This window comes from Acidobacterium capsulatum ATCC 51196 (assembly GCF_000022565.1).
Classification (GTDB): domain Bacteria; phylum Acidobacteriota; class Terriglobia; order Terriglobales; family Acidobacteriaceae; genus Acidobacterium; species Acidobacterium capsulatum.
Map to the genome: position 1 here is coordinate 1786009 of NC_012483.1, position 115343 is coordinate 1901351.

Genomic DNA, 115343 nt, shown 5'->3' on the forward strand with positions numbered 1-115343 from the left:
CTATGCGTCACATCGTCAGACACGAACACCAACCGCACAGGCTGTCCCACCCGCAGAGTGATTTGAGCAGGAACAAAAGCGAAACGTCTTGCATGGACAACAATCACCGGCATCTTCGCCACAGCATATCCCGGACACAGCAGGATCACCCCTGCGAATACCACCGCGACGTAAGCAACAAGCTTGGCCGCTCTTGTGAAGGTCAGGCTCCGCATTGCTCTCTCTTCCCCAGACACGGCGGCCAGTCTGCGGCAGCCGTATCGTTCAATAAAGATTTCCTACAACTTGCCCGGCGGCGGATGCAGCCAGCGCCTGCAGCTTCTTCTCTGCATTCACGCCCGCGACGCGGCGAACTAACTCGATCTCAAAAGCCCGGTCGCGCACCTGTCCCGCCACGCGTTCCGCATGGGGAGCGCGAGATCTGACACCGCAGGCAAAAGCCTCATTGCCAATGCCGCTGAGCCACACCGGCGCGCTGGTACAGTCTTTCTCATACAGGCGCACGAGCTGAGAGCTTTGCTGCGATGCACTCACATGAATCAGCAGCCGCTCCATGCGCCGGCTTCCATCCGCCTCAAAGGAACAAGAGTTCGCGGTCACCGTGCTTGCGATCGCATGCAGGTCACCATGCACCCCCAGCAGCCCTCCGGCGGTGGCCTTGTTGATCCAGGGGCACTGCGCGGCCGCACTGGTCACACCGCCGGCACTCAGTAGCAGAAGAAGTAAAGTGGCTGTGCTCTTCACTGAGCCTCTTTCGTCATCGGCGTATGCTCCCGCCCGCTCGCAGTCTCGCCCTCATTTCCTGGAAGCAGATTATGCAGATGCCAGGGAATACTCTCGAGCGACTCCTCCGGGTGACTCTGCAGATACATAAACGACAGAGACCGCGCCGTGGAGTTGACCTTTTCCGTTACAAACAGCGCCTGCTCTGCCCGAGCCTGCGTCGCCATGCCGGCGCGGTGGTAGAGAATTGCGAGGTTATAGTGAGCTGCGAGGTCATCCGGGTCAATCTTTTCGAGCGCCTCAAACTGCTCGATGGCAAGCTTGTCCTCGCCCAGCCGGTAATAGGCCACGCCCAACTCGCGCCGCACGTCTCTCGATTGCGGATACTGCTTCTCAGCCTCCAACAGATCAGCTACTTCTTGCTGCGGATGCCCCGCTCTCCGCTCCAGCAGCGCCGCATAATAGTGAGCCCGGGCATCGTGCGGACTCAGCATGAGAGCCCTCCGAATGCTGTCCATCGCCGAGCCGTATTTCTCCCAGGGAATCTCCACCACGGCAATATTCGTGTAAGCATCCGCGTAATCCGGCCTCAGTTGCACAACGTGATCAAATGCCTTCACCGCCGCGGCATATTGCAGTTCGCTCAAGTAGGCAATGCCGAGATTGTTCCAGCGCATCCAGTCCGGATTCTCGCCTGGCCTGGACGTCACCGGATGATTCTCGCCCAACACCAGCGTGCGCGTGCAAGAGGCCAGCGTAACCACCGGGTATGCCGGATGCTGCTGGCCCAGCACATGGTTGATATAGACCTCGCGGAAGTGGCGGTAATTCACCCTGGCCGTCACCGTGATCGGCCCCTTTACATTTACGGGTATCTGAAACCGGTACCGGATCAGCGCGGAGCGCCCCGCCTGAATCGTGTTATCAAAGGCGACCGAATGGATTCGCCACACCTCATGATTGTTGACCCGCTTGCCGTCGTCATCCACAGGACGATTGGTAAAGCTGTGTGCCCACGGATCGAGCGTCCCATCAGGCCTCAGGTATCCACTGCGGCAAAGAGTGTGCCCTTTCGCATCGCGAACAGTGAACTCTACCCAGGCCTGATAAAGATCGCGAATCTCAGGAATAAATGAGTGCCCGATATTCTTGCTCTGAATCACTACGTAGGCATCCAGCACATCGCCCGCTTCAAGATGAAACGGCACCGACCCCAGCGGGCCGATCAGGCCGGGCTGATGCAGCTTCTTGATGCCGAAGATATCCACATTCAGATACTGCCCTGACTTGAGAAACTCGATCGTCTTGTCCAGTTGCTCACGATACCCGTAATAAAAGGGCACGGCCGTGTTGCCCGCCAGCCAGCGATGGGACGCAAGCATTCCGTTCTTGGCCCCGTAATCGGGCCGCTTGATCGGCACCCGGGGCATGTGGCAGTCCTGGCAAGTGGTAACACGTTGAGTATGATAAAAATTCAGCGGGCTCTGGCGGGAAAACTTCGACTGCTGCCAGTCGTCATACGTTGAAAATGCGTTGATAAATTTGAAGCGATTCAGCGGCGCAGGCAGATTTGCCTTATGGCAGGCAGAACAGAACTGCGGAGTCAAATAAAGACCCTGCATCACCGCACGCACATGGCGGTCGGTATGGTCGAGGATCTCCTGATACGGAACCTCTCCTGGAATCCGATTACCCTTGGCATCCGTCATCACCGCAGGAATGCCCATCACATAGCTACCGTTACCCTTCGTAGAGTTCACACTCTGAATGGAGTGACAAACCATGCATGTAACGCCATCCCCATCAAAGCTCCGGTCCACTTGCGAATCCTCCGTCAACGCCCCTGAAAGTACCGCAATCGGATTATGGCAACTGTCACAATGCCGCGCGTATTCAATGCCTTTAGTACGAATCAGGATGTTGACGCTCGTCCGGTAAAAGGGGTCTCGAAACGAATTGGAGTGCAAGGACTGCCGCCACTGGTGATAAGCAGCCTGATGGCAATGCGCGCAGTACTGAGCAGTAGGAAATGCTCCTGGCTGAATGAACCCTCCCCCCGCGAGCACCGGATTCCCCGGGGCAAACGGATGATTCACTCCAAATCGATAGTTATAAGTCGCCTGGATCTTCTTCGTATACGCCGTGCGCGCCCCGCTCTTCAGCGTTGTCTCCTGGCTATAAGCCACCGTGCCGAACAGAATGCACAGGGCGGCCAGCAAAGCTGCCCTCAAAAAACTGCGGCTGACCACCATCTCACGATTCACTGACTTCCGCCTTGTAAGTGTAGTAGTTTCCACACACAAACTTCGTGCTTACGGAGCGACCTTATGAAGAGGAGAGCGGGAATTTCTGCGGGCGGCCATTTCTTCCGCGATCTTGTCATAGACGCTCGGAATAATTCCTTTGCCCTCTTCCACCATGAAGATGCGATCCACACTGGGCGGCTTGATGTGCTCAACAGTCCCGTCCGGCCAGTCAATCTCAACATCTGCAATCTCTGTGGCCTGTCCCAGGCCAAAGTGAAGCCGGAGTGAGTTATTCGACTCAAAACTCCCTCCGCTCATCACATCGTCCCGCTGCCGCATCCCGTTGGCGGTTACATAGACCTTCGCGCCAATTGCGTCGCGGGGACTCCTGGGTCCTCCAATAAGCTGAAACTCAATCCAGTGATTATGGTCAGGATCCACATTGCGCAGCAGCACCGGCGTGTGGTCAATGCAGTTAATGACGACATCAATCTTGCCATCGTTGAAGAGATCCCCAAACGCCGCGCCGCGTGCCGGAATCACATCCGCAAGGCCCGTGCCGATCACCGCCGGCATCACAACAAACTTCTTGCCATGATCCGTATTGCGAAACAGCAGCGGCCTCTGCGCCCACGTTGTCCCCCAGTCATTCTTGTCCGCTTGAGGATACACATGGCCTCCGACCGTCATCAGGTCCTTCCACCCGTCGTTGTCAAAGTCGATGAACTCCGTGCCCCAGTCCAGAAAAGGATAGGTCACCTGCAGAATTCCTGCCTGCCCCGTAATCTCGTCGTAGTTATCCTGCCCCTCGTTACGAAATAACGTGTTGTAGTCATCTGAGAACGTGGTCGTATAAATATCCAGGCGTCCGTTGTTCCGGTAGTCGCCCACGGCAAGCCCCATCGAAGCCGTCTCGCGAGCGTCCTGATTCAGGGCAAAGCCCGAGAGAAAGCTGTCATCCTCAAACGTCCCATTGCCTTTGTTGATGTACAGATAATTCGGAGTGGAATCATCGGAGACCAGTAGATCGACCTTGCCATCATTGTTGACATCAGCAAACGTCGATGAGAATCCATAGTTATGCGTAGGATCGCTAACACCAGCCTTCACGCTCACATCGGTAAACGTTCCATCTCCGTTGTTATGAAACAAGTGGTCCGGTTCACCGGGCAGTCCGCGCGGCCCGCACATCACCCGAACCCCGCGGAAGCGGCAGAACGTATTGTCCGAAAGCCCTGTCTTTGAAAGAAAGTTGCGATTGTCCCAATGAATGTAACCCGGCACAAAGAGATCGAGCCGCCCATCGCCGTCGTAGTCGCCAAAGCTCGCCCCCGTGGACCAGTTGCCGAGCGCCACCCCGGCCTTTTCTGCTACGTCAGTAAACGTCCCGTTCCTGTTATTCCGATACAGGCGGTTCTTTCCATAATTGGAGACATAGAGGTCCGGCCAGCCATCGTTGTTGTAATCGCCCACCGCGCATCCAAATCCCCAGCGGTCATTGGTCACCCCCGCGATGTTCGCCACATTCGTGAAGGTCCCGTCGTGGTTATTCCTGAAGAGCGCCGCATGTGGAGGAGTGGTTTTCCCTGTAAGCGCGTCATAAGTGGACCCATTCACCAGATAAATATCAATCCAGCCATCGTGGTTGTAATCGAGCAGGCATACTCCCGAGCCAATCGTCTCAATAATGAACTTCTTCTGCGGCGTTCCCATCACGTGATGCCACACCGTCAACCCGGCCTGTTTAGACACGTCCTTGAAGATGACAGGGCCGCTCTTCACAAATCCTCCCGCCGTGATGGGCCGCTTCTCCGCATCAAGAACAGGCGCAAACACTCCGCCGGTAGCCGAGCCACCCTGCGCCGCCGCGGGCGTCTGCTTCTGGTACGACTGCATCGCCTGTGCGCCGCTGGACCCGCTGACCAACACGGCCAGTGCCACGGCGAGGCCGGCAGCAGACTTCTTCAGATATCGCGGCAGATTCCGCAAAGCATTGCTTCCCATCATCTCCATGGCCTCGGATATTTCCTCTGCTGCTGGCGGCTCTGACAACGCATTTATCCGGAACACACGTAACCAGAAACGTATTTTCTCAGGCGTGATTTAGAGATACGCCAACCAGCGCGTGGCCAATTCTATTGGGAATCACCATGAACTGCCCTCAACCCTTCGGTGGACATACTTACGGTGGAGACAGGCTTCCACCCGGCCATGTCATCGCCGCTGGCTCCCGGTGTGATGAACGTCACGGATGTGCCTCTTCCGTCCACGCCATACTGCGGCTGTCTCTGGCCACCGGAGGCTCCAATGCAGCCCGGGGTTCACACTCAAAGCCATAAGCCGCCGCACCAGGCCAGTCCGGATGAAGTCCGCTGCGATTACGCCACAGATATGCAGCGCGGCCTCCGCGCTGACGAGGCAGATCGCCGTCTCCTGCAATATGGTCCCAATGCGTTGCCGCACCCCGAGCCGCCTGCTATCTGGTTCCGTCTCCTCCGCCAATTGGCAGACGTACAGGTCTACCTCCTTCTGGCAGCCGCGGCCATTTCCTTGCTGGTCTGGAGCATCGGCCGGGAGTCAGCGCTCCCGCTCGAAGCAATCGCAATCCTCGCCATCGTTGTCCTCAATGTGCTCTTTGGCTTCCTGCAGGAAGAGCGCGCCGGCCGTGCCAGCATGGCTCTGCAACAAATGACTCCTCATGAGGCCTCCGTTCTCCGCGACGGCAAGCTCATGCGCATCGATGTGCGGCGGATTGTACCCGGAGATCTCCTGCTCATTCAGGAGGGCGACAAGATTGCCGCCGACGGAAGACTCATCGATGTGACAGCCCTCCAGACGCAGGAGGCCGCGCTCACCGGCGAGAGCCAGCCCATCCGGAAGAGTATCGTCACCCTGCCGCGAGCAACCGGCATAGCAGATCGCAGCAACATGATCTTTGCAGGAACCGTCGCCGCCTCTGGTCATGCTCGCGCCATCGTCACCGCAACCGGAGCGGCCACCGAGTTGGGACGCATCGGCGCCATGCTAAGCGCCACTCCTGACCAACTCACCCCTCTGCAGCAAGAGTTGAACGCGCTCGGCAAAAAACTTGGCGCAGCCGTCCTGATCATTGCCGCCGTGGTCGTCATAACCCTGCTGTCGCTGCAACACACTCTCAGCAGCACCATCATCCTGCGTGCCTTGCTCTTCGGCATCGCGCTCGCCGTGGCAGCTATTCCTGAGGGACTGGCAGCCGTCATTACGGTTGTCCTCGCGCTGGGAGTACGCCGCATGGCCAGGCGCGGAGCCATCGTACGCCATCTGAAAGCCGTCGAGACCCTGGGAGAGGCCACCGTGATCGCTTGCGACAAGACAGGCACCATGACCTCGAACACTATGCGCGTCACCTGCGCAGCCACGGCCTCCGGTCTCTCCGCACTTGTCTCCTCCCATGCGGGACCCTCCGTGTCATCAACGCATTCGTTCAAAGGTCCCTCCACGCCCTCGGCACAGTGCGAACTGACGCTGGCGCTGGCCGCGGCTGCGCTCACCAACAATGCCAGACTGCGCGAAACCAGCACAGGCCCTATCGCCGAGGGCGATCCCACAGAAGCCGCGCTTCTGCTCGCCGCATGCGAAGCCGGGCAGTACGTGAAAGATCTGATCGCAGCCTGTCCGCGCATTATGGAGTTCCCCTTCACCTCAGAACGCAAGCGCATGAGCACCCTCCATCATTGCCTCAATCATGCGCGGGAAGTCTTCGGCGCGCCTTCCGTGCTTCTGATCAAGGGTGCCGCCGATCTGCTGCTTGACCGGGCTACGCAAGAGGCCGTCGATGGGCATTGGCGTCCCCTGACCCCGGAGAGAAAGCAGACGTGGAGAACCATGCAGAACAACATGGCAGCGGATGCGCTGCGCACGCTCGGAGTCGCCATAAGGCCACTCCCCGCATTGCCCTCTGAAGGCTCAGACAATGCTGAGCAGTGGGAACGCGACCTGATCTTCGCTGGCATCCTCGGCATCAGCGACCCGCCCCGGCCCGGGGTGCGCGAGGCCGTCGCCATCGCCCGCGCCGCGGGCGTCAGAACCATCATGCTCACAGGCGACCACGCCGCCACCGCTCTCGCAGTTGCCCGCGCATTGGATATATCCAAGGATGAGCGAGTCATTACAGGCAGTCAGTTAAGCAGCATGAGCGATGAGGAATTGGGGCAGGTAGCCGTCCACACATCGGTCTTTGCTCGCGTCGATCCTGAGCACAAGCTGCGGCTCGTAAAGGCTCTGCGGCAAAACGGAGATATCGTCGCCATGACCGGCGACGGAGTAAACGACGCTCCCGCGCTCAAGGCTGCGGACATCGGCATTGCAATGGGAATCACCGGAACCGGAGTAGCCAAAGAGGCCGCGGATATGATTCTTGCCGACGACAACTTTGCAACTATTGTCGCCGCCATCACTGAAGGCAAAAGTATCTTCAAAAACATTCGCCGGTTTCTGCGCTACATTCTGGCGTGTAACGCCGGCGAGGTCCTCACCCTCTTTGCCGCGGTCTCGTTCTCATCCTTTGCAAATCGCGGCCAGGACGAGCTTGTTCTCCCATTGCTGGCCCTGCAGATCTTGTGGATTAACCTGATCACTGATGGAGCCCCGGCTCTCGCACTCGGCTTGGAAATTCCCCACTTACAGGGAATCAATATCTGCCCACCTCCTGTCCGAGCCAGAATTCCCTCTAAAACCAGAATCATCGATCGCGCCATGCTGGCCGACATTGGCATCGTCGCCCTCATCATTGCCGCAGGTACTCTTGGTCTCTTCTACGCAGTTGCAGGAAACCTGGAATTGCGCAGAACCATGGCGTTCACAACACTGATTCTCTTCCAGTTGTTCAACGCATTTGAAGCGCGCTCCAGCACGCAGAGCATACTTGCCGGGCTCTTTCGCAACCGCTGGCTCTGGGCCGCAACTGGCGCCATGCTGATACTGCAGGTCCTTCTGCTCCAGTGGCCCGCGGCAGGCCGCATCTTCGGAGTGGTCCCTCTTTCGCTCAGTCACTGGATAGAGTGCGCAGTGACGGCCAGCACGGTGGTCTGGGGCATGGAAGCAGTGAAATGGCTGCGGCGGATTCGATTCGCAAGGAAGGATCCAGTGCAACTCGGCGAAACAGCATCGCACTAGCGGGCGCCTTGCACTGGAATGTGTCCGATCATGGTGACGCCATGGAAGAACATCGCCCTGTTTCTTCTCACGCTAACCGTCCTTGTCCTCTGTGTTCTCGTATTGCGCGTGTTTCTCGCAGCTATCGTGGGGGCCCTTGTCTTAGCGGTTGCCACTCAACCGCTCCTCCGATGGCTGCGCAAAAGGCTGGCCAACGCCACCGCGGCCGCAAGCATAGCGCTATTCATCGTGGCAATCGGAATCATCCTGCCCGGAGCTTTACTGGCACGCATTCTTGGCCAGTATGCCGTGGCAATTGGAGCCGCTTTGAGCAATGGCGCCGTCGAAGCCGCGATTCGACAGGCCCTCAACCATCATCCGCAACTAGCCGCCCTGCTGCAGCATGGTTCCCGCTTTCTGACCTGGAACAATGCCGCAGAGCGGGCCGGAACTTTTCTATCTGCTCACGCCATCAATCTCCTGAGCAATTCCATCGCGGCCCTCACTCAGATCGTCGTCATGCTGTTCCTGTTGTTCTTTCTTTATCGCGACAGCAGGGCTGCGGTTCGCGCTCTCTACTCCGTACTCCCCATGCAGCAAAAGGAAGCGCTCATGCTTGTCACAAGCATGGAAGGCACGATACGCGCGACATTTCTAGGCCATCTCGCCGTCGCAGCCATCCAGGGGATAGTAGCTGGAATCGTCTTCGCGATCCTACGCGTGACAGGCGCGGCTCCGCTTGGAATGCTCACGGCCGTCGCTGCCATGGTTCCTTCTTTTGGCGCTTATGTGGTGTGGCTTCCCGTTGCCGTCTACCTTGGGCTGGCCGGCCGGCTGATCCCGGCAATTCTGCTGATTGTCATTGGCGCCTTGATAATCAGCACCCTCGACAATCTTCTTTACCCACTGCTGGTGGGCGCGCAACTGCGTCAGCATCCGGCCATCATTCTTCTTGCTCTGCTCGGAGGGATATGGATGTTCGGCATCGCTGGACTCGTGCTCGGGCCCGTATTATTCTCCGTCGCCATGGCATTGCTGCGCATCTGGCACGAGCGCAGTCAGGCGGGCGTAGAAGCTATTCCCGTGCAACCACAGCAGTGACCATCGCCACTTTCGAGGCGCTCTGACCAGGCAAAGGCTGCGTGTTCCCAGTGAGTCGCCATCAGCCCTCAGCTAACGGTGAGAATCGATCTTCTTCAACTCAGCCTGAAATGCATCGCGATGATGCGCTTCGTCGGCCGCGATCTCACGAAACAACTTAGCCGCCTTTGCATCTCCAGCCTTCGCTGCCTCCTCTGCAAATGACGGATACATCGTCTTCGCCTCATAGCTCTCTCCCGCGATCGCATCCCGCAGATTCTCTGCATTTGATCCCGCCAAGCCGGCCAGAGCCGCTTCTTCGGCAAAATGCTCGGTCCTCTCGGTTTTGGCGGCACGCGTAAATACATCCGCAAGCTCGGCATGGCCGCTCTTGCGTGCGGCCTCGGCATACAGCAGATACTTGGCGTGCGCATAGGCCTCGCCGTGCATCGCAGTGGAAAGATTCTTCAGCGTGGCGGCATGCAGATGTTCGTGGCTGCTGGCCGCCATCTGCCCCAACGCAAAAGAGGCAGCGGTAAGAGCGATAACAGCACTAAGCTTTTTCAGATTCATGGCTCCTCCAGCGGTGCATTCATGGCACCGTGCAGTTACCAGAAAGCATGAGCGCAATACATGCAGGCCAAATGTGACCGCAATCACCGTTGCGCCGGTGTCACATGCTCAATGACGAACTTGTCAGAAGATTTTTGGCGTCCCCGACGGGATTCGAACCCGTGTTACCGCCGTGAAAGGGCGGTGTCCTAGGCCACTGGACGACGGGGACGCATGAGGATTTCCAGAGTGGAATCCGCGCGAAAGGCAGCACTCTCAATCTATCAACCGCCTGCGGCCATGTCAAAGCGCGGGCGCTGGCTTTCCATATTCTTGCAACCGTTCCGCGCGCCGGTCGATCGCATCCACAAAGCCACCCAAAATCTCAAAGTGCTGTATGCTGCAATTCCATGCGCCGCTTTCGCTACCTTGACGAGCTCACCATCGGCTTTGTCGTCGTGCTGCTCATCTCTAATCTGGTCGGCCCAAAAATCTGCCGCGTCGGCCCGTTAAATGTCAGCGGCGCAGAGCTGCTCTTCCCCGTCACCTATATATTTGGTGACATCTTCACCGAGGTCTACGGCTACGCGGCGGCGCGCCGCGCCATCTGGAGCGGCTTTCTCGGCATGGCGTTGCTGTCGCTCATGGGTTGGGTCGCGGTGGCGCTGCCTCCGGCGCCGGGCTGGCACCAGCAGCATGCGTTTGCCATCGTCTTCGGCTTTGTCCCCCGCTTCGCCGCAGCCAGCCTCATCGCTTACTGGGCGGGCGAGTTCACCAACTCTTACACGCTGGCCAAACTCAAGCTGCTCACCCGCGGCCGCTGGCTCTGGACGCGCACCATAGGCTCCACCATCACCGGCCAGGCCGTCGATACGGCCATGGTGGTGCTGGTGGCCTTTGGATTCACCACCCCCTGGCCCACCGTGGCCCGCCTGATCGTGTCTTCTTATGTCGTGAAGGTGGTCTACGAGGTGCTGGCCACGCCGCTCACCTATCTGGTGGTGAGCTGGCTCAAGCGCGTGGAGCAGGTTGATGCCCTCGACACCGGTACAGACTTCAGCCCCTTTGCCCTGCGCCGCCGTGAAGCCGGAGCGCCCCTTATGGAAGAAGAGAGCGCCTGAGACGCCCGCGCACGCAACACCCAAGAGAGCGCGGCGCCACAGACGTTAAACAGTGAGCTTGCGGCCACGCAGCCGCTATGCGAGACTACGCTAAGCCACGCTTGCCCATGAGAGCAGGCGCTCCCACCCAGCCGGGATGGCGGAACTGGCAGACGCAGCGGACTCAAAATCCGCCGGCCCTTGCGGCCGTGGGGGTTCGACCCCCCCTCCCGGCACCACACTAAACCCATTTGAATCTATTATTTAGAGCAAGGGCAGCGCTTTTGCGCGAAAAGTGTACCCAAACTGTACCCAAAGTGTACCCAAGCTTCCACTCTCGGCATCAAACCGCCTGCAAATCAGCACAAATCAACGGGATAGGTCACAAGGGAAAATCAGCCGGGCAAAATAACTCGTCGAAGCAGACTGTACCCCCGCAGGGTCAATTTACTAGTGGCTCGTATGCTGCGATTCCTTGCCTCTTCAGGGCTGGGAAAATAACCGCTCTAAAAGAGCCAAATCTGCTTTTCACCATTTCTCGACGCAGTCACCAGTTGGCTCACAAGTGGTTCATCCTGATCCTGGCGCAGCAGATGGAGTGGCGGTCTGGGGTCCGGAGCCAGATACTTGCCGTAATCTCTGGGAGCAACAATCAGCGGTTCTCGGTCATGCACCGGCTGCATTGCGGGGCCTGCTTCGCCGGTAAGAATGGCAAACGTGGATTCCCATCGCCCGGTCTTTGGATTTTTCCACGGCGCCCAGAGACCGGCCATGCCGAAGGGGTGCCGGTTCTCGATTGCAAACTCATACTTTGGCTTCTTGCTGCGGGCGACCTTCTTCCATTCAAAGAAGCTGTCGGCCGGAACCAGACAGCGGCGTTCGAGGAACGACTCCTTCCAGAACTTTGAGTGGTCGATGCCTTCCGAGCGCGCGTTGAAGAGCAGGCGGTCCTGGAGTTTGAATCCCCAGCGCATCATTTCAAGAGTTCGCATACCGTCCTGCCCCTGCAGAACCACAGGCTGCACGGAGCCAGGCGCGATGTCATCTTCCGGCTCGAAAAAGACCTCTTCCAGCCCCATGCCGAGATCAAATGCCTCGGCAATGCGCTGCTTGTCCGAGCGGCGGCGATAGCGTCCACACATGGTGTGAAGTGTATCGGATCAAAGGAAAATATCAGGCCTGTTTTGAGGGGCTTGGCAGGCAGATGCACAAAAGGCAGTGCAGGGCTCCGTTGACAAGGGGGTAAGGCAAAGGGCGAATATTAGGCGAAGACATAGCCATGCCCACCGCCGCCCTTCTACGCCGCCAGATTGAGTCTGCCCTTGCAGAGAAAATTCCTGCTGCACTATCGCCGCAGCCCCGCATGGTGCATCCCAGCGCGGCGACAGGGATCGAAGCGCTCGATAAGTTGCTACACGGTGGATTGCCGGTCGGCGCGATCAGCGAAATCAGCGGGCCGGAGTGCTCCGGCAGAACAGCCATTGCCTTGTCCTTCCTGGCACGAATGACACAGAGCCACTTCTGCGCCTGGGTCGATGCGGGCGATGCGATGGACCCTGTTTCCGCAGCCTCCGTCGGGGTGGATCTGAACCGTCTGCTCTGGGTGCGTTGCGGAGTGCAAACGATTGCGCCCAGGGGCAGCACTGATTATCGCTTCGAGTTGCCGGCAAAGTATCTCCAGCCGGAACCCGTAGTGGCCCCCAAGGGCTTGCCAACAGGCAGCTTTGGGATGCATCCCCGCAGCGAGGTCAAAGGGATGCATGAGGCGGTCGGCAACCTGTTCTCACCGCGATGCGCGGAGCCACAGAAGCGTATGCCGCGAGAGAAGGAAGAGATCAGAGGAACCTCCATCCCGTCGCGCAGAAGTAACGCTGCTGCGACAAGCAAGTCGCGGCCATGGCCGCGCATCGAGCAGGCGCTGCGCGCAATGGACTTGATTTTGCAAACCGGCGGATTTCGCGCGGTAGTGCTGGACCTTGGCGGCTACGCGCCCGAATTCGTCACACGTATTCCTCTGGCCACGTGGTTTCGTTATCGCGCCGCTGCCGAGCGCACGCAGGCCAGCCTCGTACTGCTGACGCAAACATCCTGCGCAAAAAGCAGCGCGGAGCTATTGCTGCGCATGCATCCCCCACGGTTTGAGCAGCAGGAAGCCACAGTCTTCATCGGGATGCGCCCTTGCGCGGAGCTCCTTCGCCGGCGCTTCACAAAAGATGACTCGGCCGTCGTGCCACTGCTCAAACAACCGCAACGCGCCACCACCGCCACCTGGACGAATGGCGCGGCATGGGTTGGTCCGCGATGAGGATTGGGCCGCGATGAGCAATACGCACGAAATTTATGCCTGCCTCTACGTGCCCGAGTTTCCCGCACAGGCAGTGCTGCGCTTACGGCCGGACTTGCAAGACAGAGCCTGTGTGGTGATGGAAGGCACGGCGCCTGCCGAACAGGTCATCGCGTGCAATCGGCGCGCACGCCAGTTGGGCGTGGCATGCGGCATGACGCGGGTAGATGTGGAGCTATTCCCTCACATCACGCCCTTGGCGCGCTCGCACGCCATGGAAGACGCGACCGCGGCGGCAGTGCTCGAATGCGCCAGCAGCTTTTCTCCGCGCGTGGAAGTTTTGAGCACAGGCACAGCCCTGATCTGCGCACTCGATATCGCGGGCACGCAAACTCTCTTCGGACCTCCAGAAATATTGGCACGGAATCTTCATGAACGTCTTCGCACAATCGGCATGGAAGCACGCATCACGGCCAGCGCCAATCTGCATGCGGCGGTGTGCATGGCCAGAGGCATGCGCCCTGCAGATCGCGTGGCGATTCTTCCTCGCGGCAAAGAAGCCAGTCTCCTCGCACCTCTTCCTGTCGATGTGCTGGCTCTCTCCAGCGATCAGGCCGAAACGTTTGCACTGTGGGGCATTCGCACACTGGGCATGCTGGCCACACTGCCAAAGGAAGCTCTGGTGGCCCGCATGGGCCAGGCAGCAAAGCGGTTGCACGCACTGGCACGCGGCGAGTGGCCGCATCTGCTCCAGCCCATCCAGGCGCCATTCCAGTTGATCGAAAAAGTAGAGTTCGATGCACCCATCGATGCGCTGGAGTCCTTGCTGTTTGTGCTGAACACGATGCTCGATCAACTGATCGAACGCGCCCGCGCACGCATGCTGGTGCTCGCCACCGTAACAGTGACGCTTTCGCTGGAAGGCGGTGCCATGGCAACGAATACCGTGCGCCCGGCCCTGCCTACGAGTGACAAGCCGCTCTGGCTCAAGCTGCTGCAACTGGAACTCGAAGCTCATCCCCCCGAGGCATCCATGATTGGCATCACCATGCAGGCCGAGCCCGGCGTCAGCAGCAAAGTACAGATGGGCCTCTTCTCGCCACAGACTCCCGATGCCTCGCGGCTTGATGTCACACTCGCGCGGCTGCGCGCTCTGGTTGGAGAAGACCATGTAGGCCGCGCCATGATCGAAGATTCCCCTGCCCCTGATCGCTTCCACATGGAGCCATTTTCCGTTGCGCCCTCACCGGCCAAAACGCACGAGCCAGAACGAATCCTGCTGCCCCGGCTCACCCTGCGCCGCCTCCGTCCACCCGAACCGGCGCGCGTAACAGTACGGCAGTCGCAACCAGCAGAGATATTCTTTCGCGAACAAAAATACATCGTGGATCGCGTTTATGGCCCGTGGAAGATCGATGGCGAGTGGTGGACATCGACGCTCTGGGGCGAGGAGCAATGGGACGTAGTGCTGCGCTCCATGAGCGGAGGTCTGCTCTGCGCCTGCCTGGTGCGGGACTGCATGCAAAATCATTGGCACATGGCGGCGCTCTATGACTGAGCGTTATGTCGAGCTGCATGCCGCCAGCGCCTTCAGCTTTCTTGAAGGCGGATCAAACCCCGAGAGCCTGACGGAGCGTGCCGCCGCGCTCCAGATGCCCGCGATGGCATTGCTCGACCGGAATGGCCTCTATGGCGCCGCGCGTTTCCACACTAGCGCCCAGCGTCACGGCGTGCAGGCAAACATCGGCGCTGAAGTGGCTGTGCCCGAGTTCGGCGCACGGCTCACTCCGCCTGCATGGCTGCCGCATCTGTGGCCAACAGAGCCGGTGCGCCTGCCACTGCTGTGCGCCACTCGCAAGGGCTATCAGAATCTTTGCCAGCTCATTTCCCGTTACAAGTTGCGCGAGCCAAGCAAGCAGGAAGGTGCGGCTCGCGTGAACGAGTTGGAACAATTCGCTGAAGGATTGATCTGCCTGACAGGCGGCAGCGAAGGCCCGCTCGCCGCGGCGCTGATGCAGGGCGGAGAAGCCGCAGGCCAAAAGCTGCTGCATCGCCTCACAGCCATCTTCGGCCACCAGCATGTTTATGTGGAACTGCAGCGGCATCATGATCGCGAGCAGGAGTGGCGCAATCAGGCTGCCCTCCGAATCGCGCATAAGCTGCGTCTTCCCATGGTCGCGACAAATGGTGTTCGTTACGCGAGCGAGCGTGACCGCGAGGTTCTGGACCTGTTCACCGCGATCCGTCATCACACCCCGTTGGACCGGGCCGGGCATCTGCTCTCTGCGAATTCCCTCCGCCATCTGCGGTCCGCAAGAGAGATGGCAGCGCTCTTCCGTGACATTCCAGCGGCGATTGAGAACACGATCGAGTTATCCTCTCGGCTTGCATTTCAATTGAGCGATCTCGGTTACGAATTCCCTCGTTATCCTGTCCCTGCCGGCGACTGCATGGACAGTTTTCTGCGCAAGCGCGTCCAGGAGGGAGTAGCGCTCCGTTACAACTCACGGCATAATCACGATCTGCTGGCCCGCGTGCACAAGCAGGTGGAGCGTGAGCTTTCTCTCATTGCCAGGCTCGGCTTTGCCGGCTACTTTCTCATCGTCTGGGATATCATCCGGTTCTGTAAGCAGCATGACATTCTGGTGCAGGGCCGGGGCAGCGCCGCCAACTCCGTGGTCTGCTATGCACTGGAGATAACGGCCGTCGATCCCGTCGGCATGGACCTGCTCTTCGAGCGCTTCCTCAATGAAAATCGCGGCGAGTGGCCCGACATCGATCTCGATCTGCCGTCCGAAGAGAAACGCGAGCAGGCCATCCAGTACGTGTATCAGCGCTACGGCGAACTCGGAGCCGCCATGACGGCCAACGTCATCACCTATCGCGGCAAGTCAGCCGCCCGCGAGGTCGGCAAGGCTTTGGGCTTCGACGCGGACGCACTGCAGCGCCTCTCCGGTCTGGTCGCGAACTTTGAATGGAAAGGGCCTACCGATTCGCTCGCTCATTCCTTCCGTCACGCAGGCTTTGACCCTGCGCAGCCACGCATCGCGCGCTATCTCGAGCTCTGCACGCGCATTCAGGATATGCCGCGCCACCTCGGCCAGCACTCCGGCGGCATGGTCATCTGCCAGGGGCAGCTCAATCAGGTGGTGCCTGTGGAGCGCGCCTCCATGCCCGGGCGCACCGTCGTGCAATGGGACAAGGAAGACTGCGCCGACATGGGCATTATCAAGGTCGACCTGCTCGGCCTGGGCATGATGGCCGTGCTCAAGGACTGCGTCGAACTCATCCCGCGCCATTACGGCGAGCGCATCGACCTGGCGCAGCTCCCGCAGGACGAAGCTGTTTACCGCACGCTGCAACGGGCTGACACCGTGGGCATGTTCCAGGTCGAGAGTCGCGCGCAGATGGCATCTCTTCCGCGCAACATGCCAGCGAAATTCTATGATCTGGTGGTTCAGGTCGCCATCATTCGCCCTGGGCCAATCGTAGGCAAGATGATGCATCCTTATATGCGCCGCCGTCAGGGCAAGGAGCCGGTGACCTATCCGCACCCATCGCTTGAGCCGGTGCTCCAGCGCACGCTCGGCGTGCCGCTCTTTCAGGAGCAGTTGCTGCGCATCGCGATGACCGTCGCCAACTTCTCAGGAACAGAAGCCGAGGAACTGCGGCGTGCAGTCGGCATGCGGCGCTCCTGGGAGCGCATGAAGAATCTGGAATCGAAGCTGCGCGCCGGCATGGCCGCCAACGGCATCGCTCCCGCGACACAGGAGCAGATCATCCAGCAGATATCTTCTTTCGCGCTTTACGGCTTTCCGGAGTCGCACGCAGCCAGCTTCGCGCTCATTGCGTATGCCTCGGCCTATCTCAAGGTGAAGTACCTGGCCGCCTTCACGTGCGCACTGCTCAATAATCAGCCGATGGGCTTTTACATGCCCGCCGTGATCGTCAAAGACGCACAGCGGCATGGACTGCGCGTGAAGCCCATCGACATCCAGATCTCCGCGTGGCCTTGCACGCTCGAACAGGAACCCGATGACAGCCTCTCCCTGCGTCTCGGACTCGGCTATGCGCGTGGCCTGCGCCAGCGAACAGCAGAGGCCACCTTACATGCCCGTCAGGAAAACGGACCCTTCTCGTCTGCAGAAAATCTTGTCGCGCGCGTTCCCGCCCTCAGCCGCAAAGAGCTTGCTCTACTCGCCCGCATTGGCGCACTCAATTCCCTTGATCAGGTTGCCCATCGCCGCGATGCGCTCTGGCAGATCGAGCGCGCCGGCAAACCCGAAGGCCCTTTGTTTGCTCAAAGCAACGAGGCACTACGCGAGCAAGATGTTGCGCTGCCCCTTATGCCGATGACCACCGAGGAGCGGCTGGTCGCCGACTACTTCGGCACCGGACTCACTGTCGGTAAACACCCGATGAGCTACCGCCGTCAGGAACTCGATCACGCAGGCATTCTCACCGCCTCTGCCCTGCAACAATTTCAAGACGGCAAGCTCGTGCGCGTCGCAGGCTGCGTCATTGCACGCCAGCGGCCGGGCACCGCCAAGGGATTCGTCTTCCTCTCCATGGAAGATGAAACGGGCATCGCCAACATCATCGTCACGCCCGATCTCTTTGAGCGTGAGCGGCTAATCGTGACTCGCAGCAAGTTCCTGCTCGTCGAAGGCCCACTGCAAAATCAGGACGGAGTGATTCACGTGAAAGCACAACGCCTGCGCAGCCTCTCTGGCCAACTGCTCAACCTGCGCTCGCATGACTTTCATTGAAGCAGCATGAGGATAGAATCTGACGGCACACTTCTCCCTGTGAGAAAATCCCAGCAACAAGCGAGGCATCCGATGGTTAGCTCCACAGTCCAGCAGGTTCCCGGTTACCCGATGGAGACGCTTCCCAACCTCAGCGATCCCAGTGAGCGCGCACGCCTGAGCCGGTCTGCAATCGACGGCTTCTTTAGCATCGTCCAGCTATGGGGCTTGCCCGTCGAAATAGCAGCGCAATTGCTGGGCGGAGTTCCACGCTCGACTCTGTACCGGCTCAAGTCCTCCGCCGGCACACGGACCATCGATCAACTCACCCGCATCTCCTACATCATCGGCATCTATAAGGCTCTGCATATCCTTCTGCCGAAGCCTTTGGCGGACACATGGATGACCCGCCCCAACGATCACTCCCTCTTCGGCGGACGCACTCCACTCGAATACGTCCTCCAGCATGGCATGCCCGGGCTGCACCAGGTGAGAAGCCTGCTGGATTCCTCAATCGTATAGAGCTAAGCAAATCTGCCTTGAATGGCCTGGATTTCGAGATCAGGTTGGTGATGAGAAGCCGACTTCCCAATACCACCTTAACTCGATGAGTGGTTTGGCGATTTTCACTAACCCGCTGGCGCGGGAGGGATGCATTTGTGGCTCTTGGTTACGGGACCTTTCCTGTCGGGGATTGGGTTCGCGCTAAAGCGTACCTGGGATAGCTCAACGAGACAGTAGTGTGAATTCTTGAATGTCGATTCTGGAGCCGCCGAGATCGCGCTCTTCCGCAGGCAGAAACACGACCTCAATCTCGTTGAACTGATGGAGTGAAGAATCCGACGGGATCGTATATCGCAGTACCTCAGTTACTGCGGGCCGGTTCAGGCTGAATTCTGGAGGCTCACTCGAAAGAACAGCGCGGCTTCCTAAATCGAGCGACCGTGGATTCGGTGAAGAGGTATCGATGAGCTCAACGGCGATTCGGACTGCGCCGGGAACGTTATCGTGATTGTCGATCAACAAATCCATCTCGCCACAACAAGTCAGTTTGATAGGCCGGCCGAGGGTCTGATGCGCCTCCATGATGAGATGTAGCCGGTTATTCGCATGGATGTCGGCGTGAGAGGGGCTTCCATGAGCGGTATGGGCTTTCGGGCCCGGCCTTGTAGCAGGTGCGTTGAAATACCAATAAGCTCCGTCAAAGGGAATCACCAACGGCCTGTGGATTCTGGCCACCTCCGGCTTCTCTGCGAGCGGAGGAGGAGGGACGATCTTCACTTTTCGCGGTATTCGAGGCCACAAGATGATACCGGCATAACCTGTATCGGCGTTCTGGCCTGTGCCCCCGCGATTGTGAGCCGGATGTGCTCCGGCATATCCCGAAGCCACATGAGGATGACGATGAAGCACACCGAAAAGCAGAACTCCGCAGCTTAGCAAGACGGTGAGGAATGCCAAGGAAGAGAAACTTAGCAGTCGTCCTCGTCTGGCTTCATTTCTGTCGCGCTCTACCTCTATCCAATAGTTCCAGATCAATGCGGCAATAGAGCAGATCAGCATGATCGCTCCGGGTAGCCTGTACTCATCCGCCCAGAGCCATAGAGAAAGTGAGATTCCCGCAGCGATTGTGCCGGGCATTCCGATCTGAGGAGGATTTTCGGTTAGCGACTGACTGAGGAGCAGCATCCGCTCCTGCTTCTTCGCCTGATCCGGAGGCTCTTCAGCCAGCATCAGCCATGATGTCCGGGGTGGATGACGATTCCTCCTCTGCAAGAGCATTCCTTCTCCTGAAGCAGATCGTAAGGTGTTATTCGCAGCGCAATGCTTCCACCGGATGAATGGATGTTGCCCTCCGGGCAGAGATTAAACACGCGGCCGTCGTGCAGACTGCAAGCAGAAACATTACTGCGAACACGACCGTAGTGCTTCCATGCCCGCTGCCCATCCACTGACTGAGAGCCTTACGCAACAACAGATCAAGAACAAAACCGCAAACCATGCCGCAGCCTGCACTCAGAACAGCAGAACGCGCAGCCACCCACAGGATGTGGGCCTTAGAGGCGCCCAACGCCATGCGAACCCCGAACTCCGTTGTCCTTTGCGCGACGCCGTAAGACACGACACTGAAGAGTCCAACGAGAGCGAGCAGTAGCGCCATTCCTGCAAAGACTCCGAAAAGGATCGAGAAGAGGCGTTGCCGGCTCCACTCGGGATCTTGCTTCAAAGCAGTTTCCAGGGTGCTCGCGCCCGGTGAAAGTTGTTGGTTAGAAGCCACTGATGCCACCGCGGCTCGAAGCGCATGCATGTATGAAAGTGGGTCGCCCTGCGTACGAATATCGAATTGTGCATAGGGCGGAAGAAAAGTGGTGTACGGTACATAGACTGACGGCAAGACAGCTTGTCCCAGCCCATCATTCGGAATATCACCCACAACACCAATGACGGTTCGCCAGCCGGTGCTGGACGGCGAAGTTCCCACAAGCGGACCGGAGAAAGCTAAGTTTGGAATACGGATACGCAGTCCAACTAGGTTGGCGCCCGCAGCGTAGCGGCGAGCGAAAGCCTGGTTGATGATAGCGACTCCATCGCCGCGAAGATTTTCACTCTGATCCCAGATCTGTCCCCTAAGTAACGGAATGCGGAGGGTCGAGAAGAAGTCAGGACCTACGGTCTGGATCCTTGCCCGTTGTTCTTCTTCAGAGCCGCGGCCAAGCAGTTCCACCTTCATCTGTCTTCCGCCAAAGGGCGGATGATCGTCTGTACTGATGGCAACCGAAATCACCCCGGGCACAGCAGCCATTCTCCGCCGAATCCGTTCAAAGTATTCTGCCCGGGAGACGCGGGATTGAACACTCTTCCACTCGATTGGATCTCTCCAATGCGTCATGACGCCGACATTCAAAACATGGACTGGATTGAAGCCGAGTGGAGTTCGCGCGATCCGAAGAAACGCTCCTATGGTCGTTGCTCCCGTGGCCATGAGTAGCAAAGTCAGGGCTGTCTGGGTGGTAATCAGAGTCTTCATTATGCGATTGCGTGAATGACCGGCGAGACGGCGATTAGACGTCTGAAGCGAGGGTCTGACTTGCGGACCGGAAAGACGCAAAGCTGGAACAAGCCCAAAAAGGAGGCCGCATGCAATAGCAGAGCCGACTGAGAATGCGAGCACCGGAAGGTTAATCCTGATCACAGATTCTGCTGGAAAGGAATTGGGAGAAAGTTGCAGAGGTAGCCTGGCAAGCCACCAGGATGCAACGGTGCCAAGAGCCGCGCCGGCAAATGAAATCACCAGAGCTTCCACCATGAGTTGACGCACGATCCGCCACCGGCTCGCGCCAAGTGCTTTGCGCACAGCAAGTTCATGCTGGCGAGATGAGCCCCGAGCCAGGAGCAGAAGAGAACAGTTAGCGCACCCTATCAGCAACACGAAGAGCACACCGGCGAGCAGAAGATAGAGTGATCGGCCAATATTTTGCCGGTATGGAACCGCGATCGGTTGCAATTGCACACGAAACTCTTTAGGAAAATGAGCCGGTGTCACCTTCGCAAACTGATGCACAATGGCGTTCAACTCCGCATTCGCCGCTGCATGGCTTACATCAGGCTTGATCTTGATCCAGGGTGTGTACGGCGAGCCGCGCAACAAGCTATGCGAAAGATAAACGTCACCGATTCCGAGCGTGTCATTAAATTCGAAGGTCCTGGGCATGACACCAACAATGGTGTACTTGGCATGGTTTAACTCAAGCGTATGGCCAATGATTGAGCTGTCGCCCTGATAGTAAAGTTTCCAAAAGCGGTAATTCAGAGCAACGACTGGACGCCCTCCCCGCTTTGCATCAGACGGCTCAAGGAATCGGCCTAACAGTGGCTGAACGCCAAAGAACGAGGATGCATTGCTGCTCAAATAGATCGCGCTCACTCCCTGCGGCAGCGGGTTGCCGGTAATCTCGGCGTTCGCGTTACGAAAACCAAGGAGACTCGCGATGCAATTTGCATGGCCCATCGTCCGAAATTGTGATTTCGTTAAAGCAAACCACGTTGGAATGTCAGGATGCAGCTCATTGACGACGACCGGGTTCATGATGCGAGAGGAATCAGCGTACGGAAACGGATGCAGGAGAACGGCATAGATCACACTGAACATAGCGGTGGTCGCGCCAATGCCGAGCGCCAAAGAGAGAATTGCTATGGATGAAAAGCCAGGATTTCTGAAGAGGGAACGTAAACCGTATCGGATGTCCGCGCCAATTTCATCGAAGAGACCAAGCCCGATGGCGTAGCGGTATTTCTCTTTCTGATTCCCGGGATGGCCAAGTTCAATGAAAGCTTTGCGCTCCGCCTCTGCGGGTGTCATCCCTTGTCGAACAAGATCTTCAACGTAAGCGTCTATATGAAACCTGAACTCCTCCTCCACTGCGTCGTGAACGCCGGAACGCCTGAAGATGGCGTTGCACCAGCAACGGAAGGCTGCGAGGACACTCATATTTCCCCCGGCTTAGCCAGCAGAATGCTGGCGACCACGCTGGCCATGTCGGCCCACTTTTCCGTTTCCGCCTTTAACTGGCGCTTTCCCGCAGCGGTAAGCCGATAATATTTTGCTCTGCGATTATTCTCCGACTCGCCCCATTTCCCCTCAATCCAGCCCCGCCGCTCCAGGCGATAAATGGCCGTATAGAAGGAACCCTGCAGGATCTCCAGACGTTGACCAGATATCTGTTGAATGCGCAAGAGGACCCCGTATCCATGCAGCGGGCCCAACGAAACAGCTTTCAGGATGAGCATCTCGAGGGCGCCCTGCGGCAGATTAACCGGCTTCACCATAGTTCTCCTATTTGGAATAGGAGAATATATCGATCTCTCCTATGCGGTCAAGGAGAGAGTGTCGGGCCTGAACGCGCTTTTAGTTCGAACAGAATTCTTGGGCTGCACGCTGAACAATGCGGCGCATTGAGCTTGAACCTTAATTAACCACACTCCTCGAGCGCGATAAAATCGCGCCATGAAGAGAATTCTCGAACTTCCGGAGGACAAGAACATCTCCGTTGTCATCCGGCCAGCTCTCTCCAATCCGGAGTTCGAGGAGTTGTGCGCAGCGAATCCCGGCCTGGACCTTGAACGCACCAGGGACGGAGCAATCCTCGTGAACACACTTGCGAGTTGTGCTGCCAGCGATGCAAACTCGGAGATCAATGCGCAGCTGCGAGTCTGGTGGTGGACTCATTCGAGAGGAAAAGTCTTCGGCTCCTCAACAGGTGTGTGGCTTCCGGATGGTTCCTCCATGAGCCCGGATGCAGCCTATGCCACCGAGGAACAGCTCTCCGCCCTCACGGCAGTAGATCTGTTCCAGTTTCTGAAGTTCGCACCTGCTTTTGTCGTTGAGCTTAGCCCTTCAGCGAAGCGGCTGGCCGAGACAAGGGAGAAGATGGAGCGCTGGATTGGAAATGGCGCGCTACTTGGATGGTTGATTGACCCGCAAAGCGAATCTGTAACGATCTACGAGCACGACCAGCCGGCGCACACGGAGACAGGCCCATCTCTTCGCGGGACCGGTCCTGTCGACGGATTTGTGCTTAGCTTGGACCGGGTTTGGGCCGCCAATAGAATGAAGCACTAATTTCTTCCACCCGTTGCTCGGAATTGCTGTTCGGTGATCGATTGGGTCCAGTCCGCACCGGCAAAGAATTTATTCGTATCAATCTGGGATCAGCAAACTGTGCCCGAGCAAGTTGACGTAAAACGGGCAACGCGCTCGCTTGGGCCTGAAATGGCCCGCGGGGCGGCACAAGGACGCGTCGGCGACTACGCGGCAAGGTGGATAGAGGAACACTGCCCCGTTTTTCGGGACCTATTTTTATTCGGCGTGCGTAAATATCGGTGGATGAGTGATTTGGGCTGAAGTCGACAGTTGAGATTTGAACTGGTCCGCTCCCAAACTGATCACTGACTTTGGCGGCGCATATGCAGGACGGAAGCGACGGCATTTCAGAAACTCTGAAGACCTCGGATTGACAAATTTAGCATCCACGTCGCAGACTTCTCCCGTAGATATCTATGGGAGAGGGTGAGTGCGGAAGCAAACTGACCAATTGCAGGGAACGCTCGATCTGCTCGTGTTGAAGACCTTGGAGCGCGGTCCGATGCATGGCTGGGGAATTACCGTGCACATTGAGCGGGTTTCTGATGCCATGCTGCGCGTGGAAGAAGGCTCGCTCTACCCGGCATTGCACCGCATGGAGAAGGAGGGTTGGATCGCGGCCTCATGGGGGCAGAGCGAGAATAACCGTCGGGCACGCTTTTACCGGCTTACACCGCGTGGGCGCCGTCAACTTGAGGTTGAGCGCGAGAATTGGGAGCGAGTCACTGGTGCAGTGGCGCTGATTGTCAATTTCAGCGGCAATGCGATTTAACAGGGGGATTATGAGGTTGCTCAATCGCATTCGAAGAACTCTCCGTCCAAAGGAGTTCCAGCGCGATCTAGACGATGAGTTCAGGTTCCACATGGATATGCGAGAACAGAAGAACCGCGAGGAGGGAATGTCCGGGCGAGAGGCGCGGCGTTCGGCGCGGCTCCAATTCGGGAATCCCACGGCATGGAGCGAACGCACCAGCGAGGTTGACCGGTTGCTATTACCGTTGAGCGTTCTCGAAGATTTGCGCTATGGAGTGCGCCAACTGTGGAGGAGCCCCGCTTTCACAATAACCGCGGTGCTGACACTGGCCCTCGGCATCGGAGCCAACACGACGATCTTCAGCGTCGCGGATGCGGTCCTGTTGCGACCGCTTCCATATCCTGACGCGAGCCGCATGGTCGTAATTCACGAGCGGATGCCGAAGGGCGGGACCCTCAATGACTCCTGGTCGGATTTTCAGGACTGGAAGGCGCAGAATCACGCCTTCGATCGGATGGCAGTTATTCAGAACGCTCCGCTCGCCCTTGACGTCGCTGGAGCACAGCATTCGTTGCCGGGCGCGTTCGTGAGCAATTCCTTTTTCGGTATGTTCGGGATCAACCCAGTCGTTGGAAGAGCCTTCACGAGAGCCGAAGCCAACCCGAATTCGGCACCCGCAGCAGTCGTCAGCTATTCCTTTTGGCAGCGCTATCTGTCAGCTGACAACAAAGCTTTCGGCAAGCCGATTCGTCTTGATGGGCAGGCAGTTACCGTGGTTGGCGTGCTGCCGCGCAGCTTTTGGGTGCCGTGGGGCGAATATCAGGTTTACCTGCCAATCGGGCAGAAAGCGGACACTGCTCAGTTTAGGAATCGCGCCGATCATCCCGGCCTGCAGGTGATCGCAACGCTGCGGCGAGGCGTTACGATTCAGGCGGCTCGTTCAGAAATGGGAGGCATTATGCGGCGGCTTGGCCGCGCTTATCCTCAGTCCAATCGTGGTGAAATGGCTGTACTAAAGCCGCTGCTGGAGCAATTTGTCGGTCAGGCGCGGGAAATTCTGATGCTTCTGCTGGGAGCAACGGGACTCATCCTGCTGCTCGCCTGCGTGAATATTGCCAACATGGTTTTGGCTCGCTCAGCCACGCGACAGCGGGAGTTCGCTGTACGTGTCGCCTTGGGTGCGGGGCGGGCACGTCTTTTTCGGCAGGCGCTCACGGAAAACCTGCCGGTCGCCGTATTAGGTGGGGCCGCGGGAGTAGGATTGGCGGCGCTGGCAATTCGGCCGCTCGTGGGTCTCTATCCTCACCAGCTGTTCCGGTTACAGTCAGCTCATATTAGCAGTGCAGCGCTTGGGTTCACGGTCTGCATCTGCATCGCCTCATGGTTGCTCTTCGGCATGATTCCGGCAGTGGCGGCCAGTCGGCGCACCAGAACCACCGGCCTGCTGCACTCGGCCACGCCAGCTAGCCGCGTATCAACTCGCGGGCGGCTGCGTGCAGTTCTGCTGGTGGCGGAGATCGCAATTGCGCTGGTGGTCACAGTTTGCGCAGGTCTGTTGACCCGAAGTTTATCCGCAGTCGTACATGTGGATCCCGGTTTTCGCTCGGCACACGTTCTGGCTATCGAAAATGTCGACGCCCGGCATCAGGGGATGTCGGCACGAAACCTGGAGTTCTATCGCGAACTCCTTACGCGCCTTCGGCATTTGCCAGGCGTCAAGGACGCGGCTGCTGCAATGCAGCTTCCGCTGACCGGCGCTTACTGGACATCCCCATATAGTCCGGATGGTCACAAACATCTGGTCAATACCCAGGAACCGTGGACGGAGATCAATGTAGTCCTGCCCGGATATTTCCACACAATGGGTATTCGCTTATTGAGTGGTCGACTTTTCAGCAATGTCGATAGCGCCGGATCGGCACCAGTGGCGGTGGTCAACGAGTCTATGGAGCGTTCGCTCCGGAGTTCAGAAGGCTCGGACGGGCAACTTTATGTGCAGTACGCGCCACATGCGGCGATGCGAGTGGTCGGGGTAGTTGCGGATGTGAAGCAGTTCAGTCTCGATCGCGCGGACATGCCCGAGGTGTATGTGCCCGCCGCACAGGCACCGATACCGGCAATGAACATCGTCCTGAGGACAGATGGAAACCCAGGTACCCTGGCCCATGCTGCCATCGCTGTCGTCCATGACTTTGACGGGAACCAGCCGTCATTGCAAGCCGTGAGGATGGACGCTTTGCTCGACAACGGACTCGGCAATCGCCGGTTTGAGACCCTCCTGCTTGGCCTCTTCGACGCGTTGGCGTTGGTGCTCGCGGTTGTCGGCGTCGCTGGTGTCGTGTCCTATCTGGTCGAGCAACGGACGCACGAAATCGGCGTCCGCATGGCGCTTGGAGCAAGCAGGTCGGACGTGCTGCGCATGATAGTGTTAGATCACACGGTCCGGCTTGCTGCTTTGGGTATCGCGATCGGCATTGTGGCCGCATTCGGCTTGGCCCGTCTCCTCGACAACCAACTGTATGGTGTGGGTCCCACCGATCCGATAACCTTCATTTCTGCCTCGTTCCTGCTCCTGGCCGCCGTAGTCCTGGCGAGTTTGTTTCCGACACGGCGCGCGATCTCGATCGATCCTATAGTCGCCCTCCGTTGCGAATGACACTACGACAAGGAATATGCGTAGGTGAACAACGTGGAACAAACACGAATTACGCACTAATTTCGTATTCCTCCTGACACTGGCTGCCGGCCAGCGACCTCATGTGCGATGTCATTAAGCGCATTATCGCCAACTCGCTCTTCTAGACGAGATAGGTACCGGTATGTCGGCCAGGCTCCATGGACTGCGTCCCGTCAAGTTGCCGTAAAACGGGCGACGCGCTCTCTTGGTCCAGATCGCCGACGGCTTGGGCACAAGGGCGCGTTGGCGACGATGCGGCAGGGTGGATTGCGGGAGCGTCTGGATGAGTGGTTTGGCCGGTTAACAGCCCAACGCACTCACCCACGGCGATTTATGCACGCCCAATAGGATAGGTCCTAGGAAAACGGGGGAGGCGCCAACGACGGCAGGATGAGCCCGCAGTTCAGCAAGACTGACCATCTGTCGCGTGGGTTTTGCACTGCGACGTGTCCGCCTTTGAACACTGTTGGTTGATTCCGGACACCCGATTGCGGTTGCCAGGATGCGCAGTACGTGTAGAATCAGCTACTTGTCTGACTGAAGCGGTGGCAGGGAAATTGCACGGGAGGAAGTCATGAACTGGCCCGTTGTTGCAAATGACGTCCATACTGCAGCAAAACGTATCCGGCGGCATCCGAAAAACCCGCTTGTGCTGGTGATTACCCTGGCCGTTGCCGTAGGTAGCGTAGTCGGGATCTTCGACCTTGCACGACAGGTCTTACATGCACCTCTACCGTATCGCCAGCCCGACAGGATCGTCGTTGCGGGCGAAACGGTCAGCCCTTTTCTGGTCAGCGTATATGACTGGCAGCACAATCCCCGGGATCACAGTATTTTTCGATCGATCGCCGAATACCGCTCCCAGACGACCCTGTTCGATTCGGGCTCGGGCGGCCGCAAGCTGACGATTGCCGATGTCACGCCGCATTTCTTTTCCGTGCTCGGAGTCAGAATGGCGCTGGGTAGCGGGTTGCCAGACACGCCACCAACGCCGCCGAGTCATCGGATCTCGTGGATGCCAATGGTAGTGAGCCATCACATGTGGCAGAAGTACCTCGGCTCCAATCCTGACATTGTTGGCCATACGATTCGGCTCAAGTTCTTGCCCCCTTACCGCTTTCTGGTCGTCGGGGTGGCGCCTGCGGGAGTGCGGTTTCCTTCGTCCGTAGACGCTTGGATTCCCGAGCATCTCTTCGGGACGAGCATGGCGCAGACGGACGGTCCGGGAGGATATTACCCTCGGAGCATTGCGCGGCTGCGGCCGGGAGTCTCTGTTCCCGAGGCCGAGGCGGCCATCCGCTCGTGGTCTCATACCTCGTCTGAATGGCTTTGGAATCATTCCGTCCGGCTGACGCCCTTCAGGAAGTATGTGGGCGGAGAGTTTTACCGGGCGGCTCCCATGCTGTGGCTTCTTACGATTCTGTTTTTGACGCTGGTGGTGGCGGCGGCGGTGAACATTTGCCACAGGGAGTTCGAAGCCCGGGATCAGGAGATGAGGATCCGGCAGATGATCGGTGGCCGCCCACGGCGACTGCTTTGGATGCTGGGGATAGAGGTGATGGCTCTGTTGCTGCTAGCGATGGCGGGAGCATTTTTTGTGCGCTATGCGGTCCTGCAAGTTACGCTGAACTACGTTCTCCTGCCGGTAGGGATTCACACGAGCCTGACATGGATGGACGTGGCTATTGCCGGCGGGGCCATGCTGTTGTCCGCTGCGCTGGTGCTCATTCCCGAGGCTATGGCGCTGGGTGTGCTGCCGCAGTTTGGATTGAGGCGATGGGCGCGGCTGGGCGGCTCGCGACCGATTTCGCAGTTCCGAATTCCAATACATGTGGCGGCCGCTACGATGATTCTGGTGACGGCGGCGGTTCTCTTGCGTACGGCATCAGAGATATCGCACATCAGTCCCGGGGTTCGTGCCAAGGGTGTTTTCGTGGGTGAAGTCGCACTTCCATTTGATCGGAGTACCTATTTGTCCCGGCATTTGCCAACGGTCAGTCCAAAGGCTACCGCTCAAGCGAAGCAACAAGAAATTGCGAAGCAGGAGCAGGTACGGATTCAGAGAACGCAACAATTTGCGGCCCTCATGAACCTCTACTTTTCCTCGATCGTGCGGCGGGTCAAAGCGGATGCCCGGGTGACAGACGCGGGCGTCATCAGCATTGCGCCTTATAGTGGGTATCCTCCCAATACGTTTGGTGTCGTTGTTTCGCGGGTAGTTCCCACAAAGCCGCCTTATCACGTAACCACCGGTGCCCAACTGGTGACCATGAGCGCGGGCGCGGCCAAGGCCATGGGGCTGACAGCCTTGCAGGGGCACGGATTCGGAGTGGGGTCCGCAGGCGAATTGGGGAAGAACGCTGTGCTGGTGAACGAGGCGATGGCCAGAAAGATAGGCTCCGGAGGAACCAGCCTGGGAAGGTATGTTTGGCCTCCACTGGACGCAGGCAGTTGGCCGCGCATTGTGGGCATCGTCAACAACGTTCGCGCGGAAAACATCTTTGCCCAGCCCGTGCCGACCATTTATTACCCCTCCAGCGTAATTGGAATGTCGGATATGGACGTGGTGTTTCATGTGTCGGAAAACATGCCGGTGCGGGAGGCATCGTCGATTCTGCAAAAGGCAGTCGAGCGAGTGTCGCCGGACGCGGTGATTTCGCACTTTGCGCCGATGGAGAACATGATTGCGTCGGCGGACACACTGACGCGCTACATGGCGGATTTTCTTCTGGCGCTGGCCGTGGTTGGAGTGTTTATCGTTGCTGTTTGCGCGTGGGCGGAATCTTCCGGCGAAGTGCGCAGGCGGGAACATGAAATGGGCATTCGGCTGGCGATAGGAGCGGAGCCGGGACAGCTCGTCCAATTGATGCTGTGGCGACTGGCGCTGCCGAGCCTGGTGGCGGCGACTCTGGGGGCGATCGCGGGGTGGTGGATTTCGCAGGTGATGGCTTACATGTTTCACGGTCTTGAGCCCAGAGTAGGCATGTTTGTGTGCGGAGCTGCCATTGTGGAGACGTATGTCGTTCTGGTCTCGATTCTGGCCTTGCGGCGCGGTCTGCAACGGAATCCGAGGGATATGATTGGCGAAGGAGCAGCTTAAAATTTGCGGGCTGGGGCATTTCCAAAACTGCCGCATGACCCAACGCGTCGATCAAGAATCGCACACGAAGGCGAGTCGGTCCTGACGACGAAGCTTGCTCCGGGTTTCTGTTGTCAGACACAGAATTCCGCCGGCGGCATTGCGGCCGGGAGCGTAAATACTCGCCGACTTTCGCGGACTTATTCCTTGAACGCCAAGACTTAGCTCGGCGAGATGCATAGCTTGCTTGCTGTTGACCCAGAGAGAATGTCCCATTTCGCAATTTCCCTAACAGGCCACACGTGAAACCGGTTACGTCCTGATATGTCGGCGAGTCTTTACAAATCCAGTCCACTTGGCCGTAAAACGGGCAACGCGCTCGCTAGGGTCCGGAATGGCACGCGGGTGCGGCAGAAGGCCGCGTCGGCGACTACGCGGCAAGTTGGGTTGCGGAATCCACACCTGTGCGCGAGGAGGTATCGAGATGTTGCCGGGCGAACCATTCCGGACGGCAGAATTGAGCCCGGGTCCGTCAAAGGACTTCCTCCTGCAGGCTCGGGCCGCCTGGAGCACAACAGCTATTCGTAATGCAAAATTGCCGCCACGTCCATGCGCAGAGCGCGAGCTGCCGGGAGAATCATCGAGGCAATCGCGATCAGCAAAAGCAGGCCCAGGGCTGCCGCATAGCTGATTGGATCGAGATTATTCACCCCATACAGCGCCACCCGCAGCAGGCTCGATCCAAATGCCGCCAGGCCGGTCCCACTCGCTGCGCCAAGAATCAAAGGCCACCGAAACTGCCGGAGAACCGCGCTCAACACGATCAGGGGATGCCCCCCCACGGCGATGCGGATCGCAATTTCCTTCGTCCGCTGCGTCACCACAAAGGCCACCAGCCCCACCAGGCCTATAACCGCCAGCGAAAGCGCTATCAGTCCGACGAGACTCACAATCCCTGCCACATCCTCGATCATCCTCTGGTTCTCCCGAACCAGCGCTTTCACCTGCCGAATCTCCGGAAAGACGGAAGCGTCGAGGCTGGTCGCAATCGCTCTGGCCGCAGGTCCGATCTGTCCCGATTGACCCGCGGCTCGCACCACGACCACCATGTCCGGCAGGTTGTCCGGCTGCGCCGCCCAGTACTGCTCCAGCGCATCGTCGTCCGAAAGCGCGTTGATGTGCGCGTCGCCCACCACGCCGATCACTGTATCTCGATTCGGCGCCGCCCCCACCGTCTCTCCCAGGGGATTCTTCCCCGGCCATTGCTCTCGCGCGAACGATTCACTCACAATGACCACATGCTTTTCCCCGGGATGAAACGTCCTGCCGAGCCGCAGCGGAATCTCCATCGTCCGGAAGAAATTCGGCGCCACCCAATTGGGGTAAATCGTCACTTTCCTTGTGCCAATCTCCGTTGTCCAGCTGGAGACCACATGTCCCAGCGGCGGAAGCTGCACCAGCGACACCGCGCGCACGTCAGGCAGAGCTCGTAAGCGGCTTTCCATCTGGTTCAGGTAGTTTCGGGCCGCCGCCGGGCTGTAGCCATGCTGGCTCAACTGGGGATCGATGGAGACAATCTGCTGGTAGCCGAATCCAGGATCGGTATAAAGGGCATGCTGGGCGGCATGAACCAGCAGTGCGGCCACGATCAGCAGTACCGAACTGGCGGCAATCTGCAGACCCACCAGAATCTGCCGCGCGAACGTCTTCTGCTGCCGCTGGCGCGCGATCTGCAGAGCGGGCAGCAGCCCGAAAAACAGCATCGCCACCACCGTGATGCCCGCCGCGAACAACAGAACCCGCCAGTCTGGCCGCGCGCTCAGCCATTTCGGCGCGTCGAATTTCGTCAGCACGATCCGGAGCACAGCCCATGACAGCGCCATTCCCGCCAGCGAACCCATCGCGCCCAGCAGCAGGCTTTCCGTACACAGCTGACGGAAGATGCGCCACCGCCCCGCGCCAATCGCCATGCGTATCCCGATTTCGTGCTGCCGCGTCACCGCCCGCGCCGCCGTCAATCCCCCCACGTTCGCGCACGCCACCACCAGAATCAGCAGGGCCAGCACCCCGATCATCTCAGCCAAAGTCACCATCCGGGGCTGCATCACCTGCAGATGCCCTCCAGGTGAAATCTGAATTCTCTCGTTGTCCCATACGGCTTCCGGATGCTCGTGGCGCAGCTCGTTCGTCAGAACCAGCAACTCCTGTGCGGCGGCGGTGGCGCTCACCCCAGGTGCCAGCTTCCCCCACATCTGCACGCTGCCGTTCGTCCAGTCCTGCAGGATGGTGCTGTGGGCCACGAAGTAGGGCTGCTGAGCAATGGGAAGCCACAGATCCGGATCCTGTCCGCCCAGCGTGGCCAGAGCAAAGGGTGTGACGCCGGCAATGGTCACGGGCTTGCCATTCAGATGAATCACACGGCCCACGACATCGGGATCGCCGCCAAAGCGCCGCTGCCAGAGCCCGTAGCTCAGAACCACCGCAGGCGCGTCCTCGGCGCTGCCGTCCCGGCCAGGATTCAGGAGGCGCCCCACCGCCGGCCGCGTCCCCAGCTCGACGAAGTAATTCGGCGTAACAAAGGACGCGCTGGTCAGCTGCTCATCGTGGTCGATGTCCATCGGCGGCACACCCAGCACCGCCATCGCGGCGGAAAGCATGTGCGCGTGTTTCTGATAGAAGAGAAACGACGGGTACGACATCTGGTTGGTGTATTGATCCGCCGACCGCCGCTCGAGGCGCACCAGGCGATTCGCATCAGGCACAGGAAGCGGCTTCAGCGCGACCATGTTGAACAGGCTGAAGGCCGACACGTTCACGCCCACCCCGATGGCCAGCACCAGCGTCGCGACCAGAGTAAATCCAGGTGAACGGACCAGAATCCTCACCCCGAAGCGCAAATCCTGCTTCAGCCGATCCAGCCACGTCCAGCCCCACGCCTCGTAGGCCCGTTCCCGCAGCCGCAGCGTGTTGCCGAAATTCGCATTCCCCGCGTGTGCCGCCATCTCGCGATGAAACTCCATATCGTTCTCGAGCTCGGCATCCAGCCGCCGCCGGCTCAGGAGGTAATGAATCCGTCGAAACAGTTCGCGCATGGGAAACCTCGTTAGGAAAAGTAGGTAGCTATGCGGTACGAAGTACTTCCTGGATGGCCTTCGTGATCCGGCCGTAGCTGGCCAGCTCCTGGTCCAAATGCGCTCTGCCGGGACGTGTCAGGCGATAGAAGCGAACCTTTCGATTGGTCTCCGAAATACCCCACTCGGCCTCGACCCATCCCTTGCGCAGCATCTTTTGCAGAGTCGGGTAGAGAAGACCCTCCTCGACCGCGAGCACCTCGCGGGAGAGCAAATGAATGCGCTGCGCGATGGCATACCCGTGCAGAGACTCAGACTGCAACACACGAAGAATCAGCAGGGGCAGAGCGCCTGCGGGACTCAGCGATTCTCCCCTATCGTTCATACCCATATCAATACTATGCCTAATAGAACTGAGTCAATAGCAAAACTTGCTCGTTCCGGCTGCTGGCAAACCGCCCTGCACTCGCCGACTCCGGATAGGACCGAAAAGCCCGCCAATCTTCTGCGATCCGTGTTATCAAGTTGCCGGGAAACGGGCGACGCGCTCTCTTGGTCCAGATCGCCGGCGGCTTGGGCACAAGGGCGCGTGGCCGACCATACACGGCCAATGCCTGAACAGACGGTCACGGCATATCAATAATTCCGCGTGCGGTCACGGTTTCGGTACGTTCTCGTATCCTATGATGGCTTCAATGGCAGGTAAGCCGAAAGGCTTGTCGCTGCCCGCGCAGGAGTAAACTTCCAGGGAACTGATTCGGTCGTTGGTCTGGAATAGCATTACCCCGACGAGATCGCCGTCGACCGTTGCCAGCCAGTCGCTGATGAGTTGTTCACCCTTCCGTGCAACGGGTTCACAGTTCAAGGCGAAGTAGATCGTCGGGCATCCGCAATTGCACCTCCCGGCGACCGTCAATCTGTCGATTTGCGGGAGCAGGCGGCGAGAGTCGAGGTGGCTATGTTCAATCAGCCATCGCACAAGATCGCGCTCCTGTAATGTCAGTGGTCGCTTCAGCCGCTCCACACCCTTGCTTGCGCGCTCGGACATATGCAAAGTGTAGTCGGCTCTCGTTCAACTTGGACAGCGAGGATCTGTTGTTTATGTATTACCAGCATTGCGCCAAGTTAGAGGTTTGACACCCAGCCGAGCCGTGAAACCTGTTACCTACTGGAACGTCGGTCAGGCTTCAGGTTTCCACGAGGCGGCAAGTTGACGTAGAACGGCCTAGCCTGACAAGTGCGCCAAGTCGTTCGTTCTTGCCTTCAACCCTTACCGCTTATCGACTGGGACGGCACCCAATTCTGTTCAAGACTCAAGTCACTTCGCTCGAAGTATTGAGGATCTCACGGATCACAGAGCTTGCCTGGAGCGCTTTGCTGAATCCACGAAAGCTCCTCTGTGAGGACCACCTGCCTGCCCTGCATTCCGGCCGCACGCAATCGTGCCGAATAACGGAATCGTTTACCGAGCGAGGCATACCCGCCGGAGAGGCTGTTCCCCCGCCCGCGCGGCCCCTCCCGGCGTAACATGGGTCATGATGATCCGCGAGAACAAACCCGCAGCGAGCTTTCATCCAGCTATGCACAATGACACGACCAAAGCAGTGGCCAGGGCGCTCGGATTATGCAGCATGGAGAACATATCTCTCATGCAGGCTGCCAACTCCGGTCTCAGCTGGGCTGCAATCACACGGTTTTTGGATTGCACCGGACTGTCTCAGCAAGACCTCGCCCATTACCTGGGCATTCATGCGCGAACATTTGCCCTGCGTCGCAAAGCGGGCATCTTTGGGAAGAAAGAGTCCGAGCAACTACTCCGCCTGGCTGAGCTTTATCAGGCAACGCTCGAACTTTTCGGTGGAGATACCAATTCCGCCCGCGCCTAGTTCACATCTCCGGTCCGCGGTCTTGGCAACGCGCGCCCCATCGATAGGGACAGGAATGAGTTCGGCGCACGCGAAGTACGAGACTTGATCGGCAGGCTCAACAACGGCATCTTTGCTTGATTCAGTGCGTGCAATGTAAGAGCGCACAGATCCAGAAGATCGTCTTCGGAATGTCCTTTCATTCTTCAGCCTGAGATCAATGGCGTGTTCCTGGAACGGAAGACCTAACCACAGAGGAAGTTGATAGCTAGGTTCAGCGAGTGTCTTGGCGATAAAGCGCCAGCCGAGATACTGGAGTCATAGCCCTTGCTTTGCTGGATCTTTAAACTTGGGCGAAAATGCAGATGTGAGCGGAGTCGGGTATGACCTGCACAGCCTCGGTTGGCACAGTTTCCAGCAACTGTGCCTCACTCTGTCACGAGAGACTCTCGGTCAGACCGTGGAATCATTTCTCGATTCCAATGATGGCGGCAGGGATGGGGGTTTTTCGGGAACATGGAGCCCGCGCGGTGCCGAGACGCTAACTGGGCATTTTGTCATACAGTGCAAGTTCACGAGCAAAAAGCATGCCAACCTGTACGCGGTGGATCTCCGCGACGAGGTGGAGAAAGCCCGGCGGCTCGTCGATAAGGGCCTTTGCGACGTTTACGTACTCATTACGAATGCCGGGCTCTCTGGAGTCGAAGCCGAACGTATCGAAGCCGCCTACAAAGCTGTCGGCGTCAGGTCTGTGCTGAGTCTTGGTTCCACATGGATTTGCCAACAGATTCAGGAGAACAAGCGTCTCCGCATGCTTGTCCCGCGGCTGTATGGGCTCGGCGATCTAAGCCAGATCCTCGATGAGCGTGCCTATGCTCAGGCGCGAGCACTTTTGGCGTCGCTACGTGAGGATCTCTCGAAGATCGTCGTGACCAATGCCTATAAGCGCGCGGCGGCAGCCCTGGACCAGCACGGATTTGTTCTGCTGATCGGTGAGCCAGCAGCTGGGAAGACTACTATCGCGTCGCTGCTCGCAATGGCCGCCCTGGATCAATGGAATGCTTCGACGCTCAAGCTCGACACACCGGATGAAGTGAAAAAACACTGGAACCCCGATGAGCCATCCCAGTTTTTTTGGATCGACGACGCCTTCGGTGTGAGCCAATACGAATCCCACCTCGTCTATGGATGGAATCATAGGCTGCCCAATATACGGGCGATGCTGAAGACGGGCGCGAAGATCGTAATGACATCGCGCGACTATATCTACAATCGCGCGCGCCGCGACCTTAAGGAAGGCGCCTTTCCTCTTCTGAAGGAAAGTCAGGTCGTCATTGATGTTCGCGACCTCACGCTCGAAGAGCGGCGCCAGATCCTGTATAACCACCTCAAGCTAGGACACCAGCCTCAACGATTCCGAACGCAGATAAAAGAGTTGCTAGAAGGCGTGGCAGCGCACCCGCGCTTCATCCCCGAGACAGCGCGGCGTCTGGGCGACCCCATCTTTACAAAGGGCCTTTATCTCCATAAACTTTCGATCGATCACTTCGTCGAAAAGCAGGAGCAGTTGTTGGACGAAGTCCTGCAGGGGCTCGATAACGACAGCAAGTCATCGCTCGGTCTGATTTACATGCGCAGAGGCGCACTGGAAAGTCCGATTCAGCTTGAGCCGCTCGAGAGCTCCGCTCTGGAGAGGCTCGGAAGCAGTCTCGGGGGATGCACGACTGCGCTCGACGCGCTCAACGGAAGTCTCGTGCAGCTTGCCTATCTTGAGGGCTCAGCAATATGGCGATTCAAGCATCCAACCATCGGCGACACATTCGCTGCACAGCTGGTCCGCAACCCCGAGTTACTTGAAGTCTACCTCCAGGGTAGCTCAACCGATGATCTGATGGAGCAGGTGACATGCGGCGACGTGGGGCTAGAAAGGGCCGTCATTATTCCGAAAGGGCTCTTTCCCCTGATGCTCAAACGCCTGAATGAATATTCGTCGAGTCCGAGATATAAGTCGCAGGTTTACGCGACGCAGGGTGCGAAGAACCGCATTATGGACTTCTTGGCGCGGCGCTGTGCCAGGGAATTCCTCTCGTGCTATATCGAGGCGCATCCCGAACTACCAGCGCGGGCGGCGGAACCGGGTCTCATGCTGAGCGCGGTCCCGGAAGTGGACCTCGCCGCGCGTCTTTATGAACTCGGCCTTTTACCGGAGGCCCTGCGGCTGAAATTCATTGAGACAGTAACCGGATACGCGTTACGTGGTGAGGATCTCTACGCCCTCAACAACAATGACATCAGGCCGATGTTTACCGACGAGGAATTTCAGGACTTTCGCTGCCAGATCCGAAATCAACTTGTACCCAGGCTGGCCGAGGTTCGGCGGGAATGGGAGTCAAATTTCCACGCCTCGAACGAGTCAGCAGACGAGTTCATGGAGTCGCTGAGGGACTGTTTCAGTATCTTGAAATCTGAGTTCGTCGGAGACGCGGACGTGGAGAGCATGGTCGAAAAGCAGAGTGAAAGACTGAATGAGTGGGTCGCGGATCATTCAAAGGACGACACCGACGACAGACCTGAGCGCACGCTCGGCGATCTCGATGCGGCGGAACTGACTGAGGCCACGCGCAGCGTTTTCGACGACGTTGATACTTAATGGGGGTTGCCAGTGGCGGCTTTTCTAAGCGAGGCCGCCAGCGTAGCTGAATTTAAGAGGGCCAGAGTCGAGCCGTACACCTCTTTTGATTTGTCAATTGTTGACTTCAGGCCAAGTCGCTCATTGAAGAGGATCGAGGCGTAATCGCACTAAATTAACGGCTACCATCGCAACTGGCGATGGTCTGTCTTAGCACCGCCTCAATGCGGGCTCCGCGCCGGCTGAATGGAAGCGCCCTAAACATCTCGTCGGCGATCTCGTCGTGGGTTCGAAGCACACCGTCCGAGAGCACCCATTCGTAGAGACGCGTCAACTCTTGTGATGTGTATTCACCGATGTTGGATCGCCTGGGAATGGGCGGCACCGGCTCACTTCGGCCTCGGCCATTAATAACGCCGTCGTCGTAAAGTACTTCTTCATTACCGTCCGACTCCGGAACGCGTAATCCATTCCCGCACTCGTCGGCGCTTCGAACGGCGGTTTGGTAGGCATTCCAGGCTCGCTCTATTTCCTCTTCGCGGCGCAAGAACCAGTCTGTGGACCAGATTCGATGGAAGGTCCAGCCGAGATTCTCAAGCATCTGTTGACGCAGTCGATCGCGATCTCGAGCCGTCGCACTTGAGTGGTAGGTGGCACCGTCACACTCGATAGCCAGTATGAAGCGTCCCGGCTGCTCCGGATGGCATACGCCAAAATCGATGCGAAATTGCGAGCATCCTACCTGCGGGACTAGTTTCATCCCTCGGGCTTCGAGAGCCGTATAAATATCGGCTTCGAACTCGTTCATCGTCTCGCTTGTGACTTCATTCTGCGCGATCAGCTTGCCACCACTGCTCGCATACTGGAGGAAGTTCTTGAGGAACTCCAGACCAGTCCCTTCTCTAACTTTGGTCGCATCGATATCCAGATGCGAGAAAGAGGACACGACCGTCATGGTTTCGCGAGCGCGAGTGACGGCGACATTCAGGCGTCTGCGTCCGCCGGCAGACAATATAGGACCGAACCGCAGAGGAAGGTCCCCAGCGCGATTCTTACCGTAGCCAACGCTGATGATGATGCTATCTCTTTCATCTCCCTGTACCCGCTCGAGATTCTTAATGAAGAACCTCTCCGGGCGATCTGGATCAAAGAATTCGGCAAGCTCCGGATGATCCTTCAATGTCAGGTCCAAGGCCCCTTGAAGTCTCATCGCATGCTTAATGCCCATAGAGATCACCCCGAGAGTCCGCTCTGGGTTCTCGCGGGCATGCTGAAGCACAAGCTGGACAACCTGCCTTACTTCCTCGGCGCTACTCTCTTCTTGGCCATCTGCGTCTGGAACATGATTGACGAGCACGTGGGCAACTGTCGCGTGCCCTCCGGGCCCTGGGAAAGTCACCAATCGATCTTTGTAGATATGGTGATTTGAAAATGCGATCAAGGCTTCATCGCGACTACGGTAATGCCAATTCAGATGAAATGGCTTCGCAAAGGGCAGCATCATGTCGAGCAGACTCTCGAATCCAGCGGCGGCGCTCTCGATTTCGTCGTCTTCAGATAACCCGGAGGCGAAAAATCCCGTAGGGGGTAGCTGTTGATTGTCTCCTGCGACGACAATCTGCTTTGCCCTCATGATCGCGGGAACAGCATCCTCTGGCAGTACCTGCGATGCTTCATCAAAGATCACGTAATCAAAACGGGCCCCGCGATCAATCAATTGGCTTACAGACAGCGGGCTGGCCATCCAGCAAGGACAAACGGCAGTCAAGACTTCCCATGCTTCACTAAAGAGAGTCCGCAGCGGTTTATGTCTGCGCACCTTGGCCGCTTCCGCCTTGATCATGGCCTCCTGCGCTGGATGCTCGTTCATCGCCTGGACCGCGCGTAGAGCATGAGCCCTTCGGACTCTCTCCACTGCAATCTTGAGTCTCTCGCTATCCAACCGCCTAAAATCCTCGACAAATTCGTTATGAGTGTTCCCGACAAATCCCTTTACGTCAGAGTCATGAACCGCCAGCTCATCTACAGCAGAATTCATCCATGCACAGTCGAAACAACTAGACCAATATTCGGGGGCAGGCTTTCGATTGCGAATGTCACTCAGCAGCCGCTGCAGTCCCGCGATGTTCAGCTTCTTCTCGATCTCCGCCAGCTTGAGCAGGCGATACGGAGTAGCCTGATCCTGAGCAAAGGGTTCAACAACGGCTTTCAACTGGTCAAAGTTCAGAGTGAGCCATTGTGCCCCGCGCAAAGCCTGGAGAGACTCCACTTGCCGCCGGGCCTCACGATAGTGAGTCTCCAGATCCTCGAGTGAGGAGAATTTGGCCGGCGTGCTCATGCCCTTGGCAAACTCTTTCCAGTGAATAGATTCCTGCGCGAGATCCTGAAGCTCCCTGAGAAGCTGGCGAGGAGATACTCGTACACCCTTGCGATAAGCTGTTACCCGCAGGCATGCATCCTTGTATTCGCGAGAAGTGATGGACAACCAAAGCGCCTTCCACCTGGACGAACCACGCAGCAATTGCTGTACTAGCGGATCCAGATCCGCTTGATACACCTCCGCAGAGTACCGTTCTAGATGATCCGACACAGACCTTAGGAGCCGCACAAGATTTGCAGCAGAATCAAATGTATCCGGCTCATCAAAGCCGAAGGCGAGTCGCACCTGAGAAAGGCTGGCACGAAGCGCAGGCAGTTCTTCCCGTGCGAATCTGGCGGCAATATCAATTGCTTCTTGGGCGGATGCTCCATCTGGAAAAGTCATACCAGTCCATGGAGAACGATCTGTGCCAGTCACGAGACTCGCCAACGACGCGAACTCTTTCAGCAGAACAGAAATCTCGCCCCTCGTATCTGGGCTCAACTTTTCCAGTTCTGCGCCTCGCCAGCGAACATTCGTGGCCGAGTCTGGCGGTAAATCCAGCAGCTTGCCGTACATCTCGAAGAGAGTCATTCCTGACCGCGGCGACACAGTATGCATGCGGCTGACATGCCGATTCAATCTTGAACGCCGTTCCACAAACTGTTGATGCAAAGCATCGCAATCCGGTACTCCGAAATGGCGCACGGCAGCAAGCGTCTCTGCCACACGCTCCATGACTCTTCTTGAGCTGAGTTCCGCGCCATGCAGATCGATGGCAAGATGTCCCAATCGTGACCGCTGCAATCTCTGCTGGACCACTTCAAGGGCCGCTCGTTTCTCCGCTACGAAAAGAACTGATTTCCCAAGCCCGACCAACGTGGCAATAAGATTCGTAATTGTTTGACTCTTGCCTGTTCCTGGAGGGCCGTGCACCACCGCGCTCTGCCCTGCAGCGATGCCATCAATTGCGCATTGTTGGCTTGAATCCGCCTCGACCACACAGAACTGATCGTCTGGGCGATGTTTATCAAGCGAGCGCGGATCAATGTCTACCTGCTGGGACGCCATTTGCGCACGAGAGGTGTCGTCGCCGGCAATAGCCGCGATGAGTTGATTCTCTGCCAGCAACAAACCCGACTCTTTAAGGTCATTGACCATTGCCATCTTTGCGAAGGCAAAATTACCAATGACCGCTGAGGCATCGGTACGAAATTCCGGTGCATCCTTGAGTCGCGTGCCCAAGCCCCTCAGCTTTTCAAGATAAGAAGCCAGAATCTCTCCATCCGCCTCTCGACGTCTCGGATCCACTCCATCCGATGTAAGAGTGCGCACTTCTTCTATGGGGAGAGGCAATAGCTCTTCTGTATCAATCTTCACGCCGAAGCGCTGCTGCAGAATATGCAGAAGGACAGGATTAACAGTGGCTTCCGCAGCCACTGTTACGTCAACACTGTTGTATTCACTGCCTTTGCGCTTGAACTGCAAAGGAATCAAAAATACCGGGGCCCGGTAGTCGCGGCCGCCATCCTCCGCCTTCCACATGGCAAATCCCAGGCCCAGATAGAGTGTCTGCAGACCCTTTTCTTCGAGGTTCTCTTGAGCCTTGCGCGCGATGTTTAGGATGCGGCCCGGACGGTCGAGACTCTCCCCCAACAAAGAGATTGCATGAATAGTTTCACCATTCAGCAGACTCAGAAAGTCTGGATTTCCAGTTTCGACTTCGATGCTTCCGCCCAGGACAGGACGGAAGAACAAAAGATTATTGCGCCTGGATGTATCAATGAGACGGTCAATCCAACCGGCCTTGGCTGCTTCGACCAGCTTCTCTTTTGCCGAGTGCGCCGCCATATTACCAGCACTACGATCCTCAGTTTTGCGCATTCCAAATGGTCCCGTATGGATGAGTACTGCGAATTATAGCCTGCGGCCCAGGCGAATAACGTGTCTTAAACGAGCCGGCTCCAGATCCGTCCCACTGGGGCAGTGGCAAGTCCGCGAAGCTAATCCAGAGTCACGATCTGCGGACTGTAAGCGATCCGGTAGTTCTCATTGAGGATTCTATCGAAGTGAGTATGTTCGCCTGCGCTCCGGGCTGGAAGCGGCTGCAGAACAGTCAAGATTCCCGTAACCCGATAAAACTTTTCCCCTTTGCCGCAGAGGACGACTGTCGCATCAAGCTTAGCGGCAGGCGGCAGAAACATCTTCGCCCGCCTAGCCATGCTGCACGCCCTCCACCTCGTCTTTGGCTGCGGCGATCACATTGTCGGGGTCGCTTGCCAAAAGATCTTGTGGTCGGCGATCGTCAAGGAAACTGTTCAGCCCGGCGAACCAGAAGGCGGTCTCCCATCCCGTTTTGGCGGCGCCTAAGACGTGCAGAACTTTTGCAACCGCCTTGTATGGCCTGTAGTTCTCATCTGGATCTAACGCATACAGCGGAAAATAGTCCACTCCCTTATGCCGGATTGCAAAGATTGTGCCATCCTTCTTCCACTTATTAGGCTGTGCGCTTGGATTCTTGTCGCTGTACCCTGCCAGCTTTGCGATCTCTCCGGCGGGTAGAAAATCACCACTCCTCAGAATCGTTGCTTTCGCATCCACGAGCATCCTCGCCTGGGCGAGGGCTGCGTCTGGAATTGCAATATCAGGCAGAAGCGCTCCAACAATTCTCTCCAGCGACTCCTGCTGACGCTGCCGGACAATGTGGGGAAGGAATTTTGCGGTCTTTCGGACCACGTCTTCCAGCACGGCGGATTGCTCATCGTCGTCTGTAAACGTGACGGCAATTGCCCTTCGAGCCGAAGAGCGGTTCAGGCGGCGACTGACTTCGCTACCCGTACCCACCAGCACTTCAGGTCCATTCTTCAGAAGCTGACTAGCATGCGCCATATGCATATCTTCTATGATCCACATTATTATAGATGCGACATCACCTTGATCATCTAACGATCTGATCCCTGAGCAACATTTGGAGAACTTCCCGATTAACAGCAGTGGTGGCTAATGTGGATTTGGGGAGAAGATCACGCATGCGGTAGATGACATTGGCCCATCAAGCAGATTTCCAGCGTTACACGAAGAAGACGCGGCGGGAACAGTCTCTTGAAGAGATGAATGCGGGGATGCCGTGGGGGGCGAGTTGTTGGCGCTGGTCGCGCCGTACTACTCGAAGGGCGAGATGGGCCGCAAGCCTGTGGGACTTGAGATTATGTTGCGGGTTTACTTTCTGCAGCAATGCTTTGCGTTGTCGGATCCCGGGGTGGAAGACGCGCTGTATGAATCACCGGTGCTGCGCCGCTTTGCCGGCATCGGTCTGCTGTGCTGTCTTGGACCAGGCGGTCTACCGCTTCGGCGAGATTCTCCTTAACGGATTCCGGGACCTTATCGGCAATCAGGCGGGAAACCTCCTCGCCGGTCAATGTCGCAGATGTGAAGAGGGCCGCGGCGAGATCCTCAAGTGCAACTCGGCAATCCTTAAGAGCCTGGCGCACGCATTCCCTCGCTTTACGTTCATCGAGTGCTTTGAGAGCGGTTGCTTCGAGTTTATCGCTCCGCTCCTTCAGTTGCTCGATGTCCTTGACATCGCAACTGTCATCCGTTTCGAATCCATATAAGCACGCGGCCTCATACCCTGCATTTTTGATTAAAATCTCCTCCACGGCAGCCTTGAGGGTGTCAGTGCAAATCTCCCGGCTGACATTTCCATCTCCCGTTTTGTTTCGAATGACGGTAATTTGGCAAATCTGACGTCCGAATGCTGAGGCCAGAACGGCATGTCCGGCCTCATGCAGCGCGCTGTTATGTTCGCGCTCAAATGCATGTTTCCACGGCCAGGCTTCAACTCCACACTGTTGATGCCGCTGAGCCGTAAGTTTCTCCTTGAGCTTTTCTCCCTGCTCCGCCCGCCTGTCCTTCATCTCGATTGGCTCCATTTGCTTTCACCCTCATACCTGTCATTCATAAGCCCCGCGATGATGGCCCGTATTCCAACAAGCTTATCCAGCATAAGCCACGAGATACGCTGATTACGCAATTATGTCCTGTCGCGCTTCCCTCAACTCGGACCACCACCTCTGCAATAGGCTTACAACGGATATCTCAGGTCCACAACGTAATGCATCTCCCGCTACGCTAACCCCTTAGGTAATTCCAAAATGCCCGTCCCCGGTTAAACTTGTAGCGGTTTCATTTGCCTATGCTTTGGATAGCCCCTTCTGAAAAAGACGCTGGCACCACCACGCTTGAAAAGCGCTTGTGGGATGCCGCCGACCAGTTTCGCGCGAACTCTGACCTGAAGGCTTCGGAATACTCGCAGCCGATTCTGGGTCTTATCTTCCTGCGCTTCGCGGGCGTTCGCTTTGCCGCGCAGCGTGCCAGGCTGGAAAAGTCCGCCGCCAGTTCGCGGCGCGGCTCCCGTGTCGATGACCCTGCGGCCTACCACGCCGAGGGCGTGCTCTATCTGCCGCCCGACGCTCGCTTCGACCATCTGCTGTCGCTGCCCGAGGCTGCCGACATCGGCAAGGCCGTCAACGAGGCCATGCGCGAGATCGAGAAGCACAACGACCAGCTCTCCGGCGTGCTGCCGCGCAGCTACAACCGCTTCACCAGCAAGCTGCTTTCGGAGATCCTCAAGATGATCTCCGAGATCCCGGCCACGCTCGACTATGACGCCTTTGGCCGCATCTATGAATACTTCCTCGGCGAGTTCGCCCGCACCGAGGGCCAGGGCGGCGGCGAGTTCTACACGCCATCGGCCATTGTGCGCCTGCTCACTGAGGTCATCGAGCCGTACCACGGGCGCATTCTCGACCCCGCCTGCGGCTCCGGCGGCATGTTCGTCTCCTCGGCGCGCTTTGTCGCCGAGCACAAGCACAACCCCTCCGCCGAGCTCTCCATTCACGGCGTGGAAAAGACCGACGAAACCGGCCGCCTCTGCCGCATGAACCTTGCCGTCCACGGGCTCGAAGGCACCATCAAGCACGGCGGCAACGTCAACACCTATTACGACGACCCGCACGCCGCCACCGGCAAGTTCGACTTTGTCCTCGCCAATCCGCCCTTCAATGTGGATGCCGTCGATAAGGAGCGCCTGAAGGATGCCGTCGGCCCCAACCGGCGCTTTCCCTTCGGGCTGCCGCGCGTGGACAACGCAAACTACCTCTGGATTCAGCTTTTCTACTCCGCGCTGAATGACAAGGGCCGCGCGGGCTTCGTCATGGCCAACTCGGCCTCTGACGCGCGCTCCTCCGAACAGGAGATTCGCCGGGAGTTGATCGAGGCTGGCGCGGTGGACGTAATGGTCGCTGTCGGCCCCAACATGTTCTATACGGTCACGCTGCCCTGCACGCTCTGGTTTTTCGACCGAGGCAAGGCCGCCACGCCGCGTGCTGATACGGTGCTCTTTCTGGACGCACGCCACATCTACCGGCAGATTGACCGCGCCCACCGCGAGTGGACGCCCGCGCAGACCGGCTTCCTCGCCAACCTTGTCCGGCTCTATCGCGGCGAGGCGCTCGACTACACCTTTGGCGGCGCGGAGGCCGAGGACAAGATCAAGGAAGTCTTCGGCAAGAAGCCGAGATACGAAGACGTTCCTGGCCTGTGCAAGGTGGCCACGCGCAAGGAGATCGAAGCGCAGGGCTGGTCGCTCAATCCGGGCCGCTACGTGGGCGTGGCTCCGGGCGAGGAGATCAGCGACGAGGACTTCAAGGAGAAGCTGGAAGAGTTGAACGAAGAACTCGAAACCCTCAACGCGCAGGCACGGGAGTTGGAAGCTACGATTGCTCGCAATGTGGCTGAGATTTTGGGGGCGTGATGGCGAGTACAGTTGACGCGATTTCGATCGAGGAAGCAACCGAAAGGCTCATTGACTATCGAGGAAAAACTCCGCCCAAAACTGCGTCCGGTGTCCGATTGATCACAGCCAAAGTGGTCAAAGGCGGACAAATCCTCGAAGAGCCCAAAGAGTTCATCGCCGAAGACTTCTATGACGAATGGATGCGTCGTGGCCTGCCTCAAGAGCTAGACGTTCTGCTGACCACGGAAGCACCCCTAGGTGAAACCGCAATTTTACGGGATAAGACGCGAATTGCCTTAGCGCAACGAATCATTTTGCTTCGCGCCAAGCGTGAAGTTGTAGACCCACTATTTCTTTTCTATGCGCTTCAGTCAGACTTCGCGCAATCGGAGTTGAAGGCAAGAGCATCTGGAACAACTGTTCTGGGAATTAAACAAAGCGAACTAAGGCGAGTAAGGATTCCCCTTTTCTCGCTCTCGGCACAACTCAAGATAGGATCCATTCTCGCAACCTATGACGAGCTGATTGAGAACAACCAGCGGCGGATTCGGATACTGGAGCAGATGGCCCGCAGGCTCTATCGCGAGTGGTTTGTTCACTTCCGCTTCCCCGGCCACGAAAACCATCCCCGCGTCCCATCTCCCCTCGGCGAAATCCCACAAGGCTGGGAAGTTCGCAATCTGGAATGCCTGATGGTGCACCAGATTGGCGGAGGATGGGGTAAGGACGTTGCTGATGATACTTATACAGAACCAGCATGGGTAATTCGCGGAACTGATATACCCGGTGCTCGGAGTGCTCAGGTAGACTCGGTGCCATATCGCTATCACACGCTTTCCAATCTTCGATCCCGAAGGTTGCAAGCTGGGGATATTGTTTTCGAGGTTTCAGGGGGAAGCAAAGGTCAACCTGTGGGACGAACATTGCTGATAACGCCTGAGCTGCTCTCCGCTTTTGGCGGTGACGATGTGATGTGCGCGAGCTTTTGCAAAAGAATTCAACCTGACCAGACAGCCTACGGCCCCGAGATGCTTTACCTATCCTTTTTGGAGGGCTACGAATCGGGAGAGATTGAACAATATCAGGTCCAGTCAACCGGCATTTCCAACTTCAAGTGGACCGAATACATCGCCAACACATTACGAGTTGTGCCACCCGACAGTTTGCGGAAAGACTTTCAGGAGATCGTTCGCCCTCTTCTGAGAGAAGTAGCAACGCTCGGTTTAAAGTCCGCAAACCTCCGCCGCACCCGCGACCTGCTCCTCCCGCGCCTGCTTTCCGGCCAGATCAAGCTGGAGGCCAACTAACCCATGTCGCTCCCGTACTCAGAGAACCTGCTGGTAGAACAGCCCGCCATCGAGCTGTTTCGCTGGATGGGCTGGGAGACGGTGGCGGCCATGGAAGAGACCTTTGGCGCGGGCGGTACGCTGGGCCGCGAAACCAAAGGCGAAGTGGTGCTGGTGCCGCGTCTGCGGGCGGCGCTCGAAAAGCTGAATCCCGGCCTGCCGCCGGAAGCCCTCACCACGGCCATCGACGAGCTGACGCGCGACCGCTCCGCGATGCTGCTGCCTTCGGCCAATCGCGAGGTGTACGAACTGCTGAAGGAAGGCGTTCTGGTTTCCCTTACCGACGGCGAGCACGGCGGCCAAAAGCAGGAGCGCGTACGGGTGATCGATTGGCAGAACCCGCAGGCCAATGACTTTCTGCTGGTGAACCAGTTGACCGTAACCGGCGCACTCTACACCTGCCGCCCAGACCTGGTGGCGTTTGTAAACGGCCTGCCATTGGTAGTGATTGAGCTGAAGAAACCCGGCGTGCCGGCGCGCGCCGCCTTTGACGAAAACCTGACACATTATAAGGATCAGATTCCGGCGCTCTTCTGGCCGAATGCTTTTCTCATTTCCTCCAACGGCACCGAGAGCCGCGTCGGCTCGCTGACGGCGGACTGGGGCCGCTTCTTTGAGTGGAAGCGCGTGGAGCGCGAGGATGAGCTGAGGCGCGTCTCGCTGGAAGTGATGCTGCGCGGCGTGTGCGACAAGGCGCGGCTGCTGGACATGGTGGAGAACTTCACCGTCTTCTCTGAGGCGAAGGAAGGCATTGCCAAGATCATCGGCCAGAACCACCAGGTGCTGGGCGTGAACAATGCCGTGGCCTCCATGCTGCAGGCGCGGCAACAGGGCCACGGACGCGGCGGCGTCTTCTGGCAGACGCAGGGCAGCGGCAAGAGCTACTCAATGGTGTTTTTTGCGCAGAAGATTCTTCGCAGACAGCACGGCAACTGGACCTTTGTGATTGTGACCGACCGCGTGGAGCTGGACGACCAGATTGCCAAAACCTTCAAAGCCTGCGGAGCCGTGAGCGAGGCCGAGAGCAAGGTGTGCCATGCGGACAGCGGGAAGGATCTGCGCCAGTTGCTGCAGGGCAACCACCGCTACATCTTCACGCTGATTCAGAAGTTCCAGGTGGCGGAGGTGCTGAATGACCGGTCCGACATCATCGTGATGACGGACGAAGCGCACCGCAGCCAGTACGACACGCTGGCCTTGAACATGCGCGCTTCGCTGCCGAATGCGACCTTCCTGGCCTTTACCGGGACTCCGCTGATTGCCGGCGAGGAGCGCACCAAAGATGTCTTTGGCGACTACGTTTCCATTTACGACTTTCAGCAGTCGATGGAGGACGGAGCCACGGTGCGGCTGTACTACGAGAACCGCACGCCGGAGCTGGAACTCGTTAATCCAGACTTGAACGAGGATATTTACGACGTCGTGGAAGACGCCGACCTCGACCCCGAACAGGAAAAGCGCCTGGAGCGCGAACTGAGCCGCCAGTACCACATCCTGACGCGTGATGATCGTCTGGAGACGGTGGCGAAAGACATCGTCCGGCACTTTCTGGGGCGCGGATTCGCGGGCAAGGCGATGGTGGTTTCCATCGACAAGGCCACCGCGCTGCGCATGCATGACAAGGTGCGGAAGTATTGGGACGAAGAGACGGCGCGCGTAGAGCACGAGCTGCAGCGGACTGATTTGACGGAAGCACAGAAGGGCGAGCTGTGGCAGCGGCAGGAGCTGCTGCAGAAGACGGAGATGGCAGTGATTGTGTCTCCAGCACAGAACGAGATTGCCGAGATGCAGAAGCGCGGGCTGGACATTGCGCCGCACCGCAAGCGCATGAATGAGTCGAAGCCCGGGCTGGACGAGCGCTTCAAGGATCCAAAAGACCCGCTGCGGCTGGTGTTTGTGTGCGCCATGTGGCTGACCGGCTTTGATGTGCCGAGCTGCTCGACCATCTACCTCGACAAGCCGATTCGCAACCACACACTGATGCAGACGATTGCCCGCGCGAACCGCGTCTTCCCCGGCAAGCACAGCGGCCTGATCGTGGATTATGCCAACGTCTTTGCCTCGCTAGAGAAAGCGCTGGCCATTTACGGCGCGGGCAAGGATGGCAAGTCGCCGGTCAAGGACAAGGTGAAGTTGGTCGAGGATTTGGCGGTTTCGCAGGAGGACGCGGTGCTCTACTGCGATAAGCACGGCGTACGGATTGACGAGATCGATCAGTTACCTGCCAGCGGTTTTGAGAGGACAGGGCGGATTGGCGACGCCGTGAATGCGTTGATCTCTCCGGACAAGGTGCGACGCGACTTTCAGGCGCGCGAGCGGCTGGTGAGCACGCTCTACAACGCCATCAAGCCAGACCCGGCGGTGATGAAATTCGTTGGGCGTGTGTCGTGCCTCGCCGCCATTGCCGATGCCATCAAGGCCAAGCTCAATCCTGATCCGGTCAGCATCTCGGCAGTGATGGCGGACATTGGCGCTCTGCTGGATGAGTCGATCACCGGCGTCTCGATGCGGGAGAAATCGTCGAACCTCCTCGACCTTTCGAAGATTGACTTTGACTCCCTGCGCAGCAAGTTTCGCGACTCGAAGCAGAAGAACACGGACCTGGAAGTGTTGAAAGCCGCAGTGCGCGTGCAGATGGAAAGGATGATCCGCCTGAACAAGTCGCGAATGAACTACCAGAGCAAATTTGAGGAACTGATCGAGGCATACAACGCAGGCAGCCTGAACATCGAGGAGCTGTTTCGTGAGCTCGTGGCCCTGGGCCGCAGCCTGAACGATGAGCAACAGCGCCACGTCCGGGAAAACCTGACGGAAGAGGAACTGGCCGTCTTCGACATTCTGACGCGCCCCGCCCCGGAACTGACAACCGAAGAACAGGCCGAAGTAAAGAAAGTAGCCCGGCAGTTGCTGGAACGCCTGAAAAATCTGCTGGTCATAGACTGGCGAAAAACCCGCCGCGCCCGCGCAGCCGTGGAAGACGCCATCAAGAGCCTGCTGGATGACGGCCTGCCGCGCGCCTACTCCAAGGATGTCTACGACCAGAAGTGCTCAGCGGTCTTCGAGCACTTCTACGAGAACTACCCTGAGCGCGATCTGAACGTTTACGAATAGTAGATCATCCGAAAAAATAAGGGATGCAAGACAGAAGCACTACCTCGCGATCAGCAAACGCCACTATCGCATGGTGCGCCATTACTTCGCTGAATCGGCAAGGGTGTGTGGCCTGAGTGCCACACTTCGCAGAAACAACTTCAACGAGTGAATTGGCGATTATGCGCCAATCTGGATTCGCTCACTTCCTCGAAGGGCGTTTCCCGGTACCTACTTAGTTCTGCGCGGGCGCTTTAGGTGGGTGGATAAAACCTAGCCGTTTCCTCGTTGTTGTCTCAGCTTTTGCAGCCTCGAGACCGCCGCCTTAAGCTCCTGGTCTTCTTTGAGCACCTGAGCAAGCCGCTCGGCCAGCTCCGCCATGATCACTCTGATGTCGCCGGCCTTTTTCAGGCATTCCTCATCTGACTCTTTGTGCATCCCCTCACTCAGTGCATCGTGCAGCAGGAGGAGAGGGTTTGCGCCTGCGATCATCAGTTGGCTCGGTAAGCTCGACTTTACACCTTCGAGTGCCTTCGTGAACTGAGTCTCGGATTTCGCGCGCGAAAGCTCTGCAATGAGATGCGGGTCGGCATTGAGTTTCTCCGCTGCCTTGATGATCTCCTCGAGAATGACTCCTTTTTGACTCTCGATAACGCGCCGGTAGTAAGAAAAAGCTCCAATCCCAAGACCCTGATTTTCCGCTCGGCGGCCCTTTTGAAAGTACTCCCACTCGGGACGGAGTAGATCGATCAGCTTCGAAGGGAGAGGCGGACCGAATGATGGCCTCTCGCCGAATTTGCAGGCCGATGCCACATCGCGGCCGTGAGGAAGAGCCGCTTGGATCGCAAAGATCTTGATGCTCTCGCCGCAGTTTCTGCAGCGGTATTCGATGAAAGCAAAAAGGTCCTGGCCCTGGTCGAGCGAGAACTCTGTGTGCGCGCTGTATGTCCGGATGCCACCGCAGTTCTTTTCGGTAGGGCAATGCAATTCGATATCGGGAAGGACATACTGGTCGAGGTTCTGCATCGAATGAATCGATGGTGGCGCAAACGATGATCTGCTACGAGGAAACCCCTTCACAGACACGAGCACGCCGGGTGGCGTTGTTTCGAAAAATGCTCGGACCGAGATTGTTTTACTCTCTTGTTGCTGGCCTTGCGGGTTGTTGTCCCTCTTCTTCCCTTCGCTCATCACTGTGTCCCTTAAAGTTCGCCACGAAGCTCTGACTCCACTCGGCTTCCGTGTGAAGACCATGCTTGATGCACGGCCCGCACTTGGCGCGGATTGTTATCACTATTATTCCTTACAGCCCGAGAATGTTGCCCCAGGCTGTAAGGCGGCTCCAAACCTTGGCAAGTCGCGATCGACGCGCAGGATTGCTTTCCGGTTCGGACGGGATGGTGTCGACAGGTTCAGGCAAGCTGACCGTTGGCTCCTCGAGCCGATCGTTGTAGTAGTCGCTCTTTCGCCCTCGATCATATGCCCGGCCCTCGGCAATTTCCTCTCGAGACCAAGAGCCTGACCAGCGAACCTTCCCCCCACGGATCCAGTAGTGGGAACGACACTCAAAGTTCCAGTTTCCTATGGAAGGATCGAGGGTCACATTTTCACCATCGAAGCAAAGCTTCCAGTCCGTCGGTGACAGTGGCGTGACGACCTCCTGTCCACACCCGCAAGCGCAAAGGTGAATTACGCTCGCCAGGCTCATTGAGACATAGAGCTCGCCTGGTTTGAGGATCTCTGGGATGGACTCCACGAACTGGGGTGCGAAATGGGTCGCCTTCATGCGGTTTTCTCTTCGCTCGTCAGCAGTTGAAAGTTGGTGGAGTAGGTGGAGTGATGCTCGTGATCTATGTCCTCATAGATCCCTGCGATTTTCTTCCACTTGATGACCGCGAACGCGGCGTTGAGCGCATTCAGCTCCGCAATCTGGATGTTCTGGGAGTAAACGCCGTCGTCTTCCATGTCGGCAAGGGGCACTCTTGAATCGATATGCGTAGTCTTCTCGCTGGTTCCCGCCGTTGTGCGGCACACAGCAAACAGCTGGTCGTTTGGCGTCACCTCGACCCCCATGCCTACATCTACGAACGGAGTTCTTCGCGCGCGAAGTGCATTGAGGACCACCTTCCTGACAGACCCACGGTCAACGCAGACAAAGACGAAATCAAAGCCGTTGAGAACATGAACGTTGATATCATCTAGTCGAATCGAGTGGGGTACAACGCCATACCGCATCCGGCCGTAGACCTCCGCGAAATAATCGACTTTCTTTACCTGGCGCCTCAGATCGTCGAGCAATGCAGCGCCCGGCGAGCGGAAGGCATTGTGCTGGAGATAGAGGTCATCGTCGAACAGGTGGATCTCCTTCACGGGAGTTTTAGCAATGAAATCCAGAATGTAGCTGCCACTTCCACCGACTCCGACGATCGCGATGCGCTGGCCGGCAACTCGCCCCGAGATCATGCCGATCCCAGCGCGGCTCGAAGCCGTGTCAATATAACGGAACACTGACTCCTCGTTCGAGGATTCGATCGGTTTGAAGGTCCGTGCGTCCACAGTCTGGTCCAGGGCCTTTGCCGCCGAAGAGATGACATCCACATAGCGGGTCATCTTCTCGTAATAGTTTGCGTAGCCTCCCGCAGGCTTATTCGAGAAAGAATGATGGATCACCAAGCCGGGCAACAGTTGCTGCGTCGTGCTGGCATGAGCGATCTGCACGATCGGGGTCCCGTCCTTGCTGCGAGGATGATCGCCGATGAAGTGAACCACATGCGTGTTGGGACGGACGGTCACATCGCCGGCCAGGGTGAGCTCGGAGACCAGCGAGCCGAAGGCGACCTGCCGCTGACCATTCACATACGGAACGGAGTGCACCAGGAGGTAGTTGCCCCGAACTTCCACCTCGTACCCTTCGTCACGCAGCTGCTTCAGATCGGTGCTACGACTTATCAGTTGGTGTGACATTGAAGAGCATCCCGTCCTTGATGTGAACTGTTTCGCCGGCGACCAGGCTGCCTTCTGGGTTAACCTTCGGCCCGCGCTTGTAGGTAACGGTGTAGTAAGTGGTTGCGTTCGGCTCCGCCTGAGGGAAGGCGAGCTTTACGACTTGCCAGAAGTTCAGAGTGGAAGTATGAACCTCCTTCGGCCGTGTGTTGACGAAGATGCGGTACTCCCGAGCGCGAGTGATGAAGCGCTCTACCCCAGGCTCCGCAAGGTTGACGAACTCCTGATCGCCGATCGGACGCGCAGCCGACCCAGGGATCTCGAGGTACACCGTTGTCGTCGCGGGGTCGACAACTGCAAGCTTCTTGAGTGTCAGCCCTGTGATGCGCGAAGCTCCCCAGTCGAACAAACGGCCATTGAGCAGGAAACGAAAAGAGCGGTCGGTGCGGAAAATGATGAAGCGCTCGGCCCCGGAATGACGCAGGTCGGTGGTCTCGTCAGGCCGCAGCTCTTCGAGCAGTCCGTTCTGGAGCACCCGGTAGGCGACGTACTCGACGAGGTTGGAGATCCCGGCTGCTTGAAGGACCTGAGTGCCGGTGGGTTGAGGGTTGAAGATCGTACGCGGCTCGAAATGGAGCGCGTCGTTGCCGATCAGGACGCGGTAGGGTCCGTGCTCCCGGACCATGCGCCCGGCAAGGAGCGCTTCTATAATATCCTCTGTATTTTCAGTTTCCTGATTGTTCATAATTACCTCCGTGTGGTGCGATCTTGGTCAGGAAAGCGACCGTTGCGAACGCCTCACACAGAGGTATGCTGAATTGCCAGGTGGATCGGACACGCAGGTATGAGAAAGTTTTTTGTCCGATTGGACCGCTGGGCCAGCATAGAGACTTAGAGGGGCCACAGTGGAGTGAACGCGTGCTGACGGACAAACCTCAGTCGAAAACAGAGAAGGTTGCCACCGTCGATGAGGTGTCGGAGGCGATCGAGAAGCTGCGGCCCGAGGAGTGGGCCAAACTCTACGCCTATGCGAAGAACCGCGCGCGTATGATGACGCTCTACGGAGCCGTGGTTGACGCCCGCGACCTCGTGCAGAGAGCTGTCACGGAGTTGCTCGAGCAGCGCCGCACCTGGAACCCGAAGAAGGTCGGGTTCGTCGGCGTTGTGATTGGCGCGATGAAGAGCATCTCATCCAACCATAAGGAGAAGAGCCAGAAATCCGGCTACTCCGTTGCCGAGAGCCAGCTTGTCTCCCCCGAGGAAGACGACGATTCTGAGTCTTCTGTGATGGATCATGCCGATTCGAGGATGAACCCGGAGCAGCAGGTGATCTCGGCGGAAGGCAAGAAGGATGTGCTGCGCCTGGTCGGCGACGTGTACGACTTTTTCGAGGACGACCCGGAGGCCCGGCTGGTGATGGACGGCTGGCAGGAAGGCCTCTCGGGCTCTGAGATTATGGCGGCCTTGGAAATCGATAGAAAGGGATATGAGACCATTGCGAGACGGATTCGGCGAAAGAGCACCGCGCGATGGCCGAAGGTAAGCAGCCATGTCAGCTAAGAAACGCTGGACAGTTGGGGAGGCAGAGCGAGTTCTCGATCATCTCGCCGATTCGATCGAGACAGGGGACGCGACCGAAGTAGCGGCAGACCTGAAGGATTCCGGGCATGACATGAACGATATCGCGTCGCGAATGAGGGCGGCGGCTCTGTCAGGAGTCAGTAGTTTTAGAAAACAAGCGCTCCACCGAGCCCGCCAACGATATCAAGAAAGCTCCGCAAAACTTGAGAGGCGAGCAGGGCATAGTGGAGGTTCGCCAGAGGAACGGCGGCAGCGCTTTTTCTCTGCTATCGAATCCAGGCCTGAGTTGAAGTCGGCGTTGACCATGCAGCACCGCGATCTGAACGAATTGACTGAGACAGACATCGACAGTGCGCTCGAGGAATTGGAGATGCTGGGCGCATTAGAGGATCTTGATGGCAGCCAATCCTGAATGGTATCGCACTCCTTTCGAGATTCTGAATGACCTCGGCATCACCGAACCTCAAGATATCGACATTGAAGCTATCGCAGAAGACTGCGGGGCGACCATTCGCTATCTACCGCTCACTGGCTGCGCCGCCAGAATCATGGGCTACAAGAACCGCGCCATTATCAGCATTGATGAAAACACGCGTCGTCCGAGGCAGCGGTTTTCCGCAGCGCACGAAGTGGGTCATTGGATGAGAGATCGGGGCCAACTCGCCTTCAAGTGTGGAAGTGAGAGCTTTGTCCGTGAGTGGTCGGCAGAGAATCCTGAAACACGCGCGAACCGTTTCGCTAGCGATTTGCTCTTGCCGGCAAAGATGTTCCGAGCCAAGGCGTATAAACTGCCGGTTACTTTTGAAACGGTCCGTCAGATCGGCGATATTTTCTGCACGAGTCTTACGGCCACAGCTATCCGGCTCGTTGAATACGGTGACCTGCCCGCAATCATCGTCTGCAACGGTCCGCGCAGGCGCGAATGGTTCATTCCCAACGGCGAAGTCCGGGGCAAGATCTTCCTCGATGCTCGGCCGGGCAAGGGTAGCATCGCCGAAGCGCTACTTCGCGGCGACCGTTCCGACATCGCCCCGCGTGAGGTGAGGTCGGATGCCTGGTTCGATCACCGCAATGCAGCCAACTACTGGGTACACGAAGATTCGATTCCTGTGTACGACGGTTCTGTGTTGTCGCTGCTCTGGTGGAAAGATGAGACTCAGTTGATCCAGATCGACAACGACATCGAGGCGCGCGGAGCTTGGAGAAGTGACTACCGGCGCGATGATTGATGGTCAGTGGGTGATGAAATCCTGAGTTGCAATCGAGTGTCTACTTGGCTGTGAGGTGGTCGAGAGCTTCCTAGGCGGAGAGTCGATCACCGTGGTTGCGGCTAGTCTCTTAGAAGAGAACCAGTCGAATGCTATCGAGGACGAAGGTGGCCGGATACACAGTTTCATTGGGCGCATCCCAGCGAAGACCATAGAGGTTTTTGACAGTGTAGTTGGGATCGGTCACCAGGATGACATTCGTCGGCAGACTTGCGTGCTTCTCTAAGAACTCCTTGGCGTGCTGCCCGAGATCGGCAGAAGGGCCGGGATAAACAACCAGTACGCTGGCATTTTTTGCAGCGGAGTCCGCGGCGTGTTCGACGAAGTCATGCATCTGGCGGATGCAGTAAGAGCATTGATATCCGGATATCTGATATCCAGGTAAGTCTCAAATCCGTTTAGGTCGGTACAGCCTAAGTCGGAGAGAATCGGTGACCCCAAAGGTTGACTGTCGCTATCAGCCCGAGTCACTCATCCAGAATGAAAAATGCACTTTTCTCCGGCAACGTCAATTAGGGGGAAATCACTTCAAACATCTCTGCCTCTGCGCTGCAGAGGTATAAACGGGACGCGGATGAATCCAGAAATCGTGCGCCACCAGCTTGTATTGCGCATCCTTCAACACCCTCTTCTTGGCGTTTGGCGGCCTAAGGGCTTACCCGTCTGCCTGTTACGCATTCATCTCCCAAATTGACCTCCGCAGGAGCACAGCAGAGGTCCTTTTGGCATGGCTCCGCGAAACGAGGCACAATTGTGCCCTCGTTTCGCCCGTTCTTCGACTTTCCCGGACTTCTTCGACATGTCTTCACTTCGCGCTCGTGGCGACCTCTGCCGTGAAAAAGCAAAGGACTCAGGTGGCAAATTGGGCCTATTTCCCGGCTTTCGAGAAGCCCAGTTTTGAGGCTATTTCCTTTCGGCTTTTCGCCGCGACGCCAGCCTCTTCGCTTATTGACTCCCAGCGCGCAACGGCTGCTCGTACGGCCTCCACGATGCCGGATGCTTTCCTGATGCGGTGCTGCTTCCCGAGGCGCAGAAGCTCCTCGACTCCGGGATTCTTCCCCTCTCCCATCACCAGCATGCTCTGCTCTCCCCCAGGGCCATACGAGAAGACCAGATCGTACGCAGGCGCGAAGACCCATTCGTTCCGAGCGTTCAGCAGGAACGAGAAATTCTTCGCATGGTCGTCACGGTTGTGCGCGAGCACGTTGAAGCACGCCAGCCGGAAGACCTTCTCAACCTCTTCCACATCCCGCGTGAGCCGCATCGTGACACTCAGCAACAGGTCGTAGTCGAGGCTGGGAGTGCGGTGATCCGCATGAATCAGACCGCTGACGCTGTGCATATGAATGCGCCGGCTGCCGTCGCGGTCGAACCGCTTCGCACCGAAGTAGCGGCTACGCTTCGTACGAAAGAGATGCGTCTCCGGCATCGCGATGCCAGCCTCCTTCGCCATCAGGCTGTAGGCGTACTCAATGGCACCGATGTCCCGCGCATCCTGGGACGACGGAAACTTGATCATCCAGTGCGAATATCCGGGAGCGAGCTCCTGCTCTCCATGAATGATCGACTTCTTGTCCGCGCTCACCTGGGCGACGATCTTAGGACGTGCGCCCGACGACGACCCGCTTAGGCGCAGTAGTTCTTCAAAAACCTCTCCGCTCTCGCCCTTCAAAACTGTCGCAGACTCCTCCGCAAGTCGGTCCAGCGAAAGCGAAGCAGCATCCGCCTGCCCCGCCGCGAGCTCTGGCTCGTACGAAAGCGCGCCCATCCCGCGGCTACCCACATAGGCCAGCCGATCCAAAGGGCTCAACTGCCCACGAAGAACACCATGCTTCTCGACACTCCGGTCAAGCAACAGGCGTCCCCAGCCATCCGGCAGGCTGTCATTGAAGACGCCGAATAAGCCTTCAAACAGCGCCGTATCCGGCGTCTGCACGCCGGGTTTCAGCGGCAGCTTGAAGGGTGAGATCTCAGTGCCCGAGGCGATGAACGCAGGATCGTACTCAAAGAGAATCTTGCGATCGAGGTACGCCAACCTGCCCACTTTGCGCCGCTGTGCGTCTGCATCAAGATGGACGTGCAGCAATGTCATTGGACTATACGGCATGGCGGCCTTCTCGCTTGCCAGTCGCCCTCTGCCGAGGCTTCCGTGCCTTCAGCAAAGCATCAAGCGATACCGCCGCGCCGGTCGGCATCGGCGAGGCCGCCAGACGCTCGAAGTCCTCCAGGCAATCCAGCACGGTGGCCAGACTAAGGAGCGCATCAAGGGAAATGAGCCCCTCGCGCTCAAACCGCTTCAACGTACTCAACGGCACACCGGAACGGCGCGCAAGCTCCTGCTGTGGCAGATTCATCGCCAGCCGCCGAGCCTTGAATCGCCCGGCAACGCGTTGACGAATATTGCCTTCTTGTCGCGCAACAAGAGTTAGCATCATGCCCCCAAGAGCCAATTATAGCCATTATGGACAATATGATGTCTTTTATATTTTACTTGATTGGGATGAGAGCCGCCTCAGAGCGGATGACGTTCATTCGGAAGAAGGTGCCCCGATGCCGTTTCTGGCGACTACACTCGGCTGTGCCATCTCCCGGATACGTATCCGAGCTCGATCCACTGGCCGGCATAGCCCTCCTAGCGGTGCGTCGCCCGTCCCACTTCCGGAACACTGCAGGCGTGCTGTTCGCTCACACGATAGCTCTGCTCCGGATACTGCACCAACGGACGCCGCCGCGAAGGCTTTACAACTTTCTTCGCTGCACATCCTGCAACATCGTCTTGTCCAGGGTCAGTTCCGCAAGCAACTGCTTCAACCGCGTGTTCTCGTCCCGGAGTTGCTTGACCTGGCGCACCTGATCCACCTCAAGCCCTGCATACTTCGCATCCCAACGGTAGTAGGTCTGCTCCGTTATCCCCACCTTCCGAATCAACTCCGCGATCAGGACATCCACCTCGGCCTGCTTCAATACAGACACGATCTGCGCCACGGAAGACTTTCTCTTCGGCATTGAAGGGCCCGGCACAATCTGTAGTAGATGAGATGAGACAAACTGGTATGGTGAAGGACCCAAGACTAACACTTCAACGGGATCAGGAGTAACGAGGCCGATCAAGATCTGAACTTAGCAAGCTGTGATCCAGCTCATGCAAGCCGGAGGATGCGGGCGTCAATCAATCTACTCAATACAAGTATCAGAAAACAGAGAGTGCCAGGACGGATTCATGTGGAGCCAGCATTGAATACTGAGCCAGCTTGTCGGGATTTCCGGGATGTGCAGGAAGCCGTGCCCCTTGCTGCATATCCATTCCGTACCGCTCCAGTCAAGGAAACTATGCGATGCGCGGCCGACGTGGGCGGGATTTGAGAGCAACTGAAGACATACCGGACAACGCCGTCGCTGGTCTCGCCAAGCCCAGCGAAACGCAAACAGGAAGCCGAGGAAGGCAACGACCATTTGAATGTATACCGCTGCCAACGAGCCGAGCGGATTTGCATAGTACGCGAGGGCGATTGACCAGAAACACACGCTTGGCACGATCAGCGCGATCTTGAAGGCGAAGAATATCCACCGTGGAATAGTGCTCAATGCAAAGTGCCGGTTCGGGTGATGCGGATAGTCGCCCAAATCTAACGGCGTAGTAGCTGGAAGTGCAGCCAATGCGAGGCAAAGCATCTCCCAAAGAACCCAAATAGGGGCATGGAGAATGCCCGAAATTGCTATGCAGGTGAACCTGGAGAGACCGCCCTCTGGCTGTGGAACGAACATGTACCAGCAACTTCCAAGTGACGCGGCGGAGCCACCCGGATTGACGCGAGCCACAACGAAGCCCCTAGAGGCTGCGGATATTCGGTTCAGAACATTCGGTGGTTCAATCAGCCACGCCGTTATGCTGGATGGCAACGGCCATGCCTCGCCGGTGACTACACTGGTGATCGTCACTCGCTGGCCACCGACCTGAATGCTCCGTGTGATGGCATCGGACTTGCCGTGAAATAGCGCCTGGTACAGGTTCGATGTGACGAGGAGCAGAGGATGAGTCGATTGGTTTTGCTCCAGGGCAACTTTCAGCGCAGGCGTGAGATTGAGAAAGCTAAGCATGCTCTGGCTGGCGACAGCCACCTTGACGTGCTTCAAAGAATGCTTGCCCGCAGTGACGGACTCCACTGACGGTTGATAAAACGCCATCGCCGAGTATAGATGCCGAGTCTCTGTTCTCCATCTGCGGTAATCCGCAATACGAACGCTTGGAACCTCGATTCCGCGATAGCCTCGATCTCCGGATATGAGAACAGTACGTGTGGTGTCACTCGAAGACGGCGCTAGAGCCATTCGGGCGCTAGGGGACGCGATGCAAGTCAAGAAGCCAACGAGGCCAACTACAAATATCAGAGCCAGACATCTCAAAGCGGAACCATGCGCGAGGGCATGAAAAGCCCTCGGCTTGCGCCCGTCTGTTCGCAGCAGATATGCATCTTTGAATGCACCGCAGGTGAACACAGTCCCTTGCCAATCTGCGCTACTTGCATGGATAACCTGCCAGATCTCACCTTTCCATTCTGCCCGCCATTCCTCGCGCTGCCCACGAGGCACCAACCCGGATGCAACTTGTAACAGCGCCGCGGCCACGAATTGATCTGCAATACGCCGAGCACGGATCATACTTTCTCCGACACTGGCGATGGGAGAAGCTTTTCGAGGAGCGGATATCGCTTGCGCACAGATTCAAGCAGGGATCGGCCGCTTCGAGTCAGCTTGTAGTACTTACGAAGCGGGCGTTGCTCGGCATCGGCGATGGACTGCTGCTCCCATTTAGACGTGATAAGCCCGTCTCGCTCCAGGCGCCGCATGGCCGGGTAGACGGTGCCACTGGGCAGCCCAGTCACTTCCATCACATTGAATCCATACACGTGACCGAGATGAATGGCCTGAAGAATGAGGGCTGCGGTATGGGAAAGCTTCGGTTCCAGCGGCACAACGGCATTTTACCTATGTAGTATGCTGATTGACCAGCCAAAGAGCAGTATGCTACATAGGGTAGACATCAGGAGCTGAGCAAATGCTGGAAGTGAGAAATCTGTCAAAGAGCTACCGTAGCATTCCCGCGATTCAGAATGTGAGCTTTCAAGTCGAGGCCGGAGAGATTGTTGGCTACCTGGGAGCCAATGGTTCGGGAAAATCTACGACCGTCAAGATCGTCACAGGCCTCCTGCGGCCTAGTGAGGGCAAGGTGTTCTTTCACGGTGAAGACATTCGAAATGACCTGCCTCTGTACCGTAAGTCCCTCGGGTACATTCCAGAAGAAGCTCATCTCTACACATACATGTCCGGCGTGGAATATCTGCAACTCGTTGGCAGATTGCGGGGTATGAGCGAACGGATCATTTCCGTCAAAGCGAATCACATGCTGCAACTGCTTGGGTTGGAGTCCTGGCGCTACTCTCCGATGTCACTCTATTCGAAAGGAATGCGGCAGAGAGTGCTCATGGCTGCCGCCCTGATGCATAATCCGGATTTGCTGATTTTCGACGAGCCGCTGTCGGGGTTGGACATTCTCTCCGCGCGGTTGTTCAAGGACTTGCTCCAGCAACTGGCCGCCAACGGCAAGGCGATTCTTTATATTTCGCACGTCCTTGAAATCGTGGAGCACCTCTGCAATCGCGTGCTCGTCATCTCAAAAGGAAGAATTCTCGCTGATGCCTCGCCTGCGCAACTAGCGCGAACAATGCAACGGGCAAATCTGGAAAAAGCCTTTGCGCAACTGGTGGACCAACAGGACACCGCTTCCATTGCTCGTGAACTGATCGAGACTGTGCAGGAATGCGATGAATAATCGAGAGCAACAGCAGAAAGCCAACACGAATGCGGTACTTTCCCTGCGAGTGCTTGCGAATACGCCCGATGTAAAAACTGGACGGCTTGCGCCGTTCGGCGTTCTGCTTCGCCACATCCTTGAGCGCTTTTTCAACAACGACCTGATGTCTGCTGACGGAGAAGGCAAAACGCGGCTCGTCCAACTTGCGTTCGTGGTGGGTCTGCCAGGTTTTGTCTATGCTCTCTATCTGTACCCCTTATATAACCGCCCTTTTGGCCGAACGCAGCCATATTGGGGACAAGTGAGCGATCACTATTTCTATGTGCTGTATTCGCTGGTGGCGACAGGGATTCTTACGATTTTTGCCTGGGACTTCTTTTTTCCGGACATCTTGGATGTTCGCATACTGGCAACGTTGCCCCTAAAAGCAAGCCTTATGTTTCGCGCAAGGATATCGGCCATTACCGTGCTTCTTGCAGCGTTTCTCTTCGATTCAAACTTTCTGGCTCCGCTGGTTCTTCCAGAAGCCACGAATCCTCCCCGGCTCTTCAGGTTTTTGGCTGCTCACGCCGTTGCAGTCTTGATGAGCGGCGCTTTCGCGGCAACGTCTCTGCTGGCACTTCAGGGAATCCTCCTCGCTGTGTTTGGAGAGCACGGGTTTCGCAAAATCTCTCTCTGGGTGCAAGGGATTGCAATTGCGGCTCTATTGACGATCCTGTTCCTATACCCAGTTATGCTCGGAAGCTTCCGCGCCCTGCTCGCGTCAGGCCACGGCATTGCATATGATTTGCCACCATTTTGGTTTCTCGGGATCTATCAACGGATACTCGACGGGCACAGGGCGTCGCCCGAGTTCGCCCGATTAGCCCATATGGCTTGGACTGCGATGTTCGTTGCTGCTTTGCTTGCGGTCCTGATCTATCCGCTCGCCTATGCGCGAAAAATGAGCGGCCTGGTGGAAGGAGTCGCTGCGCAAAGTGCCCTTCGGCGCAAACAGGCGGCATCTCGGCTGCTTGGCATCGTCTTGCGCAAGCCCTCAAGCCGAGCCATCTGGCAGTTTGCTATGCAGACGCTTGTCGGCGTTCCCCGATATCGCATCTACCTTGTTCTTTACGGAGGCGCTGGGATTGCAATCTTGACATCCGTGGTGCTGAGGCTTCATTGGACCAGCGGGCATTTAAGTGCCGCAATTTCGCCCGCCGGCATTCAGGCCATGATCCCAATCGTTGCATTCTGGACAGTGTCTGGAATGCACACCGCGTTTATGTCGCCAGCAGATCAGGACGGAAGGTGGATATTTCGCGTCATCCAGGGCAAGCCTGGATTTCATCATCTGGATGCCGCGAAGAATCTCGTCTGCAGTTGCTCGGCAATCTTAAGCCTTGGAACGGCTGCGATGGGCGATATGCTGGCTTCGCCCACAACCCTCGGCGGGCGAACGATGATTGCTCAACTGCTTATTGCCGTTGGCGTTTCGGTACTACTTACGGACGCATTCTTCTTAAATTTCAAAGCTATTCCATTCACTTTTAAGCCACTTTCCATCAAGACGAATTTGGCTTTCCTGGTGATCCCCTACTTCGGCTTCTTTCCCGCCGTAGTGGCGGCGACCGTTGCGTTGACACCGTGGATCGAGATGAGCGCAGTGCATCTAACGCTGACGGGCCTTGCTATTCTTGCGGTCCATCTACTGATGCGGTCAGCAAATCGTGAGGCGGTTGCCGATTATCTTGCGCGCACAGATCTGGACGAGGATGAAAATGAGTTTCCAATGAAACTAGGCTTGCGCGGCTGAGAAGTCCGCAGCGTCTACCGGCGAGTGCCGGCTTGCACTATGCCAGTAAACAGGAAAGACACCGGACAAGATGATCGGCGCAAAAACCACTGAATGGCGAACCCTACCTTCCGGATCAACTCCGCGATCGGTACACCCACCTCAGCCTGTTTCGGCACCCCCACAATCTGCTCTACGGAACACTTCCACTTCGGCATCCGATCTCCAAGCCAACTCTCTGCTCTCGTTGCGCCGAAATATTAACCGTCCGCCTGGCCCAGCTTTAGCCAGGCCATTCACCCAAGCGCCAGACCACGGGAGCGAGAATACACCCAAGCAGCCGATCCCGAATTTACGAGCTGAGTGAAGCGACATCGGTGACAGACTCCCCCATCCGTCCCGATGTCGCCAAATGACGTTGAAAGCTCATGCAAATGACTGGTCCGGCGACCAATCTGCATTTCCATGAACACGCGAGAGAAGATCCGTCACGCGAGCCTGACGGGCTTCTGACCACTTTGCATAGTGCTTTTTCACAACATCAACCGAGTCACCGAGAACATCTGCAACCTCTTCAAAGCTCGCACCGGCAGCGAGCAATTCGGTTGCCAGCGTGTGACGAAAGCGATGCGCGTGTGCCTTTTTGACGCCCGACTTTTTAAATACAGCACCGACGCTTTCTCCAATCACAGTCACGATAGATCGCACAGTAGACTTCCCCGACCAGAAGTAATACGGGCAGTCTGCCATGGCTTCGCGAGGAACAGGCACATTATCGAGAGCCTCCTTCATCTCGCGTGGAATCGGGAGGTAGACTCTCTTGTTATTCTTTGTTGCGCGTATGAAGACGACCCAGCGTCCACCCTCCTTGCTGATGCGGTCGCGACGCAAAACCGCGACGTCGCTGATCCGAAGCGCAGTAAAGCGAAGTGTCAGGATAATGGCCAGGGCGCGCTTTCGCTCATAAGCATTCCTGCCGAATTGCTGTGTAGCCGCAATGATTAGCTCTACCTCCTCGGGAGTGTAGGGCTCCACGTCGTTCGGCGAGACGATCTTTGGTCCCTTGATCATCAACGCGATATTCGCTTTGCATAAATCGCGAGCCATGCAGTAGGAGAAGAACGCGCGCAAGGTCTCAAGCTCCTTCAAGCTGGTAATAGGCGCAAGCTCCCGCGACGCCCGAAAGCTATCAAGAAGCGTCACTGTGACATCCCGTACGTAGTGAATATCCTTGCTCCCCATAAACGTGGCAAGTCTCCTTAGGGAATTGCGATATTTGCGAATGGTTGGCTCCCTTACACCGTTCGTCTCACAGTTCGCGAGAAAGGCTTGTACTGCCGTCTCGATGATCGCAGGGGCATCGTGCACCTTTGAGATGGAGGCTAGTATCCTCGCCGAATGGGTTGCGGCTTCCGGCTCAGGTGAGACTGAGACTGCTACGCTTGAACACTTCTGGCCGGGCTCGTCTGACTCCCCGGTAAGTGCCTTTGAACAGATCTCTATCAATCGGGCCATTCTCGCGTTGGCCTTTGCCGCGTCCCGGGTAGCAAGAGACTTCCTGAGGATCCGATACCCCTTCAAGTAACCATCACCATAAATTGGGCAATTGCAGCCAAACACTACACGGCCTTGCTTTCGGTGTCTGCAGTTCTTCGAGTGACGTCGATAAATAGTGAACGAAAATCCTGAATTAATTGGATTCATAAATCATGCCTTCTGAATTGCCATCGAGGAGCAGTCACAGATCGGAAGTTTCGCAATTGGATTAGCTCGACGCTCATCACAATCGGCGACCCGGTGTGTGCATCCACCAATGGACTGCATCGAAAACTCGAGGCCTCTGAACTTTCGCAAATTACTCTCCAGTTCCAGAGATGGACTGGAGAGGCGGACGATTAGATTTACAGTGTTGTGACGAATCTGGCGTACGTGAGTGCCTGGGACTGACTGAGTCCGGTGGAGGGGTAGAACAAGGAATGAACCGCACGCGCGACCAAATAACGAGGCGATTGCTGACAAGCACGACACTCTGTCCGTTGGTAAAGTGGCGGGAAAGAAGTGCTGGGTCAGTTCTTGCACGGATACCCATTTATTGCGTCATCAGCGGTCGCGATCACGAATGCGAGATTTGAGCTTCCTTGCGGTGCGATAGGCCTCGTGCTCCCAGCACTCATCGCCAGTGGGCAGCTTGCGGTGAAGATCCGCTTCCTCTACACCCATTAGAGTGCTGGAAGCGAGTCGCACGCGATCCTGTTGGCGCGACGGTCTCTCCGCTCTCCTCTGCTGAATTTCCAGTCGTTGATGGACGCTCACCACGACGGATTCCGGAATGCTAAGGCTGATATAGCGTCGGGCTGTTTTCCTTCGATTCATGGATTCCAGACACAGAACTCCGGGCTCATTACGGAACAGCCTGCGGATAGTGTCTTCATCCTTGTTCCAGAGCTTTGCGATCTCCTTTGGAGTGAAATGCTGTTCGAATGCCCTGCCGGACGGAGCACGACCCGCATCTGATCGATGCTGTTGATCGCGTGTGTCTGGAGGGAATTCGGGCATAGGATATTTACAACATCGAGCTTTTAGACGAGATCCGAACAGTGCCTTGTAGACCGAAAGCCGCGGCGCAGAGGCTCTTGAGAGGACTGTTCATTTGAGAGGCCAACGTCTGATCGGTCGGCCGGACTTACGGAAGCGGATTACACGAGTGACCAGCACACGCGTCGTGCTGTCGGAAGAGGTATTGGAAGGGTTGGATGGTGCGGCATTTGCATTTTGATTGAGAAATCCGACTCTGTAGAGTGCAAAATACTCGGCGGGCGCAGCTCCATGCCGAGCCTTATCCCTACCGGCACTTGCGCCGTTGGACACGTGCTGCCCGTTGGCTACGATAGTTCGTGTCGTACCGCATTTTGATGGTTGCATAATCGACCCATTGAATCTTGGCCAAGACAGCATCCTTGTCCGGATATTTATCCCGCCAATAATAAGCAAAGCTGCTGCGAATCGAGGTCGGCGATGCGCGTTTTTTGAGGTAGCGCCAGATGACGCCGGAGACAAAATTTCCCAAGCTGCTTGACGATAGAGGCTGCCCTACTTGGTTGAAAAAAAGCAGCTTCGGATGCTCTGGATTGAGAAGCATCGGCCGACATTCGTTTACGTAACACTCGAGCACCGGAACAATCTGACGCAGTACCAATCCCCGATGCAGCTCGCCCTGTAAATCTTCATAGCTAAACTGCCAAAACTCGGCATCTGGGTCCTCGATCAGTTGCTCCTTTGCCCACATTGGAGCCCCAAAGGGCGGCCCATCTTTTGGAATCGGCCCGCGAAAGATATTCGGGCCGAGCTCTGCCTGTCGTAAAAAGCGGGGTGGCCATTGCGCGAGAATCAGGCATGAGATCAGCAACTCGTTGTGTATGCGCCATGCCCGGGTGAGGCCGGTGCAGCATAAACGCCGTGCTCGCATTTGCCCTGGCACAGAAGCAAGCTCCTGGTATGGCACGTAACGCATCCTGCGTCTGGCTTTGAGCGCGCTCTCGGGCTCCCTGCGAAGCTTGCGATAAACCTCCTCGATCCAGTTGAGGTCGAGGTTGTCAAAGGCAGACGTACAACGCAACGATGAGAACATCCGGCTCAGCCTCCCTACGATAGTGTTGCGCTTGCAGCCTCTCTCCTTTCGGAGGTAATGGGCGAAGTCAAAAATAAAGCCCGGATTGAGGATTCCGCGGAGACTCGTCAGATCGACCATCCCACGCACGCTTACAGCGTAGCCAACCAAATCTTCAAGATGCGAAATAAGCTCCTGCTCTGTCGCAGGCGCGAGAGGTAATTTTTTCTGCTCCGCCGCCGCGCGCCTCGAGGCGATAATTGTGTCGATTTCTCCTTGTAGTGCTTCTGCCATCGAAGTGAGCGGCAACTTGCAGCTTCGACGTTTAGGTTCCGCATGAAGCGCAGGAAAGAGATATTCCAGCCTTGCGTCACGGATTGCCCTCAAAAAAGTTGATTTTGCATTTCGGATGTAGGCATAACTCTTACCGGTAGACAGTGCGGTCTCTGCCCACGTATTGAGGTCCAACATAGAAAAGTCGCACCGATGACGTCCGCGGCGCATCGCATCTTTCACGATGCACGATGAACCATGGTTCAGGCCTGCACTATCTGCGAACACTTCCCATTCATCAAGCATCGCAAAGCTTCCGGGCGAAAATCCGAACCTCCTTGCATATCGCAAGAGCGTATTGCGACTGCTGAGCAGTTGCCTCTTGGTACTATGCGACAGATGGCTAGACATCACGTAGCTGAGGAATGCCGTGTCGCCTTCGACAACCTGGTGCACAGTCATATCTATGGGGGTGGTCTTAAGAGCTTTTGCCAAATGATTGAGTAAATGCGTAAAGTCAGCCATCCGCTTTACGACCTGTCTCTTTGTTTTGGCAGGATCCAGTGAAAGCTCTGACCGGATTGCGGTCATAACCCCCTGGACGCTCTCATTGGGAGCAACTGCTAGACGAGAGACTGCAGGTGCTCCTGATCTGCTGAGGTTTAATACAGAGATGCTCATACGTTTTCCGTTGTGGGGAGATCGGACGCAGTACCGGATCGGTAGTCTCAGGTCCGGCACTGGTCCATTGGTAGCAATCGTCACCGTTACTAAATCAGATCGGCGACCTCATCCTCCAGGGCGGCAGCGCCGTGAGAGGCGTTGAAGCCAGCGATGTAATATCGTGCTGCTGTGCTTCCAGAGAAGGGATCGACATGCCATAGGCACGCAGCAATCTCTTCCATGGTGGCTCCAGTGGAGAGCATGTGCGCGGCGACAATATCTCGAAAGTCTTTGACCCGCATCCGCTTGTTTGTATGCTCTATGCTGCGCCGGACCACGAGATTCAGGAGGGTTTTTTGGGTTAATGGACGCCCGTTCTTCGCGAAGAAAAGACGTGTTGAATCTGGAACTTTCGGGCTCTGCTTCCGCGCAAGAATCGGATGATAGTGGCCCATGTACTCGCTGAATAAATCCCGCACCTCAAGCGGGAATACCTCCCACACTTCTTCGCCGGCCTTTGTTGACATCTCCAACCAGTGACCGACTAAAAAGCGGGCTCGCGGCTCCCTGCGCCGAAGTTCTTCTGCCCACGGAGGAAGCCTGATTTTAAATTGACCAACCAACTCAGCTGAGATTTCGGTTTCGAATAGCCCTAGTTGTTGGTGCGGGTTGCTGCACGCCTCGAAGGTATTTCTCGCGCGGTGAGGAATACAAGAATTGATCGCGAAGATGAGAGCATCGTGGACGAGCCAAGCCGTCTCAACCTCCGTCAGTTTTTGCGGTCCCGCTCGGAGCGCGAGAATACGCGTGGCAATTGCGGCGACGGATGGATATTTTGGAAGATCATCTAGCTTTCGCCGTTGAATTCTTGCTGGCGCTTCACTCCGAAGTGCACGAAGCTTTGATCGAAACCAACTGTAATCGAGCCCCCTCAATCTCGGATACGTAAATGTCAACGAACAAATGCCACTTAGCTTTGCAATTACACTTTGCGGCTTGCAGCGATCATTCGCGAGGAGCCAACGAATGAAGCCGCCGACAATCTCCTCCGTGATCAACTGCGTAAGGTGATAAATTTCGCTCAGTCCCTGAACCACGACCGCATAACTGTAAAGCTCCACAAAATGCCGCTGCAAACTCTCGCCCGTAACAGGCCGGATCATGAGCGCGGCATCTCGATCGGCTAGATCCTCGTCGGCAGTCTTCCAGCGGATGACCTCAACTATCTCGTCGCGGAGCGACAGAGGCAGATCCTTTAGCTGCATGCGATACTTTGGTGGATTCTTGCTGGCCAAACTAAACCGCGGAAACAGGTTCTGGAGGCCCGCAACACGCAACATCCTGCGGAAATTCGACTCCACGTGAATGATTGAATCCATGGATCGACCTTTTTCGAGCCTACGCCGTTTCCATCCTTCGAGTGTTTTGCCACTAAATTCCTGCGGCAAGCATCTCTTGCGGATTGCGAATCTCACGATGCTTTTTGTTCCTCTGGCATCACCTTTCAATGCATCGAGGATTGGTTTCCAGGCCTCGCGCAGCTCAAACGCCGGAGACGTCCAGCCTGCTCTATGAGCCAGGTCGAGCAGCTTATGCAGGTCGCAAGAGTACTGGACCGCCGATTGCCGATTCACTCCGCGTCCTACGACAAATGCGACCAGTTGCTGGTCGATCTCAACGAGTTCATCCAATTGAATTGCGTCGGGCGGTAGTTCGAGGAATTCTGACACGCGCGTGGAGACAGTGCGCAACACGCTTATGAGCCGCTTTTGCGCTCTCGAGGGCAGCGTGATAGACAAATAGGCTCCTTGAATGATCGAGACCGCATCGGCAAGCGTTTGCGGAGCTTTGGCTTCTTTCAGATATGAATAGAGGGTTGAGTGGGTAGGTAGGTCCACGGCTTTAGTTCCTCAGAAATGCATACTGGGTTTGACGGGCGATAATCAGAGCCATTCGAGACGAGTGGGCGTCGTCGCAGCTTATTGGCCCTTGCTGCGGAAGAGACGAGTTGCCCCGTATCATCTGATGGAAGTTTTCATGGGGCGTGGTAAGGCGGTGCAGATCCCATGATCTTGCTGCCGACGAGCAAGGTGAGAGACCTGCTTGGAAAGCAGATCAAGCGCGGCTGTTTGCTGACCATCTGTCAGGCGGCGCGGACGCACCACCTATTTGCGTGTAGAGCCCTTCCTTTTCCATTTCAGGTCTAAAGAAGGACTTTTTCTAGCGATTGGGGGCAGGCCTCAGGCCTTTGTTCGATCAAGATGAGCGGTAGACAATTCTTCGCGTGAGCTAATCCGTGGATTCCATGGTCGGTGCTATGCTGCTTTGCGTCGTTGTAGGCATAGATTGCCGACATGCAGCGAGCAAAACCTGATGCCTCATCTCGGAGCACGGAAGCATGTGACGTTAGGCGGATGCTTGGGAGCGCTAGATGGGTAGTGGCTGTTGGTTGCAGAATGGGCTCTGATCTCTCAAGATCGTTCAACCTTGTCGGAAGTATGAATTGGCATTTGTGGCCAGTTCTCGGGGGCATGCCCGATGGCAGCGAGTCACAGTTTCGAAGCGACGGGCGAGTACTCGCGCTCGGCCGCGGGTCAGTCACCTCGGCGCTACCGTAGGCTCGTCTCCGCATAGCGGAGCTACCCGCCTCAGTGAGGCTCCGGAACTCAGCTCAATGGGCGACGGAAAGGGGGGACTACCGACTGGCTTCAGAGCCTGCTCGGCCTGGATGCAGCCTGTGGAGAGGTTCGTTTTGCCCGGCGCACCCGAAATAATCTCCTCTGCTGTCGCGACTGTAGGGTTCAGGATGGCGCGCGCCTGCTGAACGAGTGGGGCCACAGCATCTGCTATGCCGATCTGCCCTTTTTTGTCGAGGTCAGGAGCAATCACCCCAGCGATGCGATCTACCTCAAGCCTAGCGATCTCCAGGAGAGATGCACGACGACCGCATCGACGGAGATACTCATGTACGTAGGCACATGCGACGTGCATGCGCTCATGATGTAGGGTGAGTGCGAGAGAGTCCGCAGCGATGCAGGCGGGGACCGCCCGCTCGGAATACGCCAACAGTCCGGCTATGCCGATCTGCTCCGGGTCGCGGTCGATGTGACGTAGAGTGCTCATTTTACTGTCTCCTTTAGATTGAGTGATGTAAATCGTCCGCAAAACCGCCAGTCAGCGTGCCGGTGAGCTCTTTGCGGTGGCGAGTGCAATTGCGTTTTGCGGCGATGTAGCAGCGTGCTGGGGTGACTGATCTGCAGTCTGCATCCGGCGGACAAAAAGTGCTAGTCCGGCATCCGAGCAGCAGCGCCACTCCCGCTCACTTTTAAGCGCAAAATATTACTCATAAGTAATAGTTTTATGTCGATTGCGCGAGGTGGAGGTGCCACCTCGCAATGGCACCTAAATGACTGATTTTAATATGGGCATGGATTGGCATGGAAACTTGCTCAATTAGTAATATTGAACGATGGATATTTTCCGCCGCATCTCAGGCTTGCTTTGCCGCTACAGAGACAAGAAATGAACAGACAGAGAGGAACAAAACAACTCAAACAGAGGAGCGCGCCTATGCACATCGACAACTAATTTGAAAATCGTAGAATGCGATTTCTTCTGCATATTTAGGCAGCTTTTACTACACGCGGGATACGCGGAGCATTCGGGGATGATGACTCGCCCGCCCCAACATCAAACCATGCACTCATCTCCTTTGACGTACTGATTTGAGGTGGAGTGTGCAGCCCAGATTTGTGATGAGTCGATGGATTCCGCCTCATCACGACAATGGGAAAAATGTCCACCACGAGACCTCCCGAGATGCCAGAGCAAGTCCCCCGCCGCTCTTGCGAGAAACGACTGCCCCCCGGGCAAATGAGTTCGCCCAAAGACTTTTTTTATCAACAAGCGGCATCGAATAGAAACGAGTCTTTATTACGGTATAAATTGGCGAAGTGTACCTAAAACTCCGTTGTAGAGGGTGCGCCTGGTTGCGAGCACAGGACTCAGAGGATGCAGCGATGCAACCAATCTCGGGGAGAGTTTCACCGCGCTGTACTCATTCCCGGCGATATTCGGGCCCGGTCCGCCGACTAATAATCAGGCCGGCGGCCCTGGATGGACCCCAATCTGTTTTTGTCTCCTTCAAGGCTTCAAACGCCAGAGATGCCCGTTGATGGGTCTCAAAAACTCACCCTGTCGAACCGAGAGGCCTAACCCGGTTCGCTTCCCACCTGCAAGCCTGCATGAGTCGGCCGGACGGAGAGCTGGCTCATGAACGGGGCGGAGTGATCGGCGAATACTGAAGAGCCGAATTCCGGATTTCCAATATTCATTGAGGCTTCAAGGTCCAGACGGATGGCTGCCATCGGCCTGTGTCAACCGATGGCAGCCGCCGGACTAAATCACGCTTATGTTTTCGAAGATGATATCCATCTCCGGCAATGTGTCAGACATCGCCCCATAGAGGTCCTCTTCAAGGATTTCTTCGCATGCTCCCCTCCGGCCGTTCGCGGAAGCTTGCGGTAACCGATGCCGGGTGGCCGCGCTGCCGGCGGCCGCAGACGGTCCTCTGGCCTCTTCTTGCTTTGTATTCGCGGATGAATGATCCGAGATGTCATTTTTTCTTTCATTCTGATGGAACTGCATATATTTCACCTCAATGTCTGCCTTTACTTCAGCAGGAACGGATTAGGGATACTACGACACGGTGGCGGGGCCTCCTCGAATTGGCCTTGTTTGCACATCGAGGCCCGTGAATCAAAAGGGTCAGAGAGTTCCTCACGATAGAGGGCTCGGTTTCCAACCACGCAAAACTGGGACGGATGCAGCTTTTCCCGATGCGTTTCCTGGTCTTCACTCCAGGCAATGACGCCAGAGCTTATGTCCCAGATGATGCATCTGTAGCTGATCTCGCAGCGATTTGTGATGGAATGGCGCGTTCACCTGTGCGCTTCTCAGCAATCAGCCTACGGGCTCCTGCATGCCCGCCATGATTGTCAAAAGCGCTACATCCGGCTTCATCGCACACTTCGCCGGGAATAAAATCGCGCCATGAAGAGAATTCTCGAACTTCCGGAGGACAAGAACATCTCCGTTGTCATCCGGCCAACTCTCTCCAATCCGGAGTTCGAGGATTTGTGCGCAGCGAATCCCGGCCTGGATCTTGAATGCACCAGGGACGGAGCAATCCTCGTGAACACACTTGCGAGTTGTGCTGCCAGCGATGCAAACTCGGAGATCAATGCGCAGCTGCGAGTCTGGTGGTGGACTCATTCGAGAGGAAGGGTCTTCGGCTCCTCAACAGGCGTATGGCTTCCGGATGGTTCCTCCATGAGCCCGGATGCAGCCTATGCCACCGAGGAACAGCTCTCCGCCCTCACGGCAGTAGACCTGCTCCAATTTCTGAAGTTCGCACCTGCTTTTGTCGTTGAGCTTAGCCCTTCCGCGAAGCGGCTGGCCGAGACAAGAGAGAAGATGGAGCGCTGGATTGGAAATGGCGCGCTACTTGGATGGTTGATTGACCCGCAAAGCAAATCTGTAACGATCTACGAGCACGGCCAGCCGGCGCACACGGAGACAGGCCCATCTCTTCGCGGGACCGGTCCTGTCGACGGATTTGTGCTTAGCTTGGACCGGGTTTGGGCCGCCTATAGAATCAGGCACTAATTTTTTCCACCCGTTGCTCGGAATTGCTGTTCGGTGAGCGATTGGGTCCGGTCCGCACCGGCAAAGAAGTTATTCGTACCAATCAGGTAAGACTCAACGTGGGCTTAAAAATCCGATTAACCTGGCTGTAGAACGGGCTACACACTCTTTCGGTGCAGGTGAGATGGTTACGGCACAGGTGAGCTTCGGCGTCTATGCGGCAAGGTGGATCGAGGAACACATCCCCGTTTCCCAGTAGCTATCAGCGCTTAGCACCCCAAGTCGAGTGTTGTTCGGAATATGCGGTTTGACAGAAACTCATTCTATAGTGATCGATATCGGAGATAGGAACGGCAATGGAACGCGAAGGCGAAGAGCCGAGCCCTTCACAATGGCTTTCTGCGGATAGGCCCATCCGGAGCAGGAGCGAGGACGAACTTGGTCGGCGCGGCTTTTCGGAGGCTCTAGCTGACGCGATCCGAGGGTGGTCGGGGCAAGAAAGCCTCGTTATCGCGCTCTATGGGCCATGGGGAAATGGAAAATCATCCGTTAAGAACATGGCGGTCGAAGCCCTCGACCAATCTTCACCACGGATACGCTGCGTGGAGTTCAACCCTTGGCAGATGGCGATTAGGCCGAGCCTGAGCGAAGCTTTCTTCGATGAATTGGGTATCGCCTTGGGTAAGGGCGACCTCGGCTCCGAGAAGCAGAGGAAAAGAACGCTCAACACTTTCAAGAGATGGGCTCTACGCCTGCGGGGTCCGCACGATCTTGCGAAGGCAACCCGCAACGTTGTAGGTGCCCTGCTTATACTCGTCGGTCTTGCTGCATTCGGATCGGCATGGCTGCATTCCAAAACCTTTGCTTTCACGTTTGGGATCCTCGCCCTCGTGATCGCATTGCTGGCCTTCACCACAGGGCTTGTGGAAGCCACAATCAAGCTGCTTGCAGCTGGGATAGATGTCGGCCAGAAAAGCATTAACGAGATCAAAGAAAAGCTAGCGCAAGATCTTAAGAGGCTAAAGACTCCGATTGTTGTGGTGCTCGACGATCTCGATCGCCTTACGCCGCAGGAAACACTTGAGGTATTCCAGCTGATCAAGTCAAACGCCGATTTTCCGAACACCGTTTATCTGACAATCTGCGAACGCTCCATAGTCGAATCAAACATTTCGAGCGTGCTTAAAGTGTCAGGGTCCGAATATCTCGAAAAAATTGTTCAAGTCGCTTTCGACGTGCCGCTCATCGATATAGAACGCGTCCGCCGGATTCTTTTCGACAGGCTTAACCAACTGCTCGTCGGCGAAGCCGTCTCGAAGCACTTCAATACGACGCGTTGGGCGAATATCTTTTGGTCAGGTGTTCATGCCTACTTTTCAACATTGCGGGACGTTAACCGCTTTGTATCAACGCTAGCCTTCCAGTTCTCCTCGTTCTTTGTAGACGGCGCTTTCGAGGTGAATCCGATCGATCTCATCGCGCTAGAGGTTCTTCGATTAAACGAGCCAGTTGTCTACAGGGCACTGCAATCAAGCAAGGAAGTCCTTACAAGCCACAAATCTAATGGGCGCGATACCGAAGAGGCAAAGCAATCGCTCAACAGCATCGTCGAAGCAGGTTCCAACAATCATCAAAACGAAATCACGGAGATTCTCAAGCATCTGTTCCCTGCGACAGAACGGGCATTTGGCGGTCCAAGCTATTCTGCAGAGTTCGGCGCACGCTGGTATCGCGAACTCCGAGTCTGCTCCCCAAAACTGTTTGACCGATATTTCAGGCTCGCAGTCAATGCAGAGGAGTTACCCCAAGCAACAGTTCAGAAGCTTCTAGCTGCGCGCGGTGACCGGAGCGAATTGACTTCTATACTTGGATCACTCGCGACACGAGGGCTTCTGGTACTTGCACTTGAGGAATTGGCTATTTGCGAAGACGAGTTAGGAGCGGAACAGGTCGAAGCGTACCTGGCAGGAATCTTCGATACTGGGGATAAAATTCCCGAGACGCGGCCAGCAGGATTCGAGATTCCTATCCAGTGGCGCATAGGATTTCTCGTCCAGCACGCGCTTGAGAAGATAGAAAAGGCAGACGCCCGCGCGGCAGCACTCGTGAATGCAATCGACGTCACCTCCGGATTAACCATGGCAATAGAGGTGGCAGATATCCTGACGGCCAAATCGGCGGAGGAGGGTAGCGAGCCATTCTTGTCGGGAGCAGACGCTTCCGATGTGCAAGCTGCAGCTCTTCGCAAAATGGAGGCCGCTGCCTCCTCGGGAGCGCTGGCACGGAGTCCAAGGGTCGCTAGCTTGCTTCATATATGGCATAGATGGGGAGAGCCTGGCAAAGCAGCTGCATTCGCAGAGGGGATGTCGAACACTCCTGAGGGCATCCTTGCGCTTCTGAAATCCCTCGAACTCCGTTCTACTGTCCGTCAGGTTGGAGATCGCGCCGCGACTGAAAGGTATTATTTCCAACGGACAGACTTCGAGCCTCTGATCTCCCTGGATAAGTTGAATGAAAAGGTGAATGCGCTGCCTGCGGAAACATTAGACGAGCAGGGGAATCGACTCGTGCGGAACTTTCATAAGATGCTGGAACGGCGAGATGCAGGACAACCTGACAGCGGCCCTTTCGCCTTTGACTGATGCCTGTTCGCCGTCAGATTGGCTCGCCGAAGCTTCATTCACTACCGAAAAGTCGGCGAGTCTTTACAAATCCAATCCACTTGGACGTAGAACGGGCTAGCCTGACATGTGCGGCTGGTCGTCCGTTGTTGTCTTCAGCCCTTACCGCTCATTGACTGGGACGGCACCCAATTCTATTCAAGACTCAAGTCACTTTGCTTGAGTTATTGAGGATCTCACAAATCACAGAGCTTGCATGGAGCGCTTTACTTAATCCACGAAAGCTCCTCTGCGAGCACCGCCTGCCTGCCCCGCATTCCGGCCTCACGCTATCGTGGCGAATAACAGAATCGTTCACCGAGCGAGGCATACCCGCCGGAGAGGCTGCTCCGCAGCCAGCGCGGCCCCTCACGGCGTAACATGAGTCATGATGATCCGCGAGCATAAACACGCAGCGAGGTTTCATCCAGCCAGGCACAATGACAGGACCAAAGTCGTGGCCAAGGCGCTCGGATTAAGCAGCATGGAGAACATATCTCTCATGCAGGCTGCCAACTCCGGTCTCAGTTGGGCTGCAATCACACGGTTTCTGGATTGCACCGGACTGTCTCAGCAAGACCTCGCCCATTACCTGGGCATTCATGCGCTAACATTTGCCCTGCGTCGCAAAGCGGGCATCTTTGGGAAGAGAGAGTCCGAGCAACTACTCCGCCTGGCTGAGCTTTATCAGGCAACGCTCCATCTTTTCGGTGGAGATACCGATTCCGCCCGCGCCTGGTTCACCTCTCCGGTCCGGGGCCTCGGCAGCGCGTGCCCCATCGATATGGCCAGGAATGAGTTCGGCGCACGCGAAGTACAAGACCTGATCGGCAGGCTCAACAACGGCATCTTTTCTTGATTCAGTGCGTGCAATGTAAAAGCGCACAGATCCAGAAAATCGTCTTCGAAATTTCCCTTTCATTCTTCAGCCTGAGACCACTGGCGTGTTCCTGCGTCGGAAAACCCGGCAACACCAGAAATCGCCATTTCGGTTCAACGAGTGCATTGATGATTATGCAGCAATCCGCGTTTCATCCAAAAAGCATACTGCTCGAGCGCCCGGCCCAATAAGCTTCATTGCAGGTCGTAATAACTGACCTGGCAGATCGCATCAAGAGCCCAGAAATCAGGAACTCCCAAAGCACCCACTGCATCGCTCATGTCAGCCGCGATCGCCAAGTATCCCTGGGCGGACCGTTCAATCTGATGGCCATATCGTGCAAGCGTGCTCGTAATAGGTTTGTTCAAGATTAGCCACTTATGTCTTTCATATATGGTTAGAGCCTTCGTGATTTGATTCTTTCCGAATCCTCTAACGGCATGCTCGCCCGCAAAGACTGAGTTCAGACGATCGGCATCGAGCGACTTAGAGATCAGGAACTTCATTGCGCGCCGGAGCGCCGGAAGATTTTTAATCAGATCCTTATAGTGGGCCTGTCGAATCGCCCCGAATTGCTGCGTCGTCTAGAAATCCTTGAATCCCGGTACGCCGAAATTGAAGTTCAGTATTCGCAAAGCCTATCAAGAAGAACAGCCGGCCAGATTCTGGCCGGCTGTTCTATTCGTCCGGAACGGGCAATTTGAGTTTTTTGAGGAAAGCGGCACGGCAAGTGTGCAGCTAGCAGGATTTCAGTGGTCAAGCTCGATTTCCGCTGTGGGGAGTATGTCATTCTCGCGCGCGATCCACACATAAAGCGTGGGCAGAAGAAAGATACTCATTAAGAGGTTGGCGATCAATCCGCCGACGATCACAATCGCAAAAGGCCGCTGAGTGTCCGACCCTATGCCATGCGACATCGCAGCCGGTAACAGCCCTAGCGTCGCGACCAGCATCGTCATCATGATGGGGCGCAGTCGCAATACCGCGCCTTCCACCGCCGCCTCTTCTATGGATTCTCCTCGAGCCCGCCGTTGATTGATGTATTCGAGCATGATGACTCCCGTTTGAACCGAAACTCCGAACAACGCCAGGAATCCAACCTCCGACGATACGCTGAACGTCGTGTGCGTGATCAGCAGTACCAGCAAACCGCCAATACTCGCCATCGCAACGGTAGCGAGAATTAAAGTGGCCCACTTGAGCGACTTGTACATCGAGTAGAGAATAAGAAAAATCAGCAGCACGGTAATAGGAACGATTACGGCCATGCGCTTCGCCGAGCGCAGCTCACTCTGGTATTCGCCTGCCCAACTGATGTGATATCCGCGAGGCAGCTTTACCTGCGTACTCACTTCCTGAATCGCCTGGCGCACGGCGTCGCCGAGTGGCCGTCCGCGAACGCTGTACTTGACGGCAACATAGCGCTGATTGTTTTGACGATAGATTTCTGATCCTTCGTCAGCTTCGTGGATATCACAGAGCTGCGCCAGCGCGACGCGCTCGCCTGACGGCGAAAGCAGCCGAATCTCTTTGATAGCCTGCTCGGTATCACGATATTTCGGAAGATAGCGAAGCGTCAGGTTGTAACTCTGCTCGCCTTTCAATACCTGCGTGAAGGCTGTTCCTCCAACAGCGGTCTGCACTGCGTCCTGCACCTGCGCCACACTGATCCCCCAGCGCGCGGCCTTCTGGCGGTCAACCTGAATGTCCAGGTCAGGCTGCCCGGTCACCTGAAGAACGCCAAGATCTTTGATGCCAGGCACACCGCTCATGATGGTCTTCACCTGATCGGCAATATCCTCCAACTGATGCAAATTGCTGCCATAAATCTTGGTGGCCATCTCGCCTTTGACACCGGTCATTGCCTCTTCCATATTGTCTTCAATCGGCTGCGAGAACCCCCAGATGACGGTGGGAAATTTCTTGTTCAACTGATAACTCATGGCCGCGATCAAATTATTCTTGTCCCCGTGGAAGATTGGCCGCCAGTCCTTCGCTGGCTTGAGTCCAACGTAATACTCGGTATTGAAGAACCCGGTGTGATCTGTTCCATCATCAGGGCGCCCGGTCTGGCTCGTACATTCAGTGGTTTCAGGGAACGAGCAGAGCATCAGCCTCACCTGGTTTGCCATTGCAATGCTTTGCGTTGGCCCGACGCTCTGATCCATATCTCCGCGCACCCAAATCGAGCCTTCGTCAAGATGTGGCATAAACTCCGAGCCAATCACGCCACTCGTGGCGAGAAATATGCCAAGAAGCAGGCTCATGACCCCGACGCCAAGGGTGATTGCACGATGATGAATCGCCCACCGGACACGTTTGCGGTAGCCTTCGCGAAGGTATTCCATCACTGGGTTCTTCCACTCCTTTGCCCCCTTGCTGAAGGCAAAGCTGGATAGAACCGGCGCGAAAATCATGGAGAAAAACAGCGCGCCCAGCAGCGCAAATGCCACCGTCCACGCCATGGGGTGGAAGATGCGGCCTTCCACAGCCTGGAGCATGAAAATGGGCAGATACGCGGTGATAATGATCGCGATCGCATAAAACACCGGGCGCTGCACCTCATGCGCCGCTTCGGAGATGCGCTGCTGCATGGGGCGGCCATTCTCCTCTTGCCGCGAAAGATGGCGGACAATGTTCTCCACCATGACGACGGCGCCGTCTACCACCATTCCGAAATCGAGAGCGCCGAGCGAAATCAGATTCGCAGGAATATGTTTCAGGTCCAGACAGATGGCCGCAATTAGCAACGCAAAGGGTATCGTGACGGCCACAATCAGCGCACCGCGAATATTGCCGAGCAGCAGCAGCAGAATCACGATGACGAGCACAATGCCTTCGCCGAGATTGTGCATTACCGTATGCACGGTGAAATGCAGCAAATCACTGCGATCAATGAACGGATGAATGGTGACACCTTTGGGCAGAATCTGCGTATTCAGCTCCTGCACCATCTTTTGCACGCGCTGCAGCACCGGCTGCGCGTTGGCGCCTTTCTGCAGGCAGAGGATGCCGGAGACGACGTCGTCGTTATTCATCAGCTCGCCGTTTCGGTTGCGATAGGTATCTCCGAACTGGCCGAGCCGAATCATCGGACCCTGTGCCACCACGCCGAGATCCTTAATCCGGATGGGCGTCCCACCCTGCTCTGTTACAACCGTGTTGCCAATATCCTGAATATTGCGGTCCAGGCCCACTTCCCGAACGTTGAGTTGCTGTTCACCCTGCTGAATAAAACTTCCACCACCGTTGACATTGTTATTGGCCAGCGCCTGCTCTACCTGCTCCAGGCTGAGGCCATAATCGATCAGCTTGTCCGGGTCAAGCCGTACCTGATACTCCTGGGTCGGGCCGCCGAACGGATTGGTATCCACAATTCCGGGAACCGACTTCAGATACTTCTGCACCACCCAGGTATCGAGCGATTTCAGATTCATCACGTCGTACTGGGGATTAGTGCTGTGCAATACATAGAAGTAGATTTGGCCTACAGGACTCCAGTCCGTGCCCATTTGCGGGACCACGCCTTGTGGCAACGTCACTTGAGATAGCCGCTCCAGCACGCGCTCGCGATTCTCAAAATCAGTCGTCTGGTCGCCGAAGATTAACTCCACCGTCGAGAGCCCAAAGATAGACCACGAGCGCACATGTGCGACACCGGGGATGCCGTTCAGAGTCGTTTCGAGGGGAATCGTGACTTGCTGCTCAATCTGTTCGGCGGAAATCCCCGGCCACTGCGCAATTACATCCACATAATTGTTCGCTACGTCCGGATACGCCTCCACCGGCAGCCGTTGAAATGAGATGACGCCCCAGACTAGAAGCAAAACTCCAATCGCCAGCAGCAGAAGCCGATTCTGCAGTGCAAAGTCGACCAGCCTGCGGATCATTGCGCCTCCAACTGAGATTCCAGTTGCAGAACGCTGCGAACCACTGGCTCTCCGGGTTGAATTCCGGAGACAATCTCCTCCTGATTGCCAGGCAGCATACCTCCAGCCTGCACCTCGACGCGCCGGAAGTTGTGGCCGCCCGCCGGTACAAAGACCCAGTCTTCATCGTGCAGATGCAGAATTGCATCCGCGGGAACAGTCGCGTGCACTTCAGACTTGCGGCCAATCAGTGTCGCCGTGACGAACATGCCCAGGCGCAACGACCTGCCGGGATTCGCGACCACAATGCGCACCTTGGCTGTGCGGAGGGTCGGATCGAGCACCGGCCCGATATCGCTGACATGCCCAGTCAAAACCAGGTTGGGATATCCGTTGACTTTTATCTCCGCCAACTGGTCCAGATGCACATGCGGCAACTCATTCTGATAAACATCGCAGATCACCCACACGCGCGAAAGGTCTGCAATGGTGAAGGCGTTCGGCGTTCCGGAGTAGGTCACGCCGGTCGCTGAAGCAGCAGTCACATTCTGCGAAATGATCACGCCGGAGATAGGCGCGTAGACATTCACAATATCGGAAGGGTGCTTCCTGTTTACCCCAAGTGTGTTTAGCTGCTGATTTGCGGCGTTAAGGTCGGCCTGAGCATCTGCCTGTGCATTCTGCGCCTGCTGCAAGTCAGACAATGAAATTGCCCCGTGTCCGTAGAGATCCCTGGCACGGACCAGTTCATCGCCAGCCAGCTGTTCATCGTTTTTCGCTTTGAGATAGGCATCAAAGGCGTTCGTGATATCCGGGCTCTGCACGCGCAATAACAACTGTCCCTTGGCCACGTTTTGATCGAGCGTCGCGCGAATGTCCACTACACGCCCGCTGGCCAGGGATATGACGGGCACCTCGCGGTTTACATCGGGAAACACGGCGCCGGTCACATCCATCTTGCCCGGCTCATTGATCTGCCCGGCCTTCACTACCGGAAACCACTCCGGGTGCGCGACCGTGACCAGATCAGGATTTCCAACGTTTACCACTCTCGGGGTGGGAGGCGCGCCTGAGGCCGGATTGAACTTATTACCGCAGCCCGTCAGCAGAAGGCTCGCACCCACACTGCCTGCAATCATCAAACCCATCAGGCGCCTCACTGAATCACCTCACGTCCCACTGCAAGATTCAGTTGCGCGGCTGCAGTCAGATAATCCCCTACCAATTGCGCATATGCCAACTGCACCTGGCGGTAATCGCTCTGCGCATTCAGAAAGTCCATCAGCGATGCGCCTCCATGCTCGTAGGAATAGGTAACCGTATCGCGCACATGTAATGCCTGCTCGTTGTATTGCGTCTTGTATGGCTTCAACTGGGCAATGTCGCCCTGGATTTCCGCGTAGGCCGTGTCTACATCCGAGAAGACTTGCGCCCGTACCGCTTCACTTGCCTCTTGCGCCCGGCTGATATCGATCTGCGTGCGCTTTTTCTCTCCCTGATTGCGATCAAAAATGCGCAGAGGGATACTCACGTTGAATCCAATGGTCTGCATCTGGGAGGGGCTCGGATTATTGGTCGAGTTGTTCCATGTGTAATCAGTGCCGAAGGTAGGATCGGTGGAACCGTTCGCGATCGCGAGCTTGTGATTTGTCTCCGACTGCTGAATCGTCTGCATCGCAGCCTGCAAGTCGGGCCGGCTGGCCAGCGCAACCTGCCGGAAATATGCCAGCGGCTGCAAGGTATCTGGAAAATTAAATGGTCCGGTCACATCGAACTGCTGCGTGGGCGTGTTGTCGTTCATGAGCTGCAGCAACTGGATTTTTGCCGTGCGCAGATTGACAACTGCCGTCTGCAGTTCGGCTTCGTACTGAACACGCTCGAGTTCAATGCGATCGAGGTCGATCGAGGCAATCGCGCCTGCCTTGAAGCGCGCTTGGCTGATGGCGATGATGTAGTCGTAGTAGGCAAGATCCTGTTGCGCCATGCTGAGCACGGCTTGAGCTTCCAGCGTCTGGACGAAGGCTGAGCGCAACGCGAATTCGAGATTACGTTTGAGATCTTCGTGTTGCGATTCGCTGATCTCTGTGCCTTGCTGCGCGCTCCTCAGCCGCAACTCACGTTTATGCCGGCGCTCGTGCAGGTAGCTGACGCCGGTCTGAACATAGGTTCCAGTCAGGGGTTGCCAGACAGAGTTGTTGGGAGCGATCTCCGTACCGTCCACCGTGGTGGTCAGTTGCGGATTAGGCCGCAGATCCGCCGTGATCTCTTCTGCCCGCGCTTCGTCCACATTGTCCGCGTCGGCTCTTAAAGCAGGATTACTGGCTTCAAATCTGGCCTTTACCTGGCTCCAGGTAAGCGCCTGCTGCGCCGGCGCCTGAGCAGCGCAGGCAAGGAGCATCGTCGCCGCGGCGGCAAGACAGGTGGTCCTGCCGCGAAATTGAAAAATCCGCATGGAATCAGGTCTCGATCAGCTTGATGGGGTTTCGCGGCGACTGGGGTTATCCGCCACGGCGTGTACAGGGTTACTTGCATACTACTGTTCCTCTGTGACGCTCCTGCAGCGCCGCCGACCTATCTTTTGGTCAAATTTGACGCGTGCCACCGCAACGAGTCTGAAGCGCGCAGGGATGACTACAATGAGGGTGATTTCAGTTTTGTTCCGTGAGGCGTCGTGAGGTGTGGCTGGATGAGGCACTTTTGAAAGGCAGCCGCCGCGCTGTCCTGCTCAAGGCAGTCGCGCTGATTGCAGGTATCGCTTTGCTCGATTGGAGAATTGTTGGCGCGATTCCCCTGGGCTTCTTATATCTGCTCCCCATGCTGATGGTGGGAAGCGTGCTGGCCCCCTGGCAGATTGCCATCATTGCAGCCGCTTGCACCGTGCTGGCCGAGCTATTCGATGATCTCGGCTGGGGCGTGCGCCTGGGAATCCCTCGTGACGTATTGTTCTTTGCCGCGTTCTTTGGCGTGGGCATTTTCATGCGTGAAGTCACCCGCAAACGCACTGCGGATATCCGTCACCTGGAAGAGATGCAGCGGGAAGGTGATGCGCGCCGGGAGGCGGAAGAACAGCTTCGCATCTTCGTCGAAAGCAGCCCCGCCGCCATCGTTATGGCGGATGCTTCAGGCACGATTCTGATGGCCAATCAAGCCGCGCACCGCATGCTGGCGGCAAAGGGTAGCCTGCCCGGAAAAACGATCTACAGCTATCTGCCTTCGTTGCGCCATGTTCCAACACCCGACAATTCAGAGCAGTTATACCGTACAGTGATGCAGGCCCACGGACGCCGCGAAAGCAACGAAGCCTTTCTTGCGGATATCTGCTTCTCCACTTACCAGACGAAAGCGGGTTCACGCCTTGCCGCAATGGTACTGGACTCCTCTGAGGAACTCAGCACTCACGAAGTTGCCAGTCTTCGCCAGTTGATGACCGCTTCTCGCATCGCCGTCGGTGCAGTCTCCCATGAGATTCGGAATATCTGCGGAGCCATCGGTGTCGTTCATCAGAATCTTGCGCGCAATCCACTTCTCGTCGGCAGTCCGGATTTTGAGACGCTGGGCAACCTGATTGCCGCACTAGAGCGCATTGCAAGTATCAGCCTGCAGCGAACTACCAGCGAAGCCTCTGAAGTAGACTTGCCCGCCCTGCTCGGAGAGCTGCGCATTGTCATCGCGCCTCTTCTGGAAGAAGCGGAGATCGCTGTAGAGTGGCACGCAGACGCGGACCTTCCCGAGGTATGGGCTGATCGCGCCGGACTGATGCAGGTCTTTCTCAATCTCGTCACCAACAGCATTCGGGCGCTCGCCCTCAGAGACGATCGGATTCTCGCCATCACCGCACGAATGCAAGCAGACCGCGTTCTGATTGAGTTTGAGGACAATGGTTGCGGAGTCTCCCAGCCCGAGCTATTGTTTCAACCCTTTCAATCTGGAGCCTATTCTTCCGGACTGGGTTTATATCTTTCGCGCGCTATGCTGCGGACCTTCGGAGGAGAAATTCGGTATCAGGCACAAGCCGAAGGCGCACACTTCGTAATCTCACTCACGCCGGTGCAAGGATAGCCGGGATGACACCTATCATTCGCCTGATAATCGTAGATGACCACAGCCTTTTTCGCGAGAGTCTGTGCCGCATGCTTGAGGCAGTTCCAGATCTCCGCATCGCCTCGCAATGCGCTTCCCTTGCAGAGGCTCGGCGAGTGCTCGAAATTCAGGCAGTGGACGTGGTGTTGCTGGATTATGATCTTGGCCCCGAGGTAGGCAGCGATTTGCTGACTACGGTTCGAGTGCGCTGCCCTGAAGCCAAAGTGCTCGTAGTCACAGCAGGGCTCTCGGATGAACTGACCGTCCGCATCATGGAATCTGGCGCGGCAGGCATTTTCCTGAAGCACGGCAGCACTGAATTGCTGATCAGTGCCATTCGCAAAATTAACAATGGCAAAGAGTGGCTTGATGACACCGCCAGGCAGGGTCTCGCAGCCGGCAAAAGCGCGCGCACAGAAGTCGCAACACTGTCAAAGCCGTTGACGGCACGACAGCAGCAGGTCCTGCACAGCATCCTCGATGGTCTTGCGAATAAGGAAATCGCGGGAAAGCTCAATATGTCTGAGAGCTCGGTGAAAGCCGTCATCCAGGAGCTTTTTCACAAAGCCGGCGTGCGCACCCGCAGCCAATTGGTAAGAATCGCCTTTGAAAAACACGCCACCGATTGGCTGAAGTCCAACGAGAGATGACTCCGCAAATACTTTCAACTTTTATCTCAATGGTTGTCGCTGGAATCTAGGCCAATTAAAAGCTTTTCAACCTGGACGGGAGGTGAGCAATCGTTTCCCGAAACGTACAAATGTTCCGGTTCCCATCGGCAGGCATGCTGTACAGAACAGCTTGCCTGCAACTCACTTTAGTTAGCACAGGGGGCCAAAGCACTTATCCAGGAACTCCGGCAATCCGCTTTGTTATGAGGTTGCCTAAGGCAGCTTCAACCTACCCCGACTAGGCCCCGAACATCTTGCTGCTGTCTCGTCACCGGGTTACGGATGCGAGCGCCCCTCCGTTTTAGATCTTTCACACGATGGCCCTGCATTCACTCCGTTCTCAGCGCTTCCATCGGCTCTGTCTGACCTGCGCGTATCGCCGGCCTGAGGGTAGCCACCAGCAGGGGCGCCAGCAGGACCAGCAGCGATGCAAGGTAAAGCCGCAGATCATCCGGTTGCACGCCGTATAGCTGACTGCGCAACAGCCTGTTCGCCGCCAGCGAAACCACAATACCCATCGCCAGCCCTATCACTGCCGGGACCATCACGCGCCGCACGAAGAGCCGCGTAATGTCGCCTCGCGTCGCTCCGAGTGCCATCCGCACGCCAATCTCTTGCGTGCGCTGTGCGGCAAAGAACGATACGACTCCATAGATTCCTACGCAGGCCAGCAGCAACGCAATCCCGGCAAATGACGCAACCACCGCCGCGTTCAGCCGCGGTTGCGCCACTGCATGGCTTAGCAGCTGGTCCATCGTCTCAATTCTGCCTACCGACTGCCGCGGGTCCGCCTGGTATACCTGCTCGCGGATCGACTTTACGAGCTGTTCCGGTGGCACATTCGTCCGCACCAGGAAGTAGCGATGCCAACTGCCATTGGCATTCGCAGGCGAGTAGACAACGGGCCCAGGCACCGTCGCGATCGCTCCCGTAACTCCTCGCACATCGGCAACCACGCCCACGATCTCGTGCGCCTCCTCATTCAGGAGCAGGTGATGTCCGATCGGGTTTCCCTTCGGCAGAAACTCCCGCACCAGCGCCTCATTCACCATTACCGGTGGAAGTTTCGAGGCCTGATCCTCCGCCGTAAACGGTCTCCCCTCCAGCAGCGGTGTTCCCATCGCCGCCAGAAAATTCCCGGCGATACTGCGGGTCTCCGCGCTGATTGACGGCTCATTGGTACCCTGCGGCAGCCAGTCGGCGTCATATCTGGAAAGCAAATGAAAGTCCATCATCGGCGGCGAGTTGATCTGCCCGGCGGCCTCAACTCCAGGCAGATTTTTTATTCGTTGTTGCACGTCATTGTAGAAATTCCGTGCCACAGCCGGCCTTGTGTCATACGGCAGCGCCAGCCGAAACATCAACAGGTGTTCCGGCTTGAATCCCAATGGTTGCTTCGTCAAGTTCCACAGCGACTCCGCCATCAGCGAGGCACCCACCAGCAGCACCAATGACAGACCTACCTGCACTCCGACCAGAACGCTGCGCAACCAGTTGCCCGACGATCCTCCAAGGCGCGCCTCGCCTTTCTTGAGCGCCGAGTGCAACTGCACCTTTCGGGTTTCCAGCACTGGAGCCACTCCGAACGCGACTCCAGTAGCCAGCGAAATTAGCAGAGCGATCCCAATCACAATCCCGTTCATGTGGATCGTGCCCGGCCTCCCCAGAATCCCCGGCAGGCTGGTAGCGGCAGTGCGCGTGAGCGCAAATGCCAATAGGATTCCCGTGCCGCCGCCGGCCAACGCAAGCAGCCCGCTCTCCACCAACAATTGGAAAGCCACGCGCAATCCTGATGCGCCCAGAGACCTCCGCAGCGCAATCTCTCGCTGCCGGCCCGTCGCGCGTGACAACAACAGGTTCGCCACATTGATGCACGCAATCAGCAGCAGGAGTGCCGACGCGATCAGCAAGGCCATGAGTGCTGGCCGCACTTGGCCATAGCGGTACTCGCGCAGCGTCTCGCTCGTGAACCGCCACGCGCCATCGCTCGATGGATATTCCCGTCTCAGTTGCTCCCCGATCCGATCCAGATCGGCCTGAGCCTGCGAAGGAGTTACACCCCGCCGCAACCGCCCAAATACATTCCAGTACCGCAGTCCGTCGCCCCGATAACTGCCCCAGCTATTCGGACCAAACTGCGCCGCACGCCAAAAGTCCACGCCTGCCGGCGCAGAAAAATCTCGCGGCATCACGCCCACAATCGTCGCCGACTGCTGATCCAGCGCCACCTGCTCTCCGATTACTTTCGGATCGCCTCCGAAAATCCTCTGCCATCCCGGATAACTCAGCACCACGGTCAGTGGCGCATGCGGCACGTCGTCTTTCGCATTCAATACTCGACCCAGCATCGGCGCGGTGTCGAAGACATTCCAGAACCCATCATTCACTGCTGCGGCATTCACGTAGACGGGCAACTTCTTTCCCGTAATCAAGGTGCTCTCTTCGAAGTAAAAGAACGCCAGACCGGAGAAGCACCGGTTGCGCGCCTTGATGTCATAGAATCGCGGACCCGTCATCAGACCGCCCGCTGAGCGTCCCGTGATCCTCGTGTCGTGAATCGCAAGGATCCTCTCTGCATGCGGATACGGCGGGCGCCTCAGCAGCGTCGAATACACCACCGTGAACATCGTTGTCGTCGCCGCGATCCCCAGTGCCATCGTCAGCACCACCATCCACGTAAATCCCGGTGCGCGTCTCATCTGCCGCAGCGCAAATCGCGTGTCCTGGGCCAGGCATTCGAGAAACGGCAATCCCTCCTCGGCGTGGTACTGCTCTCGGATCGCCTCCGCGGCGCCAAGCTTCATCCGCGCCTGACGGCGAGCTTCATCCTCGCTCATCCCGGCCTGGATATTGGCTTCCGCCTCGCGCTCCACGTAGTCTTCCATCTCTTCGCGCAGCCGAGCATCGCCGCGCTGGCCAGTGACAAGATTGCGCAGACGGATCAGGAATCGATGGAGAGACCTCATGCCAGGTCCTCCGCCTTGACTTCAAAGAACCGAGCGATAATGGCGGCTGTCTGCTCCCAATCGCGCTTCTCGGATTCGAGAAGTTTGCGCCCCGCTCGGGTCAGTCGATAAAAGCGTGCGCGACGGTTGTTTTCTGAAGGCCCCCAGTCCGACTTGACGGCGCCCTCCTGCTCCAACCGAAGCAGCAACGGATAGAGCGTTCCCTGGTTCACAAAAAGCATTTCGCCGCTGATCTGCTCGATCCGCCGCGCAATGCCATAACCATGCTGCGGTCCGAGCACATCGAGCGTCTTCAGTACCATCAACGCCAACGTACCCTGCTGCACATCCTTTTTCTGCTTCATCGGCAATCTCCCATTGGGATTGCAACAGAAGAATGGCACGAGATCAATGGGAAAGCAACAGGAAAGCAGCACTGAGTATTAGCGCTATGCAGAAGCTGTGGGCAGGCCACCTGTAGTTCTGGGCAAACTCGCTTCTGCTCATGAAAGACAAACCGCTGGTGGCGATGGAAGTAGAGTTGCAGGCGTCAGACTTGCCAGGCATCGCCTTCACGGCAATGGAGAGGTGATGCGGTTCGGTACAGACTTTCTTCCTTTAGCGCCGGCCTCCGGGGTCTTTGCCAGCGAATACGAAGTGCTGCGGCCGCCAGCAGCATCCTTAGTCAACGCCTTCTTCTTGATCAGGTCCTCGATATCGCGCAGGGCTGTGTCATGAGAGCACTTCATCAGCTTGGCCCATTTTGACGAGGTGAGCTTGCCCTCAAAGCCGTCGAGCAACCGGTTCAGCATCTTTCGCTGCCGTTCATTGAATTGGGTCGCCGCGAAATAATCCCAGAATCGTGCTTTGCTGAGCACCGTTGCGAGGATCGCTTCGGCCCGTTCAAAGGCGCGGCCAAGGCAGTCCAGAAACCATTCAAGCCAGCGGGTGATATCGACGTCGCCCTTTTGCGCCGCTTCGAGGCTTTCATAATATGCTTTTCGCTCGTACCGGATCTGCGCCGACATGCTGTAGAAGCGTTGCGAACTCTCCTCCGAACGTGCCAGGACCATATCCGCAAGGGCGCGCGCGATCCGCCCGTTTCCGTCGTCAAACGGGTGAACGGTGACGAACCAAAGATGCGCCATACCGGCCTTGAGCACCAGATCGATGGAATTGTCCTTTTCAAACCATTCGAGGAAATTCTTCATCTCCTGGCGCAACCGGTCGGCCTCGGGAGCGACGTAATGCACGCGTTCCTTGCCGAAGGGTCCCGAGACGACTTGCATCGGCCCGGATGCATCATCGCGCCACGCTCCGACCCTGATCTTCGACATGCCGCTCCTGCCGGTGGGAAAGAGCGCGGCATGCCAGTCATAGAGACGCCGCGCCGTCAGCGGTTTGTTGTAGCTCTGTGTGGCATCGAGCATCATTTCGACCACGCCTTCGACATCCCGGTCTACTGGCCCCAGTCCGCCAACATCGAGCCCGAGGCGGCGCGCGATGGAGGAGCGAACCTGGTCGCGGTCGAGTTTTTCACCCTCAATCTCGCTAGACTTGATCACATCCTCGGTGAGGGTTTGGAGAACAGCTTCGGAGCGGAGTTGAAAACCGAGTCCTTCCATACGGCCGATCAGGCGTCCCTGCCGATGCCGAATGTCGACCAGACGCGCCGAGATGCGCGCGGTGTCCCACCGGAAATTGGGCCACTCCGCACGTTGGTGAATGTAGAGTCCTGCTTCTTTTCTACGCGCCATATGCGTTTAAAGTACCGCCGATTCTACGCGGAAGCAAGCACAATGAACGCACGTTATGCGTTGATTATGAGGCGTATTCGACGCATTCTCTAGCGGTGCATCCATGGTGAAGTACGGGGCTTCTGACCTGCTCCCGGAAAACTCATCCAGCCATAGCTGGAGTTCTCTCGTTTTGGTGTTGTGGGCGAGTATATCTCGCCGTCGTAGTCGGGGCTGTGGAGATGTGGGAAGCGTACTTTGCTTTCCACATCTCCATAGCCCAGTGCGCTTCTGAACTCAGCAGGCGTTCTGTATGCGAGCGAGCTGTGGGGACGCTCGCAGTTGTACTCCTGCCGGTAGTTGTCCAGGGTTCGCCGCACGTCGTTCAGTGTGCGGAACCAGCTTACGTTCAAGCACTCGTCGCGCAGGCGGCCGTGGAAGCTTTCCACGTGACCGTTCTGCATGGGGCGCCCTGGTTGGATGTGCACCAGGTTGATCTTGCGTTCCTCGGCCCAGCCCAGCATGCGGCGGGAGGTGAACTCCGGGCCATTATCCGATCGCACGTTCTCTGGCAAGCCGCGCTCTTCGATCAGCCGATCCAGAGCCCGCGTCACACGACCGCTGCCAAGGCTCGTATCCGCTTCAAGCGCCAGGCACTCGCGAGTGAAGGCATCGACCACGCTGAGGATGCGCACCATGCGTCCGTTCGCCAGACCGTCCACGATGAAATCCATGGCCCACTCCTGGTTGGCACGGATGAGTTGCACCTCGCCCACTCGCTCGCGCACCAGCCGCTTGCGCCGGCGACGACGCACCGCCAGTCCCTCTTCCGCATACAGCCGGTAGACTCGCTTCACGTTCACCGTCTGACCGCGGCGTTCCAGCACCGCATGCAATCGCCGGTAGCCGTAGCGCGGCTTCTGCCGGGCTAGCTTCACCAGTTCGTCGCGCAGCTCAGCGTTCCGATCCGGCCTCGGCTCGTATCGATAGCTGGCTCGGTCCACACCCAACAGCTTGCAGGCCCTGCGCTCGCTCACCCCATGCTCGGCCTGAGCGAACGCAACATCCTCTCTCAGGCCGGCAAGCTCCAGCCGTTTTTTCGAATCACCGACCTCAAAACTTCCCGGTCAAGACTGAGATCCGCGACCAGCGACTTCAGCCTCCGGTTCTCGTCTTCCATCTGCCGCAGCCGCTGCGCCTCGCTCACGTCCATGCCGCCGAACTTCGACTTCCAGCCGTAGAACGTCGCCGCACTGATCCCATGCTCCCGGCATAGGTCCGCCGTCTTCATCCCTGCCTCGTGCTGCTTCACAATCCCGATGATCTGCTCTTCCGTAAACCGGCTCTTCTTCATCCAAGTCCTCTCCTTCACATTACGAGAGAACTCCAGCTATGGCTGGATGAGTTTTCCGGGAGCAGGTCATGGACATCTCCAATTCGGAACAAAGTATCGCTGGAACATGACAGCGACGAATAGTGCCGGCACCAGCGCGGTAAGCAATACGCTCTATTTCACAGTCGCGCAATCTACTACAACATCGAACGTCCAGATCAGCGAGAACCGCGGTTTTGACTTAGAGTTCGCTCCGGCCGAGAACGACATGGCGACATGGATGCAGAGCAGTCCTTATAAAGATATCGGCGTGTACATCGGCGGATGTAACGTGCATGCCGTGCCGGCGAGCGGCCCCAACGGTTGTGGGTCCAATCCGGCAAGCGCAGGGACAAAGAAGACCAATTCCAACCTGACGTCGAACTGGGTCAGGGATGTATCGGGCATGGGCTGGGGAATGATGCCTATATGGGTCGGGCCTCAGGCGTCATGCATCAGCGGTATTGACCCTTCCACGGTCTATTTAATCGATACATCTACCTCCACGGCGGCGTACAACGAGGGCGTCAGTGAAGCTGATTCCGCTGCGGCCCAGGCTACTACATTAGGAATGGGCAATAGCATTATCTACTACGACATGGAGACGTATTCAGCCACTGATACAGGTTGCGATACTGCGGTTAACCAATTTTTGAGTGGTTGGGTGACTGAGCTTCATACCAAGGGATTTGAAGCCGGTGTCTATGGATCTCCCTCAGACGCCAACGGCTGGTCCACTCCGCCAGATGCCATCTGGGCCTTTTATCCGGATGGTGTCAACACAGCTTCGGATTTGGACGGTGTTCTCACCGGCAGTTGGGCAGGCAAGCGAATTCATCAATATTGTGCCGGAGGCAATGTTCAAACTTGTCCGTCTAAGGCTTCAGAAACCTGGGGTGGAGTCTCCCTCGGAGGATCGCCGGATCAGGGCATCGACCTGGATATCGAGGACGGTCCGGTCTTCTCTGCTCCTGCGCCATCGTCCGGGACCGCCACGGTCAGCGGTGTGTCACCCAACCCAGTACCGTCCTCGAACAGCAACCAGACGCTGACCATCACCGGAAGCGGCTTCGTCGCCGGGGCCATGGTCACCTACTACGATCCCAGCAACCAGCCGTACTCGGCCCACGCAGCCACCGTCAACAGCTCCAGCCAGATCGTGGACACCGCCTTTAACGACCTGAGCGATGGCGGCACCTGGCATGTGGTGGTCACCAACCCCGGCGCGTCGGCATCCAACAACTACGCCTTCCCGGTCTACTCGTCGACCGCCACGGTCAGCGGCGTGTCACCCAACCCAGTGCCGTCCTCGAACAGCAACCAGACGCTGACCATCACCGGAAGCGGCTTCGTCGCCGGGGCCACGGTCACCTACTACGATCCGGTCAACCAGCAGACCTACCCTAACGAACCGGCCAACTTCGTCAACTCCGGCGAACTCGTCGATCCGGCCTTCAACAACGGCGGCGACGCCGGCGACTGGACGGTGACGGTAGTCAACCCTGGGAACATCAGTTCGAAGCCCTATACCTTCACTGTCACCGGCGGAACACCCTCGATCAGCAATCTCTCTCCAACCTCGTACCCGTCATCCAACAGCGATCAGACCATGACCATCAACGGAAGCAATTTCCAGAGCGGAGACACGCTGACCTTCACCTATCCGGATGGTACACAACACTCGAATGTTCGCCCCGTAACCTTCGTCTCCGCCAACCAACTCAGCTACCAGTTCAACAACGGCAGCGATCCAGGCACCTGGTCTGTGCGCGTCAACAGCCCCGATGGCAGCGAGCAGTCCAACACCGTCAGCTTCACTGTCACCGGCGGAACACCCTCGATCAGCAATCTCTCTCCAACCTCGTACCCGTCATCCAACAGCGATCAGACCATGACCATCAACGGAAGCTAAAGATCTGAGCTTTTCTGCACGGCGGCTAAACATTGAACATGCCTACCGAAGCTTTGAAATATTGCCGCAATGCGAAGTTCTCCACGCGCGCGAGATGGCAACTGCGAGTAAGGCGCTCTGAGCGCACAGAAGAATCCATCGGCTCTTGCCGCTTGTGCTCCGGCACCTTACAAGTGGATGGCTTGGCACCGGCCGACGAACCGCTTCTGATACGCGCAGCGTCAATGTCTCGAGAATTAAGTTGCAGTCCGTGCTGAAAGTGAAAGGAGGATCTGCACCTTATTCTTCGATTCGGCTTTCCTCAGTGGGCATTTGTACCCAAATTGTGCCCGGTTTGTACCCAAAAGCAGCGTTTCTGTACCTTCTGGCGTTTTTGGCGAATCTGAAATCAGCAACTTATGCCTTTGCAACACGGTATGTAATTCGACCCCCCCTCCCGGCACCACTCCTGAATCAGACTTGCTTGCCAGTCATAGTCAATGACCGCACCGCATCCATCGGCTGCCCATACTTCTGTTCTCCACTCGCGCTCCATTGAGAGGGCCCTCAAGAGTGCGCATACAGACAAATTCCTACAGCGCTTCCACGCGAGAAGGAGGCCGGCGCACTCGTGCCGGCCTCTTTTTGAGCTCAAGGACCGCTGCTATTGAATCGTGATGGTCAGTGCGTTCGACGCCGATGCCCCAGGATTCGTTGCGACCACCGAAGCGCTTCCAGCCGTCGCAAGATCGCTGCCCGGAATCGCCACCGTAACATGCGTGGAGTCCTCCATCTTCGTCGTGCGATAGCTGCCATTCCATGTAACGGCCACACCCGGCAGGAAGTTGGTGCCGGTAAGGGTGAGCATTGTGTTGCCGCTACCATGGGTAAGTGTGCTCGACGAGGCCGAGCTTAGCGTCGCTGCCGTATCTGTTTCCAGCTCTTGCGGAGCCACAAAGGGGCCGCGGATGAGCAGCAGCGAGGAGACGGTCTGATTGGTACTGGAATCATAATTCGAGCCCAGCAGCGCCAGCCCATCCTGCCCCCAGCGCAGCACACTCCAACTACCTGTAGCCGCGGAGAAAGACGACGGCATGAGCAGTACGGACTCAGCCGCATAGGTGCTGAGGTCATAGCGGGTCAAGCCATAGGCAGAGGTGCCGGCCAGGTTGTTCAGCATCAGGAATTCCTTGCCCAGCGAGGGGTCGGCGGCCAGGCCCACGCTCTCCGGACTCGAGCCGGAGTTGTAAAAGTCAATCAGCGGCAGGGTTGCCACTTGAGAGGGTGGGGTCGTCGCCGGATTGATAATGCCGCCACCTTCCCCGTAGACAAGTCCGCCGGCAACCTGCAGCGATCCGCCATAGCCGCCCATCCCGTTCAGCGTTGTGCCGTCTATTTGGCTCACTCCATTTGCATTCACGCTGTAGCGATAGAATTCCGCACCACTGGTCTGGCCGTCATACGCATAGATATGCGAAGCATCCGCGAACACAGGGTCGTCACCCGCATAAATAGACGAAAAATTGGTCCGGAAACTGCCCGTACTGCCGCTGACATCGAAGATTCCAAAGATACCTCCTTCTCCGGGCTGATTAATGGCCAGTGTGCTATCTGTCCCTGGCATCGTGGCAAGCCACGATGCGGTAACACTGGTTGAGCTACTTCCCTGCGTAATGGCAAGCGGTATGGTAGCCGCCAGGCTCTTGCCCAGCAGGTCAAACTTCGCCAGGCTATTGGCTCCTGTCAGAGAGATATACAGATAGTTCCCGTCAGAGGTTTCCGCCATCACGGTGGGCTGGCTGCCCACCGCCACCGGCGTGCCCACGCTCCCCGTCGCGGGATCGATGCTCACCACCGAATTGCCCGTGATACTCGTCGCCGAGCCAGGAACAGTCGCATAAAGCAATTGCGAATACGGATCGAACAGGAGTCCGCTGGCCGGAACATTCACCAGGTCATAGATCGTAAGGGGCAGGATCTGAGAAACGCCTCCTCCCGGTGTGGGATTGCTGACCGTGATCGCAGCCCATCCGTAGTTTGCCACTTCGGCCGCCGTCACAGCCGCGGTGAGTTGCGTCGAGCTGACATAAGTGGTGGTGAGCGCTGTGGTGCCCAGATTCACCGTCGAGTTCTTGTTGAAGCCCGTTCCATTGACCGTCAGCGTGAAGTCGCTGCCCCCCGCCTGCACCAGGCTGGGCGAAATACTTGACAGCGACGGCACCGCGCCATAGATGCCGCCCGTCACCGTGGTGCTGGTGCTGGACTGATTGTCGGACGCAGTGGGGTCATAGCTGGTCGAGGCTACCGTAGAGACGCCCGCGAGGGTCCCGGCCTGTGTGGGCGTCGCGTTGACGGTGATGGTCGCGCTCGCGCCGTTAGCAAGCGAGCCAAGGTCACACGCAAAGATCGTGCCGCTGCTGCAGGATCCACTGCTGCTCTGAATGCTGTTGATCTGTAGCGAAGGATCAAGGGTAATCGATGCGGTTACGCCAGAGGCGCTATTGGGACCGAGGTTTTTGACCGTTGCCACCCACGACACCGCCGCTCCCGTAGCCGCGGTGCCGGGAGCCGACAACGCGACCGAAAGATCGGCCGGTGACGAAGAGAGATCCTTCACCAGCGGCATCTGGAAGAGAAACAACTGCGACTGCGAAGTAAAAGGACCAGGGCTTGCATTGAGGGCCAGGCCATTCTGCCCCCAGCGCACAATCTTCTCAAATGAAGAACCATAGCCCGTCTGGCCGGCGCCATTCACCACAAAACTGCCGAGCAGGTTATACGAGGATTCATCAAAAGCGAGCACAGTATCGCTGTTGCTGCCGAAGGATGAGGTCGCAACAAACGCCTTGCCCAGAGTGGAGTCAGAGACGATGGCCCCCGAAGCCGCCGTGGTGGCTTCGCTGTAAAAAGTGCCGGCCAGCGCGCCTGTCGAGGCGTTCACCACCTGCCCTGACGAGAGATACAGGTTGCCATTGTCATACTGCAGCGAGGTGGCCTGCTGCTGCGTCAAATTAGTCGTCAGCGCCGAGGATGCCGTGACTCCCGTCGTGCCGATGGTGAGCTGCTCAATCGTAGAGCCGCTCAGCACGTACAGCGTCGAGGCCGAAGACCCGAAGCTCATCGGGCCTTCGCCCGAAGTCCAGCTCTGGGTGCGCGCCACACCGGAGTCATAGATTGTGATTCCTCCACCGGTACCCTGCGTGGCCACTGCTACCGAATTCGGCGAGCCGGGCACGGTCGCAAGATACAAGGCCTTCATCGGGGGGTTATAAATACCCGGGCCTCCCCCCAGGGAAAATTGGTTAACCACCTTGCCCTGCGTCAGATCCACCTGCGCAACGCTGGCCGCGCCGTCGAGTCCTACAAAAAGCTGCGTTCCATCCGAAGAGAGCGCCAGTTTGTTCGGGTTGCTGCCCACGAAGATCTGACGCTTCACCTGCCCGGTGTTGGGGTCGATGGCGGCAACAGTGTTGGCGGCTAGTTCAGGGGAAGTCGCCGGAATGGAAGCGTAGATCATCCCATCCGTTGAGTCGTAGACAATGTCATTGGCGGTGACCGGCAGATACACCGTGAACGGCTGGGCCGCGCTCGTCCCTCCTCCCGGAGCGGGCGTGACCGCCGTGACGCTGATATTGCCCGGAATGGAAAGGCTCGAAGCCGGAATGGTAGCCGTCAGCGAAGTGGACCCGTTGTACGTCGTGCTCAGGGTCACACCATTCACCACGATGCTGGTGTTGGAAGTGAAGCCGGTTCCCTGCAGTGTGATGGTACTGGCCGTGTTGATCGGGCCGCCGCCGGGCGACATATAAGTGACTACGGGCGCGGGCGGATTGGCAACCGTGACCGTCGCGGCAGTGGACGTCAATGGGCTTGCTCCCGGAGTGCTGACCGTGACCGAGTCCTTGCCGGCCGTGGTGAGGTCAGCTGCCGGTACCGTGGCCAGCAGAGTGTTGACATACCCGTTTGCAAGCGAGGTCTTCAAGGGCGTGCCATTCCACTCCACCACCGAACTTGAGGTATAGCCGGTGCCATTCACCGCAATGGTGGTATCGGACGAGTTGATATAGATCGAATCAGGGGAAACCGTGGCGATGGTCGGCTGCGGCAGCGTAATGACGTTGAGGCTTACCGGCTTCGATGTGCCCCCGCCAGGCGTAGGATTCATGGCGGCAAGCGAAAGCGTGCCGGCGGCCGAAAGATCGGCGGCTGTCAGCGTCACACTCACCACGTTGGGATTCGTGTAAGTCGTCGTCCGGGACGCGCCGTTCACCTGAATCACTGTTGCGGAATTGAATCCGGTGCCGGCAATCGTGACCGTCGCCGACGAGGCTCCGGCCGTCTCGCTGCTGGGAAGGTAGGACACGATGGCGGGAACCGGATTATCCACTTCCAGATTGGTCGTGGTTCCTGAGCTGCTGACAGTGCCGTTCATCACCGTGACGGCGAGTTCGGCCCCGACAGCAATCTGGTTGGCGGGCACAACCGCGGTCAACTGCGTGCCATTCACATATGTGGTGCTCTCGGCCGATCCATTCACCTGCACCACGCTGGTCGAGATAAATCCGGAGCCGTTGACTGTAAGGGTAAGTGCGCTGGAACCAGCAGTCACGCTGCCCGGATTAACTGAGGTAATCACCGGCGCCGAGGAGCCTGTACCACTCGTGCCTCCTCCGCTCCCCGAACTGCCCGAGCCAGAACCACCTGAACTCCCGGAATTGGACCCGCCGCAACCACTGATCAGCAGGGAAGCACTACACACCAAGACAAAGACAAACAGACAAACCACACGAGACCAGGACTTACCCCAGGAACCCACCTTCAAAGCCGTACCTTCTTCCTCAACAGTTTCCAATCATGCCGAACGTGCGAACACCACCATACACTGCCCGCCTGGGGTAGACGAATAAATCTGTATATCTTTTTTACTTCCAGGGACGACGGGCGGAGGCAATGTCAATCCAGAATCACATCTGTATAAATCCGGGAAAGCTCCCCATCATACCTCGGATAGCCATGAATATCGTCCTGCAAATGCCTCGGTGCGGTCATGCTTTAGCTAACATGGCACCGGGATACACATTCGCGCTCAACAGCTAACCCTTAGCCAATCAAATGCGGCGGCACAGCCAGCACCGGGCAACTCGCCCAGCGAATGATATCCGCCAGCGTGGACCACGGCGTGCGATCAGCAAACGCCGCCCGCGTTCGGGGCGCAACGATCACCAGTCCAGCATCGCGTACCTTGGCCAGGTGCAGCAGCTCCTCCGCCGCATCTCCACGCAACACGCGCAGATCGACATGCGCCGCCAGTTCCGGATCGCCCGGCACCAGCAACTTCAACTCTTCGCGCGCCCGCTGCTCTTCCACATGCTCCATCGGGCCGGACTCATCATACTCAGCCAGTACCTGCGCAATGGCCAGCGTGGCCCCAAACTCGCGCGTAATCGAGCAGGCATACTGCGTGGCGCGCAGCGCGTGCATGGGCTTTTCCACCGCGAGCACCACTTGACGCAGAGGCCGGTAACGCGAAGTACACTGCGGCCCCACCACCAGCACCGGGCAGCCGATGTGGCGCACCGTCTTCTCGGCGACAGAGCCCAGCATGACCTTGCCGAGTCCGCCCCGGCCGTGCGAGCCCATCACGATGAGATCGGCGTGAACATCCCGCGCAGTGGCAGCGATCCAATCCACCGGCGAACCAGCCGCGACCACCTCTTCATGTTGCACACGTTGCAGCGATCCCAACTGCATCAGGTGGTCGTGCAACTGCTGTCGCCCGCGCTCGAGCAGCATCTCCTGCAAATCCTGCGGCACCGCCACCGTGTTGCTGAAAGACGCATCCTGCGGCACGCAATAGAGAATGTGCAGCGTAGCCGAAAAGACGCGCGCAAGACGAATGGCATAACGCAGCGCAAGCGTAGCCTGCGAGGAAAAGTCAGTAGCGGCAAGAATGTGATGCACATGCAGTGGGGTGGTCTCAAGATGTGGCATGGATTGGCTGGCAGACACGGCGACGGGGCGGGAAGACATCGGCACCTCCCTCGGCCATGCGGCACGGGCAGACCGGCGCGAATGGCCGATTGGAAGCCCCAGCGTAGCTGCCGGACACGAGCGCGGAAAGTGACCCGCATCACCTTCTTTTCCCGCCGCAACCGGCAGAATGCACGCGACCCGGCATCTTAAGGACTGCATATCTCTCGCAGAAGAGGCCTGTGCCAGACACGCAGCGCCTCATCTCATAGAAAACGGGACCGGGTCACCACGTGCTCAAATTCGTACACTCCTTGCTGGCGCTGCTCTTGCATCTTGGATACGCAGGCCCCATCGTTCTGGGGATCCTCGATTCCTCCTTCCTCTTTCTCCCCTTCGGCAACGATCTGCTCGTAGTAATTCTCGTTTCACAGCATCCTCACGGACTCCCGTGGTACGTGCTGGCGGCCGCCGCCGGCTCCACGCTCGGCGTGCTGCTGCTGGCGCTGGTGGCCCGCAGCCTCGGCGAAGAAGGTGTAAAGAAAATGGCCGGGCCGCAGCGCTTCAAAAAACTGAGCGATCGCATTCACAAGCATGGCGGCAAGGCCGTGGTGCTGGCCTGCATTGCGCCTCCGCCCTTCCCTTTCACCATGGTGATCGCCGCGGCGGCAGCGCTCGACTATTCCCGGCTCCGCATCTGTGTGCTCAACTTCATCGCGCGCGGCGTTCGCTTTGCGCTGCTCGGTCTGATCGCCATTCACTACGGCAGCCGCATTCTCAAGCTCGCCCACGCACCGGCTTACCGCTGGGGCATGTTTGCTTTTATCCTTTTGTGTGTCGCGGGCAGCGGACTCTCAGTGTATGCATGGCTCAAAAATGTTCGACCGGGCAGGCGGGCATGAAACCCTCGCTACGCACGCCGCGCAGGAACACGAGAATATCCCGGCGGATGCTCGCCGCCGCCCACGAATCCCTTTCTTGAGGAGATCCCCCAATGCTCACCGCCATTCCCCGATGCCTCGCCGCAGCCGCGCTCGCACTCTGCCTCTCTCCGGCGCTCGCGCAAAACTCCGCGCCCACAGCGTCCGCCGAGGCCGCGCCCATCCCCGTCAACGTGCATGCGGCGGGCACACCGTTTCCTCATTACTGGGAGCAGATGTTCGGCTCCGGCCGCGCCCACCTCGTCATGCGCGCGCAATACCAAACCGACCTCGACCAGGTGCGCAAGGTGACTGACTTCCAGTACGTCCGCTTTCACGCCATCCTCGACGATGAAAACGGCGTCTACAGCGTCGATAAAAACGGCAACCCGTTCTACAACTGGACCTACGTGGACCACATCTACGACGCGCTGCTGGCGCACGGCATCAAGCCTTACGTAGAGATCAGCTTCATGCCCAACGATCTGGCCGAGAAGAAGATTCTCCAGCCCTTCTGGTATCACCCCAACATCTCGCCGCCCGCCAGCTATGCAAAGTGGGACGCGCTCATCACAGCCTTTGCCCGGCACCTGATCGCGCGCTACGGCATCAATGAAGTTTCGCAGTGGTACTTCGAAGTCTGGAATGAGCCAAACATCGGCTTCTGGGGCGGCAAGCCCGCGCAAAGCACCTACTTTGCCCTCTATGACCATACGGCGCGTGCCCTCAAATCCGTGAGCACCCGCCTGCGCGTGGGCGGCCCGGCCACGGCGCAAGCGGCATGGGTCGGCGACATGATAGCGCACGCCGCCAAAGATCATGTGCCGCTCGACTTCGTATCCACGCATGTCTATGGCGACGACTCCGCCAAAGACGTATTTCATGACAACCGCACCATCCTGCCCTACCAGATGGTCTGCCACGCCGTGAAGAAGGTGCATGAGGAGATCCTTCACTCCGCGCGCCCGCACATTCCACTCATCTGGAGCGAGTTCAACGCCAGCTATGCAAATCATCAAAACGTCACCGACTCCATCTTCATGGGCCCCTGGATGGCCAACACCATCCGCGAGTGCAACGGCATGACGCAGATGATGTCCTACTGGTCCTTCTCCGACGTATTTGAAGAGCAGGGCGTGAAGAGCACGCCGTTCTACGGCGGCTTCGGCCTGGTCGCTGAGGACGGCATCCCCAAGCCTTCCTATGACGCCTTCGCGCTGCTGCATCATCTGGGCAATCGTCTGCTGCCCGCAAAGGCAACCGACGCGCTCGTCACTCGCAACCGCCACGGCCAGATCGTGATCGCCGCATGGAACCTCGTAGACCCCGGCCAATCCGGCCCCAGCAAAACCATCGCCTTTAATCTCCAGGGACTGCCCGCGCTCGCACACGCCAGCATCCTGCGCGTCGACTCACAGCACGGCGACACATTAGACGCGTGGAAGGCGATGGGCAGCCCGAAATATCCCACCGTCGCTCAGATCGCAGCCCTCAAGAAAGCAGCGCAAGTTGGCCCACCGCAAGCCATCTCCGTGCATGACGGCCACCTCGTCGTGAGCGTGCCGCCCATGGGCCTCGCCGTCATCACCGTCAACTGAGCGCAAGCCCCCATCGCTTTCCGCAGCTTTCCTTCAGGGTCCTTCGGGGCCCTGAAGGTTTTTCGAGCGCTTGCTGGCCCGTCTCTTCCGCCGCAAGACCACACTTCTTTTCACACGCGCCTGCTATCGTTACAGATTTGGAAATCCGGCCTATGATGACTCGCCTTCCATCTGTTCCCCGGCATATTTTTGCCTGCCTGCTGTTGGCCTTGCTTGCTCCCCTGGCGCTCGCCGCACATGCGCCGCGCAAGTTAGCCGCCCACAAACAGCAGCTCGCTTTTGTGCTGATTCTCGCGCGCCACGGCGTGCGCGCGCCCTCTGCCCCAGCCGCCGTCCTCGACCGTTACTCGATCCATCCCTGGCCCGCGTGGCCGGTAGCTCCCGATGATTTGACACCTCATGGTTACAAATTATTGCGGCAATTCGGCGAGTGGGACCGCGCATGGCTCGCCCGGCAGAATTTGCTCACGCCATCAGGCTGTGCGGCCCCAGCCATCTACATCTACACCGACTCCGATGAGCGCACCATCCAGAGCGGACACGCCCTCGCCGAGGGACTCAGCCCCGCCTGCACCGTGACCATACACTCCCGCCCCCAGGGCCAGCGCGACCCGCTCTTTCACTTCTCGCCTGGCTCACTCGATGCGGCCACCCGCGCAGCCATGCTGGCCAGCGTGCGCGAGCGCATGGGCGGCAGCCCCAATACATTCACCGCCGCGCACCAGTCCGAATTGAACCTGCTGCAATCCGTACTCGACGGATGCAAGCCCGGCGCCCCCTGCACAACCCCGCCAGGTCAGCCGTCGCTGCGGCTCGATGAAATCAGGAGCAGCGTAAAAATCAAATCGCAAGGTGACGTTTCCCTGCACGGCCCGGTATTCACGGGCGCGAGCCTCGCCGAAGACATTCTGCTCGAGTACACGCAGGGCGTGCCCCGCAATAACGTCGCATGGGGCCTGCTCCATCCGTCGCAACTCCGCGAGATCGTCGCACTGCACACCGCCGAGTTCGCCGCGAAGCATCGCAATCCCGTGCTGGCGCGCGTGGAGATGTCCAATCTTCTCAGCCACATTCTCGACACGCTGCAACAGGCCGTGCAGGCGCGCGCGGTGCCCGGCGCGTGGGGCACACCCGCCCAGAAACTGGTCGTGCTCGACGGCCACGACACAGACATTGCCGCCATTGCAGGCCTGCTCCGCCTGCACTGGACGCTCGACGGCCGCCACGACGACACGCCCCCCGGCACCCAATTGCAGTTTCTCGTCTATCGCGACGCGCGCGGAGCCGCATCGATCAAAATGCGCATCGTCATGCAGACGCTCCGCCAGATGCGCCAGGCAGCCGCACTCACCGCACTCCATCCGCCGGCTTCAGCAACTCTTAATCTTGCCGGTTGCACAATGAATGTGTGTTCCTGGCATGCATTCGACGCCGCAGCCCGAAGCGCCATCGATCCACGCTTCATCCTCCCATTCTCGCAACCTTGAACCGCGCCCTCACTCAAACTTGAAACCCCTGGCCGCCGCTGCGGCCCCGCAACGCAAAGGAGAAATCATGAAGAAGCTCGCCGGCCTGCTCACCGCTGCCTGCCTCTCGGCCACTCTGGCCGCCGCAGCCGTGGCCCAGACACAGACACAAACCCAGAAGCCGCTGCACTTAGTGAAAAAGTTCGCCATGCCCTCCGGCATTGCCGGGCATTTTGATCACGTCTCCATCGACCCGTCAGGGCATCGCCTCTACGCAGCGGCGGAGAGCGCGCATCAGGTGCTGGTCTTTGATCTCGACTCCGGAAAATATCTCCGCTCCATCGGCAACATCGTCAAGCCGCACGCCATTCTCATCCGCCCCGGCGTCGAACGCCTCTACATTACGGACGGCGGCCGTGGCCAGGTTCGCATTTACAACCGTCAGAGTTACAAATTTCTTCAGGCCATCCCGCTCAAGCTCGACTCCGACTCCATTGCCTATGACGCGCCCTCGCACAACCTGTATGTCGTCAACGGCGGCGGCGACGCGCACCAGACCTTCTCCATGATCAGCGTGATCGACACCGGCGCAGACAAAAAGCTCGGCGATATCCGCATCGACGGCGACACCGTGGAAGCCATGGCCATTGATCCCACCTCCAACCGCCTCTACGCCAATGACCCGGCCAGGAACCTCGTAGTCGTCATCAACCGCGCAACCCGCAAGATCGAAGCCACATGGCCGGTCACGATGGGGCAAAAGAACGTGGCCATCGCGCTCGATGCCGCGCATCATCGCCTCTTTGTGGCCTGCCGCGACGGCCATCTGGTCGTCTTCAATACACAGACCGGCCAGCAGATTCAGTCGCTGCCCATCGGCAAGGGCGTCGATGACGCCTCCTTCAACCCCCAGACCGGACGCATTTACGTGCAGTGCGGCGAGCCCGGCGCGACCTGGGTCTATCGCGAAGAGTCACCGGACCACTACACCATGCTCGGCGAGGTGCAGGAGGGCTACAAAGCCAAAAACTCCGCCCTCGTGCCCGCGATGCATCGTTACTTTGTCCTGGTCCCCCCGGCTACCGGCGGCGTGGGACACATCGACGAGTTCGCCACCCGCTAACCAGCCTTGAAGAAAGCAGAGGGCCCGGCAATCCGCCGGGCTTTTTTGTTGCCGGCGCATCCCGGCAAACTACAAGGGATAACTCCCTGATAACACTGACACTCCAGAACAGTTAACCTCAAATTACATCTTGACTTTCCTTTGTTGATGCGAGTCTTATCCCTCCAGCATTCCACGCGTTGCGTGAGAGGACTGCTCCGGGCTCCCGGCTGGAAAGGTGTATTCATGAACAAGACCACACGGCGCGCATTTCTGGCCTCGCTCGCAGCTTCTGGAGTCATCACAGCGTGCGGAGGCAATTCCTCCTCCCCGATGACCACCGCAACGGCGTCTCCCACGCCCACCCCCACCACGACTCCCACTTCCACGCCTACACCCACTCCAACGCCAACTCCAACCCCCAGCGCAACGGTTCCGCTGGCCATTGACCTCACGGCGGCTGGCCTGCCTGCGGGCACGCTGGCATACGCCTACATCACCGGGGGCGTGGTCACGGCTCCCACACCGGCGGCGACACCCATCACCAACTACTGGCTCGATGCCTCCGGCGGAGTTCACCAGATGGCCATCGCCGACAACAAGCAGGCACGCCAGACGTTCCCGGGGGACAGCGTCTTCAGCGGCAGCGACCTCACCACATTGCAGAGCAATTACCCCGACGCATGGGCCGACTACAGCATTCCGCTCTCGCTGACAGCCCCCAATGTCATCGACCTCTCCGGCATCAACGCCACCAACATGCCCGATCTCGGCGTGGGCACCAATGCCTTCAGCGGACGCATCTACATCTCCCTCGGCGTGCTGCGGCTGCCCTTCACCGTGCAGGCAGCCAACGCCACCAGCCCCAACCCATATGCGGGTCCCTCGCAAGACCTGAACGCCGTCGGCTCCTATTGCCTCTATGACTGGTTTGAGTTCTCCATCACCGGCCCCGGACCTTCGACCCCGGCCGGCATTCTCAACGGCAACTCCACGCAGGTCGACCAGTTCGGGCTGCCGCTCACCATCGATTCCACTCCCGGCGGCAGCACGCAGGGCGCGCTCAACCTCAGCCGTAACAACCTGATGACGCAGGTCAACACTTTGCCGACTCCCCTCAACGGCATCCTGACTATTCCGGTGCCGTCCGTCTCCGCCACCGCGCTGGCCGCGGCCTATCCTGCGGGAACCCAATACCTGCGGGCGCTTTCTCCCGATCACGTCTCCGGTATCGGCGGCGGCAGCAATGCCTTCCAGACCTACTTCGATGGAATCATCAGCACACAATATGCTGCCTGGGCCGCCACGCCTCTCGTCGTAACAGACACGGCAACCGGCACCTACAGCGGCATGGTGGTGGGCGGCAACCTGATCTTCATCTCCGGCAACTACACCACGCAGTCAACCTGGAACACCGCCTATCAGGCAACCCCCAGCGCCTCCCAAATCAACTTTGGCGCGCTCACCACGGCCATCCTCTGGCAGTGCCCGACTTCGTCCACCTTCGCCTCAGGCAGCGCCGCGCAAAAGAACATCGGCAAGCAAATCCTGGCCGCCTTCAACCGCGGCGTCTTCAACGCCACACCGGCTCCTGCCTCGCTCGATGACGGCTCCTGTCCCTCCCCTTCGCAGTACTATCAAAGCCAGCCATGCAACGAGTGGGCCAACCAGTTCCATATCTGGAACACCAATAAACTCGCCTACGGATTCGCCTACGATGACGTATGCAATCAGAATCCCAGCCAGACCACCAGCGGCCCGCTCACCGCGTTGAATATCACTCTCGGCCAATGGTCCTGAGCCCGCGACTCTTCATTCCTGCTTCGTCCGCCTGCCCCATCCGCAGGCGGACGCTTTTTTCAGGTGCATCTTGAACGCGGAGACTCCCTTCATCTTCCTCTCCATCGCCTCCTACCGCGATCCCCAACTCGTGCCCACCATAGAGGATTGCCTCCGCAAGGCCAGCCATCCCGAGCGCCTGCGCTTCGGCATCTGCTGGCAGCACACGCCGGAAGACCGGCCGCTTCCCTTTCTTCACGACCCGCGCTTCCGCATTCTCGATGTGGACTCGCGGCAGAGCCGTGGCGCATGCTGGGCGCGCGCCGAAATCATGAAGCTGTGGCAGCAGGAGCAGTGGTATCTCCAGATCGACTCCCACTGCCGCTTTGCCCCCGGCTGGGATGAGCGCATGATTCAGATGGCAGCCGCAACCGGCAGCCCCCGGCCCATCCTCACCGCATACCCGGCTCCCTTCAAACCCACGCATGGCGCAGAAAGCGAGACGCTGGCAGACTGCGCCCTGCAAGTGGCCTTTCACGCCTTCACCCACGATGGCATTCCCGAGTTGTGGCCGCGCCCGCTGCCGCCGGCCGTGCAGGCGCGTCCCATGCGCGCTCGCTTTCTCGCTGCGGGCTTTCTCTTCGCTCCGGGCAGCTTTGTGCGTGAGGTGCCCTATGACCCCGAGCTGTACTTCATGGGCGAAGAAACCGCCATGACCGTGCGCGCCTTCACCCACGGCTACGATCTCTTTCATCCCCACGAGACGCTGCTCTGGCATGACTACGGACGCCACGACGCTCCCCGCCACTGGGGCGACCACACCGCGGACGCACCCGCCCCATCAACCTCTCCGGCCGCTTCCCCATCGACTCTATGGAGCAGCCTGGACCAAACCAGCCGCCGCAAAATTCACCGTCTCCTGCGCGGCGAAGCCATCGAGGATTTCGGGCTGGGCACAGCACGCACCCTCGAAGGTTATGAGCACTATGCCGGGCTCTCTTTCCGCGAACGCAAGGCCCAGACCTACACCCTGAGCGCTCTCGAGCCGCCCAATCCCAGCGCCCAATCCGGATGGACGGATGCGGTCCACGACTGGATCGTGAAGATCGTCTTCACCCGTGCGCAACTCCCCGCAGGCGCGCTCGCAGACCCGCTGCACTGGTTCCTCGGCATCCGGGACGCACAGGGAGCCGACGTCTACCAGCACCGCATGCTTCCGGCAGAGATCGAGCCGCTGCAGCAGAAGGGAGAGCAATTGGCCGTCGTCTGCGAGTTCGCCTCTGAGACCACTCCAGCCTCGTGGCTCCTCTGGCCGCTGAGCCGGTCCTCCGGCTGGCTCCCAGCACTCGAGGGCCGCTTCGCGCCGGGCGATGTCGCACTACTCCAGCCTGAAAACTCCGAGACGCTATAAGAAGCGTCTCGCCCAATGCAGTACCCCGGCACTGGCCAGCGCCGGTTTCAGCCGGTACACTGTTGCGGCGATAGATAACGTTTACGAAAAGGACTTTTCCCTTATGTCTCGCCTGCGCATTCCTGCTTCCTTCACGGCGTTCTCTGCCGCATTCTCGATGTTTTTCTGTGCCGTTTTGCTGCTCGCCGCTGCTCGCCCGGCCTCTGCGCAAGACACCCACGCCGGCAAAACTTCTTCCGGCATGGTTGCGGCAATGCCGCCTATGGGCCCCGCGGCAACGCCGCCTATGGGCCCTGCGGCAACGCCGCCTATGGGCCCCGCGGCAACGCCGCCTATGGGTTGGAATAGTTGGGACAGCTGGGGCTTCACCATCACCCAGCAGCAGTTCGAGCGCACCGCCGATTACATGCACCAGCACCTGCAGAAATACGGCTGGCAATACATGGTCATCGACGAGGGATGGTTCGCGCAGTATCCCACCCACGGCGGCATCGCACGCGAAACGCAAGGCTACGTCATCTCGCCCGACGGTCTCTACATGCCCGCGCCCAACCGCTTTCCGCAGGGGCTCAAAGGCGTGGCCGACTACGTACACTCGCTTGGCCTCAAGTTCGGCATTCATATCGTGCACGGCATTCCGCGCTCGGCTGTTGAAAAAAATCTGCCCATCGCCGGCTCGCACTACACCGCCGATGAGGCCGCCAACACCTCCGACGTCTGCGCCTGGAACACCGACAACTACGGCATCAAGGACAACGCCGCCGGCCAGGCCTATTACGACTCCATGCTCAAGCTCTACGCCTCCTGGGGCCTCGACTTCCTCAAGGTGGACTGCATCTCCTCGCCCTACAACGCCGCCGAGATTCACATGATTCACCGCGCCATTGAGAAGACCGGCCGCCCCATCGTGCTCAGCCTCTCGCCCGGGCCCACGCCCCTCAAAGATGGCCCCGACGTCGAGAAGTACGGCAACATGTGGCGCATCTCCAATGACATGTGGGACGTCTGGTACAAGCCCGAGTCCGCGCCCAGCTTTCCCCAGGCGCTCACGCGCCAGTTTGGCCAGCTCGCCCGCTGGACGCCCTATCGCGGTCCCGGCCACTGGCCCGATGCCGACATGCTGCCCATCGGCACGCTCGAGCCGCATCCCGGCTGGGGCCAGCCGCGCGTCTCGCGCCTCACCCACACTGAGGAGCGCACCCTCGTCTCCCTCTGGTCCATGGCCAGATCCCCGCTCATCATGGGCGGCAATTTGCTCCGCATGGACCCCTACACCCTCTCGCTGCTCACTGATCCTGAGGTCATCGCCATCGATCAGCACTCCGGCGGCAATCACGCCGTCCATCAGGACGCGCAATCCTCCGTCTGGACCGCCGAGGGTGCCAAGGGCACTTACGTGGGCGTCTTCAACCTCGAAGATACGGCTCGCACCATGACCGTGCCCTTCTCCGATGTCGGCGTCCACGGGCGTCACCGCGTGCGCGACCTGTGGGCGAGGCGCAACCTGGGCCGCAAGCGCGAAATCTCCGTTAAGGTCCCCGCCCACGGCTGCCGATTGCTACTAATACAGCAGAGCCATGTGCACCGTTGGACCGCAGTCAAACCGTAACCAGGCAGCAGCCGGGCAATCGTCGGGCAATGGCCAGGCAATGGAAAGGTGCGGTGCGAATCCTGCGCAGTACAAGAATGAGAATTCTCACAGAATTCGCACACAACCCCGGCCCCAACCGTGCATCTGAGTTAGATAACCGAAAGAGGCAGCTTCAGACCGAGATTTTCCAGCCCAAAGCAGTACACCTCTAAGTTTCAGCCGCTTCGGCGGCCCCGCTCCTATCCTCCTGGCACCCCACCCTACTGCCTCTGCCAAAAGGCCCGCTGGAAAGCGGGCCTTTGCCTTTAGGGAAACAGCCCACAGTGGCCAGTCCCCAGTTGTCAGTTCTCAGTTGTCAGTTCTCAGTTGCCAGTTCTCAGTCCTAATCCTCATTGCTGAGAAAATCCGGGTGCCCCACGTCTCGACTCTGAGACGTGGGATCAAGGTCTCATCCTTCGCGATCTCTCCGCCGGGCGATGCCGGGTGCCCCACGTCTCGATTCTGAGACGTGGGATCAAGGCATGCGGTTCCATTTCAGCCTTATCTCCATCTATGCTCTGCCTCCCAGCGTCATTCTGAGCCGCAACGCGGCGAAGAATCCCGGCGATGCCCCGCTCCTCAAACGCCGCCCCAAGTTTCTCCCACCATGCCCCTAACTCACTGCCCGGGTGCCCCTCCCACCACGTCCACAAACCTGTATCAGGACACGGCTTCAGCCGTGCCATAAAGGCTAATAGAAAGAGAGCTTTAGCCCCTGCGCTCGCCCTCACCCTGACAAGCCCCTCACCCACTGAACACTGGCCTCTCGCCCCCTGCCGGGAATTCCCCCTCCCCTTGCTATCCTTGAAACAGGGCATCAATCTCGCGAGATACTCCACCCAAATGCGCATAATGCGAATCCGCATTCACATTTTTAGACTATTAAAATCAACAACTTACAACATATTCCAAGAAAAACACCCAAATGTGAATCCCAATTCACATTCACACCGCCCACCACTCCGCCTGCTGCCCCCCGTCTCGACTCTGAGACGTAGGATCGCGCCCACCCAATCCTGACCACCAACAACTGGGGACCGACAACTGAGGACTGACAACTGGGGACTGGCAACCGACAACGACCCACCGCCTCTCCCCGCGTAAAATAGTCGAGATGCCCAGCCCGTCCACAAAGCCTGCCCGCCTGTCTCCCTCCAGTCCTGCCGCCATTCAGGCCATTGATGATCTGCTGGCCAGCGTCGGGCTCGAACACGGACGCCGCAAGCTCGGCCGCGACGGCATCATTCGCCAGGCCAAATATGCCCCCGCGCGCGAGCTGCACGCCGATGACCTGCGCCAGCCGCAGCGCCCCGTGCGCCCTCGTCAGGTCGAGGTCGTCCAGGCTCCCGGATGGGCCAACCACCCCTGGCTGATGCACGGCTTCAGCACCCGTTCCGGCGGAGTCACCAAGATCTATCGCGCCGCCCGCGAAGGCCAGGAGCCCGGCAAGTTTCGCGGAGCCGGCGAGCTCAACCTCGGCTTCACCCAATCCGACGAGCGCGCGCTCGTCGAGGAGAACCGCCACCGCTTCGTGCAGGCCGTGGCGGGCAATAGCGCGCTGCCCCTGGTCACCCTCCAGCAGATTCACTCCCAGATCACCTACCGCATCGGCAAGGATGACGAACTGGCCGCCGTGCGCCGTGGCGATGGCCTCATGACCAGGCGTCCTGGCATCCTCCTCGGCATCCAGACGGCGGACTGCATTTCCGTCATGGTGGCCGACACCAAACGCCAGGCCGTGGCCATCTTTCACGCCGGCTGGCGCGGCACTCTCCGCCGCATCGTCCAGGGCGGCGTCGGCCGCATGCGCATGGAGTTCGGCAGCAAGCCCAAAGACCTCATCGCCGCCATCGGCCCCGGCATCGGCCAATGCTGCTACGCCGTCGGCGAAGAGGTCCGCACCGAGTTCCGCTCCCAGTTCGCCTACTCCGACGAGCTCTTCTGCGAGGTCTACGACTCCGACCCCGTCCGGGAGAAATACCCCCTGCTCTTCCTTACCGCGCGCGCGCCCGGCCACAGCCCCATCGGTCCCAGCCTGCACCTCGATCTCTTTGAGGCCAACCGGCGGCAGTTGCTCGACGCAGGCCTCCGTGAGGACTCCATCTCCGTCCTCGGCGACTGCACCAGTTGCCACACCAACCGCTACTTCTCGCACCGCGCCGAGCGTGGATTCACCGGCCGCATGATGGCCGTCATCGGCATCCGCGAGTAGCCTCCGCGCCGGCAGACCTCCTGCAGCCCCGGTTCTCCACAACTCCCACAATCGCACCCGCTTTTGCACAGCCTCCGGGGCGGAATTTGACGCCCCCGCGGTTGTTCCGCGCCCCTCAAGCCGATAGCCTGAAGGCAGGGCCGGCCAGACCGCGCCGGCGGCCAGTAGCTCCCCTCCGCATGCCGTCCGGGCTTGCGGCGTTCTCCACAGCCAATTGCAGGGAAACGAGCCCGGAGTTCCTCTTTTGGCATCTAAAATACAAGATGTTGTGGTTGTTCCTTGACACGCCCCACAGACAGCGCTAAGGTCCCACATGCGGCGGTTTTTTACCCTGGGCCAGAGACTTCCGTGGAACTGTTCATCGGAAGCCGGGCGTTTACCGCAAAAATTGGATTGTTCGTTGCATTTGGCGCAGAGTTTTCTGCTGCCGTCCCGGCACCTTTGATGGCCGGGGCTTATATCCCAAAGACCCGTTCAAAGATCGAGAGGAGTACCCCCATGGCAGACGTTAAGACCGTGCCGGCCAGCACATCGCAGGCCCAGCCCCAAGCCCAGCCCCACACTGCATCCACCCCCGCATTGCGCTTCGGCCGCCTGTTTTCCAGGCCCGGCGTTTCGCCCTATGACGAGGTGCAGTGGGAGAGCCGCACAGCCGCCATCACTGACGCCGCGGGGAAGACCATCTTTGAGCAAAAGGATGTCGAGATTCCCGTCGACTGGTCGATGACGGCCACCAACATCGTCGCCAGCAAATATCTGCATGGCCCCCTCAACACGCCCGAGCGCGAAAGCGGCGTGCGTCAGTTGGTCAGCCGCGTGGCTGAGACCGTGCGCGACTGGGGCATCAAGGGCGGCTACTTTGCTTCAGAAGAAGACGCGGCCATCTTCCACGATGAGTTGGCGCACCTGCTCATCACCCAGAAAGCGGCCTTCAACTCGCCCGTCTGGTTCAATGTGGGCTGCGACCGGCTGGAGCCGAAGTCTGACGCCCAAAACTGGCACTGGAACCCCCACACCTGCGCCGTCGAGTTCTCCGTCACCGGCTACCGCAATCCGCAGTGCTCGGCCTGCTTCATTAATGCCGTCGATGACTCGCTCGACTCCATCCTGACGCTCGCCAAGACCGAAGGCATGCTCTTCAAGTGGGGCTCCGGCACCGGCACCAACCTCTCGCCCATTCGCGGCTCCATGGAGCAGCTCTCCGGCGGCGGCACCGCCTCCGGCCCGCTCAGCTTCATGCGCGGCTTTGATGCCTTTGCCGGCGTCATCAAGTCCGGCGGCAAGACGCGCCGCGCCGCCAAAATGGTCATCCTCAATGTGGACCACCCCGACATCGTCGACTTCATCGAGTGCAAGATGAAGGAGGAAGCCAAGGCCTGGGCGCTCATGCGCGAGGGCTATGACGGCTCCTCCGGCCCTGATTCCGAGGCCTACAGCTCCATCTTCTTCCAGAACGCCAACAACTCCGTGCGCGTCAATGACGAGTTCATGCGCGCCGTCGAGAAGGACGGCGAGTTCACCACCCGCACCGTCAAAGATGGCGCGGCCGTCAAGACCTACAAGGCCCGCGAAATCATGCACAAGATCGCCGAAGCCACCTGGCAGTGCGGCGACCCCGGCATGCAGTATGACTCCACCATTAACAGGTGGCACACGTCCAAGAACTCGGGCCGCATCAACGCCTCCAATCCCTGCTCGGAGTACATGTTCCTCGACAACTCCGCCTGCAACCTGGCGAGCTTCAACCTGCTCAAGTTCATGACCCCGGCCGGCACCTTTGACATCCGCGCCTACCGGCATGCCATTGACGTGCTGATCACGGCCATGGAAATCCTCGTCGACAACTCCGGCTACCCCACCGAAAACATCGCGCGCAACTCGCATGACTACCGCCCACTCGGTCTCGGCTATGCAAACCTCGGCGCGCTGCTCATGGCCCTCGGCCTGCCCTATGACTCCGATGCCGGCCGCGACTTCGCCGCGACTCTCACCGCCATCATGTGCGGCGAGGCTTACCTGCAGTCCTCGCGCATTGCTGAGAAGTGCCCGCCGCTGGCTTCCGCCACGCCGCTCACCGCTTCTGTCGAGCGCAACGGCGGCGCATGCCCCGGCTTCTATGTGAATCGCGAGCCCTTCCTCGACGTCATCCGCATGCACCGCGCTGAGGTCAACAAGATCGGCAAGTCGAAGACCAGTAGCGAGCCCTTCAAAGTCCCTGAGCTCGACGCCCTCATCACCGCCAGCAAAGAATGCTGGGACCAGGCCCTCGCCCACGGCGAAAAATACGGCTACCGCAACTCGCAGGTCACCGTGCTCGCCCCCACCGGAACCATCGGCTTCATGATGGACTGCGACACCACCGGCATTGAGCCCGATCTCGCCCTCGTCAAGTACAAGAAGCTCGTCGGCGGCGGCATGATCAAGATCGTCAACAATACCGTGCCCGCCGCGCTCTTCAAGCTCGGCTACAAAAATGAAGACGTCGATGCCATCGTCAGCTACATCGACGCCACCGGAACCATCGAGGGCGCGCCCGGCATCAAGCCCGAGCACCTCGCCGTCTTTGACTGCTCCTTCAAGCCGGCCAAGGGCACGCGCTCCATTCACTATCTCGGCCACATCAAGATGATGGCCGCCACGCAGCCGTTCCTCTCCGGCGCGATCTCAAAGACCGTCAACATGCCTCATGACTCCAATATTGACGACATCGCCGAGGCCTATCTCGAGTCATGGCGTCAGGGCCTCAAGGCCGTCGCCATCTATCGCGATGGCTCCAAGGGCGCGCAGCCGCTCAACGTCTCCGACGGCAAGGGCGCCAAGGAGATCAAGGGCGCAACCGCCGATGCCACCCTGCTGGCCGCAGCCGATCGCGTGCTGACCGCACTCGCCACCGGCAAGGCCGCCGCCGAAAGCGACGTCAAGACCCTCGCCACCAAGGTCTCTGAAAAAATCGAGGTCAGCGCCGGCCAGGTAGCTACCGCCGCCAGCGCCTTCGCGGCCACGCTCACCGCGCTCGCCGCGGGCGGCGTCCGCATGGAAGACCAGGACCTCAACGCCCCGCCTCGCGCCGTGCGTCACCGTCTGCCTGAGGAGCGCGCCTCGCTCACGCACAAGTTCGCGCTCGCCGGCCACGAGGGCTACATCACCGTCGGCCTCTACCCCAACGGGCAGCCCGGCGAAATCTTCATCAAGATGGCCAAGGAAGGCTCCACCGTCTCGGGCCTCATGGACAGCTTCGCCACTGCCATCTCGCTCGCCCTGCAGCACGGCGTGCCCCTCAAGGTGCTCTGCGAGAAGTTCGCGCACAGCCGCTTTGAGCCCTCCGGCTGGACCGGCAATGAGCAGATCGGCTACGCCAAGTCCATCATGGATTACATATTCCGCTGGCTCCAGATTCGCTTCCTCTCCGG

76 protein-coding genes, 2 tRNA genes and 3 pseudogenes (2 of these 81 only partly in view) are annotated in these 115343 nt (G+C 57.9%); 39 read left to right on the top strand and 42 right to left on the bottom strand.

Annotated features, from left to right (window positions below; translation table 11 throughout):
- The 4 genes in view from ACP_RS07210 to ACP_RS07225 are tightly spaced (at most 49 nt apart) and all read right to left on the bottom strand, a layout consistent with a single transcriptional unit that may run on beyond the window.
- On the bottom strand, positions 1–215 hold the 5' portion of the coding sequence (locus tag ACP_RS07210) for a cupredoxin domain-containing protein (RefSeq protein ID WP_052294727.1). The gene continues 160 nt to the left of window position 1, outside the view; 215 of the gene's 375 nt are visible here — the first part of the coding sequence; its start codon is at positions 213–215; its stop codon lies beyond the left edge, outside the window.
- Positions 216–264: 49 nt separating this feature from the next.
- Positions 265–744: a hypothetical protein gene (locus tag ACP_RS07215; protein WP_015896638.1), complete on the bottom strand. Its 480-nt coding sequence runs from the start codon at positions 742–744 to the stop codon at positions 265–267.
- Positions 741–2987: a tetratricopeptide repeat protein gene (locus ACP_RS07220; protein WP_238525675.1), complete on the bottom strand. Its 2247-nt coding sequence runs from the start codon at positions 2985–2987 to the stop codon at positions 741–743. The genes ACP_RS07215 and ACP_RS07220 overlap by 4 nt, the downstream gene beginning before the upstream one ends.
- 48 nt (positions 2988–3035) lie before the next feature.
- Entirely contained in the window at positions 3036–4973 is a 1938-nt protein-coding gene (locus ACP_RS07225; protein ID WP_015896640.1) for a CRTAC1 family protein, read from the bottom strand.
- Between the two features lie 303 nt (positions 4974–5276).
- On the opposite strand from ACP_RS07225, the gene ACP_RS07230 reads away from it, so the two are divergent.
- Both ACP_RS07230 and ACP_RS07235 read left to right on the top strand, forming a co-directional pair.
- The gene (locus ACP_RS07230; RefSeq protein ID WP_015896641.1) at positions 5277–8123 is read left to right on the top strand and encodes a cation-translocating P-type ATPase; all 2847 of its coding nucleotides are present in this window, start codon (positions 5277–5279) and stop codon (positions 8121–8123) included.
- A 30-nt stretch (positions 8124–8153) separates the two neighbouring features.
- A complete protein-coding gene (locus tag ACP_RS07235; RefSeq protein WP_052294728.1) occupies positions 8154–9203 on the top strand; it encodes an AI-2E family transporter in 1050 nt (349 codons plus the stop codon).
- A gap of 72 nt (positions 9204–9275) precedes the next feature.
- Here the strand turns inward: ACP_RS07235 and ACP_RS07240 are convergent, their stop codons facing one another.
- Entirely contained in the window at positions 9276–9755 is a 480-nt protein-coding gene (locus ACP_RS07240) for a rubrerythrin family protein (protein ID WP_202944497.1), read from the bottom strand.
- Between the two features lie 135 nt (positions 9756–9890).
- Positions 9891–9966 (bottom strand) — tRNA-Glu (locus ACP_RS07245).
- Positions 9967–10144: 178 nt separating this feature from the next.
- Here ACP_RS07245 and ACP_RS07250 point away from each other — a divergent pair.
- Together ACP_RS07250 and ACP_RS07255 are read left to right on the top strand one after the other, a co-directional pair.
- Complete coding sequence (locus tag ACP_RS07250; RefSeq protein WP_015896644.1) at positions 10145–10855, top strand: queuosine precursor transporter; 711 nt, start codon at positions 10145–10147, stop codon at positions 10853–10855.
- A 130-nt stretch (positions 10856–10985) separates the two neighbouring features.
- A tRNA-Leu gene (locus ACP_RS07255) sits at positions 10986–11073 on the top strand.
- 267 nt (positions 11074–11340) lie between these two features.
- Here ACP_RS07255 and ACP_RS07260 read toward each other — a convergent pair.
- Positions 11341–11976 carry an SOS response-associated peptidase gene (locus ACP_RS07260; RefSeq protein ID WP_015896645.1) on the bottom strand — a complete coding sequence of 212 codons (636 nt, stop codon included), beginning with the start codon at positions 11974–11976 and terminating at the stop codon, positions 11341–11343.
- Between the two features lie 137 nt (positions 11977–12113).
- Between ACP_RS07260 and ACP_RS07265 the strand changes: the two genes are divergently transcribed.
- The 4 genes from ACP_RS07265 to ACP_RS07280 all read left to right on the top strand — a co-directional run bounded on the left by ACP_RS07265 (position 12114) and on the right by ACP_RS07280 (position 18388).
- Entirely contained in the window at positions 12114–13139 is a 1026-nt protein-coding gene (locus ACP_RS07265) for an ATPase domain-containing protein (RefSeq protein WP_015896646.1), read from the top strand.
- A gap of 13 nt (positions 13140–13152) precedes the next feature.
- Complete coding sequence (locus ACP_RS07270; RefSeq protein ID WP_015896647.1) at positions 13153–14676, top strand: DNA polymerase Y family protein; 1524 nt, start codon at positions 13153–13155, stop codon at positions 14674–14676.
- Positions 14669–17887, top strand: a complete 3219-nt coding sequence (locus ACP_RS07275) for a DNA polymerase III subunit alpha (protein WP_015896648.1) — start codon at positions 14669–14671, stop codon at positions 17885–17887. Before ACP_RS07270 ends, ACP_RS07275 begins: the two co-directional genes overlap by 8 nt.
- 72 nt (positions 17888–17959) lie before the next feature.
- Positions 17960–18388, top strand: coding sequence for an MbcA/ParS/Xre antitoxin family protein (locus tag ACP_RS07280; protein ID WP_041840057.1), 429 nt, complete (start codon positions 17960–17962; stop codon positions 18386–18388).
- A gap of 204 nt (positions 18389–18592) precedes the next feature.
- On the opposite strand, the gene ACP_RS07285 is transcribed toward ACP_RS07280, so the two are convergent.
- The 3 genes from ACP_RS07285 to ACP_RS07295 form a co-directional block, all read right to left on the bottom strand.
- On the bottom strand, positions 18593–19600 hold the full coding sequence (locus tag ACP_RS07285; RefSeq protein ID WP_041839380.1) for a hypothetical protein: 1008 nt from the start codon (positions 19598–19600) through the stop codon (positions 18593–18595).
- Positions 19601–19676: 76 nt separating this feature from the next.
- Positions 19677–22355 (bottom strand): ABC transporter permease, encoded by a 2679-nt coding sequence (locus ACP_RS07290; RefSeq protein WP_015896651.1) that lies wholly within the window; start codon positions 22353–22355, stop codon positions 19677–19679.
- The gene (locus ACP_RS07295; protein WP_041839381.1) at positions 22352–22693 is read right to left on the bottom strand and encodes a PadR family transcriptional regulator; all 342 of its coding nucleotides are present in this window, start codon (positions 22691–22693) and stop codon (positions 22352–22354) included. Before ACP_RS07295 ends, ACP_RS07290 begins: the two co-directional genes overlap by 4 nt.
- A gap of 178 nt (positions 22694–22871) precedes the next feature.
- Between ACP_RS07295 and ACP_RS07300 the strand changes: the two genes are divergently transcribed.
- The 4 genes from ACP_RS07300 to ACP_RS07315 all read left to right on the top strand — a co-directional run bounded on the left by ACP_RS07300 (position 22872) and on the right by ACP_RS07315 (position 30038).
- Positions 22872–23486, top strand: coding sequence for a Uma2 family endonuclease (locus tag ACP_RS07300; protein WP_015896653.1), 615 nt, complete (start codon positions 22872–22874; stop codon positions 23484–23486).
- A 451-nt stretch (positions 23487–23937) separates the two neighbouring features.
- Positions 23938–24279, top strand: a complete 342-nt coding sequence (locus ACP_RS07305; RefSeq protein ID WP_015896654.1) for a PadR family transcriptional regulator — start codon at positions 23938–23940, stop codon at positions 24277–24279.
- 16 nt (positions 24280–24295) lie between these two features.
- Positions 24296–26917, top strand: coding sequence for an ABC transporter permease (locus tag ACP_RS07310; RefSeq protein WP_169305942.1), 2622 nt, complete (start codon positions 24296–24298; stop codon positions 26915–26917).
- Positions 26918–27512: 595 nt separating this feature from the next.
- A complete protein-coding gene (locus ACP_RS07315) occupies positions 27513–30038 on the top strand; it encodes an ABC transporter permease (protein ID WP_015896656.1) in 2526 nt (841 codons plus the stop codon).
- 557 nt (positions 30039–30595) lie between these two features.
- On the opposite strand, the gene ACP_RS07320 is transcribed toward ACP_RS07315, so the two are convergent.
- The 3 genes from ACP_RS07320 to ACP_RS07330 form a co-directional block, all read right to left on the bottom strand.
- The gene (locus ACP_RS07320) at positions 30596–33109 is read right to left on the bottom strand and encodes an ADOP family duplicated permease (RefSeq protein WP_015896657.1); all 2514 of its coding nucleotides are present in this window, start codon (positions 33107–33109) and stop codon (positions 30596–30598) included.
- A gap of 28 nt (positions 33110–33137) precedes the next feature.
- A complete protein-coding gene (locus tag ACP_RS07325) occupies positions 33138–33473 on the bottom strand; it encodes a PadR family transcriptional regulator (protein ID WP_148215078.1) in 336 nt (111 codons plus the stop codon).
- A gap of 270 nt (positions 33474–33743) precedes the next feature.
- Positions 33744–34136: a hypothetical protein gene (locus tag ACP_RS07330; RefSeq protein WP_015896659.1), complete on the bottom strand. Its 393-nt coding sequence runs from the start codon at positions 34134–34136 to the stop codon at positions 33744–33746.
- A gap of 487 nt (positions 34137–34623) precedes the next feature.
- Between ACP_RS07330 and ACP_RS07335 the strand changes: the two genes are divergently transcribed.
- The 3 genes and pseudogenes from ACP_RS07335 (at position 34624) to ACP_RS07340 (ending at position 37603) form a co-directional block, all read left to right on the top strand.
- Positions 34624–34974 (top strand): antitoxin Xre-like helix-turn-helix domain-containing protein, encoded by a 351-nt coding sequence (locus ACP_RS07335; RefSeq protein WP_041839384.1) that lies wholly within the window; start codon positions 34624–34626, stop codon positions 34972–34974.
- Positions 34975–34989: 15 nt separating this feature from the next.
- Positions 34990–35094: pseudogene (locus tag ACP_RS18810) on the top strand (antitoxin Xre/MbcA/ParS toxin-binding domain-containing protein); the annotation flags it as partial.
- A 319-nt stretch (positions 35095–35413) separates the two neighbouring features.
- The gene (locus tag ACP_RS07340) at positions 35414–37603 is read left to right on the top strand and encodes an nSTAND3 domain-containing NTPase (protein ID WP_202944498.1); all 2190 of its coding nucleotides are present in this window, start codon (positions 35414–35416) and stop codon (positions 37601–37603) included.
- Between the two features lie 154 nt (positions 37604–37757).
- Here the strand turns inward: ACP_RS07340 and ACP_RS07345 are convergent, their stop codons facing one another.
- Together ACP_RS07345 and ACP_RS07355 are read right to left on the bottom strand one after the other, a co-directional pair.
- The gene (locus tag ACP_RS07345) at positions 37758–41825 is read right to left on the bottom strand and encodes an AAA domain-containing protein (RefSeq protein ID WP_015896662.1); all 4068 of its coding nucleotides are present in this window, start codon (positions 41823–41825) and stop codon (positions 37758–37760) included.
- Positions 41826–42155: 330 nt separating this feature from the next.
- Complete coding sequence (locus tag ACP_RS07355) at positions 42156–42830, bottom strand: hypothetical protein (protein ID WP_015896663.1); 675 nt, start codon at positions 42828–42830, stop codon at positions 42156–42158.
- A 149-nt stretch (positions 42831–42979) separates the two neighbouring features.
- Here ACP_RS07355 and ACP_RS18590 point away from each other — a divergent pair.
- Positions 42980–43257, top strand: a pseudogene (locus ACP_RS18590) (transposase); the annotation flags it as partial.
- On the opposite strand, the gene ACP_RS18595 reads toward ACP_RS18590, so the two are convergent.
- Positions 43148–43873, bottom strand: a complete 726-nt coding sequence (locus ACP_RS18595; protein WP_041839387.1) for a hypothetical protein — start codon at positions 43871–43873, stop codon at positions 43148–43150. The pseudogene ACP_RS18590 and the gene ACP_RS18595 overlap by 110 nt on opposite strands.
- A gap of 263 nt (positions 43874–44136) precedes the next feature.
- On the opposite strand from ACP_RS18595, the gene ACP_RS07365 reads away from it, so the two are divergent.
- From ACP_RS07365 to ACP_RS07375, 3 genes are read left to right on the top strand one after another with little or no spacing between them, the layout of a single operon-like run.
- A complete protein-coding gene (locus ACP_RS07365; RefSeq protein WP_015896664.1) occupies positions 44137–45756 on the top strand; it encodes a type I restriction-modification system subunit M in 1620 nt (539 codons plus the stop codon).
- On the top strand, positions 45756–47045 hold the full coding sequence (locus tag ACP_RS07370; RefSeq protein ID WP_015896665.1) for a restriction endonuclease subunit S: 1290 nt from the start codon (positions 45756–45758) through the stop codon (positions 47043–47045). Before ACP_RS07365 ends, ACP_RS07370 begins: the two co-directional genes overlap by 1 nt.
- Before the next feature lie 3 nt (positions 47046–47048).
- Positions 47049–50195 carry a type I restriction endonuclease subunit R gene (locus tag ACP_RS07375; protein ID WP_015896666.1) on the top strand — a complete coding sequence of 1049 codons (3147 nt, stop codon included), beginning with the start codon at positions 47049–47051 and terminating at the stop codon, positions 50193–50195.
- Between the two features lie 252 nt (positions 50196–50447).
- Here ACP_RS07375 and ACP_RS07380 read toward each other — a convergent pair whose 3' ends face one another.
- From ACP_RS07380 to ACP_RS07395, 4 genes are all read right to left on the bottom strand, one after another.
- Positions 50448–51365, bottom strand: coding sequence for a hypothetical protein (locus ACP_RS07380; protein ID WP_015896667.1), 918 nt, complete (start codon positions 51363–51365; stop codon positions 50448–50450).
- 112 nt (positions 51366–51477) lie between these two features.
- Complete coding sequence (locus tag ACP_RS07385) at positions 51478–51960, bottom strand: ubiquitination-like system serine protease family protein (RefSeq protein ID WP_041839388.1); 483 nt, start codon at positions 51958–51960, stop codon at positions 51478–51480.
- Positions 51957–53138 (bottom strand): ThiF family adenylyltransferase, encoded by a 1182-nt coding sequence (locus ACP_RS07390; RefSeq protein ID WP_015896668.1) that lies wholly within the window; start codon positions 53136–53138, stop codon positions 51957–51959. Before ACP_RS07390 ends, ACP_RS07385 begins: the two co-directional genes overlap by 4 nt.
- The gene (locus ACP_RS07395) at positions 53113–53862 is read right to left on the bottom strand and encodes a multiubiquitin domain-containing protein (RefSeq protein ID WP_015896669.1); all 750 of its coding nucleotides are present in this window, start codon (positions 53860–53862) and stop codon (positions 53113–53115) included. Before ACP_RS07395 ends, ACP_RS07390 begins: the two co-directional genes overlap by 26 nt.
- 173 nt (positions 53863–54035) lie before the next feature.
- Between ACP_RS07395 and ACP_RS07400 the strand changes: the two genes are divergently transcribed.
- From ACP_RS07400 to ACP_RS17305, 3 genes are read left to right on the top strand one after another with little or no spacing between them, the layout of a single operon-like run.
- A complete protein-coding gene (locus ACP_RS07400; RefSeq protein ID WP_015896670.1) occupies positions 54036–54677 on the top strand; it encodes a sigma-70 RNA polymerase sigma factor region 4 domain-containing protein in 642 nt (213 codons plus the stop codon).
- Positions 54667–55110, top strand: coding sequence for a hypothetical protein (locus ACP_RS07405; protein ID WP_041839389.1), 444 nt, complete (start codon positions 54667–54669; stop codon positions 55108–55110). Before ACP_RS07400 ends, ACP_RS07405 begins: the two co-directional genes overlap by 11 nt.
- The gene (locus ACP_RS17305) at positions 55094–55927 is read left to right on the top strand and encodes an ImmA/IrrE family metallo-endopeptidase (RefSeq protein WP_015896671.1); all 834 of its coding nucleotides are present in this window, start codon (positions 55094–55096) and stop codon (positions 55925–55927) included. The genes ACP_RS07405 and ACP_RS17305 overlap by 17 nt, the downstream gene beginning before the upstream one ends.
- Before the next feature lie 109 nt (positions 55928–56036).
- On the opposite strand, the gene ACP_RS07415 is transcribed toward ACP_RS17305, so the two are convergent.
- The 6 genes from ACP_RS07415 to ACP_RS17715 form a co-directional block, all read right to left on the bottom strand.
- A complete protein-coding gene (locus ACP_RS07415) occupies positions 56037–56336 on the bottom strand; it encodes a peroxiredoxin family protein (RefSeq protein WP_274426280.1) in 300 nt (99 codons plus the stop codon).
- 498 nt (positions 56337–56834) lie between these two features.
- A complete protein-coding gene (locus tag ACP_RS07420; protein ID WP_015896673.1) occupies positions 56835–58073 on the bottom strand; it encodes a type II toxin-antitoxin system HipA family toxin in 1239 nt (412 codons plus the stop codon).
- The gene (locus tag ACP_RS07425; protein WP_083770672.1) at positions 58063–58401 is read right to left on the bottom strand and encodes a helix-turn-helix domain-containing protein; all 339 of its coding nucleotides are present in this window, start codon (positions 58399–58401) and stop codon (positions 58063–58065) included. The genes ACP_RS07420 and ACP_RS07425 overlap by 11 nt, the downstream gene beginning before the upstream one ends.
- A 304-nt stretch (positions 58402–58705) precedes the next feature.
- Positions 58706–58972: a transposase gene (locus ACP_RS07430; protein WP_015896675.1), complete on the bottom strand. Its 267-nt coding sequence runs from the start codon at positions 58970–58972 to the stop codon at positions 58706–58708.
- A gap of 168 nt (positions 58973–59140) precedes the next feature.
- Positions 59141–60151, bottom strand: coding sequence for an ABC transporter permease (locus ACP_RS17310; RefSeq protein ID WP_052294734.1), 1011 nt, complete (start codon positions 60149–60151; stop codon positions 59141–59143).
- Between the two features lie 470 nt (positions 60152–60621).
- Positions 60622–60939, bottom strand: a complete 318-nt coding sequence (locus ACP_RS17715; protein WP_015896677.1) for a PadR family transcriptional regulator — start codon at positions 60937–60939, stop codon at positions 60622–60624.
- Between the two features lie 83 nt (positions 60940–61022).
- Here ACP_RS17715 and ACP_RS07445 point away from each other — a divergent pair, with 83 nt between their 5' ends.
- Positions 61023–61796 (top strand): ABC transporter ATP-binding protein, encoded by a 774-nt coding sequence (locus ACP_RS07445; protein ID WP_015896678.1) that lies wholly within the window; start codon positions 61023–61025, stop codon positions 61794–61796.
- A complete protein-coding gene (locus tag ACP_RS07450) occupies positions 61789–63573 on the top strand; it encodes a hypothetical protein (RefSeq protein ID WP_015896679.1) in 1785 nt (594 codons plus the stop codon). Before ACP_RS07445 ends, ACP_RS07450 begins: the two co-directional genes overlap by 8 nt.
- A 405-nt stretch (positions 63574–63978) precedes the next feature.
- Here ACP_RS07450 and ACP_RS18925 read toward each other — a convergent pair whose 3' ends face one another.
- The 6 genes from ACP_RS18925 to ACP_RS07485 all read right to left on the bottom strand — a co-directional run bounded on the left by ACP_RS18925 (position 63979) and on the right by ACP_RS07485 (position 72742).
- Positions 63979–64755: a tyrosine-type recombinase/integrase gene (locus tag ACP_RS18925; protein ID WP_476499100.1), complete on the bottom strand. Its 777-nt coding sequence runs from the start codon at positions 64753–64755 to the stop codon at positions 63979–63981.
- A gap of 897 nt (positions 64756–65652) precedes the next feature.
- Positions 65653–66108 (bottom strand): hypothetical protein, encoded by a 456-nt coding sequence (locus ACP_RS18085; RefSeq protein WP_148215079.1) that lies wholly within the window; start codon positions 66106–66108, stop codon positions 65653–65655.
- A 286-nt stretch (positions 66109–66394) separates the two neighbouring features.
- Complete coding sequence (locus ACP_RS07470) at positions 66395–68113, bottom strand: hypothetical protein (RefSeq protein WP_169305944.1); 1719 nt, start codon at positions 68111–68113, stop codon at positions 66395–66397.
- Between the two features lie 89 nt (positions 68114–68202).
- A complete protein-coding gene (locus tag ACP_RS07475; protein ID WP_015896683.1) occupies positions 68203–69993 on the bottom strand; it encodes a site-specific integrase in 1791 nt (596 codons plus the stop codon).
- Positions 69994–70693: 700 nt separating this feature from the next.
- Complete coding sequence (locus ACP_RS07480) at positions 70694–71218, bottom strand: hypothetical protein (RefSeq protein ID WP_041839395.1); 525 nt, start codon at positions 71216–71218, stop codon at positions 70694–70696.
- A 1275-nt stretch (positions 71219–72493) separates the two neighbouring features.
- Positions 72494–72742: a hypothetical protein gene (locus ACP_RS07485; RefSeq protein WP_015896684.1), complete on the bottom strand. Its 249-nt coding sequence runs from the start codon at positions 72740–72742 to the stop codon at positions 72494–72496.
- A gap of 405 nt (positions 72743–73147) precedes the next feature.
- On the opposite strand from ACP_RS07485, the gene ACP_RS07490 reads away from it, so the two are divergent.
- From ACP_RS07490 to ACP_RS17315, 3 genes are all read left to right on the top strand, one after another.
- Positions 73148–73762: a Uma2 family endonuclease gene (locus tag ACP_RS07490; RefSeq protein ID WP_015896685.1), complete on the top strand. Its 615-nt coding sequence runs from the start codon at positions 73148–73150 to the stop codon at positions 73760–73762.
- A gap of 335 nt (positions 73763–74097) precedes the next feature.
- Entirely contained in the window at positions 74098–76383 is a 2286-nt protein-coding gene (locus ACP_RS07495) for a KAP family P-loop NTPase fold protein (RefSeq protein WP_015896686.1), read from the top strand.
- 409 nt (positions 76384–76792) lie between these two features.
- The gene (locus ACP_RS17315) at positions 76793–77260 is read left to right on the top strand and encodes an antitoxin Xre/MbcA/ParS toxin-binding domain-containing protein (RefSeq protein ID WP_015896687.1); all 468 of its coding nucleotides are present in this window, start codon (positions 76793–76795) and stop codon (positions 77258–77260) included.
- A 215-nt stretch (positions 77261–77475) separates the two neighbouring features.
- On the opposite strand, the gene ACP_RS07505 is transcribed toward ACP_RS17315, so the two are convergent.
- From ACP_RS07505 to ACP_RS07520, 4 genes are all read right to left on the bottom strand, one after another.
- Positions 77476–77787, bottom strand: coding sequence for a hypothetical protein (locus tag ACP_RS07505; RefSeq protein ID WP_041839396.1), 312 nt, complete (start codon positions 77785–77787; stop codon positions 77476–77478).
- 243 nt (positions 77788–78030) lie between these two features.
- Complete coding sequence (locus ACP_RS07510; RefSeq protein WP_015896688.1) at positions 78031–81171, bottom strand: efflux RND transporter permease subunit; 3141 nt, start codon at positions 81169–81171, stop codon at positions 78031–78033.
- Complete coding sequence (locus ACP_RS07515) at positions 81168–82289, bottom strand: efflux RND transporter periplasmic adaptor subunit (protein ID WP_015896689.1); 1122 nt, start codon at positions 82287–82289, stop codon at positions 81168–81170. Before ACP_RS07515 ends, ACP_RS07510 begins: the two co-directional genes overlap by 4 nt.
- A 17-nt stretch (positions 82290–82306) precedes the next feature.
- Complete coding sequence (locus ACP_RS07520) at positions 82307–83602, bottom strand: TolC family protein (protein WP_015896690.1); 1296 nt, start codon at positions 83600–83602, stop codon at positions 82307–82309.
- A 209-nt stretch (positions 83603–83811) separates the two neighbouring features.
- On the opposite strand from ACP_RS07520, the gene ACP_RS07525 reads away from it, so the two are divergent.
- Together ACP_RS07525 and ACP_RS07530 are read left to right on the top strand one after the other, a co-directional pair.
- Positions 83812–85209, top strand: coding sequence for an ATP-binding protein (locus ACP_RS07525; RefSeq protein WP_169305946.1), 1398 nt, complete (start codon positions 83812–83814; stop codon positions 85207–85209).
- A gap of 5 nt (positions 85210–85214) precedes the next feature.
- Entirely contained in the window at positions 85215–85880 is a 666-nt protein-coding gene (locus ACP_RS07530; protein ID WP_015896692.1) for a response regulator transcription factor, read from the top strand.
- Positions 85881–86230: 350 nt separating this feature from the next.
- Here the strand turns inward: ACP_RS07530 and ACP_RS07535 are convergent, their stop codons facing one another.
- The 4 genes and pseudogenes from ACP_RS07535 to ACP_RS17725 all read right to left on the bottom strand — a co-directional run.
- Positions 86231–88867 (bottom strand): ABC transporter permease, encoded by a 2637-nt coding sequence (locus ACP_RS07535; protein WP_015896693.1) that lies wholly within the window; start codon positions 88865–88867, stop codon positions 86231–86233.
- Positions 88864–89211, bottom strand: coding sequence for a PadR family transcriptional regulator (locus ACP_RS07540; protein WP_015896694.1), 348 nt, complete (start codon positions 89209–89211; stop codon positions 88864–88866). Before ACP_RS07540 ends, ACP_RS07535 begins: the two co-directional genes overlap by 4 nt.
- 207 nt (positions 89212–89418) lie before the next feature.
- Positions 89419–90603 (bottom strand): Fic family protein, encoded by a 1185-nt coding sequence (locus ACP_RS07545; protein WP_015896695.1) that lies wholly within the window; start codon positions 90601–90603, stop codon positions 89419–89421.
- A gap of 260 nt (positions 90604–90863) precedes the next feature.
- A pseudogene (locus ACP_RS17725) lies at positions 90864–91936 on the bottom strand (IS3 family transposase); the annotation flags it as partial.
- Positions 91937–92042: 106 nt separating this feature from the next.
- On the opposite strand from ACP_RS17725, the gene ACP_RS17730 reads away from it, so the two are divergent.
- A complete protein-coding gene (locus ACP_RS17730; protein ID WP_015896698.1) occupies positions 92043–93866 on the top strand; it encodes a DUF1906 domain-containing protein in 1824 nt (607 codons plus the stop codon).
- A gap of 643 nt (positions 93867–94509) precedes the next feature.
- Here ACP_RS17730 and ACP_RS07565 read toward each other — a convergent pair.
- Both ACP_RS07565 and ACP_RS07570 read right to left on the bottom strand, forming a co-directional pair.
- Positions 94510–98481, bottom strand: a complete 3972-nt coding sequence (locus tag ACP_RS07565) for a beta strand repeat-containing protein (RefSeq protein ID WP_238525678.1) — start codon at positions 98479–98481, stop codon at positions 94510–94512.
- Positions 98482–98945: 464 nt separating this feature from the next.
- A complete protein-coding gene (locus tag ACP_RS07570; protein ID WP_015896702.1) occupies positions 98946–99875 on the bottom strand; it encodes a universal stress protein in 930 nt (309 codons plus the stop codon).
- A gap of 233 nt (positions 99876–100108) precedes the next feature.
- Here ACP_RS07570 and ACP_RS07575 point away from each other — a divergent pair, with 233 nt between their 5' ends.
- From ACP_RS07575 to ACP_RS07620, 9 genes are all read left to right on the top strand, one after another.
- Positions 100109–100717 carry a VTT domain-containing protein gene (locus tag ACP_RS07575; RefSeq protein ID WP_015896703.1) on the top strand — a complete coding sequence of 203 codons (609 nt, stop codon included), beginning with the start codon at positions 100109–100111 and terminating at the stop codon, positions 100715–100717.
- A 92-nt stretch (positions 100718–100809) separates the two neighbouring features.
- Positions 100810–102333 (top strand): GH39 family glycosyl hydrolase, encoded by a 1524-nt coding sequence (locus tag ACP_RS07580; protein WP_015896704.1) that lies wholly within the window; start codon positions 100810–100812, stop codon positions 102331–102333.
- Positions 102334–102485: 152 nt separating this feature from the next.
- The gene (locus ACP_RS07585) at positions 102486–103820 is read left to right on the top strand and encodes a histidine-type phosphatase (RefSeq protein WP_015896705.1); all 1335 of its coding nucleotides are present in this window, start codon (positions 102486–102488) and stop codon (positions 103818–103820) included.
- 67 nt (positions 103821–103887) lie between these two features.
- Complete coding sequence (locus ACP_RS07590; RefSeq protein WP_015896706.1) at positions 103888–104922, top strand: YncE family protein; 1035 nt, start codon at positions 103888–103890, stop codon at positions 104920–104922.
- Between the two features lie 225 nt (positions 104923–105147).
- Positions 105148–106701 (top strand): beta-1,3-glucanase family protein, encoded by a 1554-nt coding sequence (locus ACP_RS07595; protein ID WP_015896707.1) that lies wholly within the window; start codon positions 105148–105150, stop codon positions 106699–106701.
- 70 nt (positions 106702–106771) lie between these two features.
- Positions 106772–108091: a GlcNAc-transferase family protein gene (locus ACP_RS07600; RefSeq protein ID WP_015896708.1), complete on the top strand. Its 1320-nt coding sequence runs from the start codon at positions 106772–106774 to the stop codon at positions 108089–108091.
- A 334-nt stretch (positions 108092–108425) separates the two neighbouring features.
- A complete protein-coding gene (locus tag ACP_RS07605) occupies positions 108426–109700 on the top strand; it encodes a glycoside hydrolase family 27 protein (RefSeq protein WP_169305947.1) in 1275 nt (424 codons plus the stop codon).
- A 1135-nt stretch (positions 109701–110835) separates the two neighbouring features.
- Positions 110836–111933, top strand: a complete 1098-nt coding sequence (gene pgeF / locus ACP_RS07615) for a peptidoglycan editing factor PgeF (protein ID WP_083770554.1) — start codon at positions 110836–110838, stop codon at positions 111931–111933.
- A gap of 498 nt (positions 111934–112431) precedes the next feature.
- Positions 112432–115343 carry the 5' portion of a vitamin B12-dependent ribonucleotide reductase gene (locus ACP_RS07620; protein ID WP_015896712.1) on the top strand. 340 nt of this gene lie beyond the right edge of the window, so 2912 of the gene's 3252 nt are visible here — the first part of the coding sequence; the start codon lies at positions 112432–112434; the stop codon falls past the right edge of the window.

Excerpts from the sequence above, each read along its gene's own strand:
- ACP_RS07530 (WP_015896692.1), top strand. The coding sequence starts at position 85,215 with ATGACACCTATCATTCGCCTGATAATCGTAGATGACCACAGCCTTTTT.
- ACP_RS07290 (WP_015896651.1), bottom strand. The coding sequence starts at position 22,355 with ATGAGTGTCCTCGCAGCCTTCCGTTGCTGGTGCAACGCCATCTTCAGG.
- ACP_RS07280 (WP_041840057.1), top strand. The coding sequence starts at position 17,960 with ATGGTTAGCTCCACAGTCCAGCAGGTTCCCGGTTACCCGATGGAGACG.
- ACP_RS07365 (WP_015896664.1), top strand. The coding sequence starts at position 44,137 with ATGCTTTGGATAGCCCCTTCTGAAAAAGACGCTGGCACCACCACGCTT.
- ACP_RS07385 (WP_041839388.1), bottom strand. The coding sequence starts at position 51,960 with ATGAAGGCGACCCATTTCGCACCCCAGTTCGTGGAGTCCATCCCAGAG.
- ACP_RS07580 (WP_015896704.1), top strand. The coding sequence starts at position 100,810 with ATGCTCACCGCCATTCCCCGATGCCTCGCCGCAGCCGCGCTCGCACTC.
- ACP_RS07515 (WP_015896689.1), bottom strand. The coding sequence starts at position 82,289 with ATGATTGCAGGCAGTGTGGGTGCGAGCCTTCTGCTGACGGGCTGCGGT.
- pgeF (WP_083770554.1), top strand. The coding sequence starts at position 110,836 with ATGCCCAGCCCGTCCACAAAGCCTGCCCGCCTGTCTCCCTCCAGTCCT.
- ACP_RS07480 (WP_041839395.1), bottom strand. The coding sequence starts at position 71,218 with ATGAGCACTCTACGTCACATCGACCGCGACCCGGAGCAGATCGGCATA.
- ACP_RS07230 (WP_015896641.1), top strand. The coding sequence starts at position 5,277 with ATGCAGCCCGGGGTTCACACTCAAAGCCATAAGCCGCCGCACCAGGCC.
- ACP_RS17310 (WP_052294734.1), bottom strand. The coding sequence starts at position 60,151 with ATGGCGTTTTATCAACCGTCAGTGGAGTCCGTCACTGCGGGCAAGCAT.
- ACP_RS07510 (WP_015896688.1), bottom strand. The coding sequence starts at position 81,171 with ATGATCCGCAGGCTGGTCGACTTTGCACTGCAGAATCGGCTTCTGCTG.
- ACP_RS07540 (WP_015896694.1), bottom strand. The coding sequence starts at position 89,211 with ATGAAGCAGAAAAAGGATGTGCAGCAGGGTACGTTGGCGTTGATGGTA.
- ACP_RS07445 (WP_015896678.1), top strand. The coding sequence starts at position 61,023 with ATGCTGGAAGTGAGAAATCTGTCAAAGAGCTACCGTAGCATTCCCGCG.
- ACP_RS17730 (WP_015896698.1), top strand. The coding sequence starts at position 92,043 with ATGACAGCGACGAATAGTGCCGGCACCAGCGCGGTAAGCAATACGCTC.
- ACP_RS07235 (WP_052294728.1), top strand. The coding sequence starts at position 8,154 with ATGGTGACGCCATGGAAGAACATCGCCCTGTTTCTTCTCACGCTAACC.
- ACP_RS07595 (WP_015896707.1), top strand. The coding sequence starts at position 105,148 with ATGAACAAGACCACACGGCGCGCATTTCTGGCCTCGCTCGCAGCTTCT.
- ACP_RS07270 (WP_015896647.1), top strand. The coding sequence starts at position 13,153 with ATGAGCAATACGCACGAAATTTATGCCTGCCTCTACGTGCCCGAGTTT.
- ACP_RS07375 (WP_015896666.1), top strand. The coding sequence starts at position 47,049 with ATGTCGCTCCCGTACTCAGAGAACCTGCTGGTAGAACAGCCCGCCATC.
- ACP_RS07470 (WP_169305944.1), bottom strand. The coding sequence starts at position 68,113 with ATGAGCATCTCTGTATTAAACCTCAGCAGATCAGGAGCACCTGCAGTC.
- ACP_RS18085 (WP_148215079.1), bottom strand. The coding sequence starts at position 66,108 with ATGCCCGAATTCCCTCCAGACACACGCGATCAACAGCATCGATCAGAT.
- ACP_RS07395 (WP_015896669.1), bottom strand. The coding sequence starts at position 53,862 with ATGAACAATCAGGAAACTGAAAATACAGAGGATATTATAGAAGCGCTC.
- ACP_RS07345 (WP_015896662.1), bottom strand. The coding sequence starts at position 41,825 with ATGCGCAAAACTGAGGATCGTAGTGCTGGTAATATGGCGGCGCACTCG.
- ACP_RS07260 (WP_015896645.1), bottom strand. The coding sequence starts at position 11,976 with ATGTGTGGACGCTATCGCCGCCGCTCGGACAAGCAGCGCATTGCCGAG.
- ACP_RS07315 (WP_015896656.1), top strand. The coding sequence starts at position 27,513 with ATGAACTGGCCCGTTGTTGCAAATGACGTCCATACTGCAGCAAAACGT.
- ACP_RS07275 (WP_015896648.1), top strand. The coding sequence starts at position 14,669 with ATGACTGAGCGTTATGTCGAGCTGCATGCCGCCAGCGCCTTCAGCTTT.
- ACP_RS18595 (WP_041839387.1), bottom strand. The coding sequence starts at position 43,873 with ATGGAGCCAATCGAGATGAAGGACAGGCGGGCGGAGCAGGGAGAAAAG.
- ACP_RS07570 (WP_015896702.1), bottom strand. The coding sequence starts at position 99,875 with ATGTCTTCCCGCCCCGTCGCCGTGTCTGCCAGCCAATCCATGCCACAT.
- ACP_RS07535 (WP_015896693.1), bottom strand. The coding sequence starts at position 88,867 with ATGAGGTCTCTCCATCGATTCCTGATCCGTCTGCGCAATCTTGTCACT.
- ACP_RS07300 (WP_015896653.1), top strand. The coding sequence starts at position 22,872 with ATGAAGAGAATTCTCGAACTTCCGGAGGACAAGAACATCTCCGTTGTC.
- ACP_RS17305 (WP_015896671.1), top strand. The coding sequence starts at position 55,094 with ATGGCAGCCAATCCTGAATGGTATCGCACTCCTTTCGAGATTCTGAAT.
- ACP_RS17315 (WP_015896687.1), top strand. The coding sequence starts at position 76,793 with ATGATCCGCGAGCATAAACACGCAGCGAGGTTTCATCCAGCCAGGCAC.
- ACP_RS07585 (WP_015896705.1), top strand. The coding sequence starts at position 102,486 with ATGATGACTCGCCTTCCATCTGTTCCCCGGCATATTTTTGCCTGCCTG.
- ACP_RS07425 (WP_083770672.1), bottom strand. The coding sequence starts at position 58,401 with ATGATGCTAACTCTTGTTGCGCGACAAGAAGGCAATATTCGTCAACGC.
- ACP_RS07285 (WP_041839380.1), bottom strand. The coding sequence starts at position 19,600 with ATGCTGGCTGAAGAGCCTCCGGATCAGGCGAAGAAGCAGGAGCGGATG.
- ACP_RS07335 (WP_041839384.1), top strand. The coding sequence starts at position 34,624 with ATGATGATCCGCGAGAACAAACCCGCAGCGAGCTTTCATCCAGCTATG.
- ACP_RS07265 (WP_015896646.1), top strand. The coding sequence starts at position 12,114 with ATGCCCACCGCCGCCCTTCTACGCCGCCAGATTGAGTCTGCCCTTGCA.
- ACP_RS07420 (WP_015896673.1), bottom strand. The coding sequence starts at position 58,073 with ATGCCGTATAGTCCAATGACATTGCTGCACGTCCATCTTGATGCAGAC.
- ACP_RS07330 (WP_015896659.1), bottom strand. The coding sequence starts at position 34,136 with ATGTCCGAGCGCGCAAGCAAGGGTGTGGAGCGGCTGAAGCGACCACTG.
- ACP_RS07320 (WP_015896657.1), bottom strand. The coding sequence starts at position 33,109 with ATGCGCGAACTGTTTCGACGGATTCATTACCTCCTGAGCCGGCGGCGG.
- ACP_RS07390 (WP_015896668.1), bottom strand. The coding sequence starts at position 53,138 with ATGTCACACCAACTGATAAGTCGTAGCACCGATCTGAAGCAGCTGCGT.
- ACP_RS07545 (WP_015896695.1), bottom strand. The coding sequence starts at position 90,603 with ATGGCGCGTAGAAAAGAAGCAGGACTCTACATTCACCAACGTGCGGAG.
- ACP_RS07430 (WP_015896675.1), bottom strand. The coding sequence starts at position 58,972 with ATGCCGAAGAGAAAGTCTTCCGTGGCGCAGATCGTGTCTGTATTGAAG.
- ACP_RS07240 (WP_202944497.1), bottom strand. The coding sequence starts at position 9,755 with ATGAATCTGAAAAAGCTTAGTGCTGTTATCGCTCTTACCGCTGCCTCT.
- ACP_RS07450 (WP_015896679.1), top strand. The coding sequence starts at position 61,789 with ATGAATAATCGAGAGCAACAGCAGAAAGCCAACACGAATGCGGTACTT.
- ACP_RS07325 (WP_148215078.1), bottom strand. The coding sequence starts at position 33,473 with ATGAACGATAGGGGAGAATCGCTGAGTCCCGCAGGCGCTCTGCCCCTG.
- ACP_RS07605 (WP_169305947.1), top strand. The coding sequence starts at position 108,426 with ATGGGTTGGAATAGTTGGGACAGCTGGGGCTTCACCATCACCCAGCAG.
- ACP_RS07495 (WP_015896686.1), top strand. The coding sequence starts at position 74,098 with ATGGAACGCGAAGGCGAAGAGCCGAGCCCTTCACAATGGCTTTCTGCG.
- ACP_RS07250 (WP_015896644.1), top strand. The coding sequence starts at position 10,145 with ATGCGCCGCTTTCGCTACCTTGACGAGCTCACCATCGGCTTTGTCGTC.
- ACP_RS07485 (WP_015896684.1), bottom strand. The coding sequence starts at position 72,742 with ATGCAGTTCCATCAGAATGAAAGAAAAAATGACATCTCGGATCATTCA.
- ACP_RS07490 (WP_015896685.1), top strand. The coding sequence starts at position 73,148 with ATGAAGAGAATTCTCGAACTTCCGGAGGACAAGAACATCTCCGTTGTC.
- ACP_RS07355 (WP_015896663.1), bottom strand. The coding sequence starts at position 42,830 with ATGGCGCATGCTAGTCAGCTTCTGAAGAATGGACCTGAAGTGCTGGTG.
- ACP_RS07520 (WP_015896690.1), bottom strand. The coding sequence starts at position 83,602 with ATGCGGATTTTTCAATTTCGCGGCAGGACCACCTGTCTTGCCGCCGCG.
- ACP_RS07380 (WP_015896667.1), bottom strand. The coding sequence starts at position 51,365 with ATGAGCGAAGGGAAGAAGAGGGACAACAACCCGCAAGGCCAGCAACAA.
- ACP_RS07295 (WP_041839381.1), bottom strand. The coding sequence starts at position 22,693 with ATGGTGAAGCCGGTTAATCTGCCGCAGGGCGCCCTCGAGATGCTCATC.
- ACP_RS07590 (WP_015896706.1), top strand. The coding sequence starts at position 103,888 with ATGAAGAAGCTCGCCGGCCTGCTCACCGCTGCCTGCCTCTCGGCCACT.
- ACP_RS07225 (WP_015896640.1), bottom strand. The coding sequence starts at position 4,973 with ATGGGAAGCAATGCTTTGCGGAATCTGCCGCGATATCTGAAGAAGTCT.
- ACP_RS07405 (WP_041839389.1), top strand. The coding sequence starts at position 54,667 with ATGTCAGCTAAGAAACGCTGGACAGTTGGGGAGGCAGAGCGAGTTCTC.
- ACP_RS07505 (WP_041839396.1), bottom strand. The coding sequence starts at position 77,787 with ATGAAGTTCCTGATCTCTAAGTCGCTCGATGCCGATCGTCTGAACTCA.
- ACP_RS07370 (WP_015896665.1), top strand. The coding sequence starts at position 45,756 with ATGGCGAGTACAGTTGACGCGATTTCGATCGAGGAAGCAACCGAAAGG.